The sequence below is a fragment of the Gemmatimonadota bacterium genome (assembly GCA_009835325.1).
Lineage (GTDB): Bacteria > JAAXHH01 > JAAXHH01 > JAAXHH01 > JAAXHH01 > JAAXHH01.
Genome location: VXWP01000117.1, coordinates 1 through 115,090 on the forward strand (window position 1 = coordinate 1; position 115,090 = coordinate 115,090).

The following is a 115,090-nucleotide window of genomic DNA, read 5'->3' on the forward strand; positions in this document are numbered from 1 at the left end:
GATCTACACACTGGGCAAGCCGCCCGGTTCGGTTACGGATCCGGAGTTGTACAAGGAAGAGGCCCGGTCCCTGGGGGATCTCGTTCGGGAACACTGTCGCGGCAGCGTCCTGGATATCCCCTGCGGAACGGGCTACTGGCTACAGTTTTACGCTGCGAACTGTTCGGCGATCACGCTCGTGGATCAGTCGGAGAACATGCTCGAGGAGGGAAGAGAGAAGGCGCGCGCGCAAGGCGTCGAACCGAACACCAGGTTCGTGAAGGCCGACGCCCTCGATGTGTCGCTGGAAGACCGGTCCTTCGATTCCGTGCTCGTGGGGTTCTTCCTCAGCCACGTCACCGACAGCCAGATAGACCGGTTCTTCCATAGCTTGCGAAACGCACTGAAGCCGGGCGGACGCGTTGTCATCCTGGACTCTAGCTGGACGCGGTACCGCGGGTCCCGGTCCAAGGAAGGCACTACGGTACGCACGCTCAATGACGGGCGGCAATTCGAGATCTACAAGCGGTACTTCGAAGGGGCGGATTTCGTCCGGTTGTCGGAATCCTGCGAAATGGACTTCACTGTGCAATACGAGGGCAAGCTCTACCTCGGCGTCACGGGAACGGTGCGTGAATGAGCGATCAAATGCGCGCCCGACGACCAGCGCCGGATTTGCAGGGTCGCGGGCCAGCGCCGGATTTGCACGGTCGCGGTCCAGCGCCGGATCCGGACAATCTGCAACCGGAGAACCTGCATCGGGCGACCATCGAGTATTACAACCTGCGCCAGGTCCACGGCGACATGCCGCACAAGATCCCCCGGGGGCCCGCGCCTGATCTGCCCGCCGAACAGGCCAGGATGGTCCGGGAATCGCAGGAGGCCATGCGGGGCCGACGGGTGCTCGAGGTAGCGAGCGGCACGGGATCGGCGACCCGGGAAATCGCAGAAACCGCAGTGTCTGTCACGGGGGTAGAGATCGCTCCAAACATGCTGGACCTGGCCGCAGAAAACGACAACCCGCCCAACGTCAGTTATCTGGCCGGCGACGCCTTCGAACTTGGATCCATCGCGCCAGGCAAGCGTTTTGACGGCGGTTTCGCGGCGGGGTTTCTGCACACCTGCCCTGCTTCGAGGCATGGGGAGTTTCTGCATGGCTTCCACGCACGGCTCGAGGAGGGTTCTGTCGTGTTCATGCGGTCGTCCAGGCCGACAAGTCCCGATGCTGTAAGCCGGCTGTTCAGGATTGAGGGCCACGAGGACCAGTTCATGACGCGACAATTGTCCGATGGTTCGGAATTCGTCATGGTCGAGAATGATCCAACGGAAGACGAACTAAGGCGCATATTCGAGCCCCTGTCGAAAAACCTCATGGTGCATATCGGCAACTACTGGTGGTGGATCCGGTACGAGTTGTCCTGAGGCCGCGTCATGTACGACATCGTGCAACATGGCCACGCAAGGGAACTTCTGGCGCTGTCCGGTTCCCACCTGGAAAAACGCGAGAGCGAGAACAACCTGCCCCTGGGCCTGGCGTACACGCTGGCCGAAGATCCGTACTACTACGGCGACGAACCGCCGCTGCTCCTGAGCATTCTGGATAACGGCGATCCGGTGGGCGTAGCGGTCAGGTCGCCACCCTACAGACTCGTCCTGAGCATATACGACACGGAAATCGATTGTGCCATGGACCGGCTTGTTCGGCACCTGAAAAACGGGAATGTACGGGTGCCGGGCGTAGTGGGACCGGAGGCTGAAGCCCGGAGCTTTTCCAGTCAGTGGATAAGGGCTTTCCCGGGGTGTTCAGCGATACCGCGAAAACGGCTGCGGGTATTCGAGGCTCGAAGCGTGATCGACGTGCCGCTCGCCCCGGGCGGGCTGAGGCCGGCTGAAATGGCGGATCAACGACTGATGGCGAAGTGGGTCGCGGCATTCACGCGGGAAGCGGTCGGTGAGGAAAGCGGACCGGGGAAGGCGGAACGCAACGCTGAAAAGTACATCAAGGAGGGAAACCTGTACATCTGGGAGGACGATGGTCCGGTGTCGATCGCCAGGCAGTCGCGGCCCATGAGAAACGGTACGAATGTCACAATGGTTTACACTCCTGCCGCGTTACGTAACCGGGGATACGCGACTTCGTGCGTTTACGCGTTGACGAAGAAACTGCTTGCGGGTTCGTACGAGTTCTGTAGTCTGTTTACCGACCAGTCGAACCCAGCCTCCAACCACATCTATCAGAAAATCGGCTACGTGCCTCTGGGCGATACGCTGGAATTCGATTTCGAATACGGGGCAGGACCTTCCGAATAGGGTCTGGCTGTCCGTCGGCAACGGCAGAATAGGAGCGCTCATTACATGGCGAAGATCACCGAATTCATGGGATACACCAGTGAAGACCAGGCCAAAATCCCCGACATTCCCAAACCGGAGACGCCACCGGATCCCATGATCGTCAACGCCCAGGACGGCGTGCCGGTCGTCTATCCGGGATGCAACGGTCTGGGGGTCAGAGTGGTGCATCCTGTCAATCCCAACGCCCCCGCTGAGAACATGGGCCTGGTGCTGTTCTACGTGCCGCCCCATGTCATTCTCGAACCTGGTTCACATCCCACCGAAGAGACCTATGTCATCCTGGAGGGATCGGGGGAAATGACCTTCGCGAATTACAAACGTGACGTGAAAAAGGGCGACTTCGTCTATCTGCCGCCCTGGTGTCTGCACGGCATAGAAAACACCGGAACCGAAGCCCTTGTCGTACTCATATGTACCTCTCCTCCCAATCCGTAGGCTCACGGAGCCAAGGAGCGCAGGTTATGGGCTACAAATTGACTGAGCAGCAACTGGCGTTCTTCGATACGTTCGGGTACCTGGGGTTTCCGGGTCTGCTGGTCGATCGCATCGACGAAATCATCAACGATTTCGAGGAGGTCTGGGCAGGCCGTGGAGGCGGGCACGACGGACGGCCGCATGACGGTAAGCAACGGTCCTGCATCGTACCGTTCATCGACCAGCATGACCGGTTATCCTCGCTGCTGGACGACGAACGGATCCGGGGGATAGCGACCAGTCTTCTGGGCGACGATTTCAATTACATGGGCAGCGACGGTAACTACTATGCCGGCGATACGAGGTGGCACTCCGATGGATGGCATCCCGAAATCCTGCATATCAAGATCGCCTTCTACCTGGATACGCTAACGCGGGACACCGGCTGCCTGCGGGTCATTCCCGGCAGCCACAAGCGGGATGATGTCTATGCGGACGCCTTGCAGAAAAACGTAGGCGAGAGTTCGTCATTGTGGGATACGGCGCCCGCGGACGTACCGGCCCAGGCGCTGGAGACCCGTCCGGGCGACATCGTATGCTTCAACCACAATACCAAGCACGCCTCGTTCGGCGGCGGTGGGCGCCGGCGGATGTTCACCATGAACCTGTGCCAGCGCTATCCCGAGCATCTCATCCCGGAATTGCGCGACTACATCAGCGGCGCATCCCGCTTCTGGCTGGACGAAGCGTACGGTCCGGCGATGCTGCGAACCGCTTCCCCCGATCGTTTGCGTCACCTCGAGCAGGTCATGGCAAACGACGATCACCTGCCGGAACTGAGCCGCCAGGCCAGGGAAACCATGAGCGAGCCGTCGCGGGGCTGAGTGCGGGTTGTCGCTCGCAATCCCCTAGGTCATCTTCCACTTCGTATCGGGCACATCCCCATGCTGCACGCGCCGCGCCAGTATGGGCGTCTTGCGCAATTCCCGGACGAGCTCGATCACGCCGTTGATGGCGGCCTCCAGAAACTTCTCTCCCTTCTCTTTCGTCGCTTTTGTGGCGTCTCCCATGACCCCGCTGGGAGAAATCGAACTCCAGTAGGGTACCAGGCGGGCGTCGGAAGCATCGGGATGTCCGCCGGACAGGAGGTCCGTCTTGAAACTGTCGGGAAGCGGGCTCCGGTTGTCCACGGCCTTGTCCATCTCGACCAGGTCGGGCTTCAGGACGAGGTAGAGCGACGTCTCGTATTCCCCGCCGTGAGACGTCCCGCCGTAGTCCGAATCGCGGAGCGCATTACCCGTCTTCCGGGCCTGCCTCAGTCCCCAGTGGTTCGCACTGGCGCAAAGAACACGTCCCTCATAGTCGAGCACGGTGAGACGGGCGGCCAGATCCAGGGGCGAGGTGTTGCTCCCGTGGCCATTGATGATCAGGATGCGCTTGAAACCGTGATAGGCCAGACTGCAGCACACATCCCGGACGTAGTTGATGAAGGTGTCCCACCGGATGGTGATCGTCCCGTGGAAATCCATGTGATGAGGACTGTAGCCGTGGGTCACCGGCGGGGCGAGGACGACCTCTTCCGGGATGCGGGCCGCGGCGCGCCGGCAGATCTCCGTCGCCAGGACCACGTCGACGTCCACCGGCAGGTGCGGTCCGTGGTCTTCATAAGTCGCCACCGGCAGGAGGGCGACCCGGTCCTGGGCCGCGGCATCCCTGACCTCGTTCCAGATCATCTCCGCGTAGTCATACTTAACCGATGCCATCAGGGGCTCCTTTCGTTTCGTTCGCCCATCTTTCTTTATTTAAATTAACTCCAGTTTACGCAGCGATTTGCGGTACAGTTCCAAGGTCTCGTCGTATTGGGCGTGACAGCCCTCGGCAATGATCTGCCGTCCCGCGACGACGACGGATTTCACCGCCCTCGGCGTGGCACCGAAGAGGATCGCATCGGATGCGAGATCCCCGTCGACGGCGGCGATGGACGGGTCGTCGGGGTTCAGGTGCACATGGTCTTCCCGCCACGATGCCTCAAGACCACAGGCCGCATAGCCTTGTCTCGTGGCCGCGTCCAGCAGCACGGGTGCTTCCGCCGCGGCGTGTCGTACTTCTCGGCGGGACCGTTCGTCGAGTTCCACGGCCCTCGCTTCTTCGAAGGCGTTCTCGCAGGCGTGGCTGTCCACTCCGACGCAGAGGCGCGCGCCGGCGTCTAGCAGTCCGGACGTGGGCGGGAGTCCGTCGCCGAGATCCCGTTCTGTAGTACGGCAAATACACACGAAAGCGTGGTTTTCGCCCAGTGCGGAGACTTCCGCGTCCTCCAGGTGCGTGGCATGCACGGCCACGAAACGCGGGGACAACACGCCTTCATTGGAAAGCAGCGCCACGGGCGTCGTCCCGTGCTCCGCCCTGCATTCCTCCAGCTCGCCGCGTTGTTCGCTGACGTGCATGTGGAAGGGAATATCGTGCTCGTCCGCGTACGCGGCCAGCGTCCGAATCCCGGATATCGGCACCGCCCGAACACTATGAACGGCCGCGGCCACGGCCACGTGAGGATCGTCTGCGTAACGCGTTCGCAGGTCATCGAGGTCTTGCGTCACGAGATCGATCGACGGGTCGATGAATCGCTCCTGCGCGGGTACCGCGGACTGCCGGTAACCGGCCCGCAAGTAGGCAGTGCGTATCAGGCAGATACGGATGCCGACGTCCCTGGCCGCACGAATCACGGCGTCCGCCAATTCGGTGCGTTCCGCATAGGGACGCCCACCAGGACCATGATGCACGTAATGGAACTCGCCGACGGCCGTGACACCTGACATCGCCAGCTCGGTGTAGGCAAAACGGGAAATCGCGTACAGGTCGTCCGGACCGAGCCCTTCGACCAACCGGTACATCTCGTCCCGCCAGCCCCGGAAGGTGCCCGCCCGTGTCGCGCGCCGCTGGGTCCGCCCGCGGAGGGCGCGCTGGAAAGCATGGGAATGGGCCGTGGCCAGGCCGGGCATGATCCAGCGGCCGGCTTCGAAACGAATTGCTGGCGCGTCGTTCCTTGGGTTCATGGGCTCATTACCCGCCCCCGCTTGATTACGGTCTGCACCGGATTTCCACCGAAAAAGTAGGGGATATGCCGATAATCTCCTGCCTTCAATACGAGGATATCGGCCCGTTTGCCGACTTCGATAGAACCCGCCTCCTCTCCTTCGCCGATTGCGTGGGCCGCGTTTATGGTGGACGCGTTCAACGCTTCCGCGGGGGTAAGCCGCTGGTACCTGCAGGCGATGGCCATGACCGCGGGCATGGATGGGCAGGGCGCGGAACCGGGATTCAGGTCGGTGGCGAGGGCCACGGCGGCGCCTGCGTCCATCATCGCCCGGGCGTCGGCATAGTCCGTCATGCCCAGGTTGAAGTTGACGGCCGGAAGCGGTACGGCGATGGTGTCGGATCCCCCGAGCATTTCGATTTCAACATGTCCCGTCACGTCGAGATGATCGACCGAAACGGCACCGAGTTCCAGGGCCATGGAAACGCCGCCGAAACTATTGAACTGGTCCACGTGCATCTTCGCCTTGAAACCGATTTCGATCCCGGCCTCCAGCACGCGGCGGGACTGCTCGAGATCGAAGGCGTGGTCTTCGCAGAACACGTCGACATACATGGGAACCCCCCGCTCCGCGAATCGGGAGGTACGATACCAGGCCGCCGCTTCGGGCAGGATCTCGTCGACTACGCACCGCGTGTACGCTTCGGCATCCCCATCGAATTCGTGAGGGACGGCGTGGGCGCCCAGGAACGTGGGGACGATATCGCAGGGATGGTCGCGGTCGAGCCCTTCAATGACCCGGAGCATCTTCAGCTCGTCCGAAGCACTCAGGCCGTAACCGGTCTTGATCTCCACGGTCGTGGTGCCCAGTGCCAGCATTTCGTCGAGCCGGGCCGTGGCGGAGCGCGCGAGTTCGTCCACGGATGCCGCCCGCGTATGCCGGACGGTACTGACGATACCCCCGCCGGCCGCCATGATTTCCAGGTACGAAGCGCCCTTGATCCGCAGTTCGAACTCCGCCGCGCGGTCTCCGCCGAAGATCGTGTGGGTATGGGCGTCCACGAAACCGGGGCAGATGGACCGGCCGGTACAGTCGATCACACGTTCGGACGTAAAGGTACCGTCCAGTTGCGTGGTCGGCCCGACCGCCACGATCCGCCCGTCTTTGACTACCACGGCGCCGCGCTCGATCACGACGGCCTCCGCCATGGCTTTCCCGCGCTTCGGGCCACGGGACGCGCAGGTCACGACCTGCTCCGCGTTGTGGAGGTACAGATCGACGGTTTCCATGTTACCCATCTATGAACTGGCGGTGATCGTCGAATCGGATTCTACGGTCTTGCCGGGACGCGCTCGACCCATGGGGATGAATGGATCAGTCCAACGTCGGTCCGGGTATCTCCACCTTCTCTCCGACCGCGGCGACTACATCGCCCTTCGCGACAAGTTCTCGTATGGTCTCAAAAAGTGGAGAGAGCGGGACGTCGCGGTCGAGGAAGGGGACGTGCCGGCGAATCAACCGGTATGCCAGGTCGGTACCGGCGCCCAGCGCTTCCGGGGTGATTCCGGGTTCCCTGCATCTGAAATCGATGGCCTGGGCCGCGGCGATCAACTCGATGGCGACGATGGTCTCCACGTTCTCCACCACCTGAAGCGTGTGGTGCACCGACGCCGCGCCCATGCTTACGTGATCTTCCGTGTTTGCGCCGCTCGGAATGGAGTCGGCGCTGGCCGGATGGGCCAGCACCTTGTTCTCCGACGCCAGGGCCGCCGCCGTGTACTGGGCGAGCATCAGGCCACTTTCCAGTCCGCCGTGGTCCGTTAAGAACATGGGCAAAATGCCCTCGTTGGAATCGGCATCCACCAGCCGCGCCGAGCGCCGCTCGCTCATGTTGCCCATGTCCGCGAGCGCCAGTTTCATGCTGTCCATGGCGACGGCGATGGGTTCGCCGTGGAAATTGCCCGCGCTGATGACTTCCGCGTCGGCGGGATCGTCGCTGGCGAAGACCAGCGGATTGTCGTTCGCGGCGTTCAGTTCGATGCCCACCACCCACCGGGCGTAGTCGATCGTGTCCCTGACCGTGCCGTGTACCTGGGGGACGCAGCGCAGGGTATAGGGATCCTGGACGTTGCCCGGATTGTCGGAACGCAGCAGCCGGCTGCCGTTCAGGATGTCCCGCAGGAAGCCCGCGCAGGCGATCTGCCGGGGGTGGGGCCGTATGGCGTGCACCCGCGCGTCGTAGGCGCGGTCGGTGCCTGCCAGCGCCTCCAGGGTCATGGCAGCGGCGATGTCCGCCGTAAGGGCGAGATGGGTCGCCCGGTGGACCAGCAAGGCGCCGAGTCCGGCCATGAGCGTGGTGCCGTTCGTCAGCGCCAGGCCTTCCTTGGCACCCAGGGTTACGGGCCGGAGGCCGGCCTCCCGCAGCGCGGATGCGCCGTCGAGCCGACGGGACCGGTACATGGCTTCGCCTTCGCCGATGAGCACCAGGGACATGTGCGCCAGGGTCGCCAGGTCCCCGCTTGCGCCGAGAGAACCTCGTCCGGGAATGCAGGGATGCACGCCCGCGTTCAACATGTCCGCCATCAGTTGTACGACTTCAGTGCGAATCCCCGAATAGCCCATGGCGAGCGTATTTGCTCGGATGACCAGCATGGCCCGCACGGTCTCCTCGTCCAGTTCCGGTCCGGCTCCCGCCGCGTGACTCCTGATCAGGTTCAACTGCAGTTCGGCGACCTGGTCCGCCGAGATCAGCTTGTCCTTGAACCGACCGAACCCCGTGGTGATGCCGTAGGCGATCCGCCCTTCCGAGACCAGTCGGTCCACGACCTCCCGGGACCGCTCCATGGGGGGAAGGGCATCGGGGTGAATGGCGACGGTCCGGCCCCGTGCGACGGCGACCACGTCGTCAATGGTGAGATCGTGGCCGGTGAGGGCCAGAGGGTCCGTAAGGACCGGGGATTTCCGTGAACCAGCCATATTCGATCACTGCTTTTGAGGTTCAGTCCATCATGGGGATCTTGACGCCGCGGGATCTCGCCACGGCCAGCGCTTCTTCGTAGCCGGCGTCCACGTGCCGGGCCACGCCCATCCCCGGGTCGTTGGTGAGCACGCGCTCCAGGCGCGCGGCTGCCTCGGGCGTGCCGTCGGCGACGATGACCTGCCCGGCGTGGAGGCTGTATCCGATGCCCACGCCGCCGCCGTGGTGGTAGCTCACCCAGGTCGCGCCGCTCGCCGTGTTGATCAATGCGTTCAGTACGGGCCAGTCCGCGATGGCGTCCGATCCGTCCTTCATGGCCTCGGTCTCGCGGTTCGGGCTGGCAACTGAACCGCTGTCGAGGTGGTCGCGACCGATGACGATGGGCGCGGTGACCTCGCCCGAAGCGACCAGCTCGTTGAATCTCAGTCCCGCCCGGGCTCTTTCTCCGTATCCCAGCCAGCAGATTCGGGCCGGAAGCCCCTGGAATTCCACGTGCCGCCGGGCCATGGTGATCCAGCGGAACAGGTGATCGTCCTCCGGAAACAGCTCGAGAATGGCCTGGTCCGTCCGGTAGATGTCCTCGGGATCTCCCGAGAGGGCGACCCAGCGGAAGGGACCCTTGCCTTCGCAGAACAGGGGACGGATGTAGGCCGGGACGAAACCGGGATAGTCGAAGGCCTGCTCCACCCCGTTGTCATAGGCCCGCTGCCGCAGGTTGTTGCCGTAGTCGAAGACCACGGCCCCCTTCCGCTGCCACGCGAGCATGGCCTGGACATGGACGGTCATGGAAGCGAGGGAACGCTCCTGGCAGGCGTCCGGATCGCGCTCGCGCAACCGGCGCGCTTCTTCAGGCGACAGCCCGGCGGGAATGTACCCGTAGAGCGGATCGTGAGCCGCGGTCTGGTCCGTGACCACGTCGGGCACGATACCCCGGTCAAGCAGTTCGGGAAGGACCTCGGCGGCGTTTCCGATCAGGGCGATCGACCGGGCTTCGCCCGCGGCCAGCGCCTCATCCACCCAACTCAACGCAAGATCGAGGTTCTCCGCCACGGTGTCCACCTGGCGAAGCTCCAGGCGACGGCGCGCGCGCCACGGATCCACCTCCACCAGCAGGCCCACGCCGCCGTTCATGGTGATGGCCAGCGCCTGGGCGCCGCCCATCTCGCCCAGGCCGGCCGTAACCACGAGCTTTCCCGACAGGCTGCCCCAACCGTGTTTACGAGCGAGCGCGCCGAAGGTCTCGTAAGTACCCTGCAGGATGCCCTGCGTGCCGATGTAGATCCAGCTGCCGGCCGTCATCTGGCCGTACATCGTCAGGCCCTCGCGCTCCCAGGCGTCGAAATTCTCCTGCGTCGCCCAGGCCGGCACCATGTTCGAATTGGCGATCAGGACGCGCGGCGTGTCCTCGTGGGTGCGAAACACCGCCACCGGCTTGCCCGACTGCACCATGAGTGTCTCGTCGGGTTCCAGGTTCCGCAATGCGTTCAGGATGGCTTCAAGGGCTTCCCGGTTCCGGGCGGCCTTGCCCCTGCCGCCGTATACGACGAGGTTTTCGGGATCGAAGGCGACCTGCGGATCCAGGTTGTTCTGGATCATGCGGTAGGCCGCTTCGATGAGCCAATTTTTGCAATTCAGCTCGGTGCCCGTTGGTGATTTCACGATCTGGTCCAATAGGCGGCTTACGCCTGCGATTCCCGGTTCTTCCATTTTTCGTAGGTGAATTCGGGACTGTTGATCATGTCGAAGTGGGACCGTTCCCAGGTCCTGATCTCATTCGCCTTTCTCAGGGTGTCTTCCGCGATGTCGAGCGGGATCTTCACCACGCCGTCCACGTCGGCGAGCAACAGGTCGCCGGTCTGCACAAGCAACTGTCCGGCCACAAGCGGCCGGCCTACGGCCCGCACGTTGAAGGGGCCGTGGCCGGATACCGTACCGAGGCCCCATATAGGCAGACCCGCTGCCCGGATGCCCTCGAGATCACGGACACAGCCTTCGACCACGGCGCCGACTACGCCGAGCTTCCTGTGGATATGCGCCATGCCGTCGCCGAAGAGGGCGGCGCGCTTCGGACGGGTGTCGACGTCCTTCATTACCGCGATCATGGGACCCGGCGTCTCGTCCAGCACGTCGTAGTAGTCGGACCAGCTCATATTGGCCGGTGTGGCGTCCAGCGGGGTGACCTCGGAAGTCACGGCGTACCCGATCACGGCGCCGAATTCAGGCGTCAGGTACTGAATCTCCGGTCCGGTGTAATCGTCATTCGAAACGCCCTGCACTTTCTCCACGGCGTTGTAAACCGTGGCCGAGTCGAATCCGGCCAGACCGTTCAATACGGCATCGTCTACACGGGTCATCCCAGTAGCTCCTTTAAATTGAAGAATTACAGTTATCGGACGTATATAGAATCGTCGCAGCAGGAAGGGGTTGTTGAACGTAGAGCCCCACGGGCTAAAATCGACCGGGAAGAACCAGAAATCAAGGGAAATACACCGCCGGCCTACCGTCTCCCGAGGCTGGCCGCGGCATGCGTGTCGACTTTGCCCTGGTCCGTTTCCCGGGCAACGTCGGGTCGATGCAAATCCGTTGACAGCAACGTTGATTCTTGTCATTTTTTGGTCCGTACGACCTGCTTCAAAGGATGTCGGAACAAGTACCGTTTTCAGGAGGTTTTTATGCTTCGCATTACCCGTATGGTCGGCAGCCTGGTCCTTGCCATGGCCCTTACTTCCCTGGGCGGGATCGCCGATGCCCAGACGACGATGCCCGCAGGCGGTGAAGGATCGGACCCCGGCCGGGGCATGGCGGAAGTCACGCTGTCGGGAGGCAAGGTATCCATCGATTACGGCCGTCCCGAAATGAAGGGCAGGGACATGCTCGCCATGGCGCCGGCAGGATTCGTCTGGCGCTTCGGCAGCAACAAATCCACGACCTTCACGTCGGAAGCCGACCTGATGTTCGGTGATCAGACCCTGGCCATGGGTTCCTACAGCGCATGGATCAAGCACGTGGAAGGCGATTCGTGGTCGCTCATCTTCAACAGTGAGGTGGGGATCTGGGGCGCACCGGGCGCCAGCCGGGAGAACGACGTGCTGGAAGTACCGCTGAGTTACAGCACGGGCGACGAATCGGTGGAGCGGCTCACCGTAGAGCTCAAGGATTCGGATGGGAAGGGAAAGCTGTCCGTTTCGTGGGGAACCCACCGGTTGATGGGTAGTTTCTCGGCCAAGTAGTTTCCGCCGCTATCCTGTAAAGGCAGCATCCAAGGGACAGGGGAACCTATTCTCCTGTCCCTTTTTCATTTCCGCGGACTTACCAGTTCCGCGGACTTACCAGTTCCGCGGACTTACCAGTGCTCGGGGTCCAGGCCGACCCGCGTCCCGGCTTCCTTCATCTGCTGCCAGGTGGTGTCGTCGATGCTGATCCCTTCCTGCCGTCGCTTCGCCGCCAGTCGGAACTCCGGTTCGCCCGGTATGAGGATCTCGTCGAATCCCGGTGCTGTACGGCTGGCTTTCACGTGGCGGATCATTCCTTCGACTTCCTCGTAGTACCAGTCCAGATCGGTAAAGAAAGAGATATCGTAAACGGTGAAGAGCACCCCGTTGCTCGATACGGTCTGCTCGCCCTGCGCGCATCCCTGTCCGCTCAGCGTGCCGCCCAGGATCTCTACGAGCAGCCCCAGGCTGTAGCCCTTGTGGGCGACGATGCCACCCATGGGCAGGATGGCGCCGTTGGGCGGCGGGCCCTTGATCACGGTCGGGTCCGTGGTGGGATTTCCTTCGTGGTCGATCAACCAGCCCTCGGGAACCCGCACGCCCTTGTTCGCGGCGACACGCACCTTGCCTTCCGCGACGACGGAAGTGGTCAGGTCTACCATGACGGGGTCGTCGTTCCTGCGGGGGGCCGAGAAAGCAATGGGATTGGTGCTGATGCGTCCGTCGATACCGCCGAAGGGCGGGATCTGGCGTCCGAACCGGCCCGCGTTGACGAAGGCCAGTCCGATCAGGCCCTCCCGGGCCGCCATGAGCGGATAAGCGCCCACGCGCCCCACGTGGCTGGTGCGCCTTAGCGAAACCGTGGCCGTGCCGTGCGCTCTCGCCTTCTTCATGGCCAGTTGCATGGCGACGGTTCCGCCCACCTGGCCGAGCGCGCCTCCGTTGTCCACCACGGCCGTGCACGGACTTTCACTTACGACCTGCACTTCGGCCCTGGCCTTGAACCGGCCCTCGTCCTTGATGGCCTTGACGTATTCCGGGATCCGGATGGCGCCGTGAGAATCGTGGCCGAAGAGATTGGAATCCACGAGGTGGTCCACGACGCTGCGGGCATCGTCCGCCGTACAGCCGGCTGCCTCCATCACCTCACAGCCGATTCGATGCAGTTTCTCTGGGGAAATTACTGGCATTGTCTTCCTTTCCTGGTCTTATCCGTTGAACTTTTCCAGTTTTCTCCTCAAGCCGGGCCGTTCGAGTACTTCCCGGTTGACCACGTAGGGAGGCTCTTCTCCACGGGAGACGGCCAGGGCCGCCTTCATGCAGTCGTGTCCGATATCGCGAAACAACTCGTAGGTCCAGCACGAAGCGTGAGGCGCCAGGATGACGTTTGGCAGGGACAGCAGGGGATCGTCGGCGTCTGGCGGTTCCTGCTCGAATACGTCAATGGCCGCGCCTGCGATCCAGCCTTCCTGCAACGCCTGCTCCAGTGCTTTCTGGTCTACGATGGCGCCACGCGCCGTGTTGACGAGGTAGGCGTCCTCCCGCATCATGCGCAGCTCACGCGCACCGATCAGGTACCGGGTGTGATCGTTCAACGGACAATGAATGGTGACGAAAGTGCTTCGTTTGAGCAGGGTCTCCCGGTCCACCAGCGTAACGCCCAGTTGTGCGGCCTCATCCGCGGTCACGACGGGGTCGGAGACGAGGATTTCCGATGGTTCGAAGGGCGCCAGCATGCGCGACACCTCGCGGCCGATCATGCCCATGCCGATCAGGCCGACCACGCGGCCCCGGATCTCGCATCCCATATGATCGAAACGGATGTCCCAGTCGTCGTTCCGCACGATGGCGTCCTTGATCGTCACCCGGTGACACAGACCGAGCATGAGGGCCATCGTGGCGCTGGCCACCGGCCTGCGCGTGGCCTCCGGCGTGATCGTCACCATGACGTCCGCCTCCGTCGCGGCGTCCATATCGATCATGTCGTAGCCCACGCCCGTCCGGGCGATGAGCGCCAGGCGCTCGCTCCCGGCAAAGGAGTCTTGCGTGTAGGGCTGGCCCATGGAGATCACCGCGTCGAAATCCTCGAGCTGATCCGGGGTGACGGGCCACCGGTCCTCTTCCAGGAAGGCATGGAAGACCCCGGCTTCGTCCAGCAGGTCGACGCCGAAATTGTCGAACACGACCCCGCCGTCGGGACCCCGCAGGTCTGCGACCAGGGCTACGCGGAAATCATCGGGCATAAACAGTCCGTTCCCTCTTTACATTCGTCAGCACAGGATCCGGGACGTCGGAACAAGCTCCGGGACGTCAGAACAGGATCTGGGACGTGGACTTGGCGATCAGCACCAGGGAGACGGCCGCCATGCCGATCAGGCCCAGGCCGCACCCGTACCCGGCCAGGATCACCGGCGCGTAGGCGCGCCACCTTTTCTCTCCGTACCGCCGTCCGAAATAGAACCGGCCCAGCATCGCTCCGATGAACGTGGGCAGCGTGTAGTGTATCCAGGCACCGGTGCCCAGTCCCGCGACCAGGCCGTAGAATAGCAACGGCGGCGCCTTGAGCAGGCTCAGGACCCCGTACAGGGCCACCGTGAACCCCATCCCGGCGCCGATGTATTCCCACTTGATGAGTTGCCCGATCACATCCGATCCGCCCGGCAGGGTCGACTTGATCCAGATCGTTTCCATCGTCGCCTGCAGCGGCCACATCTTCTCGACGAAGGGATAGGCCGCGGACGGTATGGGCGCCAGTTTCCAGATCAGGGCGTAGAACAGGAAACTGAACACAATGAGCAGCAACAGGCTCAATATATACAGTTTGACCAGGCTTGGGAATCGCGTTCGGGTGAGTTCCAGCTGTCGGAAGGTCGCCACCACGCCGCTGTGATCGAAGAGCGGAACCGGCGCGAACCAGATGGCCACGCCCTTGTAGCCCGACAGGTAGAAGGACCCCTCCCTCGCGTAGGGGAAGGACGATCCGTAAGGCGAGCCCGTGAGGCCGATCATGCGCGCGCCGATGTAGGAGAAGAAGGGCGTCCACAGGAACCCGAAAACCACGGAGATCCATACCGGGAACGTGGGTTCGAGGTAGTAGACCAGAGCGATGAAGCACAGGGTAGACAACGCCCAGAGCGCGATGGGTATGGGCAGCCTGAAATCACCCCGTTCCGGCGGCGGCCGGCGGGGTCCCTGGACGCCCGACGTGCCGTCCGGGTCTCGCTTCAGGGCGCGGGCGAAGGCCACCAGGCCGATCAGGCCGATGACCAGCGAAGTACCGATGGACGAAAAACTAAGCCAGAAATCGATGGTATTATTGATGGAGGTGGGAATGGTGCTCATCCCCGGCGCCCAGCTGTGCAAAAGGCCGAAGTGGTAGAGAGCCGGATTGGCGATGAAGGTGACCACGAAGGAACTGATGAAGGTGCCGACCACGATCCAGAAGGGCAGGACGAAACCCACCAGGAGCGTGGCCATGTCCGTGCCGATGCCGATAGGCGACGCGGGCAACACGTCCCGGACCCGCGGCGTGAAGTCCGCGAAGGGAATGGGGAAGACCTCGACGCCCTTGGTCAGCACCACCCCCGATACCGTCGGGACGACCACGTAGAGTATGCCCCAGCCCAGGCCGATCATGGCGCCGACGGTAAACAGGCGCCAGCGCCAGGTCTCCTCGCCCGCCGACGATTCCGCCAGCGCGGTGGCGCCGGCCGCCTGCACGGGCGCCAGGGGAAAGGGCAGGCGCTCGGTGTCGGCCGTGATGCGGAAGAGCACGTATCCCAGCGAAAGGGCGTTGACCAGGCCGAGAATGGACACAAGTACGGCCAGCAGGATGGGCTCCATCCACTCCATGGAGAAGAGGGTCCGGGTGATCAGGGAATCGGATCCCCTGGGCGGCGATACCCACTGGGGCAGAAGCTGGGCCAGGCCGTCCGCCTGGGGGGATTGGATCAGATATTGGAACCAGATCATCTTGGCGAAAGGCGCGCCGTGCACCGACGATCCGGCCGCCATGCCGCTGGCGCCCAGTCCCGTCGCCGCCAGGCCGGCGGCGAGCCAGTAGAGGATGATGGCTTCCTGGGGCTTCAGCTTGATGAACAGGCGCTTCCCGATCTCGATGAACATGATGATGGTGACCCATTCCGCGGCGCCCGCGAAACTCTTTCCGGTCACCAGTTCCAGGTAGATCGCCCCCGGAAGCATGACCAGCCCGACGAAGAAGGCGGCCCAGATGATCCGGCTGCTGAACCCGTCCTCGTAGGGCAGGCTGTCCGGCACGATCTGCCACTGGTCGTCCTGCCCGGCGGTCGCCGCGGTCTGGTCACGCTGCTCCCGGGGTTCCTGCTGTTCCCGGCTGGTGTCACTCATTCGCTCACTCGGTCCTTATGTAGTCGCCCGCCTTGTCCCAGTCCGGACGCGTCAGGCCGTTCAGGTCCCAGACCACCTCACCGGCCCGCACCGTCAGCAGGCACCTCAGCCGCCGGTCGCCGCGCATGCGCGCATGGCCCGAGTCCACGAAACCAAACTCTCCGTATTCCAGTTCCAGCACGGCGACGTCCGCCTCCGCGCCGATGCTCAGCGTACCCAGTTCGGGGCGCCGGATGGCCCGGGCGGGGTTTCGCGTGGAGCGCATGATCACGTCCTCCAGGGTCATCCCCATGTTCAGGCATTTCGACATGGTCGTGTTCATGCTCGCGTTCGGCATCAGGGCGCTGTACTTGTGGAGGTCCGTGCTGATGGTATCCGGCAGAAAGCCCTGCTCGATGGCCGGCACGGCGATGCGGAACCAGAAGCTGCCGCCGCCGTGGCCCAGGTCGAACAGGATGCCCTTGTCCCGGGCTTCCCGGACGTAGTCGTTCACCCGGCCGTTTTCGTCCAGCAGGGGTATGTGCTGCGCGTAGAGGTGCGTGTGTATGTCACCGGGGCTCAGCTTCTTCAGCAGCAGGTCCCGGTAGCTCCGGGTCGGCTTCGGCGCAAAATCGATCATGGCGATGGTGCCGCTTCGGCGGGCCGCCTCGACGGCGCCGTCCACCGCCTCCCAGCCCGGTCCGCCGAAATGGGCGGTCTTGGACCCGACGACGTGCTCCGGGTATCGGGCGATCATGTCCCCGCAGGGTACCGGGTCCATCTCCGAAACGTCCTGCTCCACGGCGCCTTCCATGCCGGCGCCCACGATGTTGATCAGCGCCAGGACCCGGGTTGTGGAATCCGCGATGACCGTGTCCTTGAAGTCTTCGAACTTCTTCCAGCCTGCGCCCCCGGTATCCAGCACCGTGGTCACCCCGTTGGGAAGCACGTGGGCGTCCGGGAATACCCATCCCCGGTAACCGCCGTAGGCATGCATGTGGATGTCGATCAACCCGGGCGTGACGTAATGGCCGTGGACGCGGGCGACCTTTCGGCCGTGTTCCGCCGGGATGTCGTGCTCCACCGCCGCGATCAGGCCGCCGTCGACGGCGACGTCCCGGCTTCCGCTGATGCCGTTCTCCGGATCGATGACGTGGCCGCCTTTGATAATCAAATCGTACATCGCCGCTCCTCTCCGCAGGTTACAGGGCCGTGTGGCGATCGAAGGCTTTGATATCCCGGTACCGCGCCTTTATGGGCTCTGCCAGGGTCCGCCATACCAGAAACCGCTTCCTCAGTACGGTAAAGAACCGCCGGTTGATCGTCTGCCACTGCGCCAGGTCTCCGCTGCGGCGATGGATCACGATCAGGATGCGGTACAGTCTCTCGTGGAGCACAGGCTCCAGTTCAAGACGCACGTCCTGGCTGATGGCGAGGTCATAGGGCGCCAGCCAGACGGTGGACGCCACGTGATACGTGTCGAAGGTATCGCCCGGTATCGCGTCGAGCGTGGTCCCCTCGGCGACGAAGTCCTCCGCCGAACTGTCTTCATGGGTCTGGAAGATGTGGTTCAGGTAACCCGACAGCGGCAACGCTTCGGGGACGGTCACCGTGAACGGGAACTCGAAGCACCAGTCGTCTTCGTCGGGCGGCGGGGGCGACCAGCGCCGCGTCACGTCCTCCACCGTCATGTCCGCGGCCTTCTTCGCCGGGTAGAGGGTGGAGAGGAAGACGATGGCCATGACAACCATCGTGGCGTATACGGTTGACAGGGAGGAATAGTTGAGCGACATGCCGCCGAGCAGGTCCCATTGCGAAAGCCCCATGGTGATGATCTGGCCGGCCAGGTAACCGAAGACGGCCCCGAGGGTCGCGAATACGGCGGCTTCGGCGATGAACAGGGCCGCCACGTGGTTCGGGGCCAGGCCCACCGCGCTGTACACGCCGATTTCCCGGAACCGTTCGAACACGGCGCCCATCATGGTGTTCAACACCAGGAACGCCGCGATGAGCACCGGGATGATCAGGTTGGCCAGGCCCGAAACCGAGGTGGCGCCCAGGGAGCTGTAGACCCTCACCTCGTCTTCCATGCCGACGAACACGGCCAGGAGGACCCGCGACATGAAGGCCTCCACGGAATCGCGAAGCTGTTCGCCGCCTGAGAACCCCGCGATGGCCACGGACCGCGTGGACCCGTTCAGGTCGAGTGTCTGCCGGTAGGGCAGGACGAGCACGTTGCGAGACGGCAGGTGCTCGGAGGCCTGGATAGTGGACATGAACACTTCGATGTCCATTTCGGTCAGGGAACGGGTCATGGAGAAGCTGGCGGGCATGATGCTCTCGTCGTCCATGTCCCGGTAGGCGTCGAACCCATCGGAATCGAGCAGGCCGATCACGGTATAGCGTCCCCCGAGGATCTCCACTTCCGCCGTACCTACGTCCTCCGGCCCCACGTTCAACCGCTCGGCCAGTTCCGTGGGCAGGAGGCAGACCGACCTTTCGTCCGGGGCGAACCATCGTCCGCCCGGCACCAGGAAGCGGTCCAGGCCGGTGACGGCCGGTTCGCCGGCGTGCAGTCCCAGGACGGATTGTACCGTGGTGGCGGTCCCTTTGCCCGGCACGCGCAGATCGATGTAGGGACTGGTCATGTCCTCCGGCTCGTACCAGGACCGGGGCACCACGTCCGCCTGGCCTTCGAAGGCGTTCTCCACGTAGGGCAGGAAGGAGGTGGGCAGGGAGTGCCACGACAGGCTGCGCATGAGGACACCGTCGTACGGCGGGGTGTTCTCGCGGTCCAGCGTATAGAACTGGATGCCGGTCCGGAAGGAAGTGAAGGACAACACGGTGAAGGTCAGCAGGGTCAGCGTGACCGCGGTCAGCGCCGTGCGCATCTTCCGCTTGCGCAGGTTCGATATCCCCAGGGATATGGCCACGGCCGTGGCGCTCAGCCGGCCGATGTCCGCCTCGTGGAGTCCGGCCGCAGACCGGGTCAGGTTCTTCATCTCGGTGTCGAACCGGGTCACGATCATGGTAATGATGATCAGTGCCATGGCCAGGATGATGAAGGCGAGAAAGACCATGTACGGCGTCAGGCTGAGCTGAAAGGCGGGATGCACGTTCTGCAGCAGCATGAAGACCGCCGCGAAGATGACGCCCACCGAGGCCAGCCGCTTCCGAATGTCGGTGAAACCGAAGAAAAGCCGTTCGAGGAAGAAACAAAAAGGGACAAGCAGCATGAAGTAGAACACGATGCCGTCCACCGTGTCGTCCGCGGCGTACCGCACGTCGGGATAGGCCCGCGCCTCGAAGCCCCACGCCTCCCTCGACCGCGCGGCGAAGGCGTCGTAACGGCGGTTCTCCAGGGCCTCCCGGGCGGCCCGAAGCGCCTCGGTGCTTTCCTCGTGGAGTTCGGCGGCCCGGGCGTTGGTCACGCCGTGGTCCTCCAGTTTCATCAGGCGGGCCCGGTTGAGCGACCACAGGTCCAGCGCGCTCTGGTAGAAGGGGTAGAGGATCAGGCCGTGGTCCGCCGTGAATCCCCGCCCCTGTGCCAGGGCCATTGCGTCGTCGGAGATACTTTCCGGCGGTTCGTCGAGCCACGATTCGGGCGTATTAGTCAGCAGATACTTGACGCCCCGGGGACCCGAGCTCATGAACATCTTGACCCGGTCCTCGGGCCTGGCGAAGACCACCGCGGCGTTGGTCATCCAGTTGCCGAAGAAACTCTGGTCTTCCACGAAGGCCGCGCCGTACTTGCGCAACGGACTGTTGTCCCGGCCGAGTACGGTCAGGTTGTCGAGGGCGACGAAGACGCCGGGGTCCACGATATCGAAGAGGTTGATCTCCTCGCAGGGAAAGAGGACCTGTATGGTATTGTTCACCTTTGCGGCGTTAGGCACCGCGAGGGGAAAGGTGGCGTTGCCCTCTTCACCCAGGTCCGGGGCGTACACGATCCGGCCGTCGGCGCCCAGGCCGTAGCTGCGAAGTTCCGTCGGTCCCCGGGGGAACCGGACCATTGAATGCCGGAAATGCCCCAACGAGTCGGCGTGGGTGACCATGAATCCCCGCACGCCGCTGTGGCTCGTATAGCCAGGCTCGTAGACGACCAGGGCGTCGGAGACCGGGGTATTGGGCTTGAAGAAATCGACCGTGCGGTCGAATTCGAGGACCCGGCCCTCGATGTCGCGGCCCTCGTCCTTGAGCCGTATCGACTCGTCTACGTCGAAGGCCTCGGGATCGGACAGCATGGCGGGCAGCAAGGTGCCCAGCGTCCGGATCTGCCGGACCAGGTTGGCGAAATCGACGTACTCGATCCGGTCCTTCGGGGTATCGATAAGGAGCCGGTTGTCGTTCACTGTGGCGAAGGTCATGCCGTGGAGCCCGGCGAGCGTGACCATCTCGTGGTCGAAGGCGGGACCGGCGGGCATGAAGCTTTCCTGCGACCGGAGCGGGTGCGTCAGCGTGTTGAGATAGGCCGTCCGGCTGTCCGCTTCATCGTGGACCCCGGCCTTACGCGCGTAATTCAGATACCGGTCCGCATAGGGTTCGTACAGAATCTCCAGATTCGAGGTGAAGAAGATGAAATCGCCGTAGCTGAACAGGCCGACCTGGTCCGCCCTGCTGGTGAGGTCCAGGCCCAGGAACAGGTCGAAGGGGATCCGGTCCTCCTCGGGAATTCGTTCCAGGAAGAACTCGTCTTTCCTCTGGTGACGGTCCAGGAAGTCGTTTACGCCCTGCAGCCCGTGGAAATGGGCGGACGTGGCCAGAAACAGCACCGTGTATCCCGGCGGATGGGCCCGAAGCACGTCCATCAGTTCCAGCATGGCGGCGACGCCCCCCGCGCTCTCGGCACCCGGCGCCAGTCCGGGTACGACCGACATGGCGTCGTAGAAGGCCGATAGAACGACGACCCGGTCTTTCCATTTCTCCGTACCGTCGCTCCCCGGCAGCTGCTCGTCCTTGCCCGGTATCCACCCCATGACGTTCCAGGTCTCGGCCCGTTCCCATGACATGCGTCCCCGGATCGTCACTTCGACCTCGCCGGACCGCGCGACCGCCAGGACCGCGGCGGCATGCTGGTCCGGGACCCAGAAGCGCGGCACGTCGGCGGGCACGTCCAGGATCTTGCGCTGGGCCTGGTTGTTGGTCACGGAACCGGGGCCGCTGTCGTAGAAAAGTATGGCCTGCGCACCGAGCATCCGCGCGTTGAGGTACTGGTCGCGCCCGTCGAAATCGACCAGGACGACACTCCCCTCGATCTCCTTCCCGTTGAAGGCCTGGAACTCGCCCCGCCGGCCGTAGTGCAGGGGTCCCCGGATCCCGTCGGGGAAGGAATTCAGCCGGACCAGGTTGGGCCAGAACTGGTACACCGGAATCTCGGTCTCCACGGCGTCGTGCACGGTCAGCGTGAAACCGTGGTCGACAGGGGAGGATACCGTGAAGGTGTCGACGGAGACCTCGGCCAGGCCGCCGGCATGGAAGGCATCGACCACGTACTCCATGGCCGCCCGGTTGCCAGGATAGCCGACGACGCGGGACGGGTTTTCGCTCATCGCCCGGACATGGGCCTCCACGCGTTCCCGGGTAACGATTTCGGATACCTCTTCCCAGGTCACCGGCGCCTCTTCGAGGGGCCTGGGCGGTACATCTTCCGGAAGGGAGACGATCCTCAGGATCACGTGCTCCGTCACCCAGGCCGGGCCGGCGACGGCCACGGCGAGGAACAACAGGACGCCCACGGCGAGGAAGAAGTAACCGAATATCCGCGAATACACGTCAGTCTATCCCGTAGATATGATGGCCCGCGTGGGGAAACCACACGTAGTCGACGAACATGGAGATGACCACGCCGGTGACCACGCCGAAGATCAGGCCCAGGAAGAAGGGCTGCCCCTTCCGGTACAGTTCGATGCCGCCGACCCACATCATGATGCTCTTGATGACCCAGCACACGAACATGGACGAGACGATCGCCCGGGCGGGCCAGGAGTAGGAAAGAAAGAATCCGAGGGGATGCAGCGGCCAGCCCGGCAGCCGGGCTCTCAGCGTCATGAGCAGAAACATGAGCGCACCGCCCACCAGGAAGAACATCAGCCGCGACGTGTCCGGTCCGAAGGGATCCCGCATCTTGGTAAGCGTTTCAGTGTAGGGGATGGTCGATCCGATCCGGCCGAACCACCAGCCATTGGTGAACTGGCGCGTACCCTGATCGAACCCCATGTAGATCGTCCATACCAGTGAGATCACCACGCCGATCACCGCGGCGGCCAGGATCGACCAGCCCAGGCCGCGCTGCCAGCGCGCGCCGATCTCGGACAGCTTGGCCGCCTGCATGAAGGCGGGCATGAAGGTCGACTTGATCTCGCTGACGGGTCCGTAGGTCTGGGCCATGGCCGTCATGGTGGACATGGACAGGTTGGCCGACCCGACCGAATAGAACACGAGCACCTGGGCGATCATGGGCGATCGCACGTAGGGCAGCCCGGCCTCGGCGATGATGCGGGACACGCCGATGTAGATGATGAATACGCCGGCGAGGAGGAACACGGCGATGGGCACGCTCATGCCCAGCTGGTTCAGCCAGACCACCCCGTAGACGAAGCCTCCGATGAATCCGAAGACCGCGACCCGGTAGGGCAGCATCTCGTCCGAATCGTCCAGGTCCGACCGTCGGCCGAAGGCCTGGGAGAACACGGCGCGGATGTGAAACCGCGCCCGCCAGAGCCCCCATCCCACGAACAGGATGAACGCGCCCATGTTCTGCCAGTCCAGCATGGGGTGGATCGACGTGTAGTTGTCCCGTCCCGGGATGTCGTACCCGATCCGGTGAGCGATGCCCACCTGGATGATCCCGATCATGTAGAACACCCAGAAACCGGCGAGGACGTCCAGGTTGACGAAATAGGAAATGCCCAGGATGGCCGGGCGGAAGTTGATTTCCAGCGGGGGGAACCCCTCGCCGAATACTATGGGCGGCGCCGACCCGAAATAGGGGAACTGGGGCACGACCGGGGTGAAGAACCCGACGATGTTGTACATCATCACGCAGAACGGAATGGAAAAGCCGATCCAGAAACGCTTCTCCGAGAGAAAGGCCGGGACACGGCTCGGAGATTCCATGCCGCGCGTGAAGGCGAGGGGGATCTGCATCATGGGGAAGACGAGCTTCTCGTGTTCGACCCACTGCCGCCTGAGGATGACCACGAGACACAGGCCCATGAAGATGATCGGGACGATGAAGGTCAGCCACCAGAACAGCGGAATGCCCCACACGCTCCAGGGAATGGACGCGCCGGGCGGGATGCCGTCCACCAGCCACGTGAGCGCGTTACCCTGGTTCGTGACGGTCGCCCAGGGCTTCAGGTACGGGTAGAAGTACTCGGCCCACTGGTTCTCGGGCGTCGCCAGCAGGTAGGGGGCCATCAGCGTGGAGATGAACGGGGCGCCCATGCCGTTGGTCGTCAGCCCCGATGCCGCCATGCCCATGACCAGAGGGATGACGAACTCGTGGGGCGTGAGGGCCCAGTCCTTCTTCCACCTGGCCAGCACCACGTTGAATACGACCAGGTACGCAAAGGCCAGAAACAGCGCGCCGATGTGGAGATGATCCGCGCCCAGCTGGGACGAGGCCATGGTGTACTGGAAATAGGGGACGATGAGGGAAATCAGGACGACGCTCGTCAGGCCCAGGAGAATGGATCGCGGCGTAATGATCCGGGTCGCGGTCGCACGGACAGCCGAGGCGGAAACACTTTGCTGTACTGAGGCCATGGAGTGGGCGGAAAATGTAGTGGGCGGAGTACGGCTTTCGCGTTTTTCAGCAATGGGTTGTATCAAAAAACGGGTCCAGCATATGTAAGGTCGCGCACGGGATAAGTCAAAGAAAAACGCCTTTCGCCGAAGCCCTTCAACCCCGTTGCATTCGCCGTTTTAGTGGTTGACACCCCAGTGGTTTACGGGGATATTTCCATACCTTGGATGCGCGCGTTTCACACGAGGAATGCACCGTGAAGGCCGAAACTAGAGCCGCCCTAGACCGCTTCCTGAACAGGTATATCGCCTTCATCTGCCGCCATCCGGCAAAGGTCCTGTTGTTCGCGCTGCTTTCCGCCTCGCTTTCCGTCCATTTCGCTTCCCGGCTTCAACTGAAAACCGACTTCGTCGAACTGCTCCCCGAAGGCTACCGGAGCGTCGACGACATACACCGGCTCACGGAGCGTGTCGGCGGCATCGGCAACCTGACGGTCGTAATTGAAACGGAAGACCTGGCCGCCGCCCAGCGGTACGCCGACGACCTCGCCGGCAGGCTCCGGTCCGATCTCCCGGAAGGATATGTCCGTTACATCGAGTACCGGGTGGACGACGAGAAGCGGTTCTACGAAAACCACAAGTACCTGTACGCCGACCTGGAAGACCTGGAAGAGATCCAGAGCCGGCTGAGCCGGCAGATACTGAAGACGAAACTGGAACAGAATCCCCTTTTCGTTTCCGAGGAAGACCTCGGCCTGGAGACGGAAGACGAACCGTTCACCGTGAGCGACCTGGAGGAGAAGTACGAGAAACAGGCGTCGGAGAAGCTGGACAAGTGGGTCGACGGCTATTTCACGGGACACGACGAGCAGGGGCGGTTTCTCGTCATGGTCCTGAAACCCTTCGGATCTTCGACCGGCGTGTCCTTCTCGCGGGACCTTTGCGAACGGGTCCTGGCCATCGCGGAAGGCCTCGAACTCACGTCCTACCACCCGTCGCTGAAGGTCGGGCTCACCGGCAAGTACCGCCTGATCCTGGACCAGTACGAGTCCGTAAACCGGGAGATCTTCACGTCGGCCGGCGTCACGCTGTCGCTGGTCGCCCTGGCCATATTCCTCTACTTCCGCACCGTCGTCCCGGTCATCAACATCACGCTTGTCGTGGTGGTCGGCATCCTCTGGACGTTCTGCCTGACCTACTTCCGCATCGGCTACCTGAACATGCAGACCGCCTTCCTGGGCGCCATCATCATTGGGAACGGCATCAACTACGGCTTGATCCTGATGTCCCGATACAAGGAAGAGCGGTTGCGGGGAGAGAACGCACGGGACGGCGTGCAGATCGCCTTCCGGAACACGCTCACGGCGACGGTCACCTCGGCGGCGTCCACCGGACTGGCCTACGGTACCCTCATGATCACCGATTTCCGGGGCTTCAACCATTTCGGGTTCATCGGCGGCCTGGGCATGCTGCTGTGCTGGCTTTCGACCTTCTCCATCCTTCCGGCGCTGCTGATGCTCTGGGACCGCACCGCCTTCGGACGGAAGACCTGGACCCGGAAGGTCTCCCGGGGCAGGTCGATGAGCCGGCTCGCCAACCTGGTGCAGAAGAAGCCGCGGACCGTGGTGGGCACGAGCGCTTCCCTGGTGCTGCTCAGCGCCGTCCTGCTCGTATGGTGGCTCCCGAACTCCTTCGAGTACGACTTCTCGAAGCTGCGCAACGAGCCGCGGGGCGACACTTACGAGCGGATCCTCAACCACCGCGTCAACGCCCTCTTCGGCATATCGCAGTCGCCGGCCGTCATCCTGGCGGACCGCTTGGACCAGGTGCCGGGCATACGCCGGGCCGTGCTGGACAAGAAAGAGGCCGAAAAGGAAGTGCCCAATCCGACCATCGACCGGGTCCGGACCATTTACGACCTGCTGCCGGAGGACCAGGAAGACAAGATCGACGTCCTCTGGGACATCGAGTACATGCTCGACACGAATCCGCCCGACGAACTCGGAATACCGCCCGACCAGCTCGCGAAGATCAACGATTTCCGCGACAACCTGAGCCTGGACGGGATCACCGTGGACGACCTGCCCGAAGCGCTTACGCGGCCCTACGAGGAGCGGGACGGGACGGTGGGCCGCCTGATCTACGTCTACCCGCGGTCGGACGCCGGGCTCTGGAACGGCCGGAACCTGATCCGGTTCGCGGAGGTCGTCCGTTCCAACCAACTTCCGGACGATGAAGTCATCTATTCTTCCGGAGAGGCCGTGGTCTTCGCCGACATGCTGAAGGCCGTGGACCGCGACGGGCCCATCGCCACCATCGCCTGCTTCGTGGGCGTGATCACGCTCCTCGTACTGGCCTTCCGAAGCATCCACGCATCGGTGGTCATTCTGGCGTCCCTGCTGGGCGGCATGCTGGTTATGGGCGGGGTCATTGCCGTCTTCGACATCAAGGTGAACTTCTTCAACTTCATCGTCATACCCACTACGCTGGGCATCGGGGTAGACTACAGCGTGAACCTGTATCAACGCTACCGCCTTGACGGACGGGGTTCCATCGGTAATATGGTACAGCATACGGGCGCGGCCCTGGTCATGTGCTCGTCTACGACGCTGATCGGGTACACCTCGCTCATGCTCACGTCCAACCGGGGCCTGCATTCCTTCGGGATCATGGCCAACGTGGGAGAGATCGCCACGCTGGCGACAGCCCTGGTCGCGCTGCCCGCCTACCTGCTCATCATGGAAAAGCGCCGAACAAGGCCGGTTACATGAACGCTCATGCAGTGGATTACCGCCAGGTGTTGCCGGATCACCTGCTGCATACCTATCTCGAAGACTTCGAGTCGTTGCGGCCTTTCTACACCCACGATCCACGCGATCCGGATGTATGGCCACGCATGATCGAGTCCGTGAAGTCTCGTACCGTTCCACCGCCGCGAAAGGCGCTTGCCGGGATCCTGGAGGCACAGAATGGCCGGTTCGGGGCGGACGAGACCGTCCTCGACAACGCCCGTTCCCTCGCCGGGGACGATACCTTCGTCGTTTCCACCGGACAGCAGACGGGCCTGTTGACCGGTCCGCTGTTCACCATCTACAAGGCCGTAACGGCGATCAAGCTGGCGAGACGGGTGTCGGAGGAGACCGGTGTTCGGGCCGTGCCCGTTTTCTGGATGGCCGCGGACGACCACGACTACGCCGAAATCAACCATGTCCACGTCTGCCGCACGGACGGGGACGCCTTCCGGTTCGAGCTGAGCCCCGACGACCCTAACGACCGCCGATCCGCAAGCGACCGCCTGCTCGGACCCGGTATCGACACGCTGCTCGAGCAGTTCGCCGAGGCCCTGCCCGACTCGGAGTACCGTCCGTCCGCCATCGAGGCGCTTCGGCGCCACTGTACCGCCGGGACTTCACTGTCCGATGCCTTCGCGCGGCTCATGACGCTGCTGTTCCGGGAACATGGTCTTGTCCTCGTCGACCCCACCGACCCGGCGCTGAAACCCCTTATGCGCCCCGTGTTCGAGCGGGAAATCCACGCGCCGCTCTCGACCACGGGTTCGGTCCTGGAAGCGTCCCGCGATCTGGAGCACGCCGGGTTTCATCCCCAGGTCTCCCGGTCCCCGGACGCGGTGAACCTGTTTCTGTACCGGGACGGGCAGCGCAACGCCCTGCGTTACGAGGACGGGCGGTTCAGCAGCCGGGACGAAAGCCTCTCCTTTAGCGGCGAGGAACTGCTAGGGATACTGGAGGATACGCCCGGTCGGTTCACGCACAACGTCATCACCCGGCCCCTGGTGCAGGACACGCTGTTTCCGACGCTGACCTATATCGGCGGTCCGGCGGAAATCGCCTACTACGGCCAGCTCGGCGGGGTCTACCGGCAGTTCGGCCTGCCCTTCCCCGTGGTCTATCCCCGCGCGTCCCATACGCTGGTGGGCGCGAGGACCGCCCGGATCCTGGAGAAACACGGCCTCGCGATCTCCCACTTCGTCCACGGCATCGAATCCGTGGTCGACCGGAAACTCCGGGAAGAGATGCCGGTACCGGTCACCGAGGGTCTCCGGGCCGCACGGGGCGACGTGGAAGCCCACTACAGGAACCTGAAGGGACACGTGACGTCCATAGATCCCGGACTGAGCCGGATCGTCGAGGCTTCGGAGCGGAAGACCCGCTTCGCCCTGGGCAGGCTGGAAGAAAAGACCCTCCGCGCCCTGAAGAAGGCGGACGGGGTCATGCGCGGCCAGATCATGCGGGCGGACCGCCTGCTGTATCCCAACGGGCACCTCCAGGAACGGGTGGCCAACATCTGGCAGTACGTCGCCCTGCACGGTTTCGACGTCATGAATACCCTCATAGAGACCACGGACGAAACGGACTTCAGACACAGGATGACCCCGCTATGAAACTCGATGTACTCGCCGTATCCCCGCACCCGGACGACGTGGAGCTGCACTGCGGCGGGCTGATGATCCGGTTCGCCGACCTGGGATATGCCACCGGTATCGTCGACATGAGCCTGGGCGAGATGGGTACCCGGGGAACGGTCGACGGACGGAAAGGGGAAGCGGCGGCGGCGGCGGAAGTACTCGGCTTGTCCGAAAGGCTGAACCTCGAATTGCCGGACGCCCGGGTCGGCACCAGCCCGACGCACCGCGACGCCCTTATCGACGCCATACGCCGGTTCCGGCCCGATTTGCTCCTTGTTCCCCACGAGGTCGCCCGCCATCCCGATCACGGGGAGACCGCCCGGCTGGCCTGGGACGCGGCCTTTCTGGCGGGCCTGGAGAAACTCGAGACGGACCACCCGGCCTTCAGACCCCGGAAAGCGGTCTTCTACCTTACCCACCACCGCTACCAGGAACCCCGGCCTTCCTTCATCGTCGACATCACGTCGACGTTCGACCGCAAGATCGAGGCCGTGAAGGCCCACCGGTCGCAGTTCCACGACCCGGACTCCGCCGAACCGGAGACCTTCATCAGCCGGCCCGAGTTCCTTGAAGAGGTCGAAGCCCAGAGCCGTTACTACGGACAGCTGATCGGCGCGCGGTACGGAGAGCCTTTCGTCGTCCGGGAGTACATTTCGATCGACGATCCCCTGGCCCATTTCGTGGGCGGAGGTGGACGCGAAGGCGGAAACCGATGAACATCGGCATTACCTGTTACCCGACCTACGGAGGAAGCGGCGCCATCGCCGCCGAACTGGGACAGGCGCTGGCCCGGAAGGGGCACAGGGTCCACTTCGTGAGCTACTCGATCCCCTTCCGCCTGCAGGAATACAGCCAGAACATCTCCTTCCACAACGTGGAGGTCATGCCCTACCCGCTGTTCAAGTACCCGCCCTACACCCTCGCGCTCGCGGCGAAAATGGCGGACGTGGCCTCCGAGGCGGACCTGGACATACTCCACGTACACTACGCGGTGCCCCATGCCACCTGCGCCTTCCTGGCGCGGCATATGCTGAGCGACCGGGACGTCAAGGTCATCACGACGCTCCACGGCACCGACATCACCCTCGTGGGAAGCGACAAGTCCTTCTACCGGATCACCCGGTTCAGCATCGAGGAAAGCCAGGGGGTCACGGCGGTCTCCGAGTCCCTCAAGCGCGACACGCTGTCCCTCTTCGACATCGAAAAGGACATCCGGGTGATCCCCAATTTCGTCGACGTCGAACGGTTCCGCCGGGGGGACGGCCACTGCGACATCAGCAATTTCGTCGACGATGACGAGAAGGTCATCGCGCACGTTTCGAATTTCCGGCCGGTCAAGCGCATCGGGGACATCATCCGCATGTACGCGGAGGTGCGGCGAGTAGTCAAGTGCAAGCTGCTGCTCGTGGGGGAAGGTCCGGAGCGCATCCCCATGCAGGAACTGGCACGGGAACTGGACCTGGAGGACGGCGTGGTTTTTATGGGAGAGCAGGAGGGGGTGGACCGGATTCTTTCCTGTTCCGACCTGTACCTGCTTCCCAGCGAACAGGAGAGCTTCGGCCTGTCGGCCCTGGAGGCGATGAGCTGCGGCGTCCCGGTGATCGGCGCCAACGCCGGCGGCCTGCCGGAACTGGTGGGCCACGGGGAAACGGGCTACATCACCGAAGTGGGCGACATCGGGCAGATGGCCCGGCACGCCACGGACCTGCTTGCGAACGATGGCTTGCGAGAGGAGGTCGGTCGGCAGGCCCGGCAGCGGGTGTTGGACCACTTCGCGGAAGAGGCCGTGGTCCCGCTTTACGAAGCCTACTACGAAGAGGTGTTGCGGGGATAGACGGAACCCGCGGACAACCCCGTCAGTCCACTTCCGACTTTGCCGCGAGCGACGCGTAACTCACCCTTTTGCCGCGAGCGACGCGTAACTCACGCCCTCACCGCTGTCATGGCTCACCGGCAGGCCCACTTCCTCCCATCCCGGATTGACCACCTGGCCGAAGGGCGTCATCTCGCCGCTGAACCCGCAGCGCATGTTGACGACCGATTGGTATCCCATCGACTGCAGCAGTTCGGCGGCGTGATTGGAACGCTGGCCGGTGCGGCAACCCAGTACCAGCTTCGAATCCTCAGCATAATTTGCTTTCATCACCCGCACGAAATCGGGGTTGGGCGTCATCTGCCCGGTCTGCTCGTCCGCGTGCAGCAAGGGGATGTTCACGGCCGGCGCGGGATGGCCCTGGTCGAATTCGGGGACCGACCGGACGTCGATGTATGCGTAGCCCTCGGATTCGACCAACCTGGCCGCTTCGTCGGGCATGACCTGTTCCACACTCATACGGGAACTCCTTTCAGTTTTCATGTTCGGCGGCGCGGGCCGCCTCGTTACCGACGATTACCACGTCTCCACGATATGGCCGGAGGCTGGAAACCAGATCACGTCGACGCAGTAGGAAAGCGCCACGCCCAGCACGTAACCCACCAGCATGCCGATGAAGAAAGGCTGCGCCTCGCGGTAGAGTCTCGTCCCGCCTAACTTCAGGATCACGGCCTTGATGAGCCAGACGATGAAGATCGAAGTGGCGATCATGCCGATCGCCCAGGTCTTGGCGACGGCCCAGCCGATGGGATGCAAGGGCCACCAGTGGAAGTTGTGGTGGGCCAGGATCAGCAGCCAGGCGATGAATGCGCCAATCCCGAGCCCCAGGTACTCCCCGCCGGTAAGCTGGGTCTGGTTGTTGATCCACGTCGCCAGGGTCTCGTATCCTCGCTTCGCGTTGCCGAAGGCATCCTTGAACCCGTCCGCCCCGGTCGTATCGTAACCCAGGAAGACGGTGTAGACGACCGATATGACCGCAGCCATGAGGAGGGCCGAGATGATGACTGGGAAAATCCCACGCCGGGCCCCGCCGATCTCGTCGCCCATCTTGTTGACGTGGGCCATGGCGCACATGCCCAGTGTCCGCCAGTTCCGCGAGAAGGTCTGTGACAGGGTCAGAATGGTGAGGTCCGCCCGGTGCAGGTTCGCCGATCCGAAGGAGAAAACGGTGAATTCGTGGGCGTTGTAAGGCAGGTCCAGGTAGATCAGCCCCGCTTCCGCCACCACACGGGTGACTCCAAGAAAGAGCAGCATGCAGGTTGCCAGCAGCGTGGCCGCGGCTGCCAGGGACATCCCCATGCTGATCAGGAAGAAGAACATGTAGACGATGCCGAACACCACACCCGCCATGGCGGTCCGGTACGAGAAGAACTCCCCCGAATCGTCGATGTCGTGCCCCCGTCCAATGGCCTTCCTCACCACGTCGTAAAGGTGGCGGCGCGCCATCCAGAGCCCGAACAGCGTGAACATGAAGAATCCGCCCAGATGCTGCGCCGTGACGATTTCAGCCGTCTTCGGAATGCCGAACCGGCTCATGACGCCGATCTGGATCGGGGCCAACAGGAAGAATACCCAGATGCTGAACAGGATGTTCAGTTCGGTGAAGAATCCAATGGCGATGAAAGCGAAATTGATCTTGAACTGAATCGGCGGGAAGGATTCGGCCAGGGTGATCGGTATGCGGTAGTCTCCGCCCAGTCTGATCGGCGGTACGAAATCAAAGTATGAGGCGATGTTCCACAGGATGACGAAGAGGGGTATGGAAAACCCGTACCAGAAGACTTTCGAACGGGCAATCCGGGGCAGCACGGAGCCGCTTTCGTCCTCCTCGACGAGCAGCAGGGGAACGCGGGCCAGCGGAAAGGTCAGCCGCTCCCTTTCGATCCACTGCTTCCGCAGGATCACCATGAGCGAAGCGCTTGCGAAGAAGAGGGCCAGGAAGAAGGTGCCCCACCAGCTCATGGGGATGACCCAGTCCCGCCAGGGGATGACACCCGTAGACGGCAGGCCCTCGTAAAACCAGTGCACGGCGCGCCGCTCATCGGGGATGATCAGCCAGGTCGGGAGGAATTCGAAGAACAGCTCCACGTACCTGTTTTCGGAATTCGCGTAGTAGTGGGGTATGGAGGGAACGGCGACCCAGTAGGTGGTAAAGGTCCACCCCGGTATGGCCGAGGCCGTGAACACGATGAAGAAGATGATAATCAGTTCAGGCGCGGTGAAAACCCGCGTAGGCGCGAAACGCTTCAACAGGCCGTTTATGACAAAAACGACCAGCATGAACGGGAAGAGCGCCGCCATGGGCATGTGGGTTATGGACAGGTAGGAGGAGTGGGCCTCGAAGGCGGAATGCACGACCCACCACGCCATGAACGCGGAGAGTGCCAGTCCGAGCCCCACGGCCCGGAGCGTCATCCCCGAGGCCAGGCCCCCATGCCGGGCGGGCGCGCCCGCTCCGTGAGGATGGGAATCCGGCTTTCCGGACGGCGCGGAAGACCGCTCGCGTACACTCATGGGACGGGTCGCTTGAGGGAATGGAATGTACTGGATTTACAGGACGTTCATCGGTCGTTCACCGGTCGTTCACCGGTCGATCTTCGGTCGTTCCGGGATGCGCACAATGTATCTGCCTGCCGGGGTCCGATCAAGGACTAAAAACGGCTGCCGACGGGCGGGCGGCGGGCGGCGGACAGGCCTGCTGGAACGCCGCTGTTTCCCTTGACACCCGTACTTGCGCGCCGTACCATGGACGAGGTTTTTGGCCGTTGTTTTTCGGCCGTTGTTTTCCCACTGAAAAGGACCGTTTTCATGCAGTATCTGCTCACCGGCGGATATGGTTGCATCGGTTCGTGGATCGTGAAGAACCTGGTCGACGACGGACACGATGTCGCCATCTACGACCTGGTGGAACACACCGCCCGCATGGCGCTCATCATGGACGAGGATCAGATCGCCCGGGTCCGGTTCATCGAGGGTGACATCGCCGACGGGACCCACTTCACCCGCGTGGTCGGAGAAACGGGAGCGTCCCGCATCATTCACCTGGCCGGACTGCAGGTGCCCGTGTGCCGGGCCGACCCCATCAAGGGCGCCACGGTCAACGTAATCGGCACCCTGAACGTCTTCGAGGCGGCGAAATCCCACGACGACATCGTGGAGCGCGTCGTCTACGCGAGTTCCGCGGCTGTCTACGGCATGGAGGACGACTACGATGCGGGTCCGGTCGGCAACGACGCGGTGCTGCGGCCCGTCACCCACTACGGCGTCTTCAAGCAGTGCAACGAGGCAAACGCGCGGGTATATTTCCTCGACCATGGCATTTCCAGCATCGGTCTTCGGCCATGGACCGTGTACGGGCCGGGCCGGGACTTCGGACTGACCTCCGACCCCACGAAGGCGGTCAAGGCCGCCCTGTTGAACCGTCCGTACGTGATCGGGTACGGCGGGCGTAACAACATGCAGTACGTGAACGACACGGCGCGAACCTTCATCCGCTGCGCCCAGGCCGCCAACGATGGCGCCGGGGCCTACAGCATCCGCGGCGACGTCGTGACCATCGACGAGGTCATCGCGTCCATCGAACGCGTCGTTCCGGGTTCGGAGGGACTCATTTCCCACCTGGATCTGAACCTGCCCATCGCGCCCGACCTCGATGACCGCGCCATCCAGGAGGACGTGGGCGAGATCCCCTACACGCCGCTGGACGAGGGGATCAGGGAGACCTGGGACGTATTCCGCCGCCATCACGAGGCCGGCACGCTGAGCACGGACGACCTGTAGGGACAACCGTCGTACTGCGGCTTCGCAGACCCGACGGACCGAAACCCATCGATCGGACCTGTATATCAAATTGCAGGCGGTGACCGAATGATGCTGGAATGCCAGATACAGGCCATGCGGACGGACGGCTGGTGCGTCCTGGACAACATTATCCCCGAAGACAGGCTGGCCGAGACACGCGACCGGGTCATCGCCTCCACCAACCGCCACCGGAATCCCGACGCACCCGCGAACATCGGCCACGTGAGTGGTTTCCTCAAGTACGACCAGTCGCTGGCGCCCTGGCTCGCGGACCGGCGGTTACTCGACCTGGCCGGCGCGCTGCTCGGACGCCATTTCCGCATCTCCTTCACCACGGCTACGATCAACGAGCCCGGAAACGACCGCGGAGGCTGGCACGCGGACTGGCCCTTCAACCAGCGGAACGCGGGACATGTGCCCGCTCCGTACCCGGACGCGGTCATGCACCTCACGACCATCTGGATGCTCTCCTCATTCACCGGCGAGAACGGAGGCACACTCATCGTCCCGGGCAGCCACCGCAGCGACAACAACCCCACCGGCAACAACGGGATACCTCCCGACGAACCCCATCCGAGCGAACTGAACGTGACCGGCGAGGCGGGAAGCGTCCTCGTCATGGACAGCCGGCTCTGGCATTCCACGGCCGCCAACTCCTCCCGGGATCCGCGCGTGGCCGTCGTCGTCCGCTACGCGCCCTGGTGGCTGAACCTGAACGTGCTGCGGCCCGGTTCGGAAGACCGCCGGATCCTGGTGGACGAGACCGGCGGAACGGAAAACCTGGTCCCCACCCTCCCCAGGGACGTCTTCGACAGCCTGCCCGGCGAGCTGAAACCTCTCGTATCTCACTGGGTGGGGTAGGACGTCCGTATACCTCAGCCGTATACCTCAGCCGTGTACCTCAGCAAGACATTCCCTGGGTCCCTGTAACATTATACCTCTCGCATTAGTCTAATGTTTAAGAATCGCAGCAAACCATTTCGATTCTAAACATCTCGATTGGAGGAGGTTATGAGCCGGACTGGAGTTGTCGCGGTATTATGTGCGTGCGTTTGGATTTCAAGCGCGTGCAACACCCGGGAGTTCGGATTCGAGCGCGACGGGCAGATGAACGGTATTAAGCGTGATGGGCAGGACTATACCGAGACCTTTCGGCAGAATTACGAGGTCAACCCCGGGGGTACACTGACGGTCGATGCCGAATTGGGGGCAATTCACATTAAAAGCTCAATCCTAAATGAAGTAGATGTCCTGGTGAGAAAGCGATATCGGGCAACCGATGCAGGCCAGATTCGAAAAGCATTCAGTAATGTCGAAGTCGGAATTGAACAGACGGATAACGATGTACGAATCGATGTCGACCGAATCGACGACAACGCAGAGAATTGGTTTTGGCAGGAAAAAACCCGCGTGGAAATCGAAGTAACGGTTCCCGTGGAATTCAATCTGGACCTCAGTACGATTAGTGACAGTATCGAGACTGGAAACATCAAAGGAGACGTGACGGCCGAAACGCTTTCCGGGATCGTTTCGACCGGTCCAACCGAAGGTAATTTGAGCATAGAAACGACCAGCGGGCATATCAGAGCCGGTCGCGTAGTAGGCAGGGTACATACCAAAACACTGAGTGGGAGCATCGAAATTGGACCGGTGAATGGTAACGCGACACTCTCTTCAACCTCTGGCAGAATCGAAACAGATATCGTAAAGGGAGATCTGAACGCCGAATCCTTAAGTGGGCACATCAAGATCGGACCCGTGAATCGTGACGCGACGCTCTCTTCCACCTCAGGCAGAATTGAATCTGATACCGTTAAGGGAGATCTGAACGCTGAGACCTTAAGTGGTAACATCAGGATTGGACCTGTGAATGGTGACGCGACGGTCTCTTCGACCTCGGGGAATATAAAAACTGGCCATGTGGGGGGAAAATTGGAAACCTCGACCCTCAGCGGCAAAATCGAAAGTAGTTTCCATACACGGTAACGCCGTGCCCGGCACGGTCGAAGGAAACCTCCAGCGGCGACGCAACTATTTCATCATTGCCGGAGTCTTAGTCGCAGAACCGAAAGCTCGATGAACTTTAACCTAACCACACCAGGAATAGGGTCCCATGAATGCGTTTTGGAAACTGTCGGTCGCTTGCGTATGTATAGTGGTGAATTTGAATGCAGCCGCGCAGGATACACAGGAAACCGAGATGATGCGAACTAACCAGGGATTCGTGGAGAGCATCACGGCGGCGTACACCGTCGATCCCGGCGGCGAGCTGATTATCGATGCCGACTTCGGATCGGTTCGGATCGAGACCGCGACCACCGACAAGGTGGAAATCCTCGTGGAAAAGCAGCGGAAGGAAGGCACTGAAGACGAGGCCCGCCGCGCCTTCGAAGATGTGGAGGTAACCACGGAACAGCGGGGCAACGACGTGCACGTCCGTGTCGACCATTCGCGATGGTTGGGACGCAACGGCATGTCCATCGAGATGAAGGTCCAGGTGCCATATACCTACAATCTGGATATCGAGACTGCAGGAGGCAGCATAATAATCGCGGACCTGGACGGCGAGATCGGGGCGAAGACGGCGGGCGGAAGCATCCGGATCGGCGCCACGCAGGGGGACGTGAACGCCCGGACCCTGGGTGGAAGCATCCGCATCGGCCCGACCGAAGGGGGCGTGTCCGCGAAGACCCTGGGCGGCAGTATAGATATAGGTGACGCTAAGGGTGACGTGTCTGCCCAGACGATGGGCGGGAGCATCCGCGTCGGACGCACCGAAGGTGACCTGACCGCCTACACCATGGGCGGAAACATCACCGTGGAATCCGCTACGGGCAAAGTGTCGGCCAAGACCCTGGGCGGCAAAGTCAGGGTCGGTTCCACGTAACAAGCCGCTGTCAACGGCAATACCGTTTGTTTTGACAATTGGGAGGAATGATGCGTCTATTATTAAACCTGGTTGGTGTCGGTCTGCTCGTTGCCTCGGCATACGCATGCAGCGCACAGGAGGTCACGTTTATGCGCGACGGTATGGGTCACGTAGAAAGAACCCACCAGAAATACGCGGTGGATGGGGCCGGCACGTTGACCGTAGAGACCGACTTCGGATCGATCCGTGTCGAAAGCTGGTCCAACGACGAAGTGGACGTCGAGGTGGAAAAACGTCGGACGGGTATCAGCGAAGCCAGCGCCCGCGACGCCTTCGATGAAGTATCGGTGGATATTTCCCAACGGGAGAACGACGTCGACATCCGGATAGAGCGCGATCGGAAATACGGGAACGAAGGAATATCGGTGGATGTACAGGTCAAGGTGCCGGAAACGTACAGCCTGGACCTCAAGACCTCGGGCGGCGACATCGATGTCGGAGACCTGCGGGGTGACGTGCTTGCCCGCACCTCGGGCGGCGATATCAACGTTGGCAACGTTACGGACGCCGTGATCCGGGTTCACACGTCAGGTGGAGATGTGACCGTAAAGGGAGGTGCAAGGGAGACGAAGGTGTCCACCTCCGGCGGGGATATCGAGATTCGTGACGCACGGGGCGCGGTGGATGCGACCACCTCGGGCGGTGACGTCACGATCGGCGACGCGGCCGGCGAAGTGTCGGCCAAGACCTCGGGCGGCGACATCAAGATCGGCCGTACGGACGGTGAAGTGACGGTGAGAACTTCCGGTGGCGATATCAAAATAGATCAAGCCGGGGGAAACACCGATGCGACTACCTCGGGCGGAGACATCAGGATAGGCCATACCACGGGAGAAGTGAAAGCGAAGACTTCCGGCGGCGACATCACGATCGAGCGAGCCGATGGCGAGGTGGACGTGCATACCTCGGGTGGCGACGTCACCATCGACAGCGCCGAAGGAAGATTGAAGGCGGGCACCTCGGGCGGCGATATCTCGATCGGCAATGCGACGGGCGGGGGCGTGACGGCGAAGACCTCGGGCGGCGACATCGAAGCCGGTTTAACGGCGACGGTAAGCGCGCTGGAGGAAGACTGGCTGTTGCAATCGTCCGGTGGGGAGTTGACCATCCGCATTCCCGAGGATCTTCAAGCCTCGCTCGAAGCGGAGATCCAGATCGGTAGTTCCTGGTTCGGACGTGACAAGGAATATCGTATCGATTCGGATTTCAACCTGGACGAGCAGGACGATGGCGGTCGTAACGGTAAAACCGTAAGGGCCACCGGCGATATCAATGGCGGCGGACATCTCATCAGGCTCAAGACAAGCGATGGCGATATAAGGATTCAGAAAGTGTCGTCCTGAGCCCTTGACGGGTGCGGACCTGACTTCTCGGTTCAGGCCGCGCCATCAGGCCGCGCCCAGATACCCCGCGAGTTGCTCGGGCATGATGTTCCCGCCGCTGAGCAGCGCCACGACCTTTTTGCCCTCCAGAGATACGATGCCGTTCAGCAGGGCGGCGACGCCGACCGCGCCTCCCGGCTCGACTACAAGTTTCGTCGTCCCGATCAGGTACTTCACCGCGTCGATCGCCTGTTCATCCGATACCAGGACCATCTCGTCCACGTAGGCCATTACGTGCTCGAAGGTAAGGTCCCCGGGGCGGGGCGCCACGAGTGAATCGCATACCGTGTCCGGTTCCGGCACCTCGCAGATCTCCTTCTTCATAAAAGACCGGTAAACCGCCTGCGACCCTTCGGGTTGTACCCCGATCACCTTCACCGCGGGGTTCAACGTTTTCACGGCCGTGGCAACGCCGCCGATCAGGCCCCCGCTGCTCACGGGGACGATCACGGCGTCAAGATCCGAAGCCTGTTCCATGATCTCGGCGCCGATGCTGCCATGGCCCCGAACGACGTTCGCGTCTTCCCAGGTGTTGATCGCGGTGATGCCCCGTTCCCTGCCCAGCCGGTCCAGCGTGTCCCACCTTGCCTGGTTGCGGTTTTCGCACAGCACCGCTTCGGCGCCGTAGTCCATCGTGCGCCGCACCTTGTAGGACGAGGTCTTTTCCATCATCACGATCGCCGTCGGAATCCCGAGCAGCGTGCCCATGTAGGCGAACGCCGTCGCGAAATTACCGGAGGATGAGATCGCGGCGCCCTTCCTCTTCTGGTCCGCGGTAAGGCGGTTCAGGATGGTATAGGCCGCGCGCGTCTTGTAAGACCCCGTCACCTGCAGGTTTTCCGCCTTCATCCAGACGTCCGCGCCGGTCTGATCGGAAATCGTACCTGAATGCAGGACGGGCGTATATACGACCTCCGGCGGAAGTTCCTTTCTCGCCTGTTCGATTTCTTCCAGGTTGATCAGCATCGCTATACCCTTCCGATCACCGATTTCATGCCTGATATGGCGCACGCGCGATGTGGCGCACGCGCGATGTGGCGCGCTGGCAAAGCCCGGTACCGTACGGTCGCCCGGGCGTGGTTAGATGATGGCATCAGCGTGATAAAAGTGCAAGGGCAAACTGGCGCGGCCGATACGACAAACTTGGCAGCCCTGGTATTACCTATCTTCCCGTTGCAAGCAACCGTGGGGACGCGCATATTCCGGTATGGGGTTACTTCCGGCTTTGGATGGAGGCACTATCGATGAACCGCATCATTTCACTTCTGCCCAGTAGTACCGAGATCATCTGCGCCTTAGGCTGCGCCGAGCGCCTCGTTGGCCGTTCTCACGAATGCGACTATCCTCCCGATGTCGCCCGGCTGCCCATTTGTACCTCTCCGAAATTCGATCCGGACGGCACCTCGTACCAGATCGACCAGCGGGTCAAAGCCATCCTGCAGGAAGCAACCTCGGTATATCGGTTAGACGCCGATCAGCTCGATGAGCTGGCTCCGGATCTGCTGGTGACGCAATCCCATTGCGAAGTCTGCGCCGTCAGTCTCCGGGATGTCCAGGAAGCGGCCTTCCAACTGGTACGTTCCAGGCCGAAGATCCTGTCATTGCAACCGAATACGCTGGACGAAGTGTGGCACGACATAGAAAAGGTGGGCTCCGCACTGGGCAAGGAGGACGAAAGTAGCGTTCTGGTAGATCAGCTGAACGAACGGTTGCGCACGATAGCCGACCGCGCCCGGAGAACGGAAAACACCCCGCGAGTGGCCTGCATCGAGTGGTTCGATCCACTGATGGCCGCGGGAAACTGGATTCCCGAACTGGTGGAAATCGCCGGTGGCCATAACATCTATACCTCGAATGGGGAACATTCACCGTACCTCGCGTGGGAAGACATGGTCGAAACCCAGCCCGACATCATCATCCTGATGCCCTGCGGTTTCGATATGCACCGTTCGCGAATCGAGTCGCCTTCGCTCACACGTCAATCGCCATGGCAAAACCTGCATGCCGTACAGAAGGGGCAGGTATTCTTTACCGACGGCAACCAGTTCTTTAACCGTCCCGGACCGCGCCTGGTTGAATCGGCAGAGATTCTGGCAGAGATTATCCACCCAGGCGTCTTCGGCTCGAAACACGAGCACACCGGGTGGGAACGATGGAGGGTGTCCTAGCACACCGGATGCTGAACTGGACAAATCGGAAGTGGGCGGCTATATTCCGCCCGCCTCGATATCTGGCGTATCACTTGATATCTGGCGTATCACTTGAAGAAGCGACGGATGTAAGTTGTAGAATATAAGACTGTGCCCATCGTAAGTGACGTGACTGCTGATTGTAACCTGTTGTCCGATGCTGGAGGAATTAATGCCAATATTCCCACCCGTCCGCAAAACCGGCGGCACTTGTTTCATCTTGGCCTGTCTGCTGTTCCTCCCAGGCATCACGGGGGCGCAATCGCCCCAGGATCGGACCGCGACCGAAACGGACATGACGGAATCCGTAGTGGCCATGACGGGGGAAATCGAAAGGACATCGAATCCTCGACCGTTCAGCGTTCCTCTTCCCGTATCCAAGTCGCCCTTCGACTATAGGACCCTGGATCCCGAGGACTATATGCTGGAGGCCAGACGGGTTAATGCTGCCATCCAGGTGGACGGCCATCTGGACGAAGCCGAATGGCAGCAGGCGGATGTCGCCAAAGATTTCTTCCAGCTCGAGCCGGTTGAGGGCGCACCGGCCACTTATCCCACCGAAGTCCGTGTAATGTACGACGACAAGAACCTGTACGTGGGATTCGTCTGCTTCGACCCGAATCCGGAGCAGATCATGGCGCCGGACATGCAACGCGATACGAGAATGAGCTGGTCGAACGACATGGTCACGGTCGTCATCGCATCGCTCGACCACTACCGCGAAGCCTTCGAATTCCAGACCAATCCCAACGGCGCCCGGTCCGACTCCTTCGTCAGCGCCGAAGGCAATAACTCCGACCGTGACTGGAACGGGCTGTGGAACGCGGCCAGCCAGATCTATGATTACGGATGGTCGGCCGAGTACGTGATCCCCTTCCATACCCTCAGGTTTCCGCGACGCCGCGATCAGACGTGGGGCATTAACTTCGGACGCCGCATTCAGCGCACCCGGGAGGAATCGTTCTGGGTTCCACTGAGCCTGAGGGACGGTGACCAGGCGCTCTATCGCTTCGGCAAGGGCGGCCGGCTGACGGCCCTGTCCGACATCACGCCGGGCGGGCGGGTGCAGGCGACGCCCTTCACCGTACTCGGCGGCCAGTCTTCCCGGTTCACTGAATCCGCCCCGTCGCCCGTCCAGCCCATCGCGGCGACGGCCCTCGACAACGACATGCAGCGGAAACTGGGCGGCGACCTGAAGGTCAGCGTTACTTCCGGGATGACGCTGAACGCCACGGTCAACCCCGATTTCGCCCAGGTGGAAGCGGACGATGAGGTCGTGAACCTTTCCCGCTTCGAATTCCAGTTCACCGAAAAGCGGCCCTTCTTCCTGGAACGCAGCGATATCTTCACCTTGAACGAGCGGCCGCAGCGCCGCGGACCTCAGCGCAACTTTGGCGACCTGACGCCCCAGCTCTTCTTCAGCCGGCGCGTTGGCCGGCAGTTGCCGGACGGACAGACCGTTCCCATCGACCTCGGGATGCGCCTTACCGGCAAGTTCGGTCACACGACCGTAGGGTTCCTGAACGTCCAGACCCGGGAGACCCGGTACGACGACGACGGAGAGGAGAAGACGGAACCGCTGACCAACTGGCAGGCTTTGCGAGTACGGCAAGACTTTGGATCACGGTCCAGCGTGGGCATGCTGGCCACCTTCAAGGAACCGAATCCCCGGTTCGACGACCGTGTCGGAATGGCCCTGCCACGGTACGCGGAATCGGACTACAACAGGGTGTTGGGGTTCGACCTGAACCTGGCCTCACAGGCGACCAATCACCGGGGACAGATCACCTTCGCCAAGAGCTGGACGGATACGGTGAGCACCAGCAACCAGGACTGGACCTTCCGGGTTATCGAACGGTGGCAGAATCGTTGGCTGATGTACGGCGTTTCCTTCCTGGATATCGGGGAGGACTTCATCAGCCAGACCGGGCTGGTACGGGACGAAGGCCTGCAAAGGGTCGGGGGTGGACTTACGGCCAACACTTTTCTGCGCCGGTTCGGCATACGTCGCATCAGCGGGGGCTTTCGGAGTAATTACGTGACCCGGAAGGACACGGGCTTCTCCGATGCCGATTCCTGGTCCTTCCAGCCCAACGTGTTCCTGGAACTGGAGCGGGGTCTGTGGATTTCCGCCTCGTACGACATGCGATTCGATACACTGAGCAAAACGACGCGTATCGCCGGTGTGCATTTCCCCGAGGGATCCTATTCCTACAACCAGGCAAACATGTTCCTCTTTACCGACAGCGGCCGGAAAGTCTCCTTACAGGGCAATGTCCGGTTCGGTCGATTCTACGGTGCCGATCTGCTCAGTATTTCGAGCGAACTGTCCCTAAAGCCGAATCCCCGTTTCGCACTGGAACCGGGCATCACCCGCAGCCAGGTCGACCGGGGCAATCGAGAGGGGCTGGAGGACGACGAATACGATCATCGTACCCAGCTCATACCGAGCGTCCGGATGAGTTACGCATTCACGCCGAACCTTTCGTTCTCCTCCTTCATCCAGTTCAACGCGGACCGGCAACGGGAGATCGACGACTTCCACACGAATACGGTAACGATGAATCTCCTTCTCGCCTACCGGTCGCCCTTCGGCCACTCGTTCTTCCTGGCCTTCAACCAGTTCCGTGACGACGACCTCGATACCGACGGAAGCTTCGGGGTCTACGAACGGACGCCGCTAAGGCTGCGGGACCAGCAGATCGTGGCCAAGGTCTCCTACCTGTTCAACCTGTAGGCCGACTCCATCCGTACGGACACCGGCAATTATCCCTTAGCAACTAACAGTCAGGTTCAGGGAACTATATCCTTGCCGTTTATGACCTGCCTTCTTATTAATGAAGACAACCCGGAATGAACGGTTTATTATGAATTTACAGAGACAAATTACCGTGGCTTTCGCGCTTTCGATCTGCCTGCTCCTCGCCGCGCACGGCGAAGCGGCGGCACAGGATCGGAGGGATTCCGGCTGGTACGTCTCAGGCGGACTCGGTGGTAATTTCGCATACGGCCTGGACCAGTCGGGCTCGAACACGGAGTCCACGTGTTATCCCACCAGCGCCTGCTTCGATATGATTCTGCGGGACATTCCCGGCTACCGGTGGCGTTACGACCCGTCCGCCGACCGGGGTATCGGTTTCGATGCGGCCGTCGGTCGGGTGTTCGACCGCACCCGTATCGAGGTCGCGTACGCGCATCGGAAAAACAAGGTCGATCAGGGCCCGCCCCTGGAGATAACTTACCTCGACGGCAGCTCGGCGGGCGCCAGTTCCTTCCTCGGTCTGGGACTTGTTCAGGCTACCAGCATGAATTTCTTTGAAGACCTCGTGACGAGAACTGTGACCCTGAATGCCTACTACGATCTTCCCTTCGGTCCGAGCAGGATCACGCCTTACGTGGGGGTGGGAACCGGCATTGCGTTCGTAGAACTGACCAGGATCTTCTTTTCAATCGAATACAGCGATCCATCCGGAGAGGGAACGATCTACGATCCCCCGCTGTCCTTCTACAACAGCAAGCAGGATACCAGGTTATCCGATACGGTATTCGCGGGGCATGTGTACGCGGGCGCCGACTACGGCTTGAACGACCGTGCCGCAGTCGGCCTTAAAGCGGCCTATTCGAGGGTGGACGACGTCGAACACATCGGGACGTACGAGTACCATCCCCACTTCGATACGGATCCTTCGCTTACAAACAAAAACACGTTCAGTGCCACGAACCACTGGTCCCTGACACTGAACGTGCGTTTCCTGTTTGGAAATTGACCCTTCTTATCCCGTGGAATCGACGAAGACCTGGTGCGCGCTGCGGTCCTTGCCGGCATCCTGCGCATGCTGGTATGACCGGTGCTCGGACGGCTTGCCGAGCGAGGTAAGGGCCAGCATTTTCTCCGCGGTCTTCGTGGCCACGTAGGGCCGCCGGATGTCCGTAGGGTTCGCCTGGATGTGCTGCTTCCACGCGCCCAAGTCCGTCTTGGCCTGGATCAGTCCCTTGATCATCCCCATGTCGTTCAACATGGCCACGTCGTCGGCAGGTCCGAGCATGATGGCGCCGGTGATCGTGGAACCGTCCCAGATCAGCTTCCGGTAGACCGGACGATTGGCGTTTATGACCTCGGTGACGTCGCCGTCGCCGGACCAGTCGCCGAAACTGGCGCACTGCAGGCCGCACACGTCCAGGATGTTCATCAGCAGGCTGCCGGGATACTCCACGTCCTGGCCGGCCATGTTCGCGCCCGCGATCCGGCCGTGGTCGACGGCGGTGGGCTGAATGGCGTGCACCGCCTGGCTTCCGGTGGACAGGTCCGGTCCTTCGGCCACGTCACCCGCCGCATACACGTTGGCCACGTTGGACTGGCACCGGTTGTTGACCAGGACGCCCTGATTGGTCTCGATGCCCGATCCATCGAGAAAGCCGATATTGGCCTTGATCCCCGTGGCGACGATGACCACGTCCGCCCGGGTGGACGAGCCATCGGAAAGCTCCAGGGTCTTCACGCCGTCGTGGCCGTGATCGATGGCCTGCACGCTCACGCCTGTGTGGACTTCGACGCCCTGGGACTCGAGCCAGGAACCCACCAGGGAAGCGCCCTGGGCGTCCAGCATGCGAGGCAGCACCTGGTCTTCCAGTTCGATCACCTTCAGACGGGCGCCGCGCTTGTGCATCGCGTTGAGGATGATGAATCCGATGAACCCGGCCCCGATGAAGGCCACCTCGGCATCGCTTCCCAGGGCTGCCACGGTCTTTTCCGCGTCGGCCACGGTCCAGAGATTATGGACGCCGTCGCCGTCCGCGCCGGGTATGTTCAGCTTCTGAGCGGATGATCCCGTAGCGATCAGCAGGTTGTCGAAGGGCACCATGGATCCGTCGCTGAGCGTGAGCATGCTCGCGTGGGGATTCACCTCGGAGACGCTGACCCCGAAGCGGGTCTTCACCCCCAGCCTGCCGAAATAGTCGTCGTCCCCGGTATTAACCTGATCGACCGGGATGTTCCCCGAGATATAGTAGGGCAGGGCCATGCGGGAGTAGGCCGGTTCGTCGGAGATCAGGGTGATGGACGCGTCCGCGTCGTAACCGCGGATCGTTTCGATGGCATTCATCCCGCCCGGTCCGCCGCCTATAATCACGTGTTCTGTCGCCATAATCCGCTCCTTCTAAAGAAAGTACCTGAAAACAAAGTACAGATCATCCGTGGTTTGGTGGTCATCCGTGTTCGGGTTTCGTCACGCGAGCCCCAGTTCCATCAGTTTTTCCCTGGTGGGCTGTCCGTCCGCCGTCCAGCCCCGGGCCGCGTAGTAGTCCGGCAGCATGGCGTCGAGATCGACGGTCACCCCCGCCGAAGGCCCTTCCTTGTGGGCTTCTTCCATCAGTCTTTTCGGCAACGTGTCATCGGCCGCGGTGAGACCGGCCTTCAGGTTCCACAGCCGTTCGATGTTCCAGATCCGTTCGCCGATATGCACGAAGTCGTCCATGGTGTATTCCACGCCGGTGGCCGCGGACAGCACGGGGATCAGGTCGTCCAGGGGCGCGCCCGCCGTGGTGAACATGCAGATGCCCGTGGCGTCATGTGCCGTGGTCCGGTTCTGCTCCTCGGCCACCCAGACCGACTTCCCGTCGGTACCGTGGGGATCGTACTCGCCGCTGGTTTCGATGCCGGGCGTCCAGGCCCTCAGGTGACAGGCACCGCGGTTGCAGGTGGCATAGGCCACGCCCATGCCCTGGAATCCCCGGGGATCATAGGCCGGGAACTCCTGCCCCTTGACGCCCATGAAGTACTCCGGATGCTCGAACTTGTCGGTCATCCGCTTGGAGCCTTCGGCCAGTTCGTCGCCGAAGCCTTCCCGGAATCCCGTGGCTTCCGTCATGGCGACCAGGGCCTTGCCGTCTCCGAACCGTAGCGCCATGCCCGTCTGCTCATCGCTCAGCAGGCCCCGCTCGTACATTTCCATGGCCGTGGCCAGCGTGGCGCCCATGGAAATGGGGTCCATGCCCAGGTCGTTGCACAGGTAGTTGGCCATGACGATGGCGTCCATGTCGTCCACGCCGCAGTCGGCCCCCAGCGACCAGAGGTTTTCGTACTCCGGTCCCTCGCCGGCGACCTTCCAGTTGCGGGGATGCATGTTGACCATGTACTTGTCGGCGTTGGGGGACACCTGGGTCACGCGGCCGCAGGCGATGTTGCAGGCGAAGCAGGCCTTGTTGGCGATCAGCCAGTTATCCTTGATGCTCTCCCCGTTGATCGCCTCGGTGCCTTCGAACTGGCCGGCCGTGAAATTGCGCGTCGGCAGGCCGCCGAAGGTGTTGACCAGGTCGACCGTGGGCGCCGTGCCCAATTCCGTAAGTCCCTGCCGACCGGGACTCTCCGCCAGATGTTCGTGGTAGGACCAGATGGCGGACATGTAATCCCGGGGCCGTGCGACCCGCACGCCCTGGTTGCCCCGGACGGCGATCGCCTTCAGGTTCTTGGAACCCATGACGGCACCGACGCCGGAACGGCCGGCCGCCCGGTGCTTGTCGTTGACGATGCACGCGAACCGCACCAGGTTCTCGCCTGCCGGTCCGATGCCGGCCACCCGTAACTCGGGCATGCCGGTCTCTTCTCGGATGGCGTCCTCGGTCTCCGAGACCACCTTGCCCCACACGCCGGCGGCGTCGCGGATCTCGACGCGGTCATCGTCGACGAGGAGGTAGCACGGACGGTCCGCACGGCCTTCCACGATCACCATGTCGTAGCCGGCGAACTTGAGCTCCGGGCCCCAGTGTCCGCCCGAATTGGACGTGGTGATTGCGCCGGTGAGCGGTCCCTTGGTGACCACCATGTAGCGGGCGCCGCAGGAGGCGTTGGTGCCCGTAAGCGGTCCGGTGGCCATGATCAGCTTGTTGTCGGGACCGAGGGCGTCGACCGAGGGATCCATCTCCTCGTAGAGGTACCGGGCGGCCAGTCCGCGGCCGCCGATGTATTCCTCGGCCCAGTCCAGTCTCAGGGGCTCTTTGGTCGCCTTGCCCCGCGACAGGTCCACCCGCAGGATATGGCCGGCCCACCCGTGTGTCATGAAGAAACTCCATTCCTCGGCTCAGGCCGGGTGATGCGGGGCCGCGCCCCGGTCACCTGACCCGGGAGCACGCCCTGCGGATCACCCTGGTTCAAAAGCCGGATCGGGCGCTACGCCAGTCCCAGCGACGCCAGTTTCTCCTGAGTGGGTTCGCCTTCCGCGTTCCAGCCGCGGATTTCGTAGTATTCCGGCAGCATCTCGCCGAGTCGGTTCACTTCGCCCTTGGTCGGCCCGTCGGGGATCGGCTCTTCGAGCAGCCGCTTCGGCAGCGTGTCGTCCTTGCCCGTGAAGCCCGCCCGCTGGTTCCACATGCGCTCGATGTTCCAGACGCGCTCCCCGACCTCAAGCAGTTCGGGCACCGTGTAGGAGATGCCGGTCACCGCCTCGAGCTGGGGCTGTATCTCATCCAGGCCCACGCCGAAGGTGAGGAACAGGCAGAGGCCCGACGCGTCCACCGTGCAAGTGGCGTCCTGGAAGATCTTGGTGATCTCCGCCTTGCCTTCCGTCACGGCCGGATCCATCTTCTCCGGGATCCCCAGGATCTCGGGGGCGACCGTGTAGCTCTTCAGGTGGCAGGCGCCCCGGTTCGAGGTCGCGTAGCCCAGGCCCATGCCCTGGATCGCCCGGGCGTCGTAGGCCGGGAATTCCTGGCCGCGCACGCCCATGAAGAACTCGGGCCGGTTGAACTTGGCGGTCATGCGCTTGGAGCCCTCGGCCAGTTCATCGCCGAAGCCTTCGCGGTAGGCCGCCTTTTCCGTCATGGCGACGAGCGCATCACCGCTCCCGAAGTTCAGCGGCATGCCGGTCTGCTCATCGCTCACGGCGCCGCTTTCGTACAGCTCCATGGCCGCGGCCAGCGTCGCCCCGAAGGAGATCGGGTCCATGCCCAGTTCGTTGCACATGGCGTTCGCCTTGATGAGCGCGTCCAGGTCGTTGATGCCGCAGTCGGCGCCCATGGCCCAGGCGTTCTCGTACTCCGGTCCTTCCACCGCGATCTTCCAGTTGTGGGGCCGGGTGGTCACGGTGAACTTGTCCTGCGCCTCGCCCGGCAGCTGAGACACCCTGCCGCAGGCGATCGTGCAGCCGAAGCAGGCCTTGTTGGCCACCAGCCGCGTATCGGCCAGGGTCTCCCCGCTGATGTTGTCCGCGCCTTCGAGCTGCGAGACCTGGTGGTTGTTCGTCGGCAGTGCGCCGCTCTCGTTGATGATGTTGACCAGCACCGCGGTGCCGTATGCGGCCAGACCCTCACCCGTTACCGGATGCTCGACCAGCTTGCTCTTCATCTCCCACATGGCCGACATGAACTTCTGCGGGTCGGCGATGGGCACGCCCCCGGTACCGCGTACGGCAATGGCTTTGAGGTTCTTTGAACCCATGACCGCGCCGACGCCGGATCGTCCGGCGGCCCGGTGCCGGTCATTGACTATGGCGGCGAAACGCACGAGGTTCTCGCCCGCCGGACCAATACAGGTAACGACTGTATCGTGCTGCCCCGACTCCTCCCGGACGATATCATCCGTCTCCCAAACCGTCTTGCCCCACAGGTGCTCGGCGGAGCAGATCCGGACATCGTTGTCGCAGATGGAGATGTAGGACGGAACCGGCGCCCGGCCTTCCACGATCAGCATGTCGTACCCGGCGAACTTCAGTTCCGGTCCCCAGTGGCCGCCCGAGTTGGACGTGGTGATGGCGTTGGTCAGCGCCCCCTTGGTGACCACCATGTAGCGTGAACTCGTCGAGGCGTTCGTGCCGGTCATGGGACCGGTCGCGAAAATCATCTTGTTGTCCGGGCCCAGCGCGTCCGCCGCCGGGTCCATTTCTTCATAGAGGTACCTGGCCGCGAGGCCGCGCCCGCCCACGAAGGACTTGGCCCAGTCCATGTTGAGGGGCTCTTTGGAGATCCGACCGGTGGTCAGATCGATGCGCAGGATCGTGCCTGTCCATCCGCCGTTGCTCATGCCGCGTTCCCTCCCTCGATGGATGTCAGGTAGGACTCGTTTACCTTCTCGGCCCATCCGCCCAGCCAGTCGGCCGACTCGCTCTCGGTGTATTCGATGGCGCCTGTCGGGCAGGCGACCGCGCAGGCCGGATTGCCGTCGCACAGATCGCACTTGAAGGCCTTCTGCGTGTCGGGATTGTAGAACACCGTGCCGAAGGGACAGGCGATGGTGCACAACCCGCAACCTACGCAGTTGGCATCGCCCACGACCTTGGCGCCGGTATCCGCGTCGATGCTGATGGCGTTCACGGGGCAAGCCGTCATGCACCAGGCTTCGTCGCACTGGAAACACGTGTACGGCGCGTAACTGGCCTGCTCATCGAAAATGTTCACGCGGATCAGCGACCGGGATGGTTGAAACATGCCGGTCTGCACCCAGGAACATGCCAGTTCGCACTGCATGCACCCGGTGCATTTTTCAGGGATTATGCGTAGAGATTTAGCCATACCGACTCCCTTCTGTAACGATGAGCTGGGTTTGGAGGCGTTTCTTTCTGTAGACTTGAACAACGGTAAAAACAGCGTATATGACAGGCCACTCACGTCCGGTTTCAAGGGCCGTCATCGCGAAGGACAACGATGTATTACGTAAGGTGATTACCTAATACTGCTTGGGGTTATTTATCAGTATAACAACTTAAAACAGAATGGCAACAGTTAAATCTGCGGTTCTGCGGGAAAGAGTCACGACGGATCGGGCTTAGGTACGGATGATAGGGCCTGGCCGCGACCGACCGGGCCTGGCCACGGCTGACCTGGCCTGGCCGGCTTGCCTGTGCATCGACCCGGCCTGTTTGCTTACGCTCCGGGCAACCGGTAGGTCACGCTCTTTCCCACCGCTTCGTCGATCGTCTCGGGTGAGATCAGCACCGTCGTGGATACTTCGAGCGCCCCCGCCGCGGCCACGTTGAGGGCAATCGCGGTCGCGGTCGCTTCATCGGGGATTTCGGCGATCAGTATGAGATCGTCGTCTCCCATGGCGTAATAGAATCCTTCCAGGCTGCCGCCCATCCCTTCGATCGTCTGCGAAAGGGCCGCGCGCCGGCCAGTACCACCCTCCCTGATCAGTCCCTGCAGGCCCGCTTGCGTGTACTTGGTTCGGTACATGTACTTCGCCATGTCACTTCCTCCCACGGAAGTTGTCGTATGGTCCGTGCCACACCTCCCCGCAGCACGGACTCCGGATGGTGCTAAAGACCGATTGTACCTGTTAACAAGGCATGATCGCGCGGTGACTGTCAAGGCTATTTTTAGTATCCGCGGGCCGGTTGAAACCCCCGGTTTTCGCTGGTGACCCACTTGGACAAGCACCGTGTGCGGCACGCTTGCGGCTTCGATGCATTCTTTCCTATATTAAGCATACCAGATCGACGGATACCCGATCGACAACGGTTTCCGCTTTGCCCGGGTGTCAACACCGGGATATACGACTTAATAATCAGGCCAGCCGCCATGACCGCAACAACTACCCGCCGGACCGGGGAGATGCACGATGCCAATCGCCGATCCTGGGACTACAACGAGATGCACGATGCCAATCGCCGATCCTGGGACTACAACGCCGGGTCCTGGGCCGAAATGCGGGACCGGGACGGTCTGTGGCGCCTCTGCCCGGAGGAACCCGAACTGGGATTTTCGGGCGGTGCGTACGAGTTGATCGGATCCCTTGCCGGAAGCATGGAAGGAAAAGAAGTCGCCGTCATCGGCAGCGGGGACAATTACGCCGTTTTCGCCCTCTCTGGCATGAAGGCAAAGGTCACTTCCATCGACATCTCCGAGCGCCAGTTGGAGATCGCTTCCGCACGGGCGGATCAGCTGGGTCTGGCGATCGACTTCGTACGGGCGGACGCGACGGATCTCCACGCGATGGCGGACCGTTCGTTCGACCTGGTCTGCTCGACCAACGGGTTCTTCGTCTGGATCGCGGATCTCCGCGCAGTTTACGAGGAGGTCTTTCGCATACTGAATCCGGGCGGGTACTACGTCTTCTACGATGTGCATCCGTTCCAGAGACCGTGGGCAGATCGGACCATGCCCATCGAAATCGAAAAGCCCTACTGGCAAACCGGACCGTTTCGGGACGAGAAAGAGGGCACGTTCGAATTCAACTGGACGATGGCCGACTTGCTGAATCCGGGGGCCGATGCCGGCCTGGTCCTCCGGCGTATCCTGGAACGTCCCGCGGAGGATTCGAATACCTGGGAGGGGGCCTCCTATCGTCCGGGCAAAGACAAGCAGCTGGTGGACTGGAAGGTGAATCCCCGTGCGGCCCTGCCGTTCTGGCTTTCGGCGGCCTGGCAAAGGCCTGGATGACGCCGGAGGCCTGTCCGCAACACTGCCGGAGGCCACTCCGCGCGAAGTGGCGTTCTTTGATCCGCAATTTCCGGTTCGGCCATGGACGTAAACACCGTCGCAACCTACCGAGGCAAGCCCGTTGGCCGCAGGATTCACGTCACCGGGAACAGTTGTTCCGGGAAATCCACCCTGGCGAACCAGCTGGCATCCGCGCTCGACGTCCCCCTGGTCGAATTGGACGCGCTTAACTGGCAGACCGGATGGGTCGGCCTGGCGGATACGGATCCCGGGGAACTTGACCGGCGTCTCGACGGCGCGACGGCCGGGGAAGAATGGGTCGTCTCCGGCTCCTACATGGCTTTCTCCCAGCGGGTATTCTGGCCGCGCGTGGAGACGGTCGTCTGGTTGGACCTGCCCGTGCACCGGCTGCTCTGGCGCGTGCTGGTCCGGTCGTGGAAGCGCTGGCGTTCGAAAGAGTTGCTCTGGGGCACCAATTACGAGCGATTCTGGCCCCAACTCAAAGTGTGGAACCGGGAGGACTCGCTGATCTGGTGGATCGTTACCCAGCAGGGCCGGAAACGCCGGCGCATGCAGGCCTGCATCCAGGATCCCGCATGGCGGCACATCGCCTTTATACGACTCGGATCCAATGCGGAAATCGAAGCGTTCCTGCGTGTCGTGAATGGTATGCAACCGTAGCTTAATCGACTCGTCGATTTTAGGCTGATTCAAAATCGAAACTTGATTTAGCCTGAGTTGATTAAGCCTGAAACGTGCAGTTGATCGTCCTCGGAGAGGAGTGTTAAATTGCGTCGTGGCGGTCAACCGGGGTCGAAACCCCTTGTCTATCGCTTCGTGTGCCACGCGGGCGGTCCGGTCGGCCGGGTCCACCTGGCCCGCCTGGTTCGCCTCGTCGGCGCCGTATGCGTGCTCTGCGCGGTCTACGCGGCGTTTATTCCCATGGCCGTCCTTTCCGTACCCGCCATTGCCGCACAGGAAGAAACAGAGGATAACACCGTGTTCTGGTCGACCACACTGAAGATGATCCGTGCGAAGTTCCCAGGGGTCGCGCAGCTTTCCACCGACAGCCTGCAGACCTGGCTGGATGAATCCGGGCAGGCGCAGATGGGGCGTCCGCTGCTTCTGGACGTGCGGGAGAAGGAGGAATACGAGGTCAGCCACTTGAAAGAAGCCGTACTTGCCGCTTCTGAGAAGGAGGCGCTTGAGGTGCTTGAAGGCGTTCCTTCGGATCAGCCCGTCGTGCTCTACTGTTCCGTGGGCTACCGGTCGTCGGAGATGGCCGGCTTCCTGCAGAAGAGGGGATTCGATAGGGTCTACAACCTGGAAGGATCGATATTCGCTTGGGCCAATGAGGGGAAGCCCGTGTACCGCGGTGATGAGCGCGTGCGGGTTGTCCATCCCTATGACCGGGTGTGGGGCAAGCTGCTGAAGAAGGTGCTCAGGTCCTGGTGAGCCGTCCGGCCGTTGCTGCCACCCAATCCTCTCGGTCTCATAGCCCGCTCTATCTCAAGGTGAACACGGTTTCTTCCGCCCCACCAGGAGCAGGTTCGCCGGCAGTTTCTCCAACGGCGCATCGCGCTCCCAGTCCTGACGCCCGTCTCCGTATTCCTTCATGGCCGTGAGTTCGCATCCGCCATCCAGCATGGCGCGGACCATGTCCGATACCGTCCAGTGGAATTCGTAACTCGGGAGCGATCCCTGATAACCTGAAAGATCCTCGGACCGGTCGTAGGTAAGGGGACCGTGGTCGAAGTAGTGGTATTCCTGCGTCATCGGACCAGCCGAATGTTTCCAGATCCGGCGGAAGGGATGGTACTCGTTGACCATGAAGAGGCCGCCGGGTTTGAGTATCCGAATGGCTTCTCCATAGTAACGATTCAGGTCGGACACCCACACGGCGACGTGGCCGCCCGTATACACGATGTCGAACCCACCGCCAGACGGTTCGGCCGGATCGCCCGGTTCGTCCGGGACGCGTGGACCGCTCGGGTCGCCAAGGCCTCCCAGCTCGGTCACGTCCGCCCGGTGAAAGACGATCGTTAGACCGAGTTCTTCCGCTCTACCGGCGGCGATATCCAACTGGGCCTGCGAGATATCCACGGAGGTGACCCGGGCTCCGGCGGCGGCCAGGGCGAAGGCGACCAGGTTGTCTCCACTGCCCAGCACGCAAGCTGACCGGCCGGACACGTCGCCGAGGTATTTCAACTCGACGTCGTCCAGGGCGATGCGGATATTGCCCGGGATGTTCCGCCAGTCCACCCTGGCGTCTATTCCCGCCTGCCACTGGGCGGAAACGGCGTCCCAGCCCCGGCGATTCGCCTCGTGCATGGGATTCCGGCTCAAATCCTCTGGTCCTCTTTTCTCTGGTCCTTTCAGATCCTTCGGGCGACCCAGACCTGTTCGTTGCCATGCTTGAATGGACCACGCTGGAAGTCCCCGTAAATCGCCTCGATTTCGTAGCCGCACAGTTCGAGAAGATACTGCATTTCGAATCGATAGACGTAGCGTAGATACAATGGGGTGGTGGTCTTCGCAATCACCCGGCCCTCGTCGTCCACTTCTTCGAAGAACCGGTGTTCCTCCAGCGTCTGATCCAGGGGATCGTACCGTCGCGTATCCGATACCAGGACGCGGCGTCCCGTCTCGGGATGGGTGAACGAACCCAGGTGATTGAGGGTGCCCCTGGGCGGTTTCATGTAGGCCGCGATCAACTCGATGCTGGGGTCGAACACGTTGAAAACCAGCCGTCCCCGGTCCGTCAGATGCTCGCGGATCCGAGTCAGGGCCCGGCGCTGGTCCTCGCCGCTCATCATGTGAAGGAACGCGCGGTACGGCATGATGGCCAGCGGAAAGCGCCGCTCCAGGCTGAACGTCCTCATATCGCCTTCGACGATTTCCATGCGTCGTTTCGTTTCGTCCGGCAGCGCGTCCATCTTGCGGCGCGCCACCTCCAGCATCGCGGGAGCCCGGTCCAGGCCCACGATGGACACGCCCGACTCGGCGATCGGGATCATGATCCGGCCCGTTCCGCAACCGATCTCCAGCACGGGGCCTTCCGCCCCGGCGGCTTCCTCGACGTAGAATGCCTCGTCGCCTTCGAGTCCCGTCGAAAAGCTGTCGTATAATCCGGCGTCTTTCCTGTCGTATTCCGACATACCATACGCTCCTCATCCAAAAACAGCCTGATACCGGACCGTAATCCACGGACCGACTCCGATTCCTTTCCATACATGCAACCTGATCCTCGACTATTATACATATGTAAGGATGCAGATGCAGGATGTTTCAATATTTCCGTGCTTTCCGATTTAATCTCCACTTGGTACATTCCAACACGGCAACCAGCCTGGAAATGAAAAGCAATGCACTGACGTCGCCAAACGTCGCACGGTATCGATCCACGCAAATATTGAGGGAACCATGCCAGACCGATTACGTATCGTCATACCCGGGGACGACCCACCCCAGATGCAGGGATCGCCCCACCTGGAACGACTGGAAGCCTATGGAGAGGTCGTCCTGCACACCGATCGGCCGGAAACGGCGGAAGAGAAGATCGAACGGGCCAGCGGCGCCGCGGTAATGATCAACTCCCGGGGGCTTGTGACGTGGCCCGGGGACGTCCTCCGCGCGCTGCCCGATCTCCGCATGATCGCGACCTGTTCGATCGGCGTCGACTGTTTCGATCTGGAAGCGGCGCGGGAATGCGGCATCGTCATCTCCAACCAGCCCGGTCGTACGGCGCCGGTCGTCGCGGAGCACGCCTTCGGCCTGATGTTCGCCCTCGCGAAAAGGGCGGCGTTCTTCACAGGCGCCATGAAAGCCGGCCAGTGGCCTCGGCTGGACGCGTACTATCTCAAGGGGAAGACCCTCGGCGTGATCGGAACTGGTCCCATCGGATCGGAGATGGCGAGACTGGCGGGAAGCGTGGGCATGGAGGTGATCGCCTGGACGTACAACCCGTCGGATGAAAGGGCCCGGAAGATCGGGGTGACCTACGTGGAGCTCGACGAATTGCTGGAGAAATCGGACGTGGTGTCGCTGCACGTCATGCTGACGGAGTACAGCCGGTACATGATCAATCGGGATTCGCTGGCAAGCATGAAACCGGGCGCGTTGCTGATCAACTGCGGCCGGGGGGGCCTGGTGGATACGGACGCGCTGGTGGCAGCGCTTCGATCGGGTCACCTGGGCGGCGCGGCTCTGGACGTCTTCGAGGAGGAGCCGTTACCCGCGGGCCATCCGCTGCTCGAGATGGAACAGGTCGTCCTTACCCCTCACTGCGCGGACATGACCCCGGAGGGCGTCGAACTGCTCAACGAGGGGGCGGTGAACAACGTCATCGCCTTTTTGGAGGGCCGGCCGCAAAACGTCGTGAAATGATAGCGCAAACCGCGTGGTGAAACAGACCGCGTGGCGGGTCTTAACGAGGGTGGCGAGCTGATCGAGGGTGGCGAGCTTCGTCGAGACTCACTCCGGTGCGCGGTGCCGCGCCTCCCTGCCCTTGTCCGGCGTCGGATCCTCGACCAGGCCGTACATCTGCCGGCCTTCGTGGTCTTCGGGAAGGTATTCGGTAATCGGAAGGCCCTCGGGGGTCACGAACAGCAGGCAGTGGCAGTACTTCCAGATCTTCATCTCATCGCAGGCGCAGACCCACTCGCGGCTTCGTTCCAGTTCGGCCTTCTTGTCGGGATAGAAATTGCACGGGCACAGGGGCCGGCCCAGTTCGTCCACGTGGGCGGCGAGACCCTTGACCACGGAATCGGTCACTTCCGCGTTCGGATGAGGCGAGGTACCCGTCTTTTCCCAGTACTTGTCACAGTACTTTTGCATGCGCTGCATGCTCTTCTCCGACGGTTGCTGCTCGTTCATGGGCTACTCCTTAACTGGGTACCACTGCCGGACAGACCTGTCTGGTTTACTATCACGGTTTCCTGATATCAATTTACCCGGTATCGTCCTCCGTGTCAACCGGCCAGTGCCTGGGTCCGGGGATGGCAGACGGGCCTGTGGCCGGGGAAGGCAGCCGGACGAGAATCGCGCCCCGCAAGGCGAAAACATCGACCGATTGCGCGTAGCCATCAGGGCGACGACATGCCCGGATTTCGGGTCCTCGGTCCGGCGGTCAAAAAAACGATTCGCACTGCCGATTTATATTGACTTTGATTGCTGCGCGGTATATCGTTCAAGACTGTTGTCGAGAGTCCGGTCATTTGGTGAAGAACGCATCAGAGAAAGACAGAACGAGTCCATATGCCACAGATTTTCTCCCCCGCCGCGAACACGTGGCTCAAGGCGAGCATCGTCGGCGGGGCGCTTCTCCTGGCAACCACATTCGGCGTCATTTTCTACCTCGGTTCGACTTCCTATGTTACCCGGCAGCATCAGGTAAGACCCCAGCCCGTTCCTTTCAGCCACAGGCACCACGTCAATCAACTCGGCATCGACTGCCGGTACTGCCACGCATCGGTGGAAACGAGCGCCTTCGCGGGCCTGCCGGCGACCAAGACGTGCATGAGCTGCCACTCCCAGGTGTGGACCGACGCGCCTATGCTCGAACCGGTGCGGACCAGTTACGCGACCGGGGAGTCGCTCGAATGGACCCGGGTGCACGATCTGCCGGACTACGTGTATTTCGATCATAGTATTCATATCAACAAAGGCATCGGCTGCGAGTCCTGCCACGGCGCCGTCAACGAGATGGCCCTGATGTGGCAGGAGGAATCGTTGCAGATGATGTGGTGCCTCGAGTGCCACCGCGGCCCCGAGGACTTCATCCGGGAACGGGCGGACGTGTACAAGTTCGAATCGCAGCCAGACTACTCGGCGCCCATGGACCAGAGCGCCCTCGGCGCGCAACTGATCCGGGGCTACCGGGTCAACAAGGATCAGCTGGAAGACTGTTCCATCTGTCACCGGTAGCAGGAACAGCCACGACATCAGATCATGAAACAGACCTCTGAACGGCACATCACGGAAGCGGTAGCGATGAAATCGGAAAAGAATGGCGCGCCTGAATACTGGCGCAGCCTGGATCAGCTGGCCGAGACCGAGGAATTCCAGTCGTTCATGGAGAAGGAATTCCCGCAACACGTGGAAGAGGTCAAGGCGAACCCGGTCAGCCGGCGGAAGTTCCTGAAGCTGATGGGCGCATCCATCGCCCTGGCCGGCGCCACCGCCTCCGCCTGTACCCGCCAGCCGTCCGAAAAGATCATCCCCTACGTGCTGCCCCCGGAAGAGATCGTCCCGGGCAAGCCCCTGTACTACGCCTCGGCCTACGTCCACGACGGGGTGGCGAACGGCATCCTGGTGGAAAGCCACATGGGCCGGCCCACCAAGGTGGAGGGCAACCCGGAACATCCCGCCAGCCTGGGATCGACGGGCGTTTTCGCCCAGGCCTCCGTCCTGACGATGTACGACCCGGACCGGTCCCAGTCGGTGATCAGGCGGGGCCGCATCACCACTTACGACGCCTACCTGAACGAACTGAACGAAGCCCTGTCCAACCAGGTGGAGAAACAGGGCGGCGGCATACGTGTACTTACAGGTACCGTCACTTCGCCGAGCCTGCACGGGCAACTGGAAGCCCTGCTGGCCCGGTACCCCGGCGCCCGTTGGCACCAGTACGATCCGGTCACCCTGGACAACGCCAGGGAAGGTTCGCGACTGGCCTTCGGCGAAATCGTCTCCACCCGTTACGACCTCAAGAAGGCCGACGTGATCCTGTCCCTCGACGGAGACTTCCTGTCGGACGGTCCCGGCGCGGTGCGGTATGCCCGGGATTTCGCCTCCCGCCGGGACGGGAACGACCCTGACAATATGAACCGGCTTTACGTCATCGAGAGTACGCCTTCGCTGACCGGCGCCCAGGCCGACCATCTGCTCAACCGCCGCGCGGGCGAGATCGAAGGGCTCGCCCGGTCGATCGCCGCGGGACTGGGCGTGTCCGTCTCTGCCGGCGCGGAAGGCGACGAGGACACGCAGCGCTGGATATCCGCCGTGGTGGACGATCTCCGCGCGCACGCCGGCGCCTGTCTCGTGGTCACGGGCGATCACCAGCCGCCCGCCGTGCATGCCCTCGTCCACGCGATGAACGACGCGCTGGGCAACACGGGCAACACCGTTACCTATTCCGAGTCCATTGAAGCGTCTCCCGTCAACCAGACCGAATCGATCACCGCGCTGGTCGACGACATGCGGAACGGCGAGGTCGACCTGCTGGTCATGATCGGCGCCAACCCCGTCTACAGCACGCCGGCGGACCTCGCGTTCACGACCGCCATGGACAACGTGGCCATGCGCGTGCACGCCGGCCTGTATCACGACGAGACGGCGGAACTATGCCACTGGCACCTCCCGATGGCTCATGACCTGGAAGCATGGAGCGACGCCCGGTCCTACGATGGCACGTTGACCGTCGTACAGCCGCTCATCGCCCCGCTGTACCGCGGCAGGAGCGCCCACGAAATCGTGGCTGCGCTGGACGGCAACGCCATGAAGAAGGGTTACGATATCGTCCGCGAGCACTGGCAGGCCCAGGGCTATCACGGGTCGCAGGCCTTCGAGACCTTCTGGCAGACCACGGTGCACGACGGGTTCATCACCGGATCCGCCCTGCCGCCGAAGGCCGTGTCGGTCGGCGACATTGCCGCGGCCGTGGGCGAGGCATCGGGACCGGAAGCCGGCACGGAGCTCATTTTCCGGGCGGACCCGACCGTATGGGACGGGTACTACGCCAACAACGGCTGGCTGCAGGAACTGCCCAAGCCGCTGACCAAGCTGACCTGGGACAACGCCGCGCTGATGGGTCCCGCCATGGCGAATCGGCTCGGAGTCGAAAACACCGACGTGGTCGAACTGGTTTATCGGGACCGCAGGGTGAACGCCCCCGTGTGGATCCTGCCCGGACACCCGGACGAGGCGGTCACGGTGCATCTGGGATACGGCCGCCGCCGCGCGGGCCAGCTGGGCACGAACGCGGGGTTCGACGCCTATTCGATCCGATCCTCCACCAGTCCGGATTTCGGCGGAGGACTTCAGGTTACGCCGACCGGGGACACCTTCGACATCTACAGCACGCAGGACCACCACGCCATGGAACTCGAAGGCATGGGCAGCATGTCCCGCGACCGCAACCTGATCCGCGCCAGCGACATCGAGACCTTCAAGGACGACCCCCACGTGATCCAGGAGATGTGGGAGGAACCCGATCCCAAGCGCAATCTCTATCCCGACGATCACGCCTACGACGGACCCAACGCCTGGGGCATGGTCATCGACCTGAACAAGTGCAACGGCTGCAATACGTGCACCATCGCCTGCCAGTCGGAGAACAACATCTCCGTCGTGGGCAAGGAAGAAGTGGCCAATGCCCGCGAGATGCACTGGATCCGGATCGACCGCTATTACCGGGGTGACCTCGACGCGCCGGAGACTTTCCACCAGCCCGTGCCGTGCATGCAGTGCGAGAACGCGCCCTGCGAACTGGTCTGTCCCGTCGGCGCTACCGTGCACAGCAAGGAAGGCCTGAACGACATGGTCTACAACCGCTGCGTCGGCACGCGCTACTGTTCCAACAACTGTCCCTACAAGGTCCGGCGGTTCAACTTCTATTTGTATTCCGACTTCGAAACGCCGAGCCTGCAGCTGGGACGTAACCCGGACGTTACGGTGCGCAGCCGCGGGGTCATGGAGAAGTGCACCTATTGCGTCCAGCGCATCAACGTCGCCCGGATCGAGGCGAAGAAGGAAGACCGCGACATCGCCGACGGCGAGATCCTGACGGCCTGCCAGCAGGCCTGTCCGTCCCAGGCGATCACCTTCGGGAACACGAAAGACGCGGATAGCGAGGTTTCCAGACTGAAAGCCAGTCCGTTGAACTACGGTATGCTGACGGACCTGCTCACCAAGCCACGCACCACGTACCTGGGGCGGATACGCAATCCGAACCCGGTCCTGGAGGCGTGAGAGGAGTAGTTCCTTGTCGCAACAGGAACAGGCAGTCGACATAGAAAAGGTCGACAAGTACACGGGCGATGGTTTCGTAGCGCCCGAGTACGACAATACCACCGTCACGCAGAAGATATCCAACATCGTCCTGCGGGCGGATACGCCGTGGGGCTGGTACCTGGCCGTGGCGGTCCTGCTGCCCATCGTCGGCCTGCTGGGCGTCTCCATCACCTGGCTGGTGCTGATCGGTACGGGCGTCTGGGGCCTGAACGTGCCGGTCGGCTGGGGATTCGCCATCATCAACTTCGTCTGGTGGATCGGGATCGGACACGCCGGGACGCTCATCTCCGCCATCCTGCACCTCATGCGGCAGGACTGGCGCAACTCGATCAACCGGTTCGCCGAAGCCATGACGATCTTCGCCGTGATGTGCGCCGGCATGTTTCCGCTGCTCCACGTGGGCCGTCCCTGGCTGGCCTACTGGCTGCTTCCGCTGCCCAACACCATGTCGCTGTGGCCGCAGTGGCGCTCGCCGCTGGTCTGGGACGTCTTCGCCGTATCCACCTACTTCACCGTTTCCCTGATCTTCTGGTACATGGGCATGATCCCGGATCTCGGCACCCTGCGGGACCGGGCGAAGCATCCCGTCGTCGCGCGGATCTACGGCATATTCGCCATGGGCTGGCGCGGCGCGTCCTCCCACTGGGCCCGTTACGAGAAGGCCTACCTGATCCTGGCCGGCCTGTCCACGCCCCTGGTCCTGTCCGTGCACTCCATCGTTTCGCTCGACTTCGCCGTCTCGCTGATCCCGGGCTGGCATACCACCGTGTTCCCGCCCTACTTCGTGGCCGGCGCCATCTACGCCGGATTCGCCATGGTGCTGACGCTGACCATCCCCGTGCGGCACTGGTTCGGCCTGCAGGGACTGATCACGACGCGCCACCTGGAGAACATGGGCAAGGTGACCCTGGCGACGGGCTTCATCGTCGTATACGGATACGCCATGGAGGCCTTCATATCGTGGTACAGCGCGAGCCCGTACGAAGGGTTCATGATGTGGAACCGCATGACCGGCCAGTACGCGCCGGTTTACTGGGCGCTGATCTTCTGCAACGCCGTCAGCATCCAGATCCTCTGGTGGAAGCGCGCCCGCCGCAGCCCCCTCGTGCTGTTCATCGTCTCCCTGATCGTCGGCGTCGGCATGTGGCTGGAACGGTTCGTCATCGTCGTGACCAGCCTGGCCAACGACTACATGCCTTCGTCGTGGGACTACTACGCGGGCACGATCTGGGACTGGAGCCTGTACATCGGCACCATCGGTTCCTTCCTGTTCATGATGTGCCTGTTCATCCGGTTCCTGCCCATGATCCCCATGTCCGAAATGAAGATGATCATACCGAAGCACCGGAATAAGAAGGACGCCTGAGATGAATCACGGACCCGCCCGGCCCGAACTGCGCGGCCTCGTTGCCGAGTTTGAAAACGAGGAAGCCATCGTGGAAGCCACGCAGAAGACCGTGGACGCCGGGTACCATCATATCGAGACCTACACGCCCTACCCCCTCGACGAGTTGCTGGACATCCAGCACCTCCACAAGAATAAAGTGGCGCTGGTGATCCTGATCGGCGGGCTGACCGGATGCGCCGTGGGTTTCTTCATGCAGTGGTTCGCCTCCGTGGTTCACTACCCGATCAACGTGGGCGGCCGGCCCCTGAACAGCTGGCCGGCCTTCATCCCGGTCATGTTCGAGTGCACGGTCCTGTTCGCTTCCTTTGCCGCGCTGATCGGCATGATGGTCATGAACAAGCTGCCCCGGCCGAACCATCCGCTTTTCGATATCGAGCGGTTCCGGTACGCCACGCAGGACCGGTTCTTCCTGTGCATCGAGGCGGAAGACCCGTACTTCGAAAAGGACGCGACCCGGCAGTTTCTGGAAGAGTTGAACCCGCACGAGGTGAACGAAGTTGAAGCGTAGCCCCATGGCCCTCCTATACGCCGGTTTCCTGTGCGTCCTGTGCCTGGCCGCCGCGTCGGCCTGCCGGCAGGACATGCACGACCAGCCGCGCGCCGAGCCCTTCGAGGAGAGCGACTTCTTCGGTGACCGCCGGTCGGTGCGTCCCGCGGTGGAAGGGACCATTGCCCGGGGCCACCTGAGGCTGGACGAGCATTTCTATACGGGGAAGATCGACGGTGCGCTGGCGACGACGTTCCCCAGCACGGTTACCATTGAAATGCTGAAGCGGGGGCAGGAACGGTACGACATCTACTGCGCACCGTGCCACAGCAAGACGGGCGACGGACTCGGCATGATCGTGCAGCGCGGCATGAAGCAGCCGGAGTCCTTTCACAGCCAGCGGCTCCTCGATGTGGAAGTGGGGCATTACTTCGACGTGGTGACCAACGGCTTCGGCAACATGTACAGTTACGAGGAACGCATCGATCCGGCCGACCGATGGGCCATCGCTGCCTATATCCGGGCGCTGCAGATGAGCCAGGGCGCCAACCTGGCCGAACTGCCGGAATCCGATCAGCAAAGAATTCAACAAATCGTGGAAGTGGAAGAATGACAGCGATCTCCAGCAATCTTCTGGCACAGCTTAGCAGCATTCAGACCCGGGCTTTGACCGTCGGCGTCATCCTGGTGCTGGGCGGATTGCTTTACGCCTTCGCCACGGGCGCGATGTCCGGTTTCTACCAGGCCTACCTGGTGGGCTACATGATCTGCGCGGGCATTGCCCTGGTATGCATGGCCTTCACCATGCTGCACCACCTCATCGGCGGCCGCTGGGGATTCGTCATCCAGCGCCTGCTCGAAGCCGGCATGAGCACACTGCCCGTACTGCTCGTCCTCTTCATACCCATCGTGATGGGCATGCACGACCTGTACCACTGGACGCACGCGGAAGTGGTGGCCGTCGACCCGATTCTGCAGCACAAGGAATCCTATCTCAACGTGCCCTTCTTCATCGCCCGGACCGTCTTCTACTTCGCCATCTGGATCGCCGCCTCGTTCCTGCTGATCAGGTGGTCCACGTCCCAGGATGCGTCGGGAGATCCCGGGCTGACGGACAAGATGCGCAACGTATGCGGACCCGGCGTCGTGGTGTTCGCCCTGACCATGACCTTCGCGTCCTTCGACTGGATCATGTCCACCGACCCGCACTGGTTCTCGACGCTCTACGGGGTCATGATGATCGTGAACGCCGGCGGTGCGACCCTTTCGTTTATCATCATCATGATGACCTGGCTCCGGAAACACGAGCCCATCTCAAAACTCGCCGACGCGGACCGGTTCCACGACTGGGGCAAGCTCCTGCTGGCCTTTACGCTGCTCTGGTTCTACATGATGCTGTCCCAGTTTCTGATCATCTGGGCGGCGAACCTGCCGGAAGAGAACCCCTGGTACGTGCATCGCGTCCACGGCGGCTGGGAAGTCCTGTCCGTCGTCCTGGTCCTCTGCCGGTTCGTCATCGCCTTCTTCCTGCTCCTGTCCATACCACGGAAGCGGGACCCGAGGAGGCTGGTACGCGTGGCCTGGTTCATCCTGGTCATGCACCTGGTCGACATCTTCTGGCACGTGGCGCCGAATTTCCGCCTCGACGGGTTCAGTGTCAGCGTAATGGACGTGATGGTTCCGGTCGGACTGTTCGGCATCTGGTTTTTCTTTGTCCTGAACCGGCTGAAGCGGTTCCCGTTGATCCCGCAGAAGGATCCCCGGTTCGAGGAACTCGTGGCTTCGGTCTCGAAGGCACCGGTCTCGAAGGCAAAGGCCTAGGAACGTGTATTATAAGAGGACGGCATGAATCACGGCGAAAACCATAACACCGTTGACCAGGCCTCGGTAGAACGGGGACACGAAGTATTCGAGACCAACGTGCCCCTGGTCATCAAGTTCGGCATCGGGCTGACGGCACTGGCCATCATCTCCATGGTACTGATGTGGCTGATGTTCGTGGTGATCGAAGACTACAACGCGATGACGTTCGACGCGCCGGCGCCTCTGATCGAAGCGGACGCGCTACCGCCCGAACCGCGGCTCCAGGTCATCCCCGAGGAAGACCTGATTGCCCTCCAGGAGGCGGAAGCGAAGAAGCTGAATAATTACGGGTGGGTGATCCGCACGGCGGAAATCGTCCAGATTCCCATCGAGCGGGCCATGCACCTGATCGCGACCGACGACCGGTACAGGCTGCCCTCGGCGGTGGATGCGGGGGTAGAACAGACCGGGGAAGGACCGTAGGATGATGGCAAGCAAACCATACAGATACGCCGCAGTTGCCGCGGGGCTCATCGCGATCGCGGTCCTGATCGCGGCTCCCGGCGGCATGCATGGACAGGAAGGCGAGCGCGGTCCGGCGGTCATGAAGGATATCGGCACGGGACCCGGCCTGGACGCGAGCGCCACGCCCGAGATCCTGAAACACGTGGGCATCGAACAGAGAATCGGCGTCTCCCTGCCCCTGGATCTCGAGTTCAACGATGAGTCGGGCGCGCCGGTAAGCCTGGGCAGCTACTTCGGCGACAAGCCGGTCATCCTGACGCTGGTCTACTACGATTGCCCCATGCTGTGCACGGAGGTGCTCAACGGGCTCAACCGCAGCCTGGCCCCCCTGAAATACAGTATCGGGGAGGAATTCAAGGTCGTGACCGTCAGCTTCGACCCCCGGGAATCCCCGACGCTCGCGTCGCAGAAGAAGGCGGTCTACACGCAACGCTACGGGCGGCCCGGTACCGGGGAAGGCTGGCATTTCCTCACGGGCGAAGCGCCGGCAATCGACGCGCTGACCGAATCCGTCGGCTTCAATTACGTCTACGACGAAACGGAAGGGCAGTTCGTCCACGGCAGCGCCATCATGATCATCAGTCCGAAGGGCACGGTATCGCACTACTTCTTCGGGATCGAGTACCCGTCGGAGGACATCCGGCTGGCCATCATCGAATCTTCCGAAGAAAAACTGGGCAACGTGTTCGACCAGATCATGCTGTACTGTTTCAACTACGATCCCGAGCAGGGCCGGTACGGCGTAGCCATCATGAACGCGATGCGCCTCGCGGGGCTGGTCACGCTGCTGGCCATGGGTTCCTTCATGGTCGTCATGTTCAAGCGGGACCGCCGGCGGCGGCGGGAACGGATCGAACGCGGAGAAGATGCGTAACCGACATAACCGTAAAGTGAGCGTATGAACAACCAATTCCAACTGCATCCCGAGATCGCATCAACCTTTGCCTTCGACGTCGATCTGCTGTATTTTTTCGTAGTGGCCGTCAGCATATTCTTCATGGCCCTGATCTGCGTGCTGATCTTTCTTTTCGCCATGAAGTACCGGCGCCGCACCGAGGACCAGCAGGCGGAAACGCAGACCCACGGCCACCTGGGCCTCGAAATCACGTGGTCCGCCATTCCGCTCGTCCTCATGCTGATCATGTTCGCCTGGGGCGTCTGGCTCTTCTTCCGGGTGTACCAGATCCCGGACGGCGCCATGGAGTACTACGTGGTCGGCAAGCAGTGGATGTGGCACGTACAGCATCCCACGGGCCAGCGGGAAATCAACGAAATGCACGTGCCGATCAACACGCCGGTGAAGCTGACCATGGCGTCCGAGGACGTCATACACAGCTTCTTCATCCCGGCGTTCCGGGTGAAGAACGACGTGATCCCCGGACGGTACACTTCGTTGACCTTCGAGGCGACCAAGCCCGGCAAGTACCACCTTTTCTGCGCCGAATACTGCGGCACCGAACACTCTTTGATGATCGGAAGCGTTTACGCCATGGAACCGGAAGACTACCAGGACTGGCTGGGCGGCGGCGTGTCCGACGAGACGCCCGAGGAGGCCGGGGCGCGGCTCTTCTCGCAGCTCAACTGCGATACGTGCCACAGCGACCAGGCCGCGGCCCGCGGGCCGTCCCTGAACGGCAAATTCGGCACGGAGGAAGTCCTTGCCAGCGGTGAACGCATCCTGATCGACGAAGCCTATATCCGGGAATCCATCGTCAATCCCAGGATCCGGATGGTGGCAGGCTATCCGTCGATCATGCCGACCTACCAGGGTCAGATTACGGAGACCAACATCTTCAATCTGATTTCCTATATCAAATCGCTGCCGAGTACGGAGGGCGCCCAATGAGCACGATAGCCCAGCAGGGGGCTGCCGAACACCGGATGCCCCGCGACCACTTCCTGAACGCGGCCTACACGATCAAGTCCTGGCTGCTGACGATGGACCACAAGCGCGTGGGACTGCTTTACCTCATCTCGATCACCTTCTTCTTCCTGATCGGGGGGACCTTCGCCAGCCTGATCCGCCTGGAACTGGCAACGCCCGAAGCGGACCTGATGGAAGCGGACCAGTACAACGTGGCCTTCTCCATGCACGGCATTGTGATGATCTTCTTCTTCCTGATCCCGTCGATCCCCGCCGTATTCGGGAATTTCATCATGCCGCTCATGATCGGGGCGAAGGACGTGGCCTTCCCGAAACTGAACCTGATGAGCTGGTATCTCTTCATCTTCGGCGGCACCTTCGGCGTGCTGACGACCCTGCTGGGCGGCGTGGATACCGGATGGACCTTCTACACGCCCTTCAGCAGCACCTATTCCAACAGCAACGTGATCCTGGCGGGCATGGCGGCCTTCATCGCCGGATTCTCCTCCATCCTGACCGGGCTGAACTTCATGGTGACCATCCACAAGATGCGGGCGCCGGGCATTACCTGGTTCAAGATGCCCCTCTTCGTCTGGGGCATGTACGCCACGAGCCTCATCATGGTACTCGGCACGCCGGTCATTGCCATCACGCTGGCCCTGATGATGGTCGAGCGCGGGCTGCACATCGGCATCTTCGATCCCGCCCTGGGCGGCGACCCGGTCCTGTTCCAGCACCTGTTCTGGTTCTACTCCCATCCGGCCGTGTACATCATGATCCTGCCCGGCATGGGGGTCATTTCCGAGGTCATCGCCGCCTTCAGCCGCAAGCGGATCTTCGGCTACGAATTCATCGCCATGTCCAGCGTTTCGATCGCGGTCCTCGGCTTCTTCGTCTGGGGCCACCACCTCTTCGTGAGCGGGCAGTCGATCTACGCCGGCATGGTCTTCTCCTTCATCACCATGCTCGTGGCGGTGCCCTCGGCGATCAAGGTATTCAACTGGATGGCGACCATCTACAGGGGATCGGTGTCCTACGACGCGCCCATGCTCTACGCCCTGGGCTTCATCGGCCTCTTTTCCGTGGGCGGTCTCACCGGGGTGTTCCTGGCCATAATGGGGCTGGACATCCACATGCACGACACGTATTTCGTGGTGGCCCATTTCCACTACGTCATGGTGGGCGGCGCGGTGACGGCCTTCATGGCGGCGCTGCACTTCTGGTGGCCCAAGATCTCCGGCCGCATGTATCCGGAAGGCTGGTCGCGCCTGGCCGCCTTCCTGATCTTCGCCGGGTTCAACCTGACCTTCTTCCCGCAGTTCATCGTCGGGTACCTCGGCATGCCACGGCGGTATCACGTCTATCCGGAAGAATGGCAACTGCTCAACATCATGTCGTCCGCCGGCGCCACCATCCTGGCTGCGGCCTTCATCGTCCCGGCGATTTACCTGGCCTGGTCGCTGAAGAACGGCAAGATCTCCGGACCCAACCCCTGGCGGGCCACGGGACTGGAGTGGATCCTGTCGTCGCCGCCGCCGGAACACAACTTCCCGACCACGCCGATCGTGGAGGAGGAGCCGTACGACTACGGCGAGGTGATCGAGAACCCGGTGCACGAGGAAGAGCACGAGAAAGAACGCGAACACGCGTAGAAGGAGCACGATCTTGTCAGTCAGTACTGAAGCGGCCGCACACGGCCACGATGAACACGCCGCGCATCCGGAATACATGCGTCATCAGTTCGACGACATGGACCAGCAGAACGATGCCGCGAGCCTGGGGATGTGGCTGTTCCTGCTGACGGAAGTCATGTTCTTCGGCGGGTTCTTTCTGGGATATTCGATCTACCGGAGCGAGTACTACGATTCCTTCGTTATCGGAAGCCAGAATCTCGACGTCTTCTTGGGCGGCCTGAACACCGTCGCCCTGATCACCAGCAGCGTCACCATGGCCTTCGCCGTCCGGGCGGCCCAGCTCGGCAAGAAGAACCACATCCTGATCTTCCTGGTGCTGACCCTGGTACTCGGCCTCGTGTTCATGGTGAACAAGTACATCGAGTACTCCCACAAGCTGCACGACGGCCTGATTCCCGGATACAATTTCCTGTGGACCGCTGCGGGCGACGGGCAGACCATCCAGTTGTTTTACGGCTTCTACTTCTGCATGACCGGGACGCACGGCCTGCACGTCCTCATCGGACTCGTGCTCATCGTCTGGCTGCTGATCCGCGTCTGGCAGGACAAGTTCACCACCGAGTACTACGCGCCGATCGAGAACTTCGGCCTGTACTGGCACTTCGTCGACCTGGTCTGGATCTTCCTCTTCCCGCTGCTGTACCTCATCGGCGGACTGGCCGTATAGGGATCATACCATGACTGAACACGCAGAACACGGACATCAAGCCGAAGGTGGCCATCAAGCCGAAGGCGGACACGGGGACCACCACGGCCCCCACATCGCGACCACGGCCAACTACCTGACCATCTTCACGGCGCTGCTGGTCCTCACCGCCGTGACCGTGTGGGCGGCCACCATGGAATTGGGCTTTCTCAACACGCCTGTGGCCATGTTCATCGCCAGCGTAAAGGCCATCCTGGTGATCCTGTACTTCATGCACCTGAAGTTCAGCCCCGGCCAGACCAAGCTCGCCGCCGCCGCAGCCATCTTCTGGCTGCTCATTCTCCTCATCATCACCTTCTTCGACTACATAGGCCGCACCTGGCAGGACAATCCCGCGGGCTGGTAACGGGCTGGATTTTGTCCTCAGCTAAGCCGTCGGCCGTACCGCTTGGATGGCGAATCGTCCAAACCTCCGGTTGACGTTCTGCCCTTCGACGAACCGCCTTCCAAAGTCAAATGGCCGCTACTGCCGAAGCATCGGTTGTGGCGCGGGTGCGGTTTTCTCTTCTGTCGGCGACGGATCAAGTTCCCCCTTTTTAAAAAAACCACGATATAGCCCTTTCAATTCTGACTATCCCCTTTAGGACATCGGACGTGTATTGTGCCACGCGGAATCTGCATCATGGCCGGTACCCGTTCCAGTACCATTCGTGTACGCCGTACACCAATCGGTTCATTCAGTTGCATAAGGAGGGGGTCATGTTGAAAGGTATTTCGGATACGAACACGGAAGAACAGATATTGCGCTCAATAGATGTTCTTAAAGAAGTTGTACTATCTTCGAGAACGGACACCAAACAGCGGTTCGAACGTGTTGAAGCCGACATCACGGCATTCCGATCGGACGTCAATCAGCGGTTCGAAGGCGTCGAGTCCGACATCCAAGACATCCGTAAGGAATTGTCGGAGTTCCGAACGGACGTCAATCAGCGGTTTGAACGCGTTGAAGCCGACTTCAAGGAAGTTCGAAACGACATCAAGGAGATCAAGGAGTCGCTGCGAGAGATGAACAGGCGCGGTTGATTGACACGGAGGGGAGGTTTTGCAGGCGAGATCATCAAACCTGCGCACAGTTCGCACAATAGGAGTACGTCATGTGGGAAAACCCAGTCACATACGCAGTACTATTAGGCGCGATGGGTAGTCTTGTCAGCATTGGGGTATGGATCGGCAGAGTAAATTCGTTCAAAGCTTCAGTTGAAAACACGCTTGCGGAGATCAAAGAATCCATCAAAGGCATTCAGGATTCCATCGAGAAGATCCTGCTCCGACTACCGCCGGATTGAAGCGGAATTGCACGGGTAATGTGAATCGTAAACAGCTTGCGAGCCGGAGCTAGATATACCTTACCCATCCTTTGGGACGGCGGGCTTTGAATCGGCGGAACCACAGGCACACCGGATAGAGCAGGATCAGCACCCCCAGGGCGGCCAGGTAGGCGGCGCCCAGACCCTGTTGCATGAACATGCCCAGAGCCAGCCCGCTGAAGATCAGGATGTGCATATGAATCAGGTAGAAGAAGAAGGCGGTCTGGCCGAACACCAGCAGGGGATTCCGGTTTCGGATCGGATTTTTCAAATTGCGCTGGTACCGGAAGAAACCGGACAGGATCAGGGCCATCAGACCCAGCTCCAGCAGTGCGAAGGTCAGGCTTGGCGGGTATTTACTGACATAGAGCCACTGCACCAGGGAAAAGTCCTCACGCAGGAGCAGCATGTTGCCATATCCGTTCCAGGCGCGGAACAGCACGAACAGTCCCAGTGCCAGAAGCCCCGCGATGACCAGCAGGCGCTCAATCGGCATCGGGGACCGTGGCGCGCCGGCGGACGCTCCGATGGTCGACCCACTTGAAACATCGGACGACGGCGTCGGTGCGATCGATTGCTGTACCAGGTAACGCCCCAGCAACCAGCCCAGGATCATCATCCCCAGCCAGGGCACGAAGGGATACTGCACCCACAGGGGTATGGGGCCGATCTTGACGAGCAGCCCCGGATGAAAAAACGGGTTGAAAACGCTCATCCAGCCCAGGTTGCGGACCTGGGCAGCCGCCTCGTTCATCGCTTCCTGATCGAATTCCCCGTCCGGCATCGGCATCTTCGTCACCTCGCGAATCATGTCGGCCGAAATGCCGCCCAGGTGCATGATGCCCCAGAACACGGCTTCGTGACGGAACAGGATCGAAAGGGCGGCGATCAGCAGCGTGCGGGTGGACAGGCGCCGCAGGGGGATCATGCAGATCAGGCCCATGGCGATGGCGAACAGGACCTGGAGACTGAACGGAGACCACCACAGCAGTTCGAAGGCAAGGATGACGAGCGCCCGCTTGAACAGGTGCCGATCCAGGTCGCGGTCACGCGCGCCGGCAAGACGGCGCCGCTCGAAACTCAGCGCCAGCGCGGTCCCGGCCAGGAAGACGAAGGTCGGCGCGCACAGGTGGGTGATCCAGCGTGTGAAGAACTGGGCGGCGGGGAGCGCGGTTCCCGCCTCATGGGCGTACCACGAATCGTCGGCGAGCCGGCCACCGTTAAACGCCAGGCTGGCGTGGTCGATGGCCATCAGGACCATGACGAGGCCGCGCATCCAGTCGATCGCCGCCATGCGGTTGGCGTCTGTGATCGGCCGCGTTCCAGCCATCCCCGCATCTTGGACTGTTCGGTTGTTCGAGATTTCCTGACTCCCAGATCGATTTTAGTGTAAATTACACGTTATGACCACGAGACCTGCATACCCTGACCCGGTTGCCGATACAGCCGTGCTCGACGAGTGTAGCACGGCAAGGCTGGATGCGCTCTACGAGCGACTGACCTCCCTCAGGAAGGTATCCATCGGCTATCCGTGCAATCACCGGTTCGATTTCGCCCCGCTCTACCGCTTCATGGAGTTTGCCGTCAACAATCTGGGCGATCCGTTTTCGGGCAGCAACTTCCGCATGAACACCCACGACTTCGAACGCGAGGTGATCATGACCTTTGCCCGCCTGACGGGGATCGACAGCGAAGACTGCTGGGGTTACGTAACTAACGGCGGGACGGAGGGGAACATGTACGGCCTCTATCTCGCCCGGGAAATCCATCCGGACGGCATCGTCTATTTCTCCGAGGATACGCATTACAGCGTCAGCAAGATACTCAGGCTGCAACATACGCGCAATATTATGATTCGAAGCGGTCATACCGGTGAAATGGACTACCGGGACCTGGAGGAGAGCATCCGGATCCACCGCGATGTGCCGCCCATCGTGTTCGCCAATGCCGGTACGACGATGACGGGCGCCATCGACCGGCTGGACCGCATACGGGAGGTCCTTGAAAGACAATGCACGCCGAACGCGTACATTCATGTCGACGCGGCCTTTTCGGGCATGATCCTGCCCTTCGTGGACGATCCGCCGCCCTGGCACTTCGGCGATGGCGCCGACAGCATTTCCATTTCGGGACACAAGATGATCGGATCTCCCCTGCCGTGCGGCGTGGCCATGGTACGGAAGACGCACATGGAACGTATTTCCCGTTCGGTCGAATATGTGGGCGCGCTCGATACCACCATAAGCGGATCCAGAAACGCGATTACACCCCTGATGCTCTGGTATGCCCTGCGCCTGCACGGCGACGACGGGTTTCGAGACCTGGTCGGCGAGTCCGTGCGAAAAGCGGCCTATGCGGAGAAGGCGCTGAACGAGATCGGCGTGAAGGCCTGGCGTAATCCCTACTCGGTCACGGTCGTCTTTCCCCGGCCGCCGAAAGCTATCATGGACAAATGGGTGCTAGCCGGTTCCGGCGACATAGCGCACCTCATTGCCTTGCCAGGCGTTACCTGGGAAACGCTTGAGGAATTCATTGACGATATGCAGTGAGCAACCGAGAAATCCACATGAATGAAATCATCATCCCGGTAAAAGAACCTCCCGGCACCCTGGCGGCCGTCTCCGAATCGCTCGCCCGTGCCCAGATCAACATCGAATTCATAGAGGCCCGCGTGGTGGGGGAGGGCGGCATCATCGTATTGCGCGTGGACCGCTATGACGCCGCGCTCCGGATACTGAGGGATGCGGGGTACCGCGCGGTTACCGAGGATGCCCTTGTGCTCGACCTGGAAAACCGGCCCGGTGCGCTGGCGGAGGTGGCAAGGCGCCTGGCGGACGCCAGGATCGGAATCCGCAGCCTTCGGATCGTCGAACGGGCCGGTGAACGAAGCCTGGTGGCGCTGGTCGCGGATGATCCGGACGCCGCCCGGCAATTACTCGCCGCGGAGCTTGTGGGTGGGGGCGGGACTTGAATAAAGCCTACAGCAGGGACATGTAGGTTTTCAGTTCGTAGTCGGTGACCTGGGACCGGTAGCGTTCCCATTCTTCCTGCTTGTTCTCGATCAGCTTGTCGAAGACCTCTTCTCCGAGACAATTCACCAGCAACTCGCTTCCTTCCGCCAGTTTGATCGCCTCGTTCAGGTCTTTGGGCAGGGGCTGTATGCCCAGCTTCCGGCGTTCCTCATGGGACATGCTGGACAGGTCGACCTCCGCCGGTGGGCCGAGTTCGTACCCGTTCTCAATGCCCGCCAGGCCCGCGGAGAGGATGACGGCAAAGGCCAGGTAGGGGTTGCAGGATGGATCGGGGGCGCGGTATTCCACGCGCATGGCTTCATGTTTCGAGGGGTTGTAGGTAGGCAGCCGGATCATGTCCGCCCGGTTGTGCAACGCCCACGATACGAAAAGCGGCGCCTCGTAGCCGGCGATGAGCCGCTTGTACGAGTTGACCCACTGATTGGTGACCAGCATGGTCTCGGGAGCGTGGCGCATCAGCCCGGCGACAAAAGACCGGCCCGTATCCGACAGGTGGTATTCCATGCCTTCGTCGAAAAAGGCGTTTTGGTCGCCGCGGAAGAGCGAAAGGTGTATGTGCATCCCGCTTCCGTTGTGGCCGGCGTGGGGCTTGGGCATGAAGGTGGCGTACACGTTGTGCCGGAGGGCCACTTCCTTCACCACGAGGCGGTAGGCCATCGTATAGTCCGCCATGGTCATGGCGTCGGTGTACCGCAGGGAGATCTCGCTCTGGCTGGGACCGCCCTCGTGGTGGCTGAACTCGACGCCGATACCGATCTCTTCGAGGGCCATCACGGTGTCGCGCCGCAGGTCCGTCGCCCAGTCCAGGGGCGTCAAGTCGAAGTAACCGCCCTGGTCGAGGGGCTGGGGCGGGCCTTCGCTGGACTTCAGGTAGTAGTATTCCAGTTCGGGCTGGACGTAGAAGGTGAACCCGTGCTCGGCCGCGCGATGGAGGCTCCTTCTCAGGATCTGGCGGGGGTCGCCCTCGTAGGGCCTGGCGCCGTCGGGTTCGAGGATATCGCAGAACATGCTGCCCACGGCGCTCTTCCGGGCGTCAGGCCGCCACGGCAGGATCTGGAACGTGCTGGGATCCGGCATGGCGATCATGTCCTCCTCGCTGTGCCGGATGAATCCCTCGATGGAAGAGCCGTCGAAGACTTCGCCGTCCTCCAGGGCGTCTTCCAGTTCCTCCACGGTGATGGAAAAACTCTTCAGAAAACCCAGAATGTCCGTAAACCACAACTGGATGATCTTGACGTTGTGTTCCTGGGCTGTATGGAGGACGTAATCCTTCGCCGCATCCGATGTGTCGTTCATGCCTTACCTGCAGGGGGTTCCACCATGGCTACTTGGACGGCTTTACCTTGCGCTTCCTCTTCATGTCGCGGATCGCGGCCTTGCGCCTCTGTTCCTTGCGGAACCGCTGTCTCCGGAGTTCCTTCTGGCGTTCGCGCATACCTGCTCCTGGTGCGTGTCCGGCACCTGGACCGGACGGTTGTTTTAGGCTCCCGAAGACCCGGATCGAGCTGTTCTTCGGCGAGCCCTGACTGCTCGGATTCGATCAGATTGTCATTGATTGCAGCTTCAAGGACGATTATACAATCTAATCCGGGCAGCCTGTCCGGGCAATCAGTTTCTCGGTCGTTCAACACCCCGGTATTCCGTCTTCCGACTGGAGTCTTGCGTGAACCAGGTACGTCTACTGTCTAGATCGGATATGGCTTCCGTCCTCACCATGCCGGATGTCATCGAAGCCGTGGAAGAGGGGTTTCGGTCCGCGGGCGAGAAAGACGACGTCCCCGTCCGCCTGCCCGTCCACGTAGCGGACCGGCCCTCCGTCGCGCTTTTCATGCCGGCCTACCTTGCCGGATCGCATACGCTGGGCGCCAAGGTCGTTTCCGCGTTCCACGACAATCCTGCCAGGGGCCTTCCGATGATCACGGGATTCTACGTGCTGTGCGACGCGGAGACCGGGCGGCTCATCGCCCTGATGGACGCCACTTTCCTCACCGGAATACGTACGGCGGCCGCGTCCGCGGTGGCCACGAAGTACCTGGCGCGCAAGGATGCCAGGGTACTGGGCATCATCGGGACGGGCGTCCAGGGCCGGTTCCACGTGGACGCGATCCTGGCGGTCCGCCCCATCGAACGGATCGTCGTGTACAACCGGACGCCCGAGCGGGGACACGCACTCGCCGATGACCTTTCGTCCCGGGGGATATCCTGCCGCGTGGCGGAAACCGCTGCCGAATGCGCGGCCGAAGCGGACGTGCTCGCGGTCTGCACGTCCAGCAAGTCGCCCCTCTTCGACGGCGGCCTGGTTCGTCCCGGCAGCCACGTGAACGCCGTTGGCGTCTACACCGCCGACTCGCAGGAACTGGACGCCGGGTTGATCCGGCGGGCCCGCGTGTTCGTCGATACCTACGAAGGCGCGCTCGAGGAAGCGGGCGACATCATCGTCCCCCTGCGGGCGGGCGAAATCTCCAGGGATCACATCCGCGCCGAACTGACCGAACTGGTGACCGGCAGGAAGGAAGGACGGACCGGTGACGGGGAGATCACCGTTTTCAAATCCGTGGGTTACGCCATGGAAGACGCGGTCACCGCGCGCCTGGCCTATGAACGGGCAGCGGATTCGGGGGTAGGCGCTACATTCGACCTGGAAGCATGAAGCGCGTTTTGATCATCCGATCGGGCGCGGTCGGGGACCTGATTCTTACGCTCCCCGTGCTCTCCGCGTTGAAGAAGCGTTATAGCGGCCTGTCCATCGGCATAATGGGCGATCCGGTCCGGCTGTCGCTGTTGAAGCACTGCGGGTTCGTGGACGACGTGCTATCGGTGGACGACCGGAAATTCACCCCTCTGTTCGCGCCGGGCGGACCGGGCACACCGGGCGGCGCACTCCCGGGCTCCGTGCCGCGGAAGCTGCCCGATCATTTGATTCGGCACCTGCGATCCTACGACTTAATACTCTCCTATCTGCCCGATCCCGACGGTGTGTTCGTGGAGAATCTCCGAAGGATTGCGTCCGGCCCGGTGCTCACAGGACAGTCCCGGCCTCCCGACGGCCGTAGAATCCACATGACCCGCGTGTTGATGGATGCACTGAAACCCCTGGGTATCGAGACTGCAGTCGATCCACCCCGGGTCGTAGTTCCGTCAAGCGACGCCCCGGACGACTTGGGAGAACCGGAAACGGAACAAGGGCTGGTCGCCATCCACCCTGGTAGCGGTGGCGCGGACAAATGCTGGCAGGCGGAAAACTACGGGGCACTGATCGACCTGTTGACCGAATCGGGCTTCAGGCCGATGATCACCTTCGGGCCGGCGGATCACCGGATCCGTCGTCGCCTGCTGCCCTGGATCGAATCCCGCGATGTCCTGGTTATCGAGGACCGGTCCCTGGTGGAAGTGGCCGCCCTGTATGCCCGTTGCCGGACCATGATCGGCAACGATTCGGGCATGACCCACCTGGCCGCGGCCGCGGGCACGCCGGCCATCGCGCTGTTCGGACCGACGGACCCGGCCGTCTGGGGTCCCCGGGGGAAGGACGTGTGCATACTGTGGGGTACCGATGTGTTCGAAGGAGACGTGGACGGTATAAGATGGAAGCCACCGTTCCGCCCGCGAAGCCTGGACGACATCGAAGCGACGACCCCGTTTCGAACCCTGTCGGGTTTCTGTGCAGCCGCCGGCGCGGAACGCAATTAGATTCAAGAGTCAGGGGTGGTTTCATGTAAATAAGTTGAGGTTACCTCAGAACCGATGAAATGTTGAAGGCACTTGACACGACTTCAAGGGCGTACTATGTTCGCCGACATGCGACCGGATTGGTTGAAGCTAAAGTGTTGGACCGCGGTTTTTGCTGTCGCCCTCTTCGTGCTCTCGGCGACGCCCCATGACCACGACCACGACGAAGAATGCGTAAACGGCACCTGTGTTCCCTGTCATGTCCAGGGACTGCCAACCATCGATTCCATCGATCGCTCCGGGGCACACGACTTTCCCGATGTGCCGGTATACCGTATATCCGGCGCGTACGCCCAGGTGCATCCCCTTGATGCGGCGACCCGAGGACACGATTCTCGGGCCCCACCTGCCTGAATACCCCTTCCTTTCCCTTTTTCACATAATTCGTCCAGTTCCTGATGCCAGTTCGCTGGTTTTGCGCCATCAAATACGTCCCGTGCATCGGTGACTTTGTCTTCCTGGAAACAGTGATCCGAAGTCGCGCCAGCGGCGTGGCAAGGGATCGAATATACTTCATGCAACCGGAGGGAAAATCTATGGAATCCGGTCCGGAATCCCGGATGAAGAACACAAGCGATGTACAGACTGCCGAGGAGCCTGAAACCCCGGCCGATTCGGCAGGCTCCGCGATGTCGCCCGTGCTGGAAGCCCGGTCGCTGTCCAAGCGTTATGACGAAGTAGAAGCTGTTGTCGGCCTCGATCTCCGTGTCGGCCCGTCGGAGATCTACTGCCTCCTGGGTCCGAACGGCGCCGGCAAGACGACGACGATCCATCTTTTCCTGGGGTTTCTGGAGCCGACGTCCGGAAGCGCTCACGTGATGGGTCTGGACGTCGCCGAGGAACCGCTGAAATCCAAAACACACCTCGCCTACGTTCCCGAACAGGTCATGCTCTATCGCAACCTGAGCGGCCTGGAAAACCTGGCCTATTTCGCCGCTCTGGGCGGGAAGGAATCCCTTTCGGCGGATCGCCTCACCGAGATCCTTGGCGAGGCGGGACTCCAGGCGGATGCGGTACATTCCCGCGTATCCTCGTATTCCAAGGGTATGAGGCAGAAAGTCGGCATTGCGATCGCCATCGCCAAGGAGGCCGACGCCCTGCTCCTCGACGAACCGACGTCCGGGCTCGACCCCGAGGCTTCGAACGAGTTCTCCGAACTGCTGGAGCAGCTCAAGGACCGGGGCGTAGCGGTGCTCATGGCGACCCACGACCTCTTTCGCGCGAAGGAAACCGGAACGCGGGTCGGAATCATGCGGCACGGCCGCCTCGTTGCGGAGATGACCACCGACGAAATCGGCCACGCGGATCTCGAACGTATCTACCTCGAACACATGCACGATTAGGAGCCAACTATGATCAGGCATATCGTCCGAAAGGAATTCATGGACGTAGTGCGGGACGGGCGCTTCCGCTGGTGCGCCGCCCTGGTAGGCGCCCTGCTCCTGGTTTCGCTGGGAACGGGATGGGTCCAGGCGCGAAATGCGCAGAAGGAACTCGCCGCCGCACAGGCAACCGCCCGCGATCACTGGGAATCACAGGGCGAGAAGAACCCCCACTCCGCGGCCCACTATGGTGTATACGCGTTCAAACCCCGGCTGGCGCTGTCCTTCGTCGATGAAGGGGTGGATTCCTATACGGGAACTTCCGTGTTTCTGGAGGCTCACAGGCAGAACGACTTCCTGCTGCGCCCCGCACAGGACGCGACGCCCGCGCAGCGCATTGGCGCGTTAACGGCGGCGCAGGTCCTTCAGCACCTGGTACCGCTTCTTATCATCCTGCTGACCTTTGGGGCGCTCGCCGGCGAGCGGGAGCGGGGCACCCTGCGGCAACTCCTCGCTACGGGCGTTGGACGCCTCGAACTCGCCATGGGCAAGGCCCTTGGCGCGACGGCCGCCCTGGCGCTGCTCCTGGTACCCGCGGCAGTTGTGGGCGCGGCCGCCATCGTCGTGGGCAGCCCAGGACCGGCGACTTCCCCGCTGGTACGCGGCGCCGTGCTTGCCGGGATTTACCTGGCCTATTTCGCCACGTTCATTGGTTTGTCCCTCGCCGTCTCGGCCCGGGCCCCTTCGGCACGGGCCGCGCTGGTCGTCCTGCTGGCCATCTGGGTGGTGAACGGACTCGTGGCGCCACGCGTCGCGGTGGATCTCTCGAAATGGCTGTACCCGACGCCTTCCGCGATCGAGTTCGCCCACACCCTTGAACAGGAGATGGCCAACGGCGTGGAGGGCGTTGACCGTCCCGACCGGGCCGCCGTGACGCAGAACCTGCTAGCCCAGTACGGGGTGGAGCGGACCGAAGACCTCCCGATCAACGCGATCGGTGTCTTCCTGCAGGAAAGCGAGGTATTCGGCGACCAGATCTTCGACCGTAATTACGGTGCATTATGGGAGACCTTCGAGCGCCAGGGATACGTACACGAAGCGCTCGCGGTGACGGCGCCGCTGCTGGCGGTTCGGACGCTTTCCATGGGCCTGGCCGGGACCGATGTCGAACAGCACCGCCACTTCGCCGGCGCCGCGGAGCAATACCGGAGGGATCTGGTGGAGCGCTTGAACGGCGAGTTGACCGAAAACTCCCGAACCGGTGAGGTCTACCTCGCCTCCGCCGATCTCTGGTCGCAGATGCCGCCCTTCCGGTACGACGCGCCGGAAGTGTCGTGGGTCCTGAAGAACCGGGCCCTTTCGCTCCTGATGCTCGGACTGTGGCTGGCCGGTGCGTTTGTGGTCGCCACATACGCCGTTCGCCGCGCGGAGGTGGCCTGATCATGCAGACCAGGAACATAAAGACCATCCTGCTCAACGAGTGGCGGCTTCTAGCGGCCGACCGCACCTTGCGGATCGTCCTGCCCCTTTTCATCGTCCTCTTTGCCTACGCGCTGGCCAACGGCATGGCCTGGGTCCGATTCCAGGAACACACGGTCCAGGTCGTACGGGAGGGGAATGTCCAACGGACTGAGGGGTTGGAACGCGAACTGGCCGCCATCCAGAACGGAGCCCAGCCGTCCTCCCCCTTCCGCGACCCTCGCAACGCCAACGTGATGGGTGGCCGCAGGGGCGCCCGGGCCGTCGCGCTGGATCCCGGTCCCCTGACCGCACTGGCGGTGGGACAAAGCGACCTGCTGCCGTACTACTACGATGTCAGCATCTATACCAACGAAACCACGTTCCTGCAGAACGGCGAGGTGGAGAACCCGCTCAACCTCATGGTGGGAAGATTCGACCTGGCCTTCGTCGCGATCTACCTGCTGCCCTTGCTCGTGCTGGCTATGGGTTTCAACGTGCTATCGGGGGAACGCGAACAGGGCACCCTGGCCCTTACACTTTCCCAGCCCGTATCGGCGCGCCGGTTCGTAACTGCGAAACTCGCCTTCCGCGCCATGCTGGTCCTGGCCGCGGCCATCGGGGTGTCGTTGATCGGAATACTGATCTCGGGAGGTTTCGGGTCTACGGGGCCGCTCGGCAGGGTGCTTCTGTGGTGCGCGGCGCTGACGGTGTACGCACTGTTCTGGTTCGCACTCACCGCCTGGGTAAACAGCCTCGGCCGGTCATCCTCCTGGAACGCCACAGTGCTGGTGGGGGCCTGGCTTGTACTGGTGGTGGTGCTGCCGGCCGCCATCAACATCGCCGCGGGCCTGCTCCATCCGCTCCCGTCGCGGGTGGAGATGATTACTGCCCAGCGCGAAGCCTCAAACGACGCGGTGAACCGACGCAGCGAACTGCTTGCCCGTTACCTCGAAGACCATCCCGAACTGACCGGTGGAGACGCGACCGATGAACCCAACCGGGCGGCGCTCGCCTGGGCCGCGACAGACGCGGTGAACCAGCGCCTGGAAGAGGTGTCTGAGCGACATAGGATAGGACGTGACGAGCAGAATGAACTGATCCGCCGCTACAGGTTCTTCTCCCCCGCGCTCCTGGTCCAGGAGCTGCTGATCGACGCGGCGGGTACGGGTGATGCGCGGTTTTCCCGGTTTCAGTCGCAGGTGCGAGATTTCGCCGGTCAATGGCAGTCGTTCTTCGTGCCCGCGATCCTGGCCGGGGAGAAGATGTCGGCGGATGTGCTACCCACGTTGCCGGGTTTCAATTTCGTAGACGAGTCCTTAGGCGACGTGGGCCAGCGCGCGACGGTACCGCTATCGGTACTGATCATACTGGTCGGGCTGGTAGGTACGGGCGCCTGGGTCGGACTCGGCAAGGTCCGGGGCGCCGGTTGAGCTGGCCCCGGATTTATCCCATAGGAGATTCAGATAAGAAATGAACTATCAGATAAGTAGAGGAACCGTAGACAACATCGGCGTGTTCGTCTCGTCTGCATGTGCGATCCACTGCCTGGCCTTGCCGTTGGTGGTGACGTTCCTGCCGCTAGTGGGTCTCGGATTCCTGGCCGGTGAACCCGCCGAGTACGCCATAATCGGCGCGGTACTGCTCGCAGCCGGGAGCGTGGTCGCAGGCGTAAGGTTTCACAGGAGCTGGAGGGCGTTTCTTACCCTCGTACTGGCCGTGGGGATAATCGTTACGGGTTTCACGGCGGCCGAAGGGAACTTCGAGGTAGTCCTCCATGTAACCGGGGGCATATTGCTCGCGACGACCCATCTCCTGAACCGGCACCTGTGCAGGACCTGTCCCGCGGCCGGCTGCTGATATCAACCCGCGTCCGGCCTGAACGACCAGGCAGCTTTCCCCGTCCTGTCCACGGTAAGGCGGCACGCGGGGCCAAAGGTGTGGGTCGTGGTGACCGAGACCGGCTGCGTCTCCATGGAGAATTCGGTGATGCCGTAACCGTCGCCGAAGAGCCCGGATGCCGCGGACCCGGTGCGGTCGGCGGGAGCCCCGGCGGGAACCGCGCCGACCGCGAGAGGGTCGGCGCCTGGCCCGGCAAAACCGCCGCCCCGGGTTGACCATTCCACCACGATGTCGAGGTCTGGCCCGCGGAAGGATGCGCGTTTCTCTATCCCGGAAGGCTTCGCACCCGCGTCATCGTCCGTCTTGCCCGCCGCGATGCAGACCGCCGACCCCGGCTTCGTTCCCACGCCATCGTCCGCACTCCGTTCCACCGGGCTGGCCATCTTCGTTGCCACGTATCCGTACACCCCCAGTTCAGCCTCGAGCAGGTCCGCCTCGTCGGGCGGAAGCGTCACGGTCACCGACGTGATGTCCCGGAACAGCCGGCCAGGCAGGTCGTCGCCGATGGCGGAACGGTAACGGGTCAGGAACCCGCTTCTGGCAATACCGGCCGTCTCCGCGCCAGGCTTTTCCGGAGGAAGGTCCGGCGCCCAGCGTTCCAGGAACCCGGGATCGTATTCCATCACCCAGGAAATCAACCGGGCGTCGTCCTTTCGGGGTATATCGACCGTCCAGAACCAGGGGATGTCCTGGTCCCGGTACCTTCTCTTCCGCTTGAACCGCGTGATATCCCGTTTCAACGCCCTTTCCAGGCGGCCGGCGAGATCCTCTGATCCGCCCTCCTGCTCTATGCCGAAAGCGATGGCGTCGCGGGGCGCCCAGGAGGTACGGCCCGGATCCATGAACTCGAAATAGGTCTCGCGGCCATAGTAGTAGCGGCCGGTCCACGACATGTCCGTGGCCTGGTCATGGGTCGTCCGCTCTTCGGAACAGGCGAAGTGCTCGTTCAGAAACCCGGACGCGCCGATGGAACGATAAGTCTCAGCGTCCAGGAAGATGAGCAGGTGGTTCAGATAGACAGGTTGCATGGCTCAGACGGGATACTGGGGGTCATCGGCCGCCGACAGATCGGCGGGGCTGTTCAATACGCCCCCGGGATCCGGGGGAACGACCTCGTGATCGACCAGGGGATCGCCCGTGGAAACCATCCAGCGGTCCAACCGGGCGCGCATGTCGCGCAACACGTCCGCGGATTCGGGCCGGTCGGCCAGGTTGTTGGTCTCGTTTGGATCAAACACGGTGTCGTAGAGTCTCTCACGGGGCACAACCCGATCGCGCCAACCCTGCTCGATCAGGGTCGTTTTCGTGATCGATGCGTCGCAGTTCGTCATGACGGGAAGTTCGCGGTCTCCGTATCGCCGGATGTACTTCCAGCGTTGCGTCCGCACGGCCCTCTGGGGCTCGTAGGCCGCGTGGTAGTTCACCTCGGCGAAGACTTCTTCCCGGATCTCCGTGGCTTCACCTCGGACGAGCGGGTCCATTGACACGCCCTGCAGCCAGTCCGGCCAGGCCGACCGCTCGATCCCGACCAACGCGCAGATAGTAGGGAACAGGTCAATCTGGCTAACCATGCCATATATGACTTTGCCGCCGCTGTATCCCGCGGGACCGCGAAGGATGAGCATGACGCCCATGCCGTGGTCGGTGAGGTGGCATTTCATCATGGGGAAGGCGATGCCGTGATCGGTGGTGCAGACGACCAGGGTGTCGTCCCTCAACCTGCCCCTGTCGATGGCCTCCAACACCCGCCCCATCTTTCGATCGAGCGTGCGTGCGGCATCGATAAACAGGCCCATGTCCCGGCGAAGCTCCGGCGTATCGGGGAACGGTGCCGGCGGGCGCACGAAACGGGGATCGGCCGGCGGTTCCCCATCGGGTTGCGGTGCGAAGCCCGCGCCTCTGCGATGGGTTTCCCCGAACCCCACGTCCAGGAAGAACGGGCGGTCGTGGGGTTCGGACAGGAAGGCGGCGGCGAGTTCTTCAGCAGGGGCTTTCTCGTCACCGGTCTCCCGCGGCAGGATGCGTGACCACCCGGCGTCATCCAGATCCTTCACCACGTGCTGGAATCCGGCCATCACCGTGTCGAATCCCGCCTTGCGCAGCGTGTGCATGATGAGCCGCTCGGGATGGTGGATCGACCATCCCCGGTTGACCAGGCCGAACATGCCGCAGCTGTGGGCCCACTGTCCGGTGAGCAGGGCCGCCCGGCTCGGGGAACAGGTCGGGTTCGCGCAGTAGGCCGACCTGAAAAGGACCCCGTCCTCCGCCAGTCGTTGCAGGGCGGGTGTGGGTATGGCGTGGCCGTAGGGTTGTATGTACCGGCCCGTATCGTGGGAATGGAGGTATACGATATTCACAGACTGACGATCCCTGGGTATGGTTTTCTACCTGTTGCTACATGCGCCTCGGCACCTCAATGCCGAGCAGGTCCAGCACCCGCTCCAGCACGCGCAGCGTGACCCCCGACAGGGCGAGCCAGGAGGCCCGGCGGTCCGCATCTTCCTCGTTCAGGATGTGGTGGGTATGGTAGAACCGGTTATAGGCCGTGGCCAGCTGGAAGGCATACTCGCACAGGTGGTTCGGCGCCCGGGTTTCGAAGGCCAGGTCGACCACCTCGGGCAATTCGGACAACTTGAGGTCCAGGTCGCGTTCCGACTCGCTTCGGGGCGCCATGATCCCACCCGGCTGGAGGCCGCGTTCGCCGGCCCGCCTTAGCACCGACTTGATCCGGACGGCTGCGTAGAGGATGTAGGGACCCGTTCGGCCCTCGAAGGATGAAAAACGGTCCAGGTCGAAGACATAGTCCTTCGTCCGGTGGTTCATCAGGTCGGCATACTTCAGGGCGGCTACGCCCACGATGCGGGCGATGTGCTCCTTCTCGTCCTCGTCGTATTCGCGGACCGATTCGATGGTTTCAATGCGCGCCATGGCGTGATCGGTCACCAGCCCGATCAGGTCCTTCAGTTTCATGATCCCGCCTTCGCGGGTCTTGAAGGGCTTCCCGTCCTTACCGTTCATGGTCCCGAAGCCGTTGTGTTCCAACCGCGTCGTCTCCGGCGCTACGCCCGTCTTGTAGGAAGCCTTGAATACCTGTATGAAATGCTGCCGCTGCCGATTGTCGACCACGTATAGGATGCAGTCGGGCTGGAATTGCTCCACGCGCTGGTTTATGGTCGCCAGATCGGTCGTGCCGTACAGCACAGCGCCGTCGGTCTTCTCCAGCATCAGCGGCGGGATCGATTCCTTGTCCTCCGAGTCGTCGACCTCTACGACCAGTGCGCCCCGGCTTTCCGTGGCGTATCCCTCCGCCTTCAATCGTTCAATCAGACCAAGAAGCCGGTCCTGGGTATCGCTCTCTCCAAGCCACAAGTCGAAATGGATGTTCAACAGTTCGTAGCTCTGCCGGAGGTCGTCGACGGACACGTCACGGAAATGTTGCCACAGCGCGCGGTAACCCGGCCGTCCGGCCTGCAGGTCCACCGTGGCCTGACGCGCGGCCTCGGCGAATTCCTGGTCGCTTTTTTCTCTTTCGCTGGCCTGGGGATACAACTCCTCCAGGTCACTTATGGTCACGGGGGGCTCATCGGGATACGGCCCCGAGAAACCGGCGTCGAAATAGGGCAGGCCGGGCTGGCGGTCCCGGAGGCCCTCGATGATGAGACCCATCTGCAGACCCCAGTCGCCCAGGTGCACGTCGCCGATCACATCGTGGCCCAGGAAGCGGCAGATCCGCACGATGCTCTCGCCGATGATGGCGGCCCGGAGATGGCCGACGTGGAGCGGTTTGGCCACGTTTGGGCCCCCGTAGTCTACGAGGATCCGGCCGGGCGTCCCGGTGATTTCGCAGCCCAGCCTGTCGTCCTCGTACACTTCCTGGACGTGGGCGGCGATGTAGTCATCCTGCAGCACGATGTTGATGAAGCCCGGTCCGGCGAGCGAAAGATCTTCGAACACGGCCGGCGCCGAGATGGAATCGACCACGTTCTGTGCAATCTGACGTGGGTTGGCCCGGTACTGTTTGGCCGCCGCAAGCGCCCCGTTGCACTGGAACTGGCACAGGTCCGGCCGGTCCGATACCCGCACTTCGCCATAGCTTCGATCATAGCCGGCCGATTCGAAGGCGTCGGCAAACAGGCCGGTCAGTTTATCCGCCAGGGTTCCCACGAAGATCCTTTCAGGCTGGACTGCCGTATATGGTGACCACCAGACGCCGCGCGCCGCCGCGGTCCCGGTGTTCGCAGAGATAGATGCCCTGCCAGACCCCCAGGTTCAGCCGGCCGGCGGTGACGGGAATGGACACGCTGCTGCCCATCATCGAGGCCTTGATGTGCGCCGGCATGTCGTCCGGTCCCTCCTCGTCATGACGGTAGTACGGCTGGTGCTCGGGGACCAGGACGTTCATGTGGCGCTCGAAGTCGCCCCGGACGTCGGGCGCCGCGTTCTCGTTGATGGTGAGGGAAGCGGAGGTGTGGCAGATGAAGACGTGGGCGATGCCGACATCGATATCCGCCAGCGCGGGGACCTGGCCGGTGATCTCATCCGTCACCAGGTGGAAGCCCCGGGGCCTGGGGGTCAAGGTAATCTGCTTCTGTATCCACCGCATCAGAGTACGTACCGCTTCAGGAACCGTTCCACGTCGTCGTAGAAGGAAACGATGGTTTCGACTTTGCGCCAGCCGTGCCCCTCGCCTTCGTACAACCGGTAGATGTGGGGCACCTTGTTCCGCTTGAGGACCTCGACGATCGATTCGGCCTGGTCCGGGGGGACCACCTTGTCCTCGCTGCCCTGGAATATGGCGACCGGATCGCGGATTCTGTCCGCGTGGAAGAGGGGCGACCAGGCCTGGTACCGGTCGCTGTGCTCGGGCAGCGTCCCCACCATCAGGTCCAGGTATTTCGCCTCGAACTTGTGGGTATCCGTGGCCAGGCCGAAGAGATTGGTCACGCCGTAGAGACACAGGCCGGCCCGGAAGACTCCGGGGTGATGGACCAGGGCGTTCAGTACGGTAAAACCTCCCGCGCTGCCGCCCTTGATGACGATGCGGTCCGGATCGGCGAGTTCACGATCCACGAGGGCAAGGGCGCCGCTGACGGCGTCTTCTGTGTCGTACTCGCCCCAGTGCTCGCGCAGGGCGGTCATGTAACTGCGCCCGTAACCCGTACTTCCGCGGTAGTTGACATACAGGCAGGCATAGCCCCGGTTGGTGAAGAAAGGGATCTCGGCGGAATAGTCCGTCCGATGCTGGCCGGTCGGTCCCCCGTGGATGCTGACAATGGCCGGCGGCTTTCCGGACCCGGAGAACCGGCTGCTGGCCGGTGGATAGTAGAGTCCGTGCACCTCGCCCCCGCCCGGGTTCTTCCAGGTAATCGATTCGGGAACGGAGAGGTCGGCTGCGGGGATCATCTCCGACTGGCTGCGGCGATGCACCGTATGGCGATGCACCGTTGATTCGCTTTCCTCCAGGGTAACCACGCGCTCCGGAACGGTGGACGAAGAGGCGATACAGGCCACGGCATCCCGCGCCGGGGAGATGGCAATCTGCATCATCCAGGTGTACCGGGGTGTTTCGACCTTCGTCTTCCGGCCGGTCGACACGGAGACCTTCCAAAGCGACGCGAAGCCCTTTTCGTTTGTGCGGAAGTAGAGGGTATCGCCGTCCGGCCCCCAGCCGTAGACCCGTACGCCCTGTACCCAGGCTGGGTCGGCCAGGGTGGCGCCCCCGGCCACGACGCGCTGCTCGCCCGTATCCAGGTTCAGCGCGACCAGGTTTTCCCACTCTCCTTCCGTGACGATGTAGGAAAGCCACCTGCCGTCGGGGGAAAAGGCGGGCTGGAATACCGGCGTATCCGTATCTCCCGCGATCAACTGCTCGTCTTCCAGCGCACGGCGGCCGGAATCGATCCGGGCGGTCTTCAACCGCGTGCCGTCCCAGGGCATCTGCGGCTGGTCCCACTCGATCCAGGCGATCCGCTCGCCGTCGGGATGCCAGGCCGGCTGCATGTAGAAATCAGCGCCGCGCACCAGGTTCACCGGCCATCCGCTGCCCTCGCCGTCGACCAAAGCGATGACGTCTACCGATTCGCAGGTGTGGACGTACAGCACCCACTTTCCATCCGGTGACACGGTGGGCGAAGCGGCCGCGCCAAAGGCGGGCGTGATCGGCCGGGCCGTTCCCGGAGCGAGGGACTGGCGGTACAGCCTGCCGTCCTTTTCGGCGAACACGACCCAGTCATCGGCCACGGTGAAATCGCCGCCCCCGTAGCCCACGCCGCCCCGGACCGGATGGCCGTCCGTCAGGTCGTATGGCGCGTCGGTGCCGTTGCGGCAAACGAGCACACCGGTATCCGATCGCTGTTCCAGCCATACCAGGCCGGTGCCGTCGCCGTTCCACTGCACGTCGTAGAGCGGTGTCCGGGCACCCATCGTCTTCGCCGTAATGGCGCTTTTCCAGTAACCATTCGCGACGGGTATGCGGTCCGTTGACACGGGTATGCGGTCCGCCGCCTGACCGGTCAGCACGGGTTTGTCCTTATCGCCAGGTTCCATGTTTACCGCTTGTAATCACCGCGCTTAAATCCTTTCTTGAATATACCCGCAGGCGGTTCGTAAGCAACCGTTTATGCATCGTCCGAAGGCATGTCCGAATCATCACCGCCCGGCTGGCCCGGGAACCGGTTACGGTGCTGTTCATGCGTCTCTCAAAGTTCTTCTATCAAACGCTGCGCGAGGCACAGGGCGAAGCGGAAACGCCCAGCCACCAGCTTCTCCTTCGCGCGGGTCTCGTCCGGCAGGTGGCTTCCGGCATCTTCGCCTACCTGCCCCTCGGCCTGCGGGTCAAACGACGCATCGAAGAGATCGTCCGCGAAGAGATGGACGCCATCGGCGGCCAGGAGGTGGCGCTGCCCGTGGTGCAGCCGGCGGACCTCTGGCGGGAGAGCGGCCGGTGGCAGCAGATCGGGAGCGACATGGCCCGGCTTAAGGACCGGAACGGCCGCGATCTGTGCCTGGCAATGACCCACGAAGAAGTGGTGACGTCCCTGATACGCGACGTGATCAGAAGCTATCGTCAAATGCCCTGCCTGATGTACCAGATCCAGACCAAGTTCAGAGATGAGCCGCGGCCGCGAGCCGGGCTGATCCGCATGCGCGAGTTCACGATGAAGGACGGATACTCTTTTCACGTGGATGCCGGAAGTCTGGACGACTGGTACGAGAAGGTCTTCGAGGCTTATACCAACATATTCCGGCGCTGCGGACTCGACGCGGTGGCGGTGCGCAGCGACCCGGGGATGATGGGCGGGTCGGACGCCCACGAGTTCATCGAACCGGCGCCGTCCGGCGAAGACACGATCCTGTCCTGCGATGCCTGCGGATACCGTGCAAACAGACAGGTTGCACTATTCGGGAAAGACCGCCCGACCGCCGAGGAACGGCTGCCCCTCGAGGACATCCACACGCCGGGCACCGCTACGATCGACGATCTTGCCAGGTACCTGGACATCCCTGCGACGAAGACCGCCAAGGCTGTGTTCATGGTCGCCACTGTCCCGGACGATCGGGACGGCGGCGAAGGCGGGGCGGCGGACCGGTTCGTGTTTGCCGTGCTCCGGGGCGACATGGAACTCAGCGATACCAAGCTGGCCAATGCAGTCGGAGCGCTCCAGCTGCGGCCGGCCACGCCGGAGGAGATACGCGCCGTCGGCGCGGAGCCCGGCTTCGGGTCGCCGCTCGGCATAGACCGGTCCCGATCGCTCCTCGTCGTCGACGATCTGATCCCGGCCTGCTTCAACCTGATCGCGGGCGCCAACCGGATAGACTATCACGTGCGCAATGTGAATTACGGACGGGACTACGAAGCCGATATCGTCGCGGACATCTCCGCGGCCGGCGACGGAGACGCCTGCCCCGCCTGCGGCGCCGGCCTCCGGGCCGACCAGGGTATCGAAGTCGGAAACATCTTCAAGCTCGGGGATAAGTACAGCAAGGCCATGAACGCTGGCTACCTGGACCGGGCGAATGTCTCCCGGCCCGTCGTCATGGGTTGCTACGGGATCGGTATCGACCGCCTCATGGCGTCGATCGTGGAGCGCCACCACGACGACAACGGCATCTGCTGGCCCGCAGCCACGGCACCATTCCAGGTGGTCGTCATCGACCTGTCCGGCGGCGATTCCCGCCTATCTGACGCGGCGGAATCGGTTTACGAAACCCTGGTCTCGGCGGGACTCGAAGTGCTCTTCGACGACCGTGACGATCGAGCCGGAGTGAAGTTCAACGACGCAGACCTCATGGGCATTCCGGTGAGGCTGACCGTGGGCAGGCGCGGGGTAGAAAAAGGCGTTGTGGAACTCAAGATACGGCGGTCGGGCGAGATGAAGGATGTGCCGCTGGGGGACGGGCTGGTGCAAGCGGTGAAGGCGTCAATCGGGACGTAGACTCTTGTCCTTTGCGGTATCGTCAGAAGATTTCCACCCCGGCTTCCGCCGCGATGCGCCGGACGTTCGCGACGGCCGTCGGGATTTTGTCCTCGGGCAAATGCTCCACCAGCATGTAGCCTTCCGGCTGAACCTCCTCCCAACGCCGAACGGCCGTGACCAGGTCGAGCACCCCGGCGCCGGGCACTTCCTCGTTCATGTGGAGGACGAAGCCGGGTTCCACGCTGAGGTCCTTGATGTGGCAGACTGTCGAGATCGGTCCCATGACGTCGAAGATGTGGTTTAAACGTTCCGTGCTGTGGTAAGCCTGGTCCAGGGACTGGAAGTGGTTCACGAAATCCATGACCACGCGCAGTCGATCGGACCCGACGGCTTCGATCACCTGCCGGTTGATCTCGGGCGACCCCATGATCGTAAGCACGTGGGTCTCGATCACGATGGTCATCCCCTCCTCCTCCGCCTTGCCCGCGACCCGCGACAGGGTGTCGATCAGCACGTCGAGCCGACCCGGTTCGTGGTTCTCGGGCGTAGGGTCATAGGACCCCGCCGGGTTCAGGCTGCCGGTCCGGATTAATACGTTGTGAGCCCTGAGTGCCCGGCCTGCTTCGATGCCGCGGTAAATGGTCTGTAAAACCCGGTCACGCACCGATCCGTCCGGGTCGAACAGGCACTCGCGGTAGCCGATGCCGAACTGGGCCAGCTCCAGACCCAGCTCATCATAGAGCGCGTTGACCCGGTTGCAGTCCGCCGGCGTCAGCTCGTCCAGTACCTCACCGGGACCGTGGTAGCAGACCGAGGTGACGCCCTGGTCCAGGCCCTTCTTCAATACCTCAGCCGTGACGGCCCGGGGATCCCCCGGCGCGAAACCCACGACGCCCAGTCGCATGTAACCGTCCTTTACGTACCCGCTTGATCCGATCCGGACCGCGCGCTACGCGATGCCGCGCGCCTCGTTCTTCCGCCCGGCGTCCTTTCAGTTCCCGATGACCACCAGCACGTCGTTCTTGTCTACCGTGTCCCCTTCGCCGATCCGGATATCCTTGACCGTGCCGCCCGCATGAGCCCGTAGTTCGTTCTCCATCTTCATGGCTTCGATGACGACCACACCGTGGCCGGTCTCCACCGTATCGCCCACCGCAACGGAAATCGACACGACGCGGCCGGGCATGGGCGCCTTGATCTGTTCGCCCCCGGCGCGTCGCCGGGTCTTGACCTGGCCGCGCAACCGGGCCAGTTGTTCGTCTTCCACGGTGACCAAGGACGATACGCCGTTGACCCTGACCTCCCGTTGCTCGCCCCAGGTCGCCGCGACCGCCGTATAGGACCTCCCTTCGATGAGCAGGGAATAGAACTGATCCCCCTGAATCGAGGCCATGTCGATTTCCACCGGGCGACCGTCGATTTGCAGCGCGACCCGGCCTTCCCGGTCATCCAGGCTGACGGTGTATGTCGTACCCTGAATGGTGACTAGATAGCTCAACGTGCACCCTTTCGCCGTCTTATGCGGCGGGCAATCCGCACGGCAACCTGCACCGGTCAGCCCGCGGCGGGAAGGCCGTCATCTGCCCCTGCGCATGGCGTCGCGCCTCCCGGTCAGCTTCCACGGACTCTCTCCGGACCCGTCGGATCCATCCCCGCCGACCCCGGCCGGCACTGCCCGTCTCGCTTCCCGGTGCTTCATGATGGCGGCGAAGGCGGCGGCGATATGACGCTCATCGGTCCCGGCGTCTTCGTCAGGCCCCATGGTCTCGACGAAAGCGGTGGAATAGTCGCCGGAAATGAACCGGGGGTCGGAAAGGGTCCGGAGGTGGAACGGAATCGTGGTCTTGATCCCGCCGATATCGTATTCTCCGAGCGCTCTTTTCATGCGGGCGATCGCTTCTTCCCGCTTCTCGGCCCATACGATGAGCTTGGCGATCATGGGATCGTAATAGATCGGCACCTCGTAACCCACGCAGAAACCGCTGTCCAGCCGGACACCGGGGCCGCCCGGCTCGCTCAGGCGCGTAACCACGCCGACCGAGGGCATGAACTGCGCATTGGGATCTTCGGCGGAGATGCGGCACTCCAGGGCCGCGCCGTGCAGGCGCACGTCTTCCTGCCTGAAGGGCAGGGGCATGCCGGCGGCGATTTCGATCTGTCGCCGGACCAGGTCCTGCCCCGTTCTCAGTTCGGTGACCGGGTGCTCGACCTGAAGGCGGGTGTTCATCTCGAGGAAATAGAACTGCCGGTCCTGGTCGACGATAAACTCCACGGTACCGGCGTTGGTGTACTGGACGGCTTCGGCGGCCCGTACGGCCGCTTCTCCCATGGCGTTCCGCAGCGTATCGTCGAGAATGCAGGAGGGCGATTCTTCGATGAGCTTCTGGTGGCGGCGCTGGATCGAACACTCCCGCTCGCCAAGATGCACCGCGTGCCCGTGCCGGTCGGCGAGGACCTGGAATTCCACGTGGCGGGGTTCCACCAGGTATTTCTCCAGGTAGACCGTGGCGTCGCCGAAGGCGGACTGGGCCTCGGACCGCGCGGTCCGGAGCGCGCCGGCCAGGTCGTCCGGGGATTCCACGACGCGCATGCCCTTGCCGCCGCCGCCCATGGCCGCCTTCACGAGGACCGGGTAGCCGATGGATTCCGCCGCGCCGAGGGCTTCCTCGTCACTGCCGATCCCTTCTTCGGTCCCCGGTACGACGGGCACCCCGGCCCGGCCCATGGTCTTTCGCGCCGCCGTCTTGCTCCCCATGGTCCGCATGGCCTCGCCGGAAGGGCCGATGAACGTGATGCCGGCCTCCGCGCAGCGATCGGCGAACTCCCCGTTTTCGGAAAGGAACCCGTATCCCGGATGGACCGCGTCGGCCCCGGCCTTCTTTGCAGTCTCGATGATCCGGTCCACGCGGAGGTAACTGTCCGAGGAAGGCGCGTCGCCGATGCAGAAGGCCTCGTCGGCGAACTGGACGTGCAGGGCGGTGCGGTCCGCCTCGGAGAAGACGGCCGTCGATTCGATGCCCATTTCCCGGCACGTGCGGATCACCCGGACGGCGATCTCTCCGCGGTTGGCGATCAGTATTTTTCGGATCATGTACCCTCTTACAGCGGGATGTTCCCGTGTTTCTTGGGAGGATTCGCGTCTCGCTTGTTCTTCAGCATCTCCAGCGCGGAAATGATACGTGGACGGGTCTCCTGGGGCTGGATTACTTCATCGATATACCCGATCTTCGCCGCGACATAGGGATTGTCGAACTTCTCCCGGAACTCGGCGGTCAGTTCCTCGCGCAGGGCGTCGGGATCATCCGCTTCGGCCAGTTCCCTGCGATAAAGCACATTCACCGAGGCTTCCGGACCCATGACCGCGAACTGCCCGGACGGCCAGGCGTAATTGATGTCGGCCCGTATCTGCTTGCTGTTCATCACGCAGTAGGCGCCGCCGTAGGCCTTGCGCGTGACCACGGTCAGCCGGGGCACCGTGCTTTCACAGAACGCGTAGAGCAGCTTGGCGCCTTCCTTGATGATGCCGCCGTGCTCCTGGCTTACGCCGGGCAAGAACCCGGGCACGTCCTCGAAGACCACCAGGGGGATGTTGAAGGCGTCGCAGAAGCGCACGAACCGCGCGCCCTTCACGGACGCGTCGATGTCCAGCACGCCGGCGAGCGAAGCGGGCTGGTTGGCGACGATGCCGGCGGTCCGGCCGTTGAAACGGGCGAACCCCACGACGATATTGTCGGCGAACTCGCCATGCACTTCGAAGAAGTCGCCATGGTCCACCACCCGGTGGATCACGTCCTTGATGTCGTAGGGTTTGTTGGCGTCGTCCGGCACGATGCGGGCAAGTTCCTCGTCCATCCGGTCGGGGTCGTCCGTGGACGCGACCCGCAGTGGATCTTCCATGTTGTTCGAGGGCAGGAACGCCAGGAGCTCCTTCACCATGGAAAGGCACGAGGGTTCGTCCGGCGCGGAAAAATGGGCCACGCCGGTCACGGAGTTATGGACGTGCGCGCCGCCCAGTTCGTCGAAAGTCACCTCTTCGTGGGTCACCGCGCGGATCACGTCCGGTCCGGTGATGAACATGTAGCTGGTATCCTCGACCATGAAGACGAAGTCGGTCATGGCCGGAGAGTAGACCGCACCGCCCGCACAGGGCCCCATGATCACCGAAATCTGCGGGATCACGCCGGAAGCCTGGACATTGCGCAGGAAGATGTCGGCGTAGCCCGCGAGGCTGACCACCCCTTCCTGGATGCGCGCGCCGCCGGAGTCCTTCAGGCTGATGACCGGCGCGCCGTTCTTCATGGCAAGGTCCATGACCTTGCAGATCTTCTCGCCGTAGGCCTGGCCCAGCGAACCGCCGAATACGGTGAAGTCTTCGGACACGACGTAGACGCTGCGGCCGTCGATGGTGCCGTAGCCCGTGATCACTCCGTCGCCGAGCACTTCCGTGCCTTCCATGCCGAAATCCCGACAGTCGTGGGTCACGAAGGCGCCGATCTCCTCGAAACTGCCCTCGTCCAGGAGAAAGGCCACCCGCTCCCTGGCGGTCCACTTCCCGGCTTCGTGCTGGCGGTCGATACGGCGCTGCCCGCCTCCTTCGGCCGCCTGTTTTCGCAGCGCGTCCAGGTGTTTCATCTTCTCGGACATGGACATGGGATACGGTTCTCCCGGCGGGACCGGAACGATCGGATCGAGACGGTCACGCCCGCCTGACTATACTACTTCGAAATCCAGGGCCTCCAGGCCGGTCCGCAACCGGTCTTCCCCTTCCGCGGACAGCCGGGCGGTGGGCGGGCGCGGCGGCCCCACGGGTACTCCGCGCCATTCGAGCATCTTCTTGATCCCGGCCAGGACGCCCACCGAAATCAAAAGCGCGATGACCCGGTTGGCCTGTACCTGCAGTGACATGGCTTCCTGTATCCGTCCGTTTCGGAAGGCGTCGTACATGCCCAGGAACATCCGGGGCATGATGTTGTACGTGGAACCGATGGCTCCGTCGCTGCCCATCACGAACCCCGCAACGCACATCTCGTCCGGCCCCGTGATGGCGTTCAGCCTGCCCCCGGACAGGTCTACGAGCTGCTGAAACACGAAGAAGTTCGGGTCCGTGAACTTGATGCCCGCGAAATTGGGTACCGAATCCATGGCCTCCAGGAACTGCCCGGGCGAGACCTGCCCGTCCACGTCGCGCGCGAGCCAGTAGACGTAGAACGGGACCTTCGAAGCGCCTCCGATGGCGGCATAGTGTCGTACGGCGGCCGCCAGGTCGTTGGGTCGGTCCGCGGGGGCGACGGAAGCCACGGCGTCCGCACCCAGCGCGCCGGCCTCCGACGCGAGGACGACGGCGTCCTCCGTGGTCGTGCCGCCCACGTGAAAGACCACCGGGACCTGGCCCGCGACGTCACGGGTTACGGTCTCGCACATCCGCCGCCGCTCCGCGACGGACATCTGCCGGCCCTCACCCGTGCCTCCGGTGATGAAGAATCCGTTACTGCCGGCGTCCACCAGGTGACGCACCAGGGGCGCCACCCGGCCGGACGACAGCTCGAGTTCTTCATCGAAGGGCGTGCAGAGTGCCGGCCAGATGCCTTGGACCAGTTTGGACATGATTCCGGTAATCGTCGTCGGCGTCAGAAACGGTAGTTAATACCCAGCTGAACGAAACCGTCCTGCCGGAGATCGTAGTACAGATCGTCGCGGTCGATGTTGGTGATCGCGACCGCCCCCAGGTCCAGGGAAACAGCATCCGACAGCCGGCGCGCCAGTTCAATACCGTAGATGCGCTGACGCTTGTCGAGATCGTGCAGCACACTCACCGTCGCCTCCGTACCCTGGACATCGTTAAGCATGAGCCGAAGGGCGGCGAAGAGGTCGTTTTCATAGAAATTGGTCGCGCGTCGGCCGCGTCCGTCACGGTCCCATTCGGCGAAAAGAGTAAGGTCGGCGTCCGTATTCCACAAGGAAAAAAACGTGTACTCACCGCCCAGCACGAAGGCGTTGAAGGTCTCTTCCACGCCCGCCAGGTTGCGCGCTCCGGACCGCCTGATCGCTTCCAGCTTGAGCAGAAGAGACCCGGTGGTCCACTGGGCATCCAGGCCGAACTGGCGGATTTGATTGTATATGGGATAAAGTACGGGTACGGGCAGAACGGACGAGCCGGGCAGGTTGGACGGAACGCCCGGTTCGCCGCAGTCAAAACACAGTCCGAAGGAAGGCTCCCTGGCCGTGCCGTCGAATACGCTGGCCCCGAAGTCCAGCAGGCCCACGGTATGGCTGTAGCGGGCGGCGAAATCCGGATGCCACTTCCCGGACGAACTTTCGTATTCCACCAGGTCATTGTCGACGACCACCGAAGCGCGCAGCCGCCCGTCGCTGCCGGGGAACGTGCGTTTCCGGTGCCAGGACATGCCCAGCAGTTCCACCACACCCCAGTCCGACGACCAGGTCACGTAGGCCATGGGCTGCCCCATCCGGGTCTTTTCGTCGGGATGTTCGACCAGGTCGATCTGGTTGACGATGTCCACCAGGTGGCGGGACTCGACCACGCCCCAGAAAACTCGGTCCACGCCCAGGCGCAGTTCCCATTCCCCGTTGCCGGCGGCGCCTGAAAGCAGGAGGTACGCTTCCCGCAGGTCGAAATGGGTACGTCGGTCGTCCGCGCTGTCATAGCGGAACCAGGGCGTCACATTGAGGATGCGGCCCGCTTCGTCTTCGAGGTAGAGGTTGGGTTCCGCTACGAATCCGCTCGCGTGGGAACCCTGGCCCTGGAAAAGGGCAGTCTGGGGAAACCACCGGCTTTCTGCGGCCAGCCGGCCCGACAGGTCGATATAGTAGCTTCCGGCCTGGCCGCGCGAGGCAGCCGGATGCACCGCTACACCGAGCAGACAGACGCCGAACCACAGGAGGCGAACCAGGGCACGCGAGAGGGCCCGCGAGGGCATCACCGCACCCGCCTCAGCCCGGTGCGGGTGAAGTCGCGGTCGTCGATGTCGGTCCCGAACTGGTAATCCGTCCATACCAGGTCGGTGCTCTTGCCCGTCAGATGGTTCACCATGGCCATACTGCCGGCCCGCCAGTAACGGTCCAGATACTGCCGGTACTCACCCAGGGTAAGCGTCTTGAGATGGGCGTCCTTGCGGTCGTAGTACTCGACTTTCCAGACGCGCAGCGACGCCTTGTCGCGCCATACGAGCTGGCGGCGGTAGACCGAACCCTTCTCCACCGGGACGCGCTCGGTGACCACGCAGTCCAGGCCGTCCCCGCAGGGTTCGTCGCGCAGGTACCGGTAGGTGTATTTCTCCACTTCCTGGACCGTCATGTCCTCGTAGGTGAACTCGCTTCCCATGAAGGAACCCGAACGGTTGGACGAACTGATGCGCTTGACGCGCTTCAGGGCCGGCAGGTAGAGCCATTGGTCGTCCGGCCGGTCCTTGTGGCCGTGTATGAGCAGCGCGGTGCCCCGGGCGTCGCGCGGCTGGTCGAACACGAAGAGACTCTTGTTGCCGTCGTCTTCTGCCTCGAGCACCTTCACGCGCACTTCACGGACGCTTTCCTGCCCCTTCTTGTTGCGCAGGACCATGGTCATGCCGGCCGAGAAATTGCCGAAACCCTCGTCCTGGCTCCGGGCGTCCCGGGCGATCTGGAGCCCCTTTTCTTCCGACGGTCCGCCTGGACCGCCTGAACCGCCTTGATCGGCCGGGTCGGCCGGACTGCCCGGTCCGCCAGCCCATGCCTCCTGGGACGGCATGCCCGGCAGGACGAACAACGCCAGGAGGCAGAACCCGGCGGCTCGCAGTCCGCGCGCCGGTCGCATTGGTTGGTCTGTTTTCATGATTTTCTCCTGTCAAGCGCCATAAGCAGGGGAGGAAGCAGCAGGAAATCGGCAATGATCGCGAAGCCTATGGTGATAGTGACCAGCAGCCCGAGGGCCCACGACACCTGGAAACCGGAACCCGCGAAGGCCAGGAACCCCGCGGAAAGGACCAGCGTCGTGGTCCACAACGCCTTTCCCACCGACCGGAAGGTAACGCGCACCGCTTCTTCCGCCGAAAGGCCCTCTTCTTTGCGCGCCCGGAGATACCTGCTGAGAAAGTGGATCGTATCGTCCACGACGATGCCGAAGGCGACGACGATGACCACCGACGAGGCGATGCCCACTTCGCCGACCAGGTGTCCCCAGAGCCCGAAGCTCATGGCCGCGGGTACGAAATTCGGCAGCAGGCTGATGAGGCCGAAGCGAAAACTCCTGAAGACCAGGACCAGGATGATCGAGATGAGCGCCATGGCGGTCACCGTCCCGCGCAGCATCGACTCGATATTGCGTTGCGAGATGTGGGCGAAGACCACGCTCAACCCGGTGGCTTCTGTCGCGAGCGCGGGCGCGTTCTCGCGCAGCCAGGTCTCGCCCCGGCCGGCCAGGTCCTGCAGATCCTGGCTCGACCGGCCGCGGATCACGACCGTCATGCGCGTCGCGGACTTGGACACATCGATCCGGTCGTTCAGATCGCTGCCGAAGGGCAGTGACAATTCATAGAGGAGCAGGTACTGCGATGCGAGATCCTGGGCATCGGGGATCCGGAAGAAGGCCGGATCGTCGCCGTTCATATTCTTGTTCAGCCGCTTCATGATATCCGTGAAAGCCTGTACGTGCCCCACTTCGGGCTGGCTCCGGTTCCATTCCGCGAAAGCCTCCACCTGCCGCAGGTATTCCGGATCGGTGATCCCGCCCTCCTCCTCCGCGGCCAGCGTATACTCCATGGACAGCAGTCCGGTCAGGTTGTCCATGACGAAATCCGTATCCCGCCGGAACTCGTATCGTTCATCGAAGTAATCCGGCCAGCTGTCGGTCAATACGTTCCTGGGCACGCCGGTGATCAGGACGACCGTCATGATTCCGATTAACCAGAGCAGCGGCTTGCGGCGCGCGACGACGAAATCACCCAGCCGATCGAAGAAGACCGGTTGCCGGAAACCACCGGCACGGGCCCGCAATGGAAGGACCGAAAGCAGCGCGGGCAGGAGTGTCATGGCGTAGAAGAAAGTGATGATCACCCCGAAAGCCACGAAGTTGCCGAGAATGTGAAACGGCGGCGAATCCGAGAAGTTCAGGCTGAGAAATCCGATCGCGGTGGTGATCGAGGCCAGGAATACCGGGTAGGCGTTCGTCTTTATGGATTGCGCGACCGCCGCGTTCCGGTCCTCCCCCCGTCTTATTCCCGAGAGCGTGTGGGTGATGATGTGGACCGCCTGGGCGACGGAAATCGCCATGACGATAATGGGCACTCCTGAATTCACCGGGCTGAATACCGTGTGAAACCAGCCGGCAAGCCCCATGGTCGTCGAGATCACGAAACCGATCATGACGATGATGATGCCGGTTCCCAGAAAGGACTTCATGAGCAGGGTCGAGGTGATCACGATGAGGACGAAGACGATGGGCAGCAGGGTTTCCAGGTCGTCTCGGGTGGCATCGGCGAAGGCCCGGTTCATGACCACGTCGCCCGTCAGGTAGAAGTCCACTTCCCCGTTCGCCGCCCTCGCATCGTCCAGCATGCCGTCCAGGTAGTCGGTCAGTTCGATCACCGCGAGATCCGGGTTGTCGCCCAGTACGAAATTGACCGCCAGGCCGGCCACGCGGCCGTCAGGAGAAACGAGCCGTCCGACCACTTCCCGGGAACCCAGCGCGATCGTCCGGACGCGATCCAGGTCGGCCTCGCCCAGCGACGAGGCGTCTTCGACGAGCGGCCCCACGATGAGGTCGTCTTCCATCGCTTCACTGTGAAAGTAGTTCGTAAGGGAATTCACCCGCGTCGAGTACGGAGCGAACCAGGCGGTTTCGGTGAGGTCTTCGACGACGCCGAGCACTTCGCGGGTGAAGACGGAACCGTCCCGGGGTGCGATGGCGATCAGGGCGGTGTTCGAAACGGAGTAGATGTCTTCCAGCGCATCGAAAGCGGCGAGTTGGGGATTGTTCTCGCCGAACATGACGCGATGCTCGTTGGAGACGGTGATATTCCTGCCGCCGGCCGCCATGGCGAGCATGAACAGCGAGGCGAGCGAGATAACGAGCCACCGATGGCGCAGGATTGCGTCGATGTAGTTATCCAGGTGCAATTGATCGCGCTACCATTTGCTGGATTCAGACGCTTTTACATTATCGGGAAGCCGGTAGCTCATGCCGATATCGTCATAAGCCGAAAGCTGAAGCATCTGCGAGAAATTGTCCAGTTTCGTCTGCCGGCCTCTCGTTTTCAACAACAGGTTCTTCACACGGCTGATGCGGTTTTTCAAGCGATGGGCGGCCAGGACGCCAAAGGTACTGCTTTTCGGGTAACGCAGCGCATCGGCCAGTTCGTGTCCCAGCAGGGCACGGGAGATATTATACAATGTCTTGAGGGCGGCGGCCACTTCCTCGGGATCCGTGATATTCAGCAGCGCCGGCCCGGCATGGATCAGTGCGTTCGCGTTCGCGATGGAGTGCTCGTCGGGAGGCGGTTCGCACATGAAGCCGATATCGATGATCGTCCGGGCTTCGTTCTCATCCTTCATGAGGATGCTTTCCGGAACGCCCATGATGTAGCCGGTATACCGAAAGACCTTTACGAAACTCTCCCTTTCTTCCTGGGAGTAGATGGCGCCCAGCGAGATGGAATGCTTCAGGATCTGCGCCGAGAAAATACTGACCGCCAGGCCTATATGGGCGGCGCTCAGGGGCGTGCCCCAGGCCCCGGTTTCCCATATGTCGGAGTCTTTCATCAGGCGGCGCACCATGGCATGCACGAAACGGATACGGGCGGAAAGCCGGTAGCCGTCCCCTTCCCTGCGAAGGCCGCCGGGCAGGAAGATCTCCAGCAGATGTCGGTTATTCTGCTTGAAACGGCGGGTAGCGTTTTCTGAGTGTACCCGCCCGGTCAGGTAGAAGGACTTGCTGATGAGCGTCGTGAATCCTTCGAGCAAGGCCGCGGTCACGAAGGCCACCAGTATTTCCGGCATGTTCTTGTGGAATCCGACCACGGCGGGGCGGAATTCTTCGAAATCGACCCATTCGGGGATCTTCGAATCGACCTCCCGGAAATAGCGCTGCAGGACTTCAGGCGCTTTACTTAACCATTCTTCTTCCTGGTGCAGCCCCGCATGGATGAACTGGTGCATCTCGCCCGGCGGCATACCGGAAAGCTCATCCATCACGGGATCCAGATCCTCGTCGCCGACCATGGTGTGCCGGATGTAGTTGTCGGCGAATTCCGGGTTCAGGGACCGCGCTTTCTCATAACCACTGGCGTAAGACGTTGGGACTTGAAGCAAAACCGAATCCTGGATCCAGGCGAACGGACACACTACGACACTATTGAATTATCGCACGTTAACGTATAAACCACTGAATTGTCAAGTTTCCATTTTCTATTCGTGATTACGTCCACTGTCCTCGACTAATCATATAAACCCCATGTAGTACAGTTTTTGCAGCCCAAATGAACACGTGAAACATTTAATTTATCTAATTTTAAATAGCTGTCCTTTGCATTATTATCTTTATATACTGATATATGGAACGGCCGGTACGGCATTTCACTCACCATGCACTAAACCGGTCTTAGGATGCATCGTAACAGCACATGAAACCGGTCCGCCGCGACAAGGCGCCACGGGGCTGTCACCGGTTTGCGATACCAAGGGAATCAGCACCTGGGTATCCGGTCTGCACTTCGATGCATACAGGCGTGTACCATCTACCGCCTCGATCAGTACAGCAAGACAGCTGTGATGTCCGCGTCGCCCGTGGAGAAAGCAGCGAACTGTTTCTGTGCCACTGTAATCAGCGTCAGTTGCCGGCACCCGTGTCCCTGCACCGTCGGAATCACGAAAGATACTACGGCCGTGGGAACTGGGTAGTGGAATACCCGTAACCGGACACTTCGAACCGGGTATTCAATCGGTGCCGGATGCACCCGTCGCGCTTGATCGGCCCTTCGATCTCAAGCGCTTTCAATCAATGGAAAGGTAGTTTCTTTGAGACCATGAACAAGCAACCACACAGGCCAGGGGACTTCCATCTGATACACGCATGCCTCGAAGGTCGATCGGATGCGCAGAGTCTACTCTACAAATCGTTTTTCATGTCGGACATGCCCGTTCACTTCTGGGTTTACAAAAAAGCGTACTGGATACCGGCGGGTGAAAAGGAAGACATCCTCAATGACATATTCATCGCGGTCTTGCAGAGTCTTCCAAAGTTTGAATTCCGCAGTGCATTGAGCACCTACGTTATCCGCATCGCCAAGATCAAGTGCCTTGACGCCATGCCTTCGCGGATGGGGGTCGCAAGGGGGAGAGGTATCAAGTTTGTCGATATTGACTGGTTTGCTTCGAACACCGAGTCGGGGCTGCAGATCGTAGACTCCAATCCGAACAACGGTGCTGACCGGTTATTCAAGAAGCTGGAAGAAGAAGAACAGATTTACCTGTTGCATACCGCCCTGAAATACTACACGGGGCCGCGATGCCGGACCGTCCTTAAAATGTACGTCAGGGAACTGAAAGGCGAACTGAACAGGGAGGACATTGCCGAACTGATGGGGGTGTCCGTACAACGCATGGGACAGATGATCTACGACTGCATGTATCGCCTCAGACGAAAAATGCAGAGCAGGTATCGTGATTACGAACACTTTACCAAGTGCGTGTGTGAAGGCACCAGGCGTCGTAGACGCAGAAGGAAGGAGTAGTCATGCATCGGCGAAAGCCGGGGCGCGGCCCGTAGGCCCGCGACACCTTGTTTCCAAAGCGGGGATGGATCGTTGTTGGAGCAATCGCCGGGACCGGGATTCCGCCGGGACCGGAGTTTCTCATCAACCATCCTCCCCGCTTATGGTGTGTCGATCCGGAACCGTGCGGTCTTCGACGATTCCCGTGGGCTGGTAACCCGGCATTAAGGTATTGACAATCGCCGGTCGTCACGTACGTTACGAAGAGCCGGAAGGAGTTCACCGCGAAGGAGTTCACCGCATGGAGATGACTTACCCGCGGCGACAGACGCGTGAAGTACGCGTAGGAAATGTCACGGTCGGCGGCGCGCATCCGATTGCCGTGCAATCGATGATCACGGAGAACACGCGGGACGTGGCGGCGTGTGTGGATGCGATCGTCCGTTTGCACGAACTCGGTTGTGAAATCGTGCGGGTGACCACGCCTACGCTGGCGGATGCCCACAGCCTGCGCGAAATCAAGCATACCCTCGACCTGCGGGGCGTGAACGTGCCCCTGGTTGCCGATGTGCATCACCAAGGCACCCGGATAGCCGAGGAAGTCGCCCGGTCCGTCGACAAGGTTCGTATCAACCCGGGCCTTTTCGTGTTCCAGCGGCTGGTCGATACCATCGAGTACACCCAGGAAGAATTCGAAGCGGCAAGACGGAAAGTGGAGGAAGACCTGGCACCGGTTATCGAGGTCTGCCGGGAGCGGGACATCGCCATGCGCATCGGCGTGAACCACGGCTCCCTGTCGGACCGCATGACGGTGACCTATGGAGACACGCCACTCGGCATGGTGGAGTCCGCGCTGGAATTCATCCGGGTCTGCGAGGCCCGGGACTACCGAAACCTGATCGTTTCGCTCAAGGCGTCCCGCGTGCCCGTCATGATCCAGGCCAACCGGCTCATGGCGAGCCGTATGGACGAAGAAGGCATGGACTATCCCCTGCATCTCGGCGTCACCGAGGCCGGCGACGGCGAGTATGCCAGGATCAAGTCCACATCGGGCATCGGCACGCTGCTGGCCGAAGGGCTCGGTGACACCATCCGCGTATCACTCGCCGAGGATCCGGCCAACGAAATCCCGGTCTGTTACGATATCCTCCAGTCGCTGGGCCTGCGCCGCACCAAGGTCGAGTTCATCGCATGTCCTTCCTGCGGGCGGACCAAGTTCAACCTGGAAAACGTGCTGGCGGAAGTAAAGGCGGCCACCGACCACCTCGCGGGCCTCGATATCGCGGTCATGGGATGCATCGTCAATGGTCCCGGAGAGATGGCCGATGCCGACTACGGCTATGTCGGACGGGCCAACGGGATCATCTCGCTTTACCGAGGGCGGGAATGCGTCAAGATGAGCGTTCCGCAGGAACAAGGTGTCCACGAACTGGTCGACCTGATCAAATCGGATGGCCGTTGGGTAGATCCTTAGCCGGCGGACGATCCCTTGTCCGGTGGACGGTCCCGATTCAGCATTTCCATGACATCCTGCAGTTCGAATACGAAACCGAACGCCAGGGCGACCCGCCACAGTGATCCGCCACAGCACGAAGCCCCCGGCCGTTTCCGTTACCGCCGTTTCCCCGTAGTCCCCGGGCGCTTCCCCGCAGACTTCCGTGCTTACGAATAACCCATGCGTGATCCCACTCGCGCCTCATGGCAAGGCGCGAGTGGTCGGTGTCGATCCTCACTTGCAAACGCTGCCGTTTCGAGGCGAACGGGAATCGAATATCGGTTGACCCAGAGGCCGAGATTCATTAATTTGTTGCTTTCACGGCGCGCAAATCCCGGAGTCCGAGCTTTCCCCATCCTGTTTGCAGGAGGTCGTACTGCATGCCTGACACGTTGACGGTCATCGACAACCGGACCGGCAAGAAATACGAGATCCCGATCCAGTACGGGACCTATCCCAGGTACGGCGCCGCGATCCCCACCACGGTCTTTCGACAGATCAAGGTGTCCGAAGACGACTTCGGGCTGCTGGGTTACGACCCGGCATTCACCAACACCGCCTCCTGCCGGAGCAGCATAACCCACATCGACGGGGAAAAGGGTATCCTGCGTTACCGGGGCTACCCCATCGAGGACCTGGCGGTCCAAAGTTCCTTTTTGGAAGTCGCCTTCCTGATCGTCCACGGCATGCTGCCGACCCGGACCGAGCTGGACGAATGGTCCTACGACATCACCCATCACGCGATCGTCCATGAGAATATCAAGAAGTTCATGGACGGGTTCCGTTACGACGCCCATCCCATGGGGATCCTGATCAGCACGGTCGCCGCGCTTTCCACTTTCTACCCGGAAGCGAAGCAGATCCGCGACGCGGCCATCCGCAACGAACAGATCCACCGGCTCATCGCCAAGATTCCGACCATCGCGGCCTTCGCATACCGGCACAGCCAGGGGTTCCCCTACACCTATCCGGACAACGGCCTGGGGTACTGCGGAAACTTCCTGTCCATGATGTACAAGATGACGGAGAAATACACCCCCGATCCCGTGCTGGAAAAGGCCCTGGACGTGGTATTCATCCTGCACGTGGACCACGAGCAGAACTGCAGCGCCAACGCGATGCGGAGCGTCGGCAGTTCGCTGCCCGATCCCTACGTGTCCGTGGCCGCCGCCGCCGCCGGCCTGTACGGTCCGCTGCACGGCGGCGCGAACGAGCAGGTGCTGCACATGCTGCAGGAAATCGGGCACATCAGCCGCGTGCCCGCTTACATCAAGAAGGTCAAACAGGGTGATATACGGCTCATGGGGTTCGGCCACCGGGTGTACAAGAACTACGATCCCCGGGCCAAGATCCTCAAGGAGATGACCCACCGGGTACTGGGCGTGACCGAGAAGAACACGCTGCTGGACGTCGCCGTGGAACTCGAGCGGATCGCCCTTGAAGACGATTATTTCGTCAACCGGCAACTCTATCCGAACGTCGACTTCTATTCGGGTCTCATCTACCAGGCCATGGGTTTTCCGCTCGAAATGTTCCCGGTGCTCTTCGCCATACCCCGCACCGTGGGCTGGCTGGCCCAGTGGGCGGAGATGCTGGACGACCCGGAGCAGAAAATCGCCCGTCCCCGCCAGATCTATACCGGCGACGACGTCTGTCAGTACGTTCCGATCGAAGACCGTTAGCCAGGCGGCAGTGCGGTAGCGTCTCACCTGGCCGTGGGGTTCTCGGCTCTCACACGCCCGTCAGCTTCGCGGCACCCATCTGTAGGCTTCCCTGCTGTTCTTACCCATGATTTTTTCCAGGGCTTCCGAACCTCTCGGTTCGAAGCAGGCCATGGCCAGTGCCTGCACCTGGCGGTAGGAAGCGAATCTCCAGGATACCGGCCAGTTGCTGGCATAAAGCAGCCGGCTCTCCCCGAAGGCGTTCCAGAGCACATCGAGGACCGGTTTATAGTAGGCCGGGTCCTCCGGCGTAGGATCGTCCCGCGCCAGTTCCACCATGCCCGATATCTTGCAGAATACGTTGGGATAGGCCGCGGCGGAGGTGATGCCGGCGATCCATTCCTCGTCCGGGCGGCCGCCGGTTACCGGCACGTGGGCGAGGTGGTTCAGCACGATCCTGAGACCGGGGAAACGGTCGGCGCAGGCGGTCACCCCGGCCAGCCACTCCTTGCCCACGAGCAGATCCAGCGTGAGGTCGTGGGCGGCGAGTTGATCCAGTGCCTTGAGATACGCCGGATCTTCGACGGGCACCTTCCCCAACCGGATGCCGTAGAAGAGGTCATGGGCGGCAAAACGGTCCAGGTCGGATTCGAAATCTTCGTCCGGTGGTTCCAGGTGACCCACCAGGCCCAGGAGGAAGGGGTCTTCCTCGGCCAGGTCCAGTATCCACCGGTTGTCCTCCACCCAGGCGCTGGCTTCCACCACGACCGTGCCCGTGACGCCTTCGGACCGCGCCTCGCCCTTGAAGTCCTCCGGCATGATGCGCCGGTACAGGAACGCGTCGCCGGGATCGGGCCAGGGCACGCCTTGCGGCCGGGTGGGATCGTAAAAGTGGGTGTGGGTGTCGACGATCAATCCGCGTTCCTTTCCGTGACCTTTCGGCAACTCTCGAAAAAATCCGCATTGGACGCCGAGAATCCGAACTGCTGCTCGACCTCGCGGACCGCGATTTCCGTTACGAAAAGCTGATCCAGCGTGTCCGGGAACTCGACGCCCGCGGTGCAGTCGCGCAGGAAAACGATATTGTATCCGTACCGGGCCATGGCCCGTATGCCGTAGTCCCTGCCCAGGACGCACCAGTTGGTGGCGAAACCGGCGTAGATCAGATGGAGCACGTTCCGTTCTGCCAGCACCTCGTGCAGCTCGGCGCCGGTGGTAATCACCACGTCTTCGTCGCGGATCTCCACGGCCGGCGACACCGTCAGGCCGTCGCTGATGGGGTCCCAGTGAAGTCCGATGCCCGGGGGCTGGCTCCGGGGTCCCTGGTAGGCCTGGTACACACCTTCCCTGCTTCGAAACTCCGGGGGCGGCCAGTCCGCGCCGCCGCGCGGTGGTGCCGGCGCCGCCGGGTTCCGGGTCGACTGGGGAAACTGCCGCGCTACTTCGGGCGACGGGGCGTGGATCACCGGCAGGCCGGCCTTCCGGCTCATCTCGATGGCCGGCACGATCGCCTCCCGCGTGACCCGGGCGGCCCGTTCGATCCAGCTGTCGATGAAATGGGTGTTCCACAGGTCCACCAGGACGAGCGCCGTCTGTTCGACGGGCAGGCTCATGCGGAACTCCCGGCGGATGAAATGCTCTTCCCTGCAGGGCACGTCGGCGGGGGTGCTGTCCTGGAAATACCGCACATTCAGGTCGAGTACGGCCGGGTTATCTGCCATTTTTGCCTGCCTTCGTCTTTGGTTGTGACGGTTCCTGGTCCCCGGCCCGGCCATCTTGCTGCAATCGCTGGACGATCTCATCCACGTCGTAGACACATCCGCCCCACGCGCCGCCGCCGGCCTGCTGCAGTGCTGCCCAGAGCCGGGTGTCGTCGGGCAGATTCGGGTCGACGGCCAGGTCGTTCCTCGGCGAACGCCCGGCGAGCAGCCGGCTGCCCTCTTCCACGCCGAACGTGCGGTCCCCGCTGCCGACCAGGTTGATGGATCCGGTCAGTTTGTTCCGGTCGATGACGATTTCCACCAGGTCGCCGTCGATGAGCTTTCCGATGGGGCCGCCCGCCAGGGCCTCGGGACCGACGTGGCCGATGCAGGCGCCCGTCGAGATGCCGGAGAACCGGGCGTCGGTCACCACGGCGACGTGCTTTCCGAAGGACAGGTGCCTCAGCGCCGCGGTGATCTGGTAGGTCTCCTCCATCCCGGCGCCCATGGGACCCCGGCAGATGAGCACCAGCACGTCGCCGGGCTTGACCCGGTCCTCGTTTCGGCTCTTGATGGCGGCGATGGCGTCCCGTTCCCGCGTGAAGACCCGCGCGGGTCCCGTTTTCCGGAACACCCCGTCCGGATCGACGACGTCCGGGTCGATGGCCGTGCTCTTGATGACCGATCCCTCCGGCGCGAGGTTTCCCACGGGAAAGGTCACCGTGCTGGTCAAACCCCGGCTTCGCGCGCGGTCGGGGGACATGATCACGTCGTCCGGGTCGATCCCGTCCACCTTCTTGAGGCGCTCGCGGACCAGCCGCCGCCTGTCGGACGCCTGCCACCAGTCCAGGACCTCGCCCAGGGTTGTCCCGGCCGCGGTCAGTACCGATTCGTTCAACAGACCCGCTTCGCGCAGGTGAAGCATGACTTCCGGCACGCCGCCGGCCAGGAAGGCGGTCACCGTGGGATAGCCCGTCGGACCGTTCGGCAGCACGTCCACCAGCCGGGGCGTCTGCCGGTTGATCCTTGCCCAGTCCTCGATCCCGGGGCGACGCAGTCGTGCGGCATGGGCGACCGCGGGGATGTGCAGCAGCAGGTTGGTCGAGCCTCCGAAGGCGGCGTGGACCGTCATGGCGTTCTCGAGCGCTTCTTCGGTCAGGATCTTCCGAACGGACAATCCCTCGGCGTCCAGCCGCATCAGCGCGCGGGCCGACCGCTTTGCCATATCGGTCCAGATGGGCTGCCCCGATGGCGCCAGCGCGCTGTGGGGCAGGGAAAGGCCGAAGGCTTCGCCCACGACCTGCGAAGTGGCCGCCGTACCGAGGAACTGGCAGCCGCCGCCCGGCGACGCGCAGGTCCGGCAGCCCATGTCCGCCGCGTATTCCAGCGTGATCTCACCGTGGGCGTACCGGGCGCCGATGGATTGGATCTTGCCGGCGTCTTCACCCTCCTCGGGCGGCAACGTGACACCGCCCGGCACCAGCACGCAGGGCAGGTCGTGGGTCGCCGCCAGCGCGATCATCATGGCGGGCAGCCCCTTGTCGCAGGTTGCCACGCCGATCACGCCACGGCGCGTCGGCAACGACCGGATCAGCCGCCGGAAGACCATGGCCGCGTCGTTGCGGTAAGGCAGGCTGTCCATCATGCCCGGCGTGCCCTGGGTGCGCCCATCGCAGGGATCGGTGCAGTAGCCGCCGAAGGGAATGCCGCCCAGGGCCGTGAGCTCCTCGGCGGCCGCCTGCATGAGCAGGCCGACCTCCCAGTGGCCCGTGTGATATCCCAGGGCCACGGGCGTTCCGTCGGATGCGCGGATCCCTCCCTGGGTGCTGAGGATCAGGTATTCCCGGCGTTTCAGCGCCTTCGGATTCCAACCCATGCCCACGTTTTGGGACAGGCCGAAGAGATCGCCGCTCGGGCTGTCCCGCAACATGTCGCCGGTCAGCGGCAGGCTGCCCTCCGGTCCCGGTGCGCTGGACTGTATATCGAATATACCGGGATCGGACTGGCCGACGACGGCCTCGAAGGATAGCAGTGAAGGTGGTTTCATGATGGGAATGCCCCGTTTTCTATTCGTCCGGTGGTCCATGAAGCGTACCAGTTGTCCGGGGTGAGCGCCGGCGGAACGTTTTCAAAATGATAGCGGGTCTCGCCGCCCTGGAATCCCGGCAGGAGCTGGTCCTCGTCGGATTGCATGAGGTCGTCGACGGGCTTGAACCGCGCCCACAGGACTTCCGCTTCCTCCGGACTGAAACGTTCCCCTAGCGGTCTGCCCCATTGCAGGGTCATGGGATGGACCGATTCAATGCCCAGGGTTTCCGGCGCCGTAAGACCGTCCGGGTCCACACAGCGCTGATTGTAGATATGCCGGGCCGTCTTGCTGAGACAGATGGTCGACTTGACGACGCCCTTCTCGCCTCGACCGGGATGGAGGGCATCCAGCGCGCTTCGATAGGCGCCGGCGTCCGCGGCCAGGACCGCGCGCAACGCCGCCTCTCCGTGGTCCATGTATCCGGTGGCGCGCTCGTGCCAGCGCAGGCAGGTATCGCGGGCTGCGGGCGCAAGATGCTCGATCCAGTCCGTCGTATGCCAGTGCGTCAAGCGCGCGAATCCCCCGTGAATGGTGCGGCGCAGTTTCGTGGAGTAATTGCTCCCCCAGTGGAGTATGGGGAGAATGTAGACGACGCCGTCCCCCGCCTGAAGTCTGGTCTGCACGCCGCCCGGGACCGGCGACCTCGGATCCCTGGACATGGACGCGTTCTCCTCGGGCGTGTTGCGCCGGACGTGGCTGCCGGGAACGACCCACAGCACCGCGTCATCGTATAGCGGTACGTTCCACTGGACGTATCGGGGACCGCTTTCCAGAATATCGTCCGCATAGGCCATGAGTGGACAGTTCAACGGCGGATAGAAGTCACGGTGCCACCGGGCGGGACCGTGGTCGCTCACCGGGTTGCACATGAGCATCATTTCCGTGGGCGGTGCGTCGTCTTCGGCGAGGAGCACACTGCTCACGCCCTGGGTGTTCTCGTGGAGCCAGAACTCGAAAGCCGCCGCCGTTTCCCGATCGCCCAGGTCCGGTGGCCGCGTGATGTTCAGCCGCAGCTGGGTCGAGGACCGCCACACGTCGGCCGGCGCCTTGCCCCGGGCCGCCATGTCCGTCCAGATTCTCCTTTGACGGTCCACGAGGATCTCGTAGCTGCATCGAAGGGCTTCGAGATCCCGCGGCGGGATCACGCCACGCAGGATCAGGAAACCCTCTTCCAGAAACCGGTCCCGGTCGACGCGTATCAAGCTACACCTTCCCGGCATCGCCCGACGTTGTCCAACAGTGCTTTCATGTAGCCCAGCGCGTAAGCCCTCGACGCATTATGACGCCCCTCCGGGTCCGTGGCCAGCCGCGGCACGTGATCATCGATCATGGGACAGTCCACCCCGGCTTCCTCGTAGGCCAGCAGGGATGCCATGGGATCCACGTGGCCCTGGTCGATGAAGGTCTCCGAGAACGCGGGAACAGGGCCGGACACGAACCGGAAGTGGACGTAGTTGATCTTGTCCCGGCTGCCGAAATACCGGATGGCCTCGAGCACGTCGCCCGGCATTTCCGATATGGTGCCCTGGCAGAAACCCAGGCCGTTGCAGTCGCTGGGTACGAGGTCGACGAGCCGCACCAGGGCCTCGTGGCTGCGGAAGACCCGTGCGATTCCCGCGATGGGTGATATGGGCGGGTCGTCCGGGTGCAGGCTCATGCGCACCCCGGCCTGCTCCGCCGCCGGTATGACCGCCTCCAGGAAATAGGCGACGTTGCTCCACATGTCCTCGTCGGACCGTTCCAGGTCCTGGGGAACGGGGGGATACCAGTAGTCCTGCCTCGCACCCCGGATCTGCTCGTAGTCGAAACGGGTGACGACCGCGCCGCCCCGGCTCGGGGTTGATTTGGAGGTGCGCAGTCCGTAGTTGCCGCCCACGTTGCGCAGGCTGAAGAAGTAACCCAGGACGGGAATGCCCACCGCGCCCATGTTCTCGAGCGTCCTGCACCAGTTGTCGATCTGCTCGTCGCGACCCGGCAGTCCCAGCTTGATCTTGTCGCACCATTCGGGGGGCACGCCCTCGAGCACCGACCAGGACAGCCCGGCATCTTCAATGCGCGCCTTCTGGAGCGATAGATCATGGAAATCGTAGTACCCCCTGGACAAGTCGCAGTCCGGCACCCCGTTCACCACGTCCGTAACCCCCAGTTGCCGGGCGAAGGCCAGGTGTTCGGCATCCATCCTTCCGTTGACGGCCAGTTTCATGGATCGGTTTCCGTCGTCGACCGGTCCGGCACCGCTCAAGGGCCGCCGCGGCCGGGGTTTGCCTTGACAGGACCACCGGAGAAACGTATCATTATCCGGTGTTTTCGGGGTGTAGCGCAGTCCGGTCAGCGCACCTGCTTTGGGAGCAGGGGGTCGGGGGTTCAAATCCCCCCACCCCGATTACCGATTCCCTCAATCGGCACGCTTTCTTCTACGGATCCTGGCTTCGGATCTCCACGTATCTCGCCAGCCGGTCCACCTCACCGTCGTCCACGTACTTACCGATTTCACGGCGAAACTGCTCCATGCTGGTATACGGGCGGTATTCCCTGAATTCATGGGCCATGCGCTCGCCCACGCCGGGTACGGCGAGTATCTCCTCGTCGGTGGCCGTGTTCAGGTCGATGGGGACGAACACGTACTGTTCCATGCGGGCGACCTCCGCGTCGTCCACGTACTTGCCCATTTCACGCCGCCACTGGGCGATGGAAAGATAGGGTCGGTACTCCTTGAATTCGTGGAGCATCCGGTCCCCCACGCCGGGTACCAGCAGGATCTCTACGTCCGAGGCCGTGTTCAGGTTCAGGGGAATGAACATTCCTGCGTAGAGCGCGGTGGCCTCTTCGACGCCCAGGTGCCCGGTGACCAGCCCGTCCAGTTCGATCATGTCCATGAAGGGACGCGTATCCAGCACCGCCTCCGCAAGCTCGGTGGTCATGCCCGGCAGCATCCCGAGTTCGTCGCTTCCGGAGAGATTGGGATTGATGACCGCCGACGCCGATTCGACGGCCGATTCGACCTGGGCGGCATCGTCCGGACTGCCCGGACTGCCCGTGCCGTCCGGTTCCGAACCGCCACATCCTCCCATCACGACCGCAAACAGGCCAGTGATCAGCGCGTGCAGCAATACCGACCGAGGTTTCATAGAGATTGTCATGGTTTCTCCAGGGTATTGGTGGTTACAGGTCCTGTATGAACGGCCGGATGCCGAAAGCAGGCCACCAGGCCAAGCAAACCGAACAATATCATGGTGCCCGGCGCGAGGGACGGATAAGCGCCGCCCAACGCCTCCCACACCAGTTCGAGCCCTTGCCGCGACGGATACATTTCCAGTTCGAACTCCACGTTGCCCTGGTAGTGCAGCCACTGCCCGACGAATCCGGAAATGACGAACAGTACCATCATAGCCTGGTACGTCCGTATGACGGCGAAACCGGGCGAGAGGATGAGCCAGATCGAAACCGGCAGTGCGGCCGCCAGCAGTGCGATCGGCGCCCATTGCCACGGGTCTTCCATGTGATCCAGCAGTACAAGTTCGAAACCGACGCCGACGATGCCGAACGTCAGCACGGCCAGGACGAGTCGCCGGAGCATTCCGGCATCGTCTTGCGGAGTCCCACGGGGTGGTTGAACCACGGTACACGCCTCGCGTACTTTAGATTGCAGATTACGCCAAAAGATTGTGTCAACCCGTCAGAACAATGTCTGCTTTTCCAGCGGTTTCAGGATGTCCGGCGTGTCGTTGACCACCCGGTTTACCAGGTCGCTCACGGGTCGAATTTCATAGGGTCCTTCGTGGGGCGTTCTAATGATCTCCTGAAGCGTCCCCTCGGGCGTCCCGGGGTCGAGCCAGTCGGTATAATCGTCCGGATCCACCACAGCGGGCTGCCGATCGTGTATATCCGCAAGTGCGGACGAAGCTTCAGGCGTGATAATGGTGAACGTCTCGAGGTGCTCGCCTCCACGGCCCCACTGCTCCCACAAAGCGGCGAAGGAAAGAGGTGAATCGCTCTCGAGCGCCAGGAAATAAGGTTGTTTGCCGCCGCCGGCCGGCCCGAACCGCTTCCATTCGAACCAACCGTTCGCCGGGATGAGGCACCGCCTCGTACGGAAGGCCGATCGGAAGGCCGGCTTTTCCCGGACGGTCTCGGACCGGGCATTGATCATTCGGGCACCGATCTTGACGTCCTTCGCCCAGAAGGGGACCAGTCCCCAGCGAAGCACGGCCATGGATCTCATTCCGTTTTCGTCCAACCGACAGAGCGCGAAATCCTGGGTTGGCGCACCGTTGAACCTGGGTTGCGGATCAAGCCGAGGCGCGGAAACAGGCAACGTGTAAAGCGTGTAGATCTGCTGCCAGGTCAGATTCTGTGAGAGGCGGCCGCACATGGACGCAGTCGTCCTTTTCTGAACATTCGCACGTCGTTATTACAGCGTAGACTGATAATACAAGGATGGAAATATTGACCTGGCCGGGTCGATTTATTAGACTCCGCCGTCGATGATTCTATTCCCATAAAATCAAAAATAGGTTTCTTCTTTTACAAGGAACCTGCTCAATTATCATCTAAACAGCGAAGATACGTAGCTTTCCCCGCGAAGCAAGCCCAATCAGTCAAGTACAGGAGCGCTGATTTGAACTACAGCCTGGACACTTTTCGCGGCGATCTGTTCGGTGGGATAACCGCGGCGGTAGTGGGCCTGCCGGACGCACTCGCCTTTGGTGTCGCGTCGGGTATGGGTTCGGCGGCCTGGCAGTACGGCGCGAT

95 protein-coding genes and 1 tRNA gene are annotated in these 115,090 nt (G+C 62.3%); 49 read left to right on the plus strand and 47 right to left on the minus strand.

The features are described from left to right. The first annotated feature begins 1 nt into the window (after position 1). The 5 genes from F4Z81_15315 to F4Z81_15335 are packed head-to-tail and all read left to right on the plus strand — an operon-like array spanning position 2 to position 3,629. Entirely contained in the window at positions 2–619 is a 618-nt protein-coding gene (locus tag F4Z81_15315) for a class I SAM-dependent methyltransferase (GenBank protein ID MXW06417.1), read from the plus strand. Continuing rightward, the gene (locus tag F4Z81_15320; protein ID MXW06418.1) at positions 616–1,401 is read left to right on the plus strand and encodes a class I SAM-dependent methyltransferase; all 786 of its coding nucleotides are present in this window, start codon (positions 616–618) and stop codon (positions 1,399–1,401) included. The genes F4Z81_15315 and F4Z81_15320 overlap by 4 nt, the downstream gene beginning before the upstream one ends. Before the next feature lie 9 nt (positions 1,402–1,410). Further along, the gene (locus tag F4Z81_15325; GenBank protein MXW06419.1) at positions 1,411–2,289 is read left to right on the plus strand and encodes a hypothetical protein; all 879 of its coding nucleotides are present in this window, start codon (positions 1,411–1,413) and stop codon (positions 2,287–2,289) included. A 45-nt stretch (positions 2,290–2,334) separates the two neighbouring features. Beyond that, complete coding sequence (locus F4Z81_15330; GenBank protein ID MXW06420.1) at positions 2,335–2,766, plus strand: cupin domain-containing protein; 432 nt, start codon at positions 2,335–2,337, stop codon at positions 2,764–2,766. After that, positions 2,742–3,629 carry a phytanoyl-CoA dioxygenase family protein gene (locus tag F4Z81_15335; protein MXW06421.1) on the plus strand — a complete coding sequence of 296 codons (888 nt, stop codon included), beginning with the start codon at positions 2,742–2,744 and terminating at the stop codon, positions 3,627–3,629. The genes F4Z81_15330 and F4Z81_15335 overlap by 25 nt, the downstream gene beginning before the upstream one ends. Positions 3,630–3,653: 24 nt before the next feature. On the opposite strand, the gene F4Z81_15340 is transcribed toward F4Z81_15335, so the two are convergent. The 6 genes from F4Z81_15340 to F4Z81_15365 all read right to left on the minus strand — a co-directional run bounded on the left by F4Z81_15340 (position 3,654) and on the right by F4Z81_15365 (position 11,363). Further along, positions 3,654–4,508, minus strand: a complete 855-nt coding sequence (locus F4Z81_15340) for a creatininase family protein (protein MXW06422.1) — start codon at positions 4,506–4,508, stop codon at positions 3,654–3,656. A gap of 39 nt (positions 4,509–4,547) precedes the next feature. Then, a complete protein-coding gene (locus tag F4Z81_15345) occupies positions 4,548–5,741 on the minus strand; it encodes a formimidoylglutamate deiminase (protein ID MXW06423.1) in 1,194 nt (397 codons plus the stop codon). A gap of 50 nt (positions 5,742–5,791) precedes the next feature. Beyond that, on the minus strand, positions 5,792–7,066 hold the full coding sequence (locus F4Z81_15350) for an imidazolonepropionase (GenBank protein MXW06424.1): 1,275 nt from the start codon (positions 7,064–7,066) through the stop codon (positions 5,792–5,794). 85 nt (positions 7,067–7,151) lie between these two features. Continuing rightward, positions 7,152–8,753 (minus strand): histidine ammonia-lyase, encoded by a 1,602-nt coding sequence (hutH, locus tag F4Z81_15355; protein MXW06425.1) that lies wholly within the window; start codon positions 8,751–8,753, stop codon positions 7,152–7,154. 22 nt (positions 8,754–8,775) lie between these two features. Next, positions 8,776–10,425 (minus strand): urocanate hydratase, encoded by a 1,650-nt coding sequence (hutU, locus tag F4Z81_15360; GenBank protein MXW06426.1) that lies wholly within the window; start codon positions 10,423–10,425, stop codon positions 8,776–8,778. An 8-nt stretch (positions 10,426–10,433) separates the two neighbouring features. Beyond that, positions 10,434–11,363, minus strand: coding sequence for a hypothetical protein (locus tag F4Z81_15365; protein ID MXW06427.1), 930 nt, complete (start codon positions 11,361–11,363; stop codon positions 10,434–10,436). A gap of 63 nt (positions 11,364–11,426) precedes the next feature. Here F4Z81_15365 and F4Z81_15370 point away from each other — a divergent pair, with 63 nt between their 5' ends. Then, positions 11,427–11,984 (plus strand): DUF2911 domain-containing protein, encoded by a 558-nt coding sequence (locus F4Z81_15370; protein ID MXW06428.1) that lies wholly within the window; start codon positions 11,427–11,429, stop codon positions 11,982–11,984. Between the two features lie 113 nt (positions 11,985–12,097). Here the strand turns inward: F4Z81_15370 and F4Z81_15375 are convergent, their stop codons facing one another. The 6 genes from F4Z81_15375 to F4Z81_15400 all read right to left on the minus strand — a co-directional run bounded on the left by F4Z81_15375 (position 12,098) and on the right by F4Z81_15400 (position 24,080). Continuing rightward, positions 12,098–13,156: an Ldh family oxidoreductase gene (locus F4Z81_15375; GenBank protein MXW06429.1), complete on the minus strand. Its 1,059-nt coding sequence runs from the start codon at positions 13,154–13,156 to the stop codon at positions 12,098–12,100. Positions 13,157–13,174: 18 nt separating this feature from the next. Further along, a complete protein-coding gene (locus F4Z81_15380) occupies positions 13,175–14,209 on the minus strand; it encodes a dehydrogenase (protein MXW06430.1) in 1,035 nt (344 codons plus the stop codon). Positions 14,210–14,276: 67 nt separating this feature from the next. Continuing rightward, positions 14,277–16,334 (minus strand): peptide transporter, encoded by a 2,058-nt coding sequence (locus F4Z81_15385; protein ID MXW06431.1) that lies wholly within the window; start codon positions 16,332–16,334, stop codon positions 14,277–14,279. A 4-nt stretch (positions 16,335–16,338) separates the two neighbouring features. Continuing rightward, positions 16,339–17,496 carry an amidohydrolase/deacetylase family metallohydrolase gene (locus F4Z81_15390; protein MXW06432.1) on the minus strand — a complete coding sequence of 386 codons (1,158 nt, stop codon included), beginning with the start codon at positions 17,494–17,496 and terminating at the stop codon, positions 16,339–16,341. Positions 17,497–17,515: 19 nt separating this feature from the next. After that, entirely contained in the window at positions 17,516–22,084 is a 4,569-nt protein-coding gene (locus F4Z81_15395) for an FtsX-like permease family protein (GenBank protein MXW06433.1), read from the minus strand. Position 22,085: 1 nt separating this feature from the next. Then, complete coding sequence (locus F4Z81_15400; GenBank protein ID MXW06434.1) at positions 22,086–24,080, minus strand: hypothetical protein; 1,995 nt, start codon at positions 24,078–24,080, stop codon at positions 22,086–22,088. Between the two features lie 236 nt (positions 24,081–24,316). On the opposite strand from F4Z81_15400, the gene F4Z81_15405 reads away from it, so the two are divergent. The 4 genes from F4Z81_15405 to bshA are packed head-to-tail and all read left to right on the plus strand — an operon-like array spanning position 24,317 to position 30,319. Then, on the plus strand, positions 24,317–26,830 hold the full coding sequence (locus tag F4Z81_15405) for an MMPL family transporter (GenBank protein ID MXW06435.1): 2,514 nt from the start codon (positions 24,317–24,319) through the stop codon (positions 26,828–26,830). After that, the gene (gene bshC / locus F4Z81_15410) at positions 26,827–28,461 is read left to right on the plus strand and encodes a bacillithiol biosynthesis cysteine-adding enzyme BshC (GenBank protein MXW06436.1); all 1,635 of its coding nucleotides are present in this window, start codon (positions 26,827–26,829) and stop codon (positions 28,459–28,461) included. The genes F4Z81_15405 and bshC overlap by 4 nt, the downstream gene beginning before the upstream one ends. After that, entirely contained in the window at positions 28,458–29,201 is a 744-nt protein-coding gene (gene bshB1, locus F4Z81_15415) for a bacillithiol biosynthesis deacetylase BshB1 (protein ID MXW06437.1), read from the plus strand. Before bshC ends, bshB1 begins: the two co-directional genes overlap by 4 nt. Beyond that, complete coding sequence (gene bshA, locus F4Z81_15420) at positions 29,198–30,319, plus strand: N-acetyl-alpha-D-glucosaminyl L-malate synthase BshA (protein ID MXW06438.1); 1,122 nt, start codon at positions 29,198–29,200, stop codon at positions 30,317–30,319. Before bshB1 ends, bshA begins: the two co-directional genes overlap by 4 nt. Positions 30,320–30,379: 60 nt before the next feature. Here bshA and F4Z81_15425 read toward each other — a convergent pair whose 3' ends face one another. Together F4Z81_15425 and F4Z81_15430 are read right to left on the minus strand one after the other, a co-directional pair. Then, positions 30,380–30,817: a rhodanese-like domain-containing protein gene (locus F4Z81_15425; protein MXW06439.1), complete on the minus strand. Its 438-nt coding sequence runs from the start codon at positions 30,815–30,817 to the stop codon at positions 30,380–30,382. A gap of 57 nt (positions 30,818–30,874) precedes the next feature. Beyond that, positions 30,875–32,872 (minus strand): hypothetical protein, encoded by a 1,998-nt coding sequence (locus F4Z81_15430; GenBank protein MXW06440.1) that lies wholly within the window; start codon positions 32,870–32,872, stop codon positions 30,875–30,877. 294 nt (positions 32,873–33,166) lie between these two features. Between F4Z81_15430 and F4Z81_15435 the strand changes: the two genes are divergently transcribed. The 5 genes from F4Z81_15435 to F4Z81_15455 all read left to right on the plus strand — a co-directional run bounded on the left by F4Z81_15435 (position 33,167) and on the right by F4Z81_15455 (position 38,431). Further along, positions 33,167–34,138: an NAD(P)-dependent oxidoreductase gene (locus F4Z81_15435; GenBank protein MXW06441.1), complete on the plus strand. Its 972-nt coding sequence runs from the start codon at positions 33,167–33,169 to the stop codon at positions 34,136–34,138. Between the two features lie 87 nt (positions 34,139–34,225). Next, entirely contained in the window at positions 34,226–35,020 is a 795-nt protein-coding gene (locus tag F4Z81_15440; GenBank protein MXW06442.1) for a phytanoyl-CoA dioxygenase family protein, read from the plus strand. A 246-nt stretch (positions 35,021–35,266) separates the two neighbouring features. Continuing rightward, positions 35,267–36,145 carry a DUF4097 domain-containing protein gene (locus F4Z81_15445; protein ID MXW06443.1) on the plus strand — a complete coding sequence of 293 codons (879 nt, stop codon included), beginning with the start codon at positions 35,267–35,269 and terminating at the stop codon, positions 36,143–36,145. 214 nt (positions 36,146–36,359) lie between these two features. Next, positions 36,360–37,046, plus strand: a complete 687-nt coding sequence (locus F4Z81_15450) for a DUF4097 domain-containing protein (protein MXW06444.1) — start codon at positions 36,360–36,362, stop codon at positions 37,044–37,046. Positions 37,047–37,093: 47 nt separating this feature from the next. Further along, positions 37,094–38,431, plus strand: a complete 1,338-nt coding sequence (locus F4Z81_15455; GenBank protein MXW06445.1) for a DUF4097 domain-containing protein — start codon at positions 37,094–37,096, stop codon at positions 38,429–38,431. Positions 38,432–38,476: 45 nt separating this feature from the next. Here the strand turns inward: F4Z81_15455 and F4Z81_15460 are convergent, their stop codons facing one another. Beyond that, entirely contained in the window at positions 38,477–39,436 is a 960-nt protein-coding gene (locus tag F4Z81_15460; GenBank protein ID MXW06446.1) for a threonine/serine dehydratase, read from the minus strand. Between the two features lie 263 nt (positions 39,437–39,699). Here F4Z81_15460 and F4Z81_15465 point away from each other — a divergent pair, with 263 nt between their 5' ends. The 3 genes from F4Z81_15465 (at position 39,700) to F4Z81_15475 (ending at position 44,426) form a co-directional block, all read left to right on the plus strand. Continuing rightward, positions 39,700–40,638, plus strand: a complete 939-nt coding sequence (locus tag F4Z81_15465) for a cobalamin-binding protein (protein MXW06447.1) — start codon at positions 39,700–39,702, stop codon at positions 40,636–40,638. A 178-nt stretch (positions 40,639–40,816) separates the two neighbouring features. Then, complete coding sequence (locus tag F4Z81_15470) at positions 40,817–43,396, plus strand: carbohydrate binding family 9 domain-containing protein (GenBank protein MXW06448.1); 2,580 nt, start codon at positions 40,817–40,819, stop codon at positions 43,394–43,396. Between the two features lie 100 nt (positions 43,397–43,496). Further along, on the plus strand, positions 43,497–44,426 hold the full coding sequence (locus F4Z81_15475; protein MXW06449.1) for an outer membrane beta-barrel protein: 930 nt from the start codon (positions 43,497–43,499) through the stop codon (positions 44,424–44,426). A 6-nt stretch (positions 44,427–44,432) separates the two neighbouring features. Here the strand turns inward: F4Z81_15475 and F4Z81_15480 are convergent, their stop codons facing one another. From F4Z81_15480 to F4Z81_15500, 5 genes are all read right to left on the minus strand, one after another. Then, on the minus strand, positions 44,433–45,803 hold the full coding sequence (locus F4Z81_15480; protein MXW06450.1) for an NAD(P)/FAD-dependent oxidoreductase: 1,371 nt from the start codon (positions 45,801–45,803) through the stop codon (positions 44,433–44,435). Between the two features lie 81 nt (positions 45,804–45,884). Next, positions 45,885–47,714: an aldehyde ferredoxin oxidoreductase family protein gene (locus F4Z81_15485; GenBank protein MXW06451.1), complete on the minus strand. Its 1,830-nt coding sequence runs from the start codon at positions 47,712–47,714 to the stop codon at positions 45,885–45,887. Between the two features lie 110 nt (positions 47,715–47,824). Next, positions 47,825–49,672 (minus strand): aldehyde ferredoxin oxidoreductase family protein, encoded by a 1,848-nt coding sequence (locus tag F4Z81_15490; protein MXW06452.1) that lies wholly within the window; start codon positions 49,670–49,672, stop codon positions 47,825–47,827. After that, positions 49,669–50,160 (minus strand): 4Fe-4S dicluster domain-containing protein, encoded by a 492-nt coding sequence (locus F4Z81_15495; protein ID MXW06453.1) that lies wholly within the window; start codon positions 50,158–50,160, stop codon positions 49,669–49,671. Before F4Z81_15495 ends, F4Z81_15490 begins: the two co-directional genes overlap by 4 nt. Before the next feature lie 351 nt (positions 50,161–50,511). Further along, positions 50,512–50,832, minus strand: a complete 321-nt coding sequence (locus F4Z81_15500; GenBank protein MXW06454.1) for a GYD domain-containing protein — start codon at positions 50,830–50,832, stop codon at positions 50,512–50,514. Positions 50,833–51,165: 333 nt separating this feature from the next. On the opposite strand from F4Z81_15500, the gene F4Z81_15505 reads away from it, so the two are divergent. From F4Z81_15505 to F4Z81_15515, 3 genes are all read left to right on the plus strand, one after another. Then, the gene (locus tag F4Z81_15505; GenBank protein MXW06455.1) at positions 51,166–52,026 is read left to right on the plus strand and encodes a class I SAM-dependent methyltransferase; all 861 of its coding nucleotides are present in this window, start codon (positions 51,166–51,168) and stop codon (positions 52,024–52,026) included. Positions 52,027–52,107: 81 nt separating this feature from the next. Continuing rightward, the gene (locus tag F4Z81_15510; GenBank protein ID MXW06456.1) at positions 52,108–52,707 is read left to right on the plus strand and encodes an adenylate kinase; all 600 of its coding nucleotides are present in this window, start codon (positions 52,108–52,110) and stop codon (positions 52,705–52,707) included. Between the two features lie 108 nt (positions 52,708–52,815). Further along, positions 52,816–53,481, plus strand: a complete 666-nt coding sequence (locus F4Z81_15515) for a rhodanese-like domain-containing protein (protein ID MXW06457.1) — start codon at positions 52,816–52,818, stop codon at positions 53,479–53,481. Positions 53,482–53,535: 54 nt separating this feature from the next. On the opposite strand, the gene F4Z81_15520 is transcribed toward F4Z81_15515, so the two are convergent. Both F4Z81_15520 and F4Z81_15525 read right to left on the minus strand, forming a co-directional pair. Next, a complete protein-coding gene (locus F4Z81_15520) occupies positions 53,536–54,357 on the minus strand; it encodes a class I SAM-dependent methyltransferase (protein MXW06458.1) in 822 nt (273 codons plus the stop codon). Positions 54,358–54,401: 44 nt separating this feature from the next. Beyond that, a complete protein-coding gene (locus F4Z81_15525; GenBank protein ID MXW06459.1) occupies positions 54,402–55,184 on the minus strand; it encodes a class I SAM-dependent methyltransferase in 783 nt (260 codons plus the stop codon). Positions 55,185–55,449: 265 nt separating this feature from the next. On the opposite strand from F4Z81_15525, the gene F4Z81_15530 reads away from it, so the two are divergent. After that, positions 55,450–56,412 (plus strand): phosphoglycerate dehydrogenase, encoded by a 963-nt coding sequence (locus tag F4Z81_15530; GenBank protein MXW06460.1) that lies wholly within the window; start codon positions 55,450–55,452, stop codon positions 56,410–56,412. Between the two features lie 87 nt (positions 56,413–56,499). On the opposite strand, the gene F4Z81_15535 is transcribed toward F4Z81_15530, so the two are convergent. Further along, entirely contained in the window at positions 56,500–56,901 is a 402-nt protein-coding gene (locus F4Z81_15535; GenBank protein ID MXW06461.1) for a ferredoxin:thioredoxin reductase, read from the minus strand. A gap of 381 nt (positions 56,902–57,282) precedes the next feature. Here F4Z81_15535 and F4Z81_15540 point away from each other — a divergent pair, with 381 nt between their 5' ends. The 14 genes from F4Z81_15540 (at position 57,283) to F4Z81_15605 (ending at position 70,811) form a co-directional block, all read left to right on the plus strand. Then, a complete protein-coding gene (locus F4Z81_15540) occupies positions 57,283–57,951 on the plus strand; it encodes a cytochrome c3 family protein (GenBank protein MXW06462.1) in 669 nt (222 codons plus the stop codon). A gap of 66 nt (positions 57,952–58,017) precedes the next feature. Further along, positions 58,018–60,996 (plus strand): 4Fe-4S dicluster domain-containing protein, encoded by a 2,979-nt coding sequence (locus F4Z81_15545; GenBank protein MXW06463.1) that lies wholly within the window; start codon positions 58,018–58,020, stop codon positions 60,994–60,996. 13 nt (positions 60,997–61,009) lie between these two features. Then, on the plus strand, positions 61,010–62,404 hold the full coding sequence (locus F4Z81_15550) for a hydrogenase (protein MXW06464.1): 1,395 nt from the start codon (positions 61,010–61,012) through the stop codon (positions 62,402–62,404). 1 nt (position 62,405) lies between these two features. Beyond that, positions 62,406–62,954, plus strand: coding sequence for a DUF3341 domain-containing protein (locus F4Z81_15555; GenBank protein ID MXW06465.1), 549 nt, complete (start codon positions 62,406–62,408; stop codon positions 62,952–62,954). Between the two features lie 4 nt (positions 62,955–62,958). Further along, positions 62,959–63,546 carry a cytochrome c gene (locus tag F4Z81_15560; GenBank protein ID MXW06466.1) on the plus strand — a complete coding sequence of 196 codons (588 nt, stop codon included), beginning with the start codon at positions 62,959–62,961 and terminating at the stop codon, positions 63,544–63,546. Then, positions 63,543–64,754: a hypothetical protein gene (locus F4Z81_15565; GenBank protein ID MXW06467.1), complete on the plus strand. Its 1,212-nt coding sequence runs from the start codon at positions 63,543–63,545 to the stop codon at positions 64,752–64,754. Before F4Z81_15560 ends, F4Z81_15565 begins: the two co-directional genes overlap by 4 nt. 24 nt (positions 64,755–64,778) lie before the next feature. Beyond that, complete coding sequence (locus F4Z81_15570) at positions 64,779–65,219, plus strand: hypothetical protein (GenBank protein ID MXW06468.1); 441 nt, start codon at positions 64,779–64,781, stop codon at positions 65,217–65,219. A 1-nt stretch (position 65,220) separates the two neighbouring features. Beyond that, a complete protein-coding gene (locus tag F4Z81_15575; protein ID MXW06469.1) occupies positions 65,221–66,135 on the plus strand; it encodes an SCO family protein in 915 nt (304 codons plus the stop codon). A gap of 24 nt (positions 66,136–66,159) precedes the next feature. Next, positions 66,160–67,107 carry a cytochrome c oxidase subunit II gene (gene coxB / locus F4Z81_15580; GenBank protein MXW06470.1) on the plus strand — a complete coding sequence of 316 codons (948 nt, stop codon included), beginning with the start codon at positions 66,160–66,162 and terminating at the stop codon, positions 67,105–67,107. Next, entirely contained in the window at positions 67,104–68,777 is a 1,674-nt protein-coding gene (locus F4Z81_15585; protein ID MXW06471.1) for a cytochrome c oxidase subunit I, read from the plus strand. Before coxB ends, F4Z81_15585 begins: the two co-directional genes overlap by 4 nt. 76 nt (positions 68,778–68,853) lie before the next feature. Further along, positions 68,854–69,486 (plus strand): cytochrome c oxidase subunit 3 family protein, encoded by a 633-nt coding sequence (locus F4Z81_15590; protein MXW06472.1) that lies wholly within the window; start codon positions 68,854–68,856, stop codon positions 69,484–69,486. A 10-nt stretch (positions 69,487–69,496) separates the two neighbouring features. Beyond that, complete coding sequence (locus tag F4Z81_15595) at positions 69,497–69,871, plus strand: oxidase (GenBank protein MXW06473.1); 375 nt, start codon at positions 69,497–69,499, stop codon at positions 69,869–69,871. A 353-nt stretch (positions 69,872–70,224) separates the two neighbouring features. Beyond that, the gene (locus F4Z81_15600; protein MXW06474.1) at positions 70,225–70,548 is read left to right on the plus strand and encodes a hypothetical protein; all 324 of its coding nucleotides are present in this window, start codon (positions 70,225–70,227) and stop codon (positions 70,546–70,548) included. Positions 70,549–70,619: 71 nt separating this feature from the next. Further along, positions 70,620–70,811, plus strand: a complete 192-nt coding sequence (locus F4Z81_15605; protein ID MXW06475.1) for a hypothetical protein — start codon at positions 70,620–70,622, stop codon at positions 70,809–70,811. Between the two features lie 49 nt (positions 70,812–70,860). On the opposite strand, the gene F4Z81_15610 is transcribed toward F4Z81_15605, so the two are convergent. Then, positions 70,861–72,162 (minus strand): DUF1624 domain-containing protein, encoded by a 1,302-nt coding sequence (locus F4Z81_15610; protein MXW06476.1) that lies wholly within the window; start codon positions 72,160–72,162, stop codon positions 70,861–70,863. Between the two features lie 73 nt (positions 72,163–72,235). Between F4Z81_15610 and F4Z81_15615 the strand changes: the two genes are divergently transcribed. After that, entirely contained in the window at positions 72,236–73,381 is a 1,146-nt protein-coding gene (locus F4Z81_15615) for a histidine decarboxylase (protein ID MXW06477.1), read from the plus strand. 17 nt (positions 73,382–73,398) lie between these two features. After that, the gene (locus F4Z81_15620) at positions 73,399–73,803 is read left to right on the plus strand and encodes a hypothetical protein (protein ID MXW06478.1); all 405 of its coding nucleotides are present in this window, start codon (positions 73,399–73,401) and stop codon (positions 73,801–73,803) included. A 7-nt stretch (positions 73,804–73,810) separates the two neighbouring features. On the opposite strand, the gene glnA is transcribed toward F4Z81_15620, so the two are convergent. Further along, the gene (gene glnA / locus F4Z81_15625) at positions 73,811–75,160 is read right to left on the minus strand and encodes a type I glutamate--ammonia ligase (protein MXW06479.1); all 1,350 of its coding nucleotides are present in this window, start codon (positions 75,158–75,160) and stop codon (positions 73,811–73,813) included. Positions 75,161–75,560: 400 nt separating this feature from the next. On the opposite strand from glnA, the gene F4Z81_15630 reads away from it, so the two are divergent. Further along, positions 75,561–76,514 carry an ornithine cyclodeaminase family protein gene (locus tag F4Z81_15630; GenBank protein MXW06480.1) on the plus strand — a complete coding sequence of 318 codons (954 nt, stop codon included), beginning with the start codon at positions 75,561–75,563 and terminating at the stop codon, positions 76,512–76,514. Beyond that, complete coding sequence (locus F4Z81_15635; GenBank protein ID MXW06481.1) at positions 76,511–77,554, plus strand: glycosyltransferase family 9 protein; 1,044 nt, start codon at positions 76,511–76,513, stop codon at positions 77,552–77,554. The genes F4Z81_15630 and F4Z81_15635 overlap by 4 nt, the downstream gene beginning before the upstream one ends. Positions 77,555–77,683: 129 nt before the next feature. On the opposite strand, the gene F4Z81_15640 is transcribed toward F4Z81_15635, so the two are convergent. Then, positions 77,684–77,923: a hypothetical protein gene (locus F4Z81_15640; protein MXW06482.1), complete on the minus strand. Its 240-nt coding sequence runs from the start codon at positions 77,921–77,923 to the stop codon at positions 77,684–77,686. Positions 77,924–78,231: 308 nt separating this feature from the next. Here F4Z81_15640 and F4Z81_15645 point away from each other — a divergent pair, with 308 nt between their 5' ends. The 4 genes from F4Z81_15645 to F4Z81_15660 are packed head-to-tail and all read left to right on the plus strand — an operon-like array spanning position 78,232 to position 82,233. Then, positions 78,232–78,936 (plus strand): ABC transporter ATP-binding protein, encoded by a 705-nt coding sequence (locus tag F4Z81_15645; protein MXW06483.1) that lies wholly within the window; start codon positions 78,232–78,234, stop codon positions 78,934–78,936. A gap of 9 nt (positions 78,937–78,945) precedes the next feature. Next, entirely contained in the window at positions 78,946–80,355 is a 1,410-nt protein-coding gene (locus F4Z81_15650) for an ABC transporter permease subunit (GenBank protein ID MXW06484.1), read from the plus strand. Between the two features lie 2 nt (positions 80,356–80,357). Further along, positions 80,358–81,806, plus strand: a complete 1,449-nt coding sequence (locus F4Z81_15655) for a DUF3526 domain-containing protein (protein ID MXW06485.1) — start codon at positions 80,358–80,360, stop codon at positions 81,804–81,806. A gap of 40 nt (positions 81,807–81,846) precedes the next feature. Further along, complete coding sequence (locus F4Z81_15660; GenBank protein ID MXW06486.1) at positions 81,847–82,233, plus strand: MerC domain-containing protein; 387 nt, start codon at positions 81,847–81,849, stop codon at positions 82,231–82,233. A 2-nt stretch (positions 82,234–82,235) separates the two neighbouring features. Here F4Z81_15660 and F4Z81_15665 read toward each other — a convergent pair whose 3' ends face one another. The 5 genes from F4Z81_15665 to F4Z81_15685 are packed head-to-tail and all read right to left on the minus strand — an operon-like array spanning position 82,236 to position 88,821. Next, a complete protein-coding gene (locus F4Z81_15665) occupies positions 82,236–83,303 on the minus strand; it encodes a hypothetical protein (GenBank protein MXW06487.1) in 1,068 nt (355 codons plus the stop codon). Positions 83,304–83,306: 3 nt separating this feature from the next. Then, positions 83,307–84,632 (minus strand): sulfatase, encoded by a 1,326-nt coding sequence (locus F4Z81_15670; GenBank protein MXW06488.1) that lies wholly within the window; start codon positions 84,630–84,632, stop codon positions 83,307–83,309. 37 nt (positions 84,633–84,669) lie between these two features. Next, the gene (gene argS / locus F4Z81_15675; protein ID MXW06489.1) at positions 84,670–86,439 is read right to left on the minus strand and encodes an arginine--tRNA ligase; all 1,770 of its coding nucleotides are present in this window, start codon (positions 86,437–86,439) and stop codon (positions 84,670–84,672) included. A 10-nt stretch (positions 86,440–86,449) separates the two neighbouring features. Then, positions 86,450–86,878, minus strand: a complete 429-nt coding sequence (locus F4Z81_15680; protein ID MXW06490.1) for a YjbQ family protein — start codon at positions 86,876–86,878, stop codon at positions 86,450–86,452. Beyond that, entirely contained in the window at positions 86,878–88,821 is a 1,944-nt protein-coding gene (locus F4Z81_15685; GenBank protein MXW06491.1) for a S9 family peptidase, read from the minus strand. The genes F4Z81_15680 and F4Z81_15685 overlap by 1 nt, the downstream gene beginning before the upstream one ends. Before the next feature lie 143 nt (positions 88,822–88,964). Here F4Z81_15685 and F4Z81_15690 point away from each other — a divergent pair, with 143 nt between their 5' ends. Continuing rightward, complete coding sequence (locus F4Z81_15690; GenBank protein ID MXW06492.1) at positions 88,965–90,710, plus strand: proline--tRNA ligase; 1,746 nt, start codon at positions 88,965–88,967, stop codon at positions 90,708–90,710. Positions 90,711–90,732: 22 nt separating this feature from the next. On the opposite strand, the gene F4Z81_15695 is transcribed toward F4Z81_15690, so the two are convergent. From F4Z81_15695 to F4Z81_15735, 9 genes are all read right to left on the minus strand, one after another. Then, positions 90,733–91,596 carry a TIM barrel protein gene (locus F4Z81_15695; GenBank protein ID MXW06493.1) on the minus strand — a complete coding sequence of 288 codons (864 nt, stop codon included), beginning with the start codon at positions 91,594–91,596 and terminating at the stop codon, positions 90,733–90,735. 87 nt (positions 91,597–91,683) lie between these two features. Beyond that, positions 91,684–92,190, minus strand: a complete 507-nt coding sequence (locus F4Z81_15700; GenBank protein ID MXW06494.1) for a hypothetical protein — start codon at positions 92,188–92,190, stop codon at positions 91,684–91,686. A gap of 78 nt (positions 92,191–92,268) precedes the next feature. Beyond that, on the minus strand, positions 92,269–93,783 hold the full coding sequence (accC, locus tag F4Z81_15705) for an acetyl-CoA carboxylase biotin carboxylase subunit (GenBank protein MXW06495.1): 1,515 nt from the start codon (positions 93,781–93,783) through the stop codon (positions 92,269–92,271). A gap of 8 nt (positions 93,784–93,791) precedes the next feature. Next, positions 93,792–95,336 carry an acyl-CoA carboxylase subunit beta gene (locus F4Z81_15710; protein ID MXW06496.1) on the minus strand — a complete coding sequence of 515 codons (1,545 nt, stop codon included), beginning with the start codon at positions 95,334–95,336 and terminating at the stop codon, positions 93,792–93,794. Positions 95,337–95,402: 66 nt separating this feature from the next. Further along, positions 95,403–96,296 carry a hypothetical protein gene (locus tag F4Z81_15715; GenBank protein ID MXW06497.1) on the minus strand — a complete coding sequence of 298 codons (894 nt, stop codon included), beginning with the start codon at positions 96,294–96,296 and terminating at the stop codon, positions 95,403–95,405. Positions 96,297–96,319: 23 nt separating this feature from the next. Then, a complete protein-coding gene (locus tag F4Z81_15720) occupies positions 96,320–97,630 on the minus strand; it encodes a hypothetical protein (protein MXW06498.1) in 1,311 nt (436 codons plus the stop codon). Further along, a complete protein-coding gene (locus F4Z81_15725) occupies positions 97,630–98,436 on the minus strand; it encodes an outer membrane lipoprotein-sorting protein (GenBank protein ID MXW06499.1) in 807 nt (268 codons plus the stop codon). The genes F4Z81_15720 and F4Z81_15725 overlap by 1 nt, the downstream gene beginning before the upstream one ends. An 80-nt stretch (positions 98,437–98,516) precedes the next feature. Next, positions 98,517–100,802, minus strand: a complete 2,286-nt coding sequence (locus tag F4Z81_15730) for an MMPL family transporter (protein ID MXW06500.1) — start codon at positions 100,800–100,802, stop codon at positions 98,517–98,519. Between the two features lie 9 nt (positions 100,803–100,811). Further along, positions 100,812–101,993: a DUF2236 domain-containing protein gene (locus F4Z81_15735; GenBank protein ID MXW06501.1), complete on the minus strand. Its 1,182-nt coding sequence runs from the start codon at positions 101,991–101,993 to the stop codon at positions 100,812–100,814. A gap of 638 nt (positions 101,994–102,631) precedes the next feature. Here F4Z81_15735 and F4Z81_15740 point away from each other — a divergent pair. The 3 genes from F4Z81_15740 (at position 102,632) to F4Z81_15750 (ending at position 106,570) form a co-directional block, all read left to right on the plus strand. Next, entirely contained in the window at positions 102,632–103,414 is a 783-nt protein-coding gene (locus F4Z81_15740; protein ID MXW06502.1) for a sigma-70 family RNA polymerase sigma factor, read from the plus strand. Between the two features lie 280 nt (positions 103,415–103,694). Continuing rightward, positions 103,695–104,867, plus strand: a complete 1,173-nt coding sequence (ispG, locus tag F4Z81_15745) for a (E)-4-hydroxy-3-methylbut-2-enyl-diphosphate synthase (GenBank protein ID MXW06503.1) — start codon at positions 103,695–103,697, stop codon at positions 104,865–104,867. Between the two features lie 401 nt (positions 104,868–105,268). Beyond that, on the plus strand, positions 105,269–106,570 hold the full coding sequence (locus tag F4Z81_15750; GenBank protein ID MXW06504.1) for a citrate synthase: 1,302 nt from the start codon (positions 105,269–105,271) through the stop codon (positions 106,568–106,570). 60 nt (positions 106,571–106,630) lie between these two features. Here the strand turns inward: F4Z81_15750 and F4Z81_15755 are convergent, their stop codons facing one another. From F4Z81_15755 to F4Z81_15775, 5 genes are read right to left on the minus strand one after another with little or no spacing between them, the layout of a single operon-like run. Beyond that, positions 106,631–107,689 (minus strand): amidohydrolase family protein, encoded by a 1,059-nt coding sequence (locus F4Z81_15755; protein MXW06505.1) that lies wholly within the window; start codon positions 107,687–107,689, stop codon positions 106,631–106,633. After that, a complete protein-coding gene (locus F4Z81_15760) occupies positions 107,461–108,351 on the minus strand; it encodes a cysteine hydrolase (GenBank protein MXW06506.1) in 891 nt (296 codons plus the stop codon). The genes F4Z81_15755 and F4Z81_15760 overlap by 229 nt, the downstream gene beginning before the upstream one ends. Then, complete coding sequence (locus F4Z81_15765) at positions 108,260–110,296, minus strand: YjhG/YagF family D-xylonate dehydratase (protein MXW06507.1); 2,037 nt, start codon at positions 110,294–110,296, stop codon at positions 108,260–108,262. The genes F4Z81_15760 and F4Z81_15765 overlap by 92 nt, the downstream gene beginning before the upstream one ends. Beyond that, positions 110,293–111,540 (minus strand): phytanoyl-CoA dioxygenase family protein, encoded by a 1,248-nt coding sequence (locus F4Z81_15770; protein ID MXW06508.1) that lies wholly within the window; start codon positions 111,538–111,540, stop codon positions 110,293–110,295. The genes F4Z81_15765 and F4Z81_15770 overlap by 4 nt, the downstream gene beginning before the upstream one ends. Then, complete coding sequence (locus F4Z81_15775; protein MXW06509.1) at positions 111,537–112,541, minus strand: TIM barrel protein; 1,005 nt, start codon at positions 112,539–112,541, stop codon at positions 111,537–111,539. Before F4Z81_15775 ends, F4Z81_15770 begins: the two co-directional genes overlap by 4 nt. A 105-nt stretch (positions 112,542–112,646) precedes the next feature. Here F4Z81_15775 and F4Z81_15780 point away from each other — a divergent pair. Continuing rightward, positions 112,647–112,721 (plus strand) — tRNA-Pro (locus F4Z81_15780). Positions 112,722–112,752: 31 nt separating this feature from the next. On the opposite strand, the gene F4Z81_15785 is transcribed toward F4Z81_15780, so the two are convergent. Further along, a complete protein-coding gene (locus F4Z81_15785; protein MXW06510.1) occupies positions 112,753–113,826 on the minus strand; it encodes a helix-hairpin-helix domain-containing protein in 1,074 nt (357 codons plus the stop codon). 188 nt (positions 113,827–114,014) lie between these two features. Beyond that, positions 114,015–114,710 (minus strand): SOS response-associated peptidase, encoded by a 696-nt coding sequence (locus F4Z81_15790; protein MXW06511.1) that lies wholly within the window; start codon positions 114,708–114,710, stop codon positions 114,015–114,017. Positions 114,711–115,090: the final 380 nt, after the last annotated feature.

What these genes read in the sequence shown, in the direction of transcription:
- F4Z81_15320 (MXW06418.1), top strand. Translation starts at nt 616, where the DNA reads ATGAGCGATCAAATGCGCGCCCGACGACCAGCGCCGGATTTGCAGGGT.
- F4Z81_15325 (MXW06419.1), top strand. Translation starts at nt 1,411, where the DNA reads ATGTACGACATCGTGCAACATGGCCACGCAAGGGAACTTCTGGCGCTG.
- F4Z81_15330 (MXW06420.1), top strand. Translation starts at nt 2,335, where the DNA reads ATGGCGAAGATCACCGAATTCATGGGATACACCAGTGAAGACCAGGCC.
- F4Z81_15335 (MXW06421.1), top strand. Translation starts at nt 2,742, where the DNA reads ATGTACCTCTCCTCCCAATCCGTAGGCTCACGGAGCCAAGGAGCGCAG.
- F4Z81_15340 (MXW06422.1), bottom strand. Translation starts at nt 4,508, where the DNA reads ATGGCATCGGTTAAGTATGACTACGCGGAGATGATCTGGAACGAGGTC.
- F4Z81_15345 (MXW06423.1), bottom strand. Translation starts at nt 5,741, where the DNA reads ATGCCCGGCCTGGCCACGGCCCATTCCCATGCTTTCCAGCGCGCCCTC.
- F4Z81_15350 (MXW06424.1), bottom strand. Translation starts at nt 7,066, where the DNA reads ATGGAAACCGTCGATCTGTACCTCCACAACGCGGAGCAGGTCGTGACC.
- hutH (MXW06425.1), bottom strand. Translation starts at nt 8,753, where the DNA reads ATGGCTGGTTCACGGAAATCCCCGGTCCTTACGGACCCTCTGGCCCTC.
- F4Z81_15365 (MXW06427.1), bottom strand. Translation starts at nt 11,363, where the DNA reads ATGACAAGAATCAACGTTGCTGTCAACGGATTTGCATCGACCCGACGT.
- F4Z81_15370 (MXW06428.1), top strand. Translation starts at nt 11,427, where the DNA reads ATGCTTCGCATTACCCGTATGGTCGGCAGCCTGGTCCTTGCCATGGCC.
- F4Z81_15375 (MXW06429.1), bottom strand. Translation starts at nt 13,156, where the DNA reads ATGCCAGTAATTTCCCCAGAGAAACTGCATCGAATCGGCTGTGAGGTG.
- F4Z81_15380 (MXW06430.1), bottom strand. Translation starts at nt 14,209, where the DNA reads ATGCCCGATGATTTCCGCGTAGCCCTGGTCGCAGACCTGCGGGGTCCC.
- F4Z81_15385 (MXW06431.1), bottom strand. Translation starts at nt 16,334, where the DNA reads ATGAGTGACACCAGCCGGGAACAGCAGGAACCCCGGGAGCAGCGTGAC.
- F4Z81_15390 (MXW06432.1), bottom strand. Translation starts at nt 17,496, where the DNA reads ATGTACGATTTGATTATCAAAGGCGGCCACGTCATCGATCCGGAGAAC.
- F4Z81_15400 (MXW06434.1), bottom strand. Translation starts at nt 24,080, where the DNA reads ATGGCCTCAGTACAGCAAAGTGTTTCCGCCTCGGCTGTCCGTGCGACC.
- bshC (MXW06436.1), top strand. Translation starts at nt 26,827, where the DNA reads ATGAACGCTCATGCAGTGGATTACCGCCAGGTGTTGCCGGATCACCTG.
- bshB1 (MXW06437.1), top strand. Translation starts at nt 28,458, where the DNA reads ATGAAACTCGATGTACTCGCCGTATCCCCGCACCCGGACGACGTGGAG.
- bshA (MXW06438.1), top strand. Translation starts at nt 29,198, where the DNA reads ATGAACATCGGCATTACCTGTTACCCGACCTACGGAGGAAGCGGCGCC.
- F4Z81_15425 (MXW06439.1), bottom strand. Translation starts at nt 30,817, where the DNA reads ATGAGTGTGGAACAGGTCATGCCCGACGAAGCGGCCAGGTTGGTCGAA.
- F4Z81_15430 (MXW06440.1), bottom strand. Translation starts at nt 32,872, where the DNA reads ATGAGTGTACGCGAGCGGTCTTCCGCGCCGTCCGGAAAGCCGGATTCC.
- F4Z81_15435 (MXW06441.1), top strand. Translation starts at nt 33,167, where the DNA reads ATGCAGTATCTGCTCACCGGCGGATATGGTTGCATCGGTTCGTGGATC.
- F4Z81_15440 (MXW06442.1), top strand. Translation starts at nt 34,226, where the DNA reads ATGATGCTGGAATGCCAGATACAGGCCATGCGGACGGACGGCTGGTGC.
- F4Z81_15445 (MXW06443.1), top strand. Translation starts at nt 35,267, where the DNA reads ATGAACGGTATTAAGCGTGATGGGCAGGACTATACCGAGACCTTTCGG.
- F4Z81_15450 (MXW06444.1), top strand. Translation starts at nt 36,360, where the DNA reads ATGATGCGAACTAACCAGGGATTCGTGGAGAGCATCACGGCGGCGTAC.
- F4Z81_15455 (MXW06445.1), top strand. Translation starts at nt 37,094, where the DNA reads ATGATGCGTCTATTATTAAACCTGGTTGGTGTCGGTCTGCTCGTTGCC.
- F4Z81_15460 (MXW06446.1), bottom strand. Translation starts at nt 39,436, where the DNA reads ATGCTGATCAACCTGGAAGAAATCGAACAGGCGAGAAAGGAACTTCCG.
- F4Z81_15465 (MXW06447.1), top strand. Translation starts at nt 39,700, where the DNA reads ATGGAGGCACTATCGATGAACCGCATCATTTCACTTCTGCCCAGTAGT.
- F4Z81_15470 (MXW06448.1), top strand. Translation starts at nt 40,817, where the DNA reads ATGCTGGAGGAATTAATGCCAATATTCCCACCCGTCCGCAAAACCGGC.
- F4Z81_15475 (MXW06449.1), top strand. Translation starts at nt 43,497, where the DNA reads ATGAAGACAACCCGGAATGAACGGTTTATTATGAATTTACAGAGACAA.
- F4Z81_15480 (MXW06450.1), bottom strand. Translation starts at nt 45,803, where the DNA reads ATGGCGACAGAACACGTGATTATAGGCGGCGGACCGGGCGGGATGAAT.
- F4Z81_15485 (MXW06451.1), bottom strand. Translation starts at nt 47,714, where the DNA reads ATGACACACGGGTGGGCCGGCCATATCCTGCGGGTGGACCTGTCGCGG.
- F4Z81_15490 (MXW06452.1), bottom strand. Translation starts at nt 49,672, where the DNA reads ATGAGCAACGGCGGATGGACAGGCACGATCCTGCGCATCGATCTGACC.
- F4Z81_15495 (MXW06453.1), bottom strand. Translation starts at nt 50,160, where the DNA reads ATGGCTAAATCTCTACGCATAATCCCTGAAAAATGCACCGGGTGCATG.
- F4Z81_15500 (MXW06454.1), bottom strand. Translation starts at nt 50,832, where the DNA reads ATGGCGAAGTACATGTACCGAACCAAGTACACGCAAGCGGGCCTGCAG.
- F4Z81_15505 (MXW06455.1), top strand. Translation starts at nt 51,166, where the DNA reads ATGACCGCAACAACTACCCGCCGGACCGGGGAGATGCACGATGCCAAT.
- F4Z81_15510 (MXW06456.1), top strand. Translation starts at nt 52,108, where the DNA reads ATGGACGTAAACACCGTCGCAACCTACCGAGGCAAGCCCGTTGGCCGC.
- F4Z81_15520 (MXW06458.1), bottom strand. Translation starts at nt 54,357, where the DNA reads ATGCACGAGGCGAATCGCCGGGGCTGGGACGCCGTTTCCGCCCAGTGG.
- F4Z81_15525 (MXW06459.1), bottom strand. Translation starts at nt 55,184, where the DNA reads ATGTCGGAATACGACAGGAAAGACGCCGGATTATACGACAGCTTTTCG.
- F4Z81_15530 (MXW06460.1), top strand. Translation starts at nt 55,450, where the DNA reads ATGCCAGACCGATTACGTATCGTCATACCCGGGGACGACCCACCCCAG.
- F4Z81_15535 (MXW06461.1), bottom strand. Translation starts at nt 56,901, where the DNA reads ATGAACGAGCAGCAACCGTCGGAGAAGAGCATGCAGCGCATGCAAAAG.
- F4Z81_15540 (MXW06462.1), top strand. Translation starts at nt 57,283, where the DNA reads ATGCCACAGATTTTCTCCCCCGCCGCGAACACGTGGCTCAAGGCGAGC.
- F4Z81_15545 (MXW06463.1), top strand. Translation starts at nt 58,018, where the DNA reads ATGAAATCGGAAAAGAATGGCGCGCCTGAATACTGGCGCAGCCTGGAT.
- F4Z81_15555 (MXW06465.1), top strand. Translation starts at nt 62,406, where the DNA reads ATGAATCACGGACCCGCCCGGCCCGAACTGCGCGGCCTCGTTGCCGAG.
- F4Z81_15560 (MXW06466.1), top strand. Translation starts at nt 62,959, where the DNA reads ATGGCCCTCCTATACGCCGGTTTCCTGTGCGTCCTGTGCCTGGCCGCC.
- F4Z81_15565 (MXW06467.1), top strand. Translation starts at nt 63,543, where the DNA reads ATGACAGCGATCTCCAGCAATCTTCTGGCACAGCTTAGCAGCATTCAG.
- F4Z81_15570 (MXW06468.1), top strand. Translation starts at nt 64,779, where the DNA reads ATGAATCACGGCGAAAACCATAACACCGTTGACCAGGCCTCGGTAGAA.
- F4Z81_15575 (MXW06469.1), top strand. Translation starts at nt 65,221, where the DNA reads ATGATGGCAAGCAAACCATACAGATACGCCGCAGTTGCCGCGGGGCTC.
- coxB (MXW06470.1), top strand. Translation starts at nt 66,160, where the DNA reads ATGAACAACCAATTCCAACTGCATCCCGAGATCGCATCAACCTTTGCC.
- F4Z81_15585 (MXW06471.1), top strand. Translation starts at nt 67,104, where the DNA reads ATGAGCACGATAGCCCAGCAGGGGGCTGCCGAACACCGGATGCCCCGC.
- F4Z81_15590 (MXW06472.1), top strand. Translation starts at nt 68,854, where the DNA reads ATGCGTCATCAGTTCGACGACATGGACCAGCAGAACGATGCCGCGAGC.
- F4Z81_15595 (MXW06473.1), top strand. Translation starts at nt 69,497, where the DNA reads ATGACTGAACACGCAGAACACGGACATCAAGCCGAAGGTGGCCATCAA.
- F4Z81_15600 (MXW06474.1), top strand. Translation starts at nt 70,225, where the DNA reads ATGTTGAAAGGTATTTCGGATACGAACACGGAAGAACAGATATTGCGC.
- F4Z81_15605 (MXW06475.1), top strand. Translation starts at nt 70,620, where the DNA reads ATGTGGGAAAACCCAGTCACATACGCAGTACTATTAGGCGCGATGGGT.
- F4Z81_15610 (MXW06476.1), bottom strand. Translation starts at nt 72,162, where the DNA reads ATGGCTGGAACGCGGCCGATCACAGACGCCAACCGCATGGCGGCGATC.
- F4Z81_15615 (MXW06477.1), top strand. Translation starts at nt 72,236, where the DNA reads ATGACCACGAGACCTGCATACCCTGACCCGGTTGCCGATACAGCCGTG.
- F4Z81_15620 (MXW06478.1), top strand. Translation starts at nt 73,399, where the DNA reads ATGAATGAAATCATCATCCCGGTAAAAGAACCTCCCGGCACCCTGGCG.
- glnA (MXW06479.1), bottom strand. Translation starts at nt 75,160, where the DNA reads ATGAACGACACATCGGATGCGGCGAAGGATTACGTCCTCCATACAGCC.
- F4Z81_15630 (MXW06480.1), top strand. Translation starts at nt 75,561, where the DNA reads ATGGCTTCCGTCCTCACCATGCCGGATGTCATCGAAGCCGTGGAAGAG.
- F4Z81_15635 (MXW06481.1), top strand. Translation starts at nt 76,511, where the DNA reads ATGAAGCGCGTTTTGATCATCCGATCGGGCGCGGTCGGGGACCTGATT.
- F4Z81_15650 (MXW06484.1), top strand. Translation starts at nt 78,946, where the DNA reads ATGATCAGGCATATCGTCCGAAAGGAATTCATGGACGTAGTGCGGGAC.
- F4Z81_15655 (MXW06485.1), top strand. Translation starts at nt 80,358, where the DNA reads ATGCAGACCAGGAACATAAAGACCATCCTGCTCAACGAGTGGCGGCTT.
- F4Z81_15660 (MXW06486.1), top strand. Translation starts at nt 81,847, where the DNA reads ATGAACTATCAGATAAGTAGAGGAACCGTAGACAACATCGGCGTGTTC.
- F4Z81_15665 (MXW06487.1), bottom strand. Translation starts at nt 83,303, where the DNA reads ATGCAACCTGTCTATCTGAACCACCTGCTCATCTTCCTGGACGCTGAG.
- F4Z81_15680 (MXW06490.1), bottom strand. Translation starts at nt 86,878, where the DNA reads ATGCGGTGGATACAGAAGCAGATTACCTTGACCCCCAGGCCCCGGGGC.
- F4Z81_15685 (MXW06491.1), bottom strand. Translation starts at nt 88,821, where the DNA reads ATGGAACCTGGCGATAAGGACAAACCCGTGCTGACCGGTCAGGCGGCG.
- F4Z81_15690 (MXW06492.1), top strand. Translation starts at nt 88,965, where the DNA reads ATGCGTCTCTCAAAGTTCTTCTATCAAACGCTGCGCGAGGCACAGGGC.
- F4Z81_15695 (MXW06493.1), bottom strand. Translation starts at nt 91,596, where the DNA reads ATGCGACTGGGCGTCGTGGGTTTCGCGCCGGGGGATCCCCGGGCCGTC.
- accC (MXW06495.1), bottom strand. Translation starts at nt 93,783, where the DNA reads ATGATCCGAAAAATACTGATCGCCAACCGCGGAGAGATCGCCGTCCGG.
- F4Z81_15710 (MXW06496.1), bottom strand. Translation starts at nt 95,336, where the DNA reads ATGTCCGAGAAGATGAAACACCTGGACGCGCTGCGAAAACAGGCGGCC.
- F4Z81_15715 (MXW06497.1), bottom strand. Translation starts at nt 96,296, where the DNA reads ATGTCCAAACTGGTCCAAGGCATCTGGCCGGCACTCTGCACGCCCTTC.
- F4Z81_15720 (MXW06498.1), bottom strand. Translation starts at nt 97,630, where the DNA reads ATGCCCTCGCGGGCCCTCTCGCGTGCCCTGGTTCGCCTCCTGTGGTTC.
- F4Z81_15725 (MXW06499.1), bottom strand. Translation starts at nt 98,436, where the DNA reads ATGCCGTCCCAGGAGGCATGGGCTGGCGGACCGGGCAGTCCGGCCGAC.
- F4Z81_15740 (MXW06502.1), top strand. Translation starts at nt 102,632, where the DNA reads ATGCACCCGTCGCGCTTGATCGGCCCTTCGATCTCAAGCGCTTTCAAT.
- ispG (MXW06503.1), top strand. Translation starts at nt 103,695, where the DNA reads ATGGAGATGACTTACCCGCGGCGACAGACGCGTGAAGTACGCGTAGGA.
- F4Z81_15750 (MXW06504.1), top strand. Translation starts at nt 105,269, where the DNA reads ATGCCTGACACGTTGACGGTCATCGACAACCGGACCGGCAAGAAATAC.
- F4Z81_15760 (MXW06506.1), bottom strand. Translation starts at nt 108,351, where the DNA reads ATGAGATCGTCCAGCGATTGCAGCAAGATGGCCGGGCCGGGGACCAGG.
- F4Z81_15765 (MXW06507.1), bottom strand. Translation starts at nt 110,296, where the DNA reads ATGAAACCACCTTCACTGCTATCCTTCGAGGCCGTCGTCGGCCAGTCC.
- F4Z81_15775 (MXW06509.1), bottom strand. Translation starts at nt 112,541, where the DNA reads ATGAAACTGGCCGTCAACGGAAGGATGGATGCCGAACACCTGGCCTTC.
- F4Z81_15790 (MXW06511.1), bottom strand. Translation starts at nt 114,710, where the DNA reads ATGTGCGGCCGCCTCTCACAGAATCTGACCTGGCAGCAGATCTACACG.